Here is a 115,343-nt window from a genome sequence, read left to right on the forward strand (position 1 = left end):
TATGCACCAAATGGCGTTGCATGGCGTGATTAAGACTGGCTTGATGATGCTCGTTGGCCGTATTAACCGCGTACTTCGTCCAAACTTGAAGCTACACTAATTTGATGACTTGGCTTTCTATTGCTGACTTGATAGAAAGACAAACAATCAAAACGAAAAGCCACCGTCTGTCGGTGGCTTTTTTGTTGTCTTAAAATCGAACACTTTTATTCGATTAATTACAAATCAGTGGGTAACAACGAATACACAACGCCATCTTTTGGTTTACCGTGGAAGATAAAACGATTTCTAGCAATGGCTTCTTTCTTCGCTCCGACTGATTCGATTAATGTTTGACTGGCAATGTTGTCTGGATCGCAGACGATCTCTACTCGCGTTAAGCTAAGCTTGGCGAAACAAAATTCAGCCAGTGCTCGAATTGCTTCTTGTGCATAGCCTTTTCGTTGGTATTTATCTGCAACCCAGTAGCCAATACTCGCCATGTTGAATGTATGGTAAAGCTCGTTTACAGCAGCCATTCCAAGTAAATTGTTGTATTCACGATCATAAATACCAAATCCAAATGCCTCCGTTTTTACCCAATTTAAGCGAGTGGCAAGAAGGAAGTCCTGCGCGTCTTTGAGGGTGACGTTTTCGTCACACCAATCTAACCATTGATGTAGGGAAGGGGATTCAACTAACAAGCGTTGTAGTGAGTGGGCTTGTTCTGAGGGAATAAGCTTGAGTGCCAAGCGTGGGGTGATGATTTCAAAATCTGGACTCATGAACAGATACGACTTCCTTGTTGGGCGCTAGATAAAACAAAGCGCAGCCAGCGCTGCGCTTTTATGTTTATGTTGCTCTTATCGAACGCGACGAACTTGAATGATCATTCCCATCAAAGGGTTGTCTAAGTAGTGAGTTTCACTACTGCGCATACGGCGCTTCTGATCCATGCGGAAGCTCTTCAAGAACTTCTCTTCAGTGATGGTTGGTGAAACTTCTGCCAAGTTGCCTACTTGAACGTTGCCGTCCACTTCACCTAACTCATTCGTCATTTGCTCAGAAGGCTGAGACTCGATACGAACTTCACGTACAGCGGGCTCACGTAAATCTATGGTGGTCTCAGCGAACAAGTAGTGCTGAACGTAGATTTGAAGTTTGCCGTCTAACTCGTAGAGCGGACCGTTAACGGTTTCTTCACTGTAACCATCGGTTGAAAGTGATTGTGCATTGCCATTGATTTGGCTGCCGTCAGCGTTGTAAGAGCCTGAGAAATCACGTCCACCCACGATATGGAAGATCGGCGCGCTTGCCTTGCCGCGGTCGCCTTGACGCCAGGCTACGTGTTTAAGCACTTTGAAGCCGGCGTGATTGTTCAATGCTGATTCTTGTGCATTCAAACGGAAAGAAGAACGTGGTAGCAAAGTGACGCCTTTAGAACGGCGGTAAGACTCACTGTCTAAGCTGCCTACGTTGCTCATTTCGATTTTTGGCAGCTCATTTGGCCATGATTCACTGGTACTTTCAGCGTTAACTGCTCGCTTGAAAATAATTACTTCAATATCAAATTGACGCGCAGCCCAAGTAGGCATTGAGACACAAAGAAGCAATAATGGGATCAGTATTCTCATTCGACTATTAGCTCGTTGGTAATAAATTCTGTTTAAAATCATTCAGTAAGTCTTGAACAAACTGAATGCGTTTTCGTCGGTCCGTTAATGGTACGCTAAACTTGAACTTAGTTGGACCTTCCATTGCAAATTTTTGCGGCTGTGATTGCAGGAGTTTAACCAAATACGCTGGGTTTATGTCAGCATCAGGGTAAAACTCGATGAATCCGCCCTTATCATGTGCCTCAATTTTCTTCGCTTTGAGACTTCCTGCCCTAATTTTCAGTTCTGAGACAGAGAGAAGGTTTTTGGTTGCATCTGGCAATAAGCCAAAGCGATCAATCAGTTCTACCTTCAATTCCGACAAGCCTTCGTTGTCGCTGACGCTTGCAATGCGTTTGTACATTGATAGGCGTGTATTCACGTCAGGGATGTAGTCATCCGGTAGCAAGGCTGGAATACGCATTTCAATTTCCGTTTGCTCACGAAGCAAGTCATCCAACGATGGTTCTTTACCTTCTTTCAATGCTTCAACCGCTTGTTCAAGCATCTCCATATACAGTGTAAAGCCAACCGATTGAATTTGACCACTTTGTTCGTCACCTAATAGCTCACCTGCGCCACGAATCTCAAGATCGTGCGTCGCAAGAGTGAAACCTGCGCCCAGATCTTCTAACGAAGCAATAGCATCAAGACGTTTGATGGCGTCTTTGGTGATGGCTTTCGGATGTGGTGTCAATAAGTAAGCATAAGCTTGGTGGTGCGAACGACCTACACGACCACGTAATTGGTGAAGCTGCGCAAGACCAAGGTTATCGGCACGATCCATGATAATGGTGTTTGCCGTCGGAACATCGATACCTGTTTCAATAATAGTGGTACAGACGAGTAAGTTGAAACGCTGGTGGTAGAAGTCGTTCATGATGCGTTCTAGTTCGCGTTCACGCATTTGACCGTGGGCAACCGTCACACGAGCTTCTGGGATCAGCTTTTGCAAGTCTTCAGCGGTTTTGTCGATGGTTTCGACTTGGTTATGCAGGAAGTACACTTGACCACCGCGCATAATTTCTCGCAATGCGGCTTCACGAACGACCGAATCTTCATGCTGGCGCACAAACGTCTTGATCGCTAAACGACGCGCTGGTGGCGTTGCGATGATCGATAAATCACGCATACCACTCATCGCCATGTTCAACGTTCGCGGAATTGGTGTCGCGGTAAGCGTTAGGATGTCGACATCGGCACGCATTGCTTTTACTTTCTCTTTCTGGCGTACACCAAAACGGTGTTCTTCGTCGACGATCAACAAGCCAAGATCTTTGAATTTAATGTCGCTTGAAAGCAGCTTATGTGTACCAACAACGATGTCTACTTTACCGTCCGCGACGTCTTGAAGGATCACTTTCTGCTCTTTCGCTGATTTAAAGCGCGAAAGGACCTCTACACGAATTGGTAAGTTAGCAAAACGATCACGGAAGTTTTCAAAGTGCTGCTGAGCGAGCAGGGTAGTCGGCACCAATACGGCCACCTGCTTGCTGTTGTCTGTTGCCACGAAGGCTGCTCGCATTGCAACTTCGGTTTTACCAAAGCCAACGTCACCACATACGAGTCGGTCCATCGCTTTTGCTTGGCACATGTCCGAAAGTACCGCATTGATGGCGGTGGATTGGTCGTCCGTTTCTTCAAATGGGAATGTCGCTTTGAATGTGGCGTATTGGCCACGATCCAACTCGAATTTGTACCCCGGTTTTAGCTCGCGTTTTGCGTAAACATCCAGAAGTTCTGCTGCGACGTCACGTACTTTTTCTGCCGCTTTACGACGTGCTTTTGCCCACGCTTCACCGCCGAGTTTATGCAGTGGTGCACTCTCTTCTGCACCGCCAGAATAACGGCTGATTAAGTTCAGGGAAGAAACCGGAACGTAAAGTTTGGCATCGTTTTGATACTCAAGGGTAACGTATTCCGTTTTCATACCACCGGCTTCAAGCGTTTGCAGGCCGATGTAGCGTCCGATACCGTGGTCAATGTGTACGACAGGTTGCCCCGGTTTTAGCTCGGCAAGGTGGCGAATGACGGTGTCACTATTGACGGTTTTTTTGTCTTTGCGACGGCGTTGGATAACGCGATCGCCGAGTAGATCGCTTTCACAAATTAGTGCAAAGTTCAGCTCATCATGGATAAAGCCATGTTCTGCAGCGCCAAGTATCAGGCTGAATCGGTCATTTGAATCTAGTGCTTGGTATATTGAGCCATGAACCACGGGACGTACTTTGATGCCTTGCAACAGTTCTGTCAGCGCTTCACGACGGCCTTCTGATTCGACAGAAAAGACGATTTTTCCCGTAAATTGTTCGCTAAATTGGCGAAGGCGAGACAGTGGCTCTTTGTTTTGTTGCTGGACACCAAGCTCTGCCAAAGACTGTACCGCGAGGTTCTGACGACCAGCACGTTTAACAATTTTCTCTAGGCTTAATAGGGCCTGAGGCAATTGTTTGATGTGCTTAAATAGTTCGTCTTTCTTTAGCCACAGTTCATGAGGGGCCAGTAGCGGACGGAGTGGGTCGATTTTCTTTTGATCGTAACGGTAGTCAACGTCATTTAAGAAAGTATCGACCGCTGCTTCGATGTCTCCATAAATGATCAGTTGCGAATCTTCTGGTAAGTAATCGAACAGAGTCTCTGTGTGATCGAAGAACAATGGTTGCCAATATTCGATACCGGCAGGCCATGTTCCTTTAGTGACCTGCATATAAATCGATTCAGGCTCTCGGCGTGCTTCAAACTGTGTACGCCAACGGGTACGGAAGTCTTCGATTGCTACCTTGGTCGTTGGAAATTCGTGCGCAGGCAGTAATTGGATCTGCTGGATGTCTTCGATCGAACGTTGGTTCTCTGGGTCGAAAGTTCGTATCGTGTCGATCTCATCATCGAAGAAATCAATACGATAAGGGTCGGAGCTGCCCATAGGGAACAAATCTAAGATCGAACCGCGACTGGCGTATTCACCCGGTCCAAACACTTGATCGACGTGACGGTATCCCGAGTTTTCTAGCTGAGCACGTAGCTTTTCGAGTGAGAACTGGTCGCCCGTCTTAACCATCAAAGTGTGTTGCAGCAAAAAGTCTCTCGGAGACTGACGTTGCAAGATTGTGCTGACTGGTACGATCGTCATACCATTACGTTGATGAGGCAACTGGTATAAACGTGCAATTCGGTCTGAGATAATTTCTTGGTGCGGTGAAAAATTATCGTATGGCAAGGTTTCCCAATCCGGGAACAGGCTCACGGTTTGGTCTGTAAACTGCTCAATTTCAGCTTGTAGTTTTAGCGCGATTTGTGGATCGGGCACCACAAGAACTGAATGGCTTGAGTGTTGTTTTGCCAGTTCTGCAATGGCCATTGGTAATGACGCGCCAGGTAAATTCCCTAGCTGTTTTTTATCGCCACGTTCAGACGGATTAGTGACGGAAAGAATCGTTGCTTTTGTCATGGTCGTTATTTGTTATCTCGCTCTAGTGAACGCTGACGCAGTAGTTTCTGTTGTTGGTACAAAGCGGCTTTGATCAATAAATCTTGGTCGGCTTCTCTGAGCAATTTATACCTCAGAGTGGTGATGAAACCACGGTCACAAGGCTCGCATGCCACTACCTGAGCGTAGCAGTAAATGGCTGCCGCAGGGTGATCTAAGAACAGTTTTACTCGCACTAATTGTTGAGTCTCAATTTCAGTTTCTGAGCGATAGCTGAGCTGGCTTGCTCCAAACTGAGTGGTTTGAAAGCGCAGTGTTGCATCGTCTTGTTGAGAGAGCATAAAACTAAGTAAAAGGTTGAGCTTTGAATTCTGTGTATCCAACAGGCTGATGACGTGTTTCAGCTCTTTAGTTTGTAGTTCAAGGCGTGCATTATCTGCCAGCATATCTAAATGGCTAAATTCGCTTGCGACAATAAAAGGCGTTGGAATTTCCGAGACAAAGGTTTCCTCATCAGGCAGAACGAAGTCCGCTCCTAATGTTTCGACATTAAGAGTGAGGTTGTGGTGTACGGTGAAGTATTCTTGCTCTGTCATTAATCGGTCCTTTTCTGCCAACGAGCACTCTCATTTCATTGAAGAAAGAGAGGGATAGGGCACTGATTATCGCTAACTGAAATAAGTTATCAAGTTTCCATGTTTTGTCTGGGTGAACTTTCTCGCTTAAAAATGGACTTATTGCATGTCGTTGACAAATTTAGCGATTATCTTGTCTTCTTCATTGTAAGAGTAAGGTAAGATAACTCTTATTATTTAGCACTATTAGAAAACCAGTTGGTTTGTCCTATATGTATCATCCTATCTCTTTGTTTATTGGCTTGAGATATCTTCGGGGTCGTTCCGGAGATAGGTTCAGTCGATTCGTGTCTTATATGTCGACCGCAGGCATTACGATCGGTGTGATGGCGCTTGTGACCGTACTCTCTGTCATGAACGGTTTTGAAGCGCAACTAAAAGAGCGCATTTTAGGTGTGTTGCCTCATGCCGTAATTTCACAACATGATGGCAAAACGCCAATGACAGCGACGGCGCCTGAATTTATCCAGAAGATGTCTACGACGGCAAAGCCTGAACCGATCGTTCGTGGAGAAGCGGTTATTCAAAGTTCTGCACAATTGACCGCGGGCTACTTGATTGGGATTGAACCAAAACAAGGCGACCCTATTTCAAACCATTTAATCGCAGGTCGATTGTCTTCTTTAAAAGCGGGTGAGTATAAGGTCTTCTTAGGACACAGCTTGGCGCGATCGTTAAAAGTCTCAATGGGCGATAAAGTGCGTTTAATGGTAACGAATGCATCACAATTTACTCCGTTAGGGCGTATTCCTAGTCAGCGTAACTTTACCGTTGCGGGGTTGTTTAATACTGGCTCGGACGTTGATGGGCAATTGATGATTGTGAACATGACGGATGCGGCAAAGTTGATGCGCTTACCTAAAGAGACGGTCTCTGGTTGGCGTGTCTTTTTCTCCGACCCGTTTATGGTGACTGAGTTTGCAGATAAACCTATGCCTGAAGGTTGGCAGTGGAGTGACTGGCGCGCGCAACGCGGTGAACTTTTCCAAGCGGTTAAAATGGAAAAGAACATGATGGGCTTGATGCTCGGTTTAATAGTCGGTGTTGCCGCGTTTAACATCATTTCTGCTTTGATCATGGTGGTGATGGAGAAGCAATCTGAAGTCGCAATTCTCAAAACCCAGGGGATGAAGCAATCTCAGGTGATGGCTATTTTTATGGTTCAAGGTGCTAGCAGTGGCGTAATTGGCGCGATTGTTGGTGGAGTGGTAGGCGTGGCTTTGTCGCTTAACCTCAATGCGATTCTGGAAGCGGCTGGTGTGGCGCTATTTAGCTTTGGTGGCCATCTGCCAATTGTTATCGATTCATTCCAAATTTTATTAGTGGTAGTGCTGGCGATTGCTCTGAGTCTTGCTGCAACTGTATATCCATCTTATCGAGCATCTTCTGTTAAACCTGCTGAGGCACTTCGCTATGAATAAGCTATTAGAATGTCGTGATATTCGTAAAGTCTACCGAGAGGGATCGTTAGATACAGAAGTGTTGAAAGGCGTGAGCTTTGATATTGATAAAGGTGAGTTAGTGTCAATTGTTGGCTCATCGGGCTCAGGGAAAAGTACTTTACTGCACATCCTTGGTGCGTTGGACGACGCATCACAAGGTGAGGTCGACTTTCTTGGCCAAGACCTATCTGCATTGAGTTCAAATAAACAAGCCGCGTTGCGTAACAAACACCTTGGTTTTGTGTATCAATTCCATCATTTGTTGGCGGATTTTACGGCAGTAGAGAATGTGGCTATGCCCCTGCTGATCGGTGGAACGAAAGTATCGCAAGCAAAAGAAGCTGCTCAATCTCTACTCGAAAAGGTGGGGTTAGGTCATCGCATGGATCATCGTCCGTCCGAACTTTCTGGTGGTGAGCGTCAGCGCGTAGCCATTGCACGAGCTTTGGTGAACAAGCCTGATCTGGTATTGGCGGATGAGCCAACGGGTAACTTAGACCACAACACTGCCTTGGCGATTTACGATTTGATGCGTGAATTAAACCAAGAGTCGAACATTGCTTTTTTAGTGGTTACTCATGATAACGAGTTAGCCGCGAAAATGGATCGCCAAATGCATATGCAAGATGGCTTGCTGGTGGATCGCTTTATCACTGAAACAGCGGTTGCGGAGGGCTAATTTTGTTTTCATCTCTAGCACTGATGATCGGTGGCCGATTCAGTCGCGCTAAAAAGCGTAACAAAATGGTGTCGTTCATTTCGCTTTCTTCCACGATTGGTATTGCGGTTGGCGTTGCGGTTATCATTATTGGTCTTTCAGCAATGAATGGTTTTGAACGTGAGCTGCAATCGCGCGTGTTATCAGTTATTCCGCATGGTGAGTTAGAAGGGGTCAATGGACCACTGCACAATTACACCAAAACCATGAATCAGGCATTGAGTCATGAACATGTTGTCGCGGCGGCGCCTTATGTTCGCTTTACTGGTTTGGCGGAAAAAGGTAGCAAGCTTAAAGCCGTTGAAGTACGAGGTGTCGATCCGGCTTTTGAGCAGGCCGTATCAAGCATGTCTGATTTTATTGATCCCCAAGCATGGCAGAATTTTTATGCTGGTCAGCAGCAAGTCATTCTGGGGCGTGGAGTTGCCAACGAATTAAATGTTGAGGTTGGTGACTACGTTACGTTAATGATTCCGCAAACGGGAAGCACCAGCAAAGTTCAAGCACCAAAACGTGTGCGAGTCAAAGTCTCAGGTTTTTTAACGCTTAACGGCCAGATCGATCATTCACTCGCTCTGGTTCCATTAAAAGATGCACAGGCGTATGCACGTTTAGGCGATGGTGTTACAGGGATTTCATTGAAGACAGATGAGGTACTTAATGCACCTTCGATCGTGCGTGAAGTCGGTAGTCTGATTGATGTGTATGTCTACCTCAAGAGCTGGCAACAACAATTTGGTTTCTTGTATCGCGACATCCAACTGGTTCGCACCATTATGTACTTGGTGATGGTTCTGGTGATTGGTGTTGCAAGCTTCAACATCGTTTCTACATTGATGATGGCTGTAAAAGATCGCGCTGCAGAAATTGCGATATTACGCACCATGGGCGCAAAAGATGGGCTAATTAAACGTATCTTTGTATGGCAAGGTGTGTTCTCGGGCGTATTCGGAAGTATTGCAGGCAGTATTGTTGGTGTGTTTGTCGCGCTAAACTTAACCCCCATCATTAAAGCGTTAGAGAGTTTAATCGGACATCAGTTCTTATCGGGTGACATCTACTTTGTTGACTTCTTACCTTCCCAGTTGCATTGGCCTGATGTGGCTTTGGTTTCGGGAACGGCAATCATGTTGAGCTTGTTAGCAACTTGGTACCCTGCTTCTCGCGCAGCGAAGCTCAATCCTGCTGCGGTATTGAGTTCCAAGTAATCGAAAGAAAGACTTTAGCCGCCGCTCTCAAGCGGCAGGCACAAAAAAGGACCGAATCTCGGTCCTTTCTTTTATCTATGTTCAGCTTATCTCTGTCATGGCTCGGTAGACTTCATACTTGAGTTACAGCGCCTTTCATGTCGAACGTTAACTGTTCTCCATTCGATGCTCTACAACCTGCTAATTGAAGAATAAGTACTTATCTTATCTTACGTTTTTGCCAGCTTCTCACGACTGAGTAACGCCAAAGCCCCCGAATACCAAAATAGCCAATGATGGCTGATACAACGCCGCATATTGCGCAGCCTAGTAGGAACGGTGGTCCAATAGTGTTCATTTGTTGCATGATGAATTCCCACGACAACTCAAAATGGAATGGCTGTGGAGGAACGTGCATAACCAAAGCGCCAAGTTTGTACGCAAAGTAGAACAGAACTGGCATCGTGATAGGGTTGCTGATCCATACCAATGCAACAGAAAGCGGTAAGTTAACGCCAAGCATGATGGCGAGACCTGCGGCCATGATCATCTGACTCGGAAGCGGAACAAACGCCATAAATAAGCCAACAGCAAAAGCACCAGATGCAGAGCGACGGTTTAAACACCACAAGTTTGGGTTGTATAACACGTTGCCGAAGACCTTTAGTGCTTTTTGGCGTTTGATCATTTCATGATCTGGCATGAAGCGTTTTATCAGCTTTCTAGGCATAGGACGACATGACTCTCTTAGAAAAAAGTTGGACCTTGGCATTATTTGTCGCGAGCGTTATTTCGTCTGCATGGTGGCCGACGATGCCAGATTGGCGATGGTTGCTGCTGGGAATAATTGCCATTGGCTCAATAATCAAATTACGTCGAGGCTTAATTAGCATAGGCGTAATTTCGGGCTGTATGGTTGTTATTGTCCACGGCAATGTTATGGAACATCAAAGACAAGCCCTGTTTCAAGCAGGGGTGAATATTACCATAATTGGTAAAGTTGACAGCCCTTTTACGCAAATAAGTCACGGATATGAAGGAATTGCGGTGGTTCGCGGGGTGAATTCTCAAAACCTGTTACCTTTTCTTAAACCGAAAATCCGTCTGATAACCCCTTTCCCACTGCCTGTTAACAGTGACTTTACTACTCAAGTTTCACTTAAACCCATTCTAGGGTTGAGAAATGAAGCGGGTTTTGATTCTGAGCAACAAGCCATTGGGCAGGGAATTGTTGCAAGGGCAACGTCGTCACGTAATGCCAAGTGGCAGATTCGTTCTTCTTACTCTGTTCGTCAGCAAATCATTCAGTCGGTTTCTGGAAGCATCTCGCGCCTCAAACATTATCCACTCATCAATGCGCTCGCCTTTAGTGACCGCTCACTTTTAACGTATCAAGATTGGCAGCAGCTACGGGATAGTGGGTTATTGCACCTGGTCTCTATTTCCGGTTTGCATATTGGGATGGCATTCAGTTTTGGTATTTTCGCCGGGGTTGCACTTCGGTACGTTTTTTTCAATCTCCAGCTGTTACCACCTATCATTGGGATTATCACCGCGTTTTTGTACGCTTGGCTTGCAGATTTTTCTTTGCCGACGATAAGAGCTTTTTTTGTCTGTGTTATTTATGTGTCATTAAAGTTTTGGCTGGTGTATTGGAGCGCTTGGCGTGTATTGCTGTTAGCAGTCGCTATTCAGCTTTGCATTGAACCTTTTGCTTCCCTTAGTCTGAGTTTTTGGTTGTCGTATCTCTCTGTTGTTGCGGTACTGCTTGCGGTGAATGCCGTTCAGAGCCACAAGGGGGATTGGAAGGACAAGTTGATCTTGTTGTTGAAAGTACAGTTAGTACTTACTTTGTTGATCGTGCCGATCAGTGGGTATTTCTTCTCTGGCACCAGTCTAACCTCAATTATTTATAACCTAGTATTTATACCTTGGTTTGGGATGATTGTGGTTCCTCTGATGTTTCTTGCACTCATGTTTTCGCTTTGCTCTTATTTCATTTCGGCGTGGTTTTGGCAAGGCATGGACTGGGCGCTATGGCCATTGAGTTGGTCTTTACCCTTTGCCACAGGGAGTTGGCAGTTTCTCAGTTTGAAAGCAACGCTTCTTGTCGGTGTGGCAAGTGCTTGTCTTTTGCTTGGTCGCTTTTTTCGGGCGAACGGACTGCTTTTATTACTTTTGGTCACGACTTGTGTGGTGTTCTTTCATGATTCAACTAGAGACCGATGGCGAGTGGATGTTCTCGATGTTGGGCATGGGCTTGCAGTATTAATCGAAAAAGGCGGCAAGGTATTGCTTTATGACACAGGGAAAGGATGGGGGAGCGGTAGCATTGCTGAGCAGGTTATCGCCCCGACTTTGCATCGTCGAGGTTACGGTTCCATCAATGGGTTCATCATTAGCCATGCGGACTCTGACCATGCAGGAGGTCGTCAATACATCGAAAGTGCTTTTAATCCGACCTATAAGTTCAGCAGCCAGAATTACACTGACTACAGAGCGTGCGTTGCTGGGGAGTACTGGTCGTGGCAATCCTTGAATATGGAAGTGTTGTGGCCACCGAAGTTGGTTCAGCGTGCCTACAATCCCCACTCTTGTGTGATTAGGATAGTCGACTCTCAATCTGGTTTCCGTCTGCTGCTGACGGGAGATATTGAAGCCATAAGTGAATGGATACTCATGCGTGAGCCTGAGAAACTAGAAAGTGATGTGATGTTGGTTCCTCACCATGGCAGCAAGAGTTCTTCGAACCCCCAATTTGTTCAAGCCGTTTCCCCCAAATTAGCCATTGCTTCTCTCGCAAAAAGTAATCAATGGGGGATGCCTGCTGAAAATGTTGTATCAGCTTATGAAGAGAGCAAAGCGCTTTGGTTAGACACAGGCAGTGATGGTCAAGTATCGGTGTTTATTGAGCAAGACAATTGGCACTTCGAAGTTAAACGAAGTGAGACATTTGACCCTTGGTATAGGCAGATGCTGCGTAAGGGAGTAGAATAAGAGTCTTAATGTAAGAAAATAAAGCACTTCTATGTCGATAAATACTGATGAAACGACCTGGCAGACGTTTAAGCGTCTATGGCAATTTATTCGCCTTTATAAGGCCGGTTTGATCGTTGCTGTCATTGCATTAGTCGTTAATGCTGTTTCAGATACCTACATGATTTCCCTGCTTAAACCACTTCTTGATGAAGGTTTTGGCAATGCAGAGTCAGACTTTCTACGCACACTCCCATTAATTGTTTTCGCCATGATGTTTATTCGTGGTGTGAGTGGGTTTGTCTCGACCTATTGTTTGAGCTGGGTTTCCGGCAACGTCGTGATGCAAATTCGACGAATGGTGTTCAACCACTTTATGCATATGCCTGTTTCTTATTTTGATAAAGAAAAAACAGGCAACTTATTGTCACGTATCACTTACGACTCAGAGCAAGTATCTGCTGCAACTAGCCAAGCATTGGTCAGTATCGTTCGTGAGGGTGCAAGTATCATTGGCTTGTTGGTTTTGATGTTCTACAACAGCTGGCAATTGTCTTTGGTACTGTTTGCTGTTGCTCCTGTTGTTGCTTGGGGTATTGGTATCGTTTCTAAACGATTCAGAAAAATTTCAAAGAACATGCAAACCATGATGGGTCATGTGACGGCTTCCGCGGAGCAAATGCTGAAAGGTCATAAAGTCGTACTGAGTTATGGTGGTCAAGACATCGAAGGCAAACGCTTCGAGAAAGTCAGCAATCAGATGCGCCAGCAAAGCATGAAGCTAGTGACAGCTCAAGCAGCTGCGAACCCGATCATTCAAATGATTGCATCTATTGCGATTGTTGTCGTGCTTTACCTTGCTAGTATCGACTCAATTAAAGACCAGTTGACTCCGGGTACATTTACGGTTGTATTCTCTGCGATGTTTGGTTTGATGCGTCCATTGAAAGCTCTGACGAATGTTACGTCACAGTTCCAACGCGGTATGGCGGCAAGCCAAACCTTGTTTGCACTGGTCGATCTAGAACCAGAAAAGAACGAAGGTAAATTCAAAGTAGAGCGTGCGCAAGGCGATGTAACTGTCAAAGATGTCAGCTTTACTTATGAAGGTGCAGAGAAACCAGCGCTTGAGAATGTCAGTTTTGACATTCCAAAAGGTAAGACGGTTGCTCTCGTTGGGCGCTCAGGTTCAGGAAAGAGTACCATTGCTAATTTGTTCAACCGTTTCTATGACGTAAGCAGTGGTTCAATTACGCTTGATGGTCATGACATTCGTGATTATGAGCTTAAGAATCTTCGTGAGCAGTTTGCGCTTGTTTCGCAAAACGTACATTTGTTCAACGACACGATTGCAAACAACATTGCTTACGCGACAGAAGAACAATACTCACGTGAAGACATTGAGCGTGCAGCCAAACTGGCTCATGCGATGGAGTTCATTGGTAAAATGGACGGTGGCTTAGACGCGATGATTGGCGAAAATGGTGCGAGTTTGTCAGGTGGCCAGCGCCAGCGTGTCGCAATTGCACGTGCACTTCTACGTGATGCACCTGTGCTGGTACTTGATGAGGCAACGTCAGCTCTGGATACGGAATCGGAACGTGCTATTCAATCGGCGCTGGATGAACTGCAAAAAGACAAGACGGTACTGGTGATTGCTCACCGTTTGTCGACCATCGAAAACGCTGATGAAATCCTTGTAGTCGATGAAGGCGCTATCGTTGAGCGTGGTAGTCATGCTGATTTGATCGCTAAAGATGGCGCTTATGCCCAGCTTCATCGAATTCAATTTGGTGCCTAAGCGCTGTGATTGAAAAGATCTGGTTCGAAAACCATCCGCTTAAATACTTGCTATGGCCGCTTTTGTGGCCATTAAGCTTGCTGTTTGGTGCGATAAGCCAATCGAAACGCCGTCAATACCAAGTCGGCAAGAAAGAAGCCTACAAAGCACGCGTGCCTGTTGTGGTCGTTGGTAACATTACCGCTGGTGGCAATGGTAAAACGCCAGTGGTAGTGTGGCTGGTGGAGCAATTGCAACTACTGGGTTATAAACCCGGAGTGGTATCGCGTGGTTATGGCGCAAAAGCACCTCAGTATCCGCTTGTTCTTGATGATAATACACCAGCGAAACACTGTGGTGATGAGCCTAAGCTAATTCATCGTCGTACTGGTGCGCCAGTAGCCGTAGACCCGATTCGTGCTAATGCGGTGAAAGCATTGCTTGAAACTGGCGTTGACATCATTATTACTGACGACGGCCTCCAGCATTACGCTTTAGAGCGAGATATCGAGTTCGTTATCGTTGATGGTAATCGCCGCTTTGGCAATGAAAGCCTTATTCCACTTGGCCCACTACGTGAAGGGGTAGAGCGTCTTGCTGAAGTCGACTTTATCATCACTAATGGTGGTCAAGCTCAGCATGGCGAAATGCCAATGTCTTTAGCGCCATCAAAGGCGATCAATTTGAAGACGAAGCAGCACGTGGATGTGAGTGAGTTGAAAGACTTAGTCGCATTTGCTGGTATTGGGTATCCACCTCGTTTTTTTAATACACTTAACGCAATGAATGCGGATGTCAAAGTCACGAAAGGGTTTGCCGATCATCAGGACTTTGACCAACAAGAATTAGATGCATTGGCTCAACAAGGAGCGAATGTGATTATGACAGAAAAAGATGCCGTTAAATGCGACCGCTATGCGCAAGACAATTGGTGGTATCTTCCTGTTTCTGCTCAGTTTGAACAACATGATGCAGAACGAATTTTAAATCGAATAAAAGAGGTTAAAGCGACTTATGGATCACCGTCTGCTTGAGATTGTAGCTTGCCCTGTGTGCAAAGGTAAGCTGACGTACGATAAAGATAATCAAGAGTTGATCTGCAAATTAGATCGCCTTGCTTACCCAATCAAAGAGGGTATTCCTGTTCTCCTTGAACCAGAAGCAAGAACCATGAGCATGGACGAGGGACGCTAATGTCTTTTACGGTTGTCATTCCTGCGCGTTACGCATCAAGCCGCTTACCGGGTAAGCCGTTGGCAGACATTGGTGGTAAACCAATGATCCAATGGGTTTATGAGCAAGCGTTACAAGCGGGTGCTGAAGACGTGATTATTGCGACTGACGATGAGCGCGTATCGGCGGCTGCAGAGCAGTTTGGTGGCAAGGTTTGTATGACCTCGCCAAACCATGAATCTGGCACTGAGCGACTAGCAGAAGTGGTAGAAAAAATGGCAATTCCTGCAGACCACATTGTGGTTAATGTTCAGGGTGATGAACCATTGATTCCGCCGTCTATTATTCGCCAAGTGGCTGATAACCTAGCAGGTTGCGATGCACCAATGGCAACGCTTGCGGTTGAAATCGAATCGGAAGAAGAAGTCTTTAACCCAAATGCGGTAAAAGTAGTAGCGGACGAGCGTGGTTACGCTATGTACTTTAGTCGTGCGACGATCCCTTGGGATCGTGACAACTTTGCCAAGCAAGACAAAACTATCGTAAATCCATTAATGCGTCACATCGGCATCTACGCTTACCGTGCTGGCTTCATCAATACTTATGTGAATTGGCAGCCAAGTGCACTTGAGCAAATCGAGTGCCTGGAGCAACTTCGTGTGCTTTGGTACGGTGAAAAGATTCATGTTGCGGTTGCAAAAGAAGCGCCAGCAGCAGGTGTGGATACGCAAGCCGACCTTGAAGCGGTAAGAAAAATTATTGCAAAGCAAGCTTAGTACACCGCACTGACTGATTTAGATAGATAAAGGCTCCTAAGTTAGGAGCCTTTTCTTTTATTCATTAGTAGAAAGGGAGTTCTAGATATTTGTGTCGTACTGATTGCGTTTCGGACAGGTAGAGAGAATCTCTCGGTGTCCGGTATCTTTTACTTCCTCCAAAATCACATCGAAGCCCCATAAGCGATAAACATGTTTCAACACCTCTTCATAACTGTTATCCAATGGAATTCGGTTATGAGGGACGTATTGAAGTGTTAACGAACGATCGCCTCTCACATCCACGTTAAATACCTGAATGTTTGGCTCTAGATTGGCTAAGTTATATTGTGCGGCTAGCGCCTCTCGGATGCGTTTGTAACCCATCTCATCGTGAATGGCGGCAACCTCAACGAAGTTCTTACGATCATCATCATTAATGGCGAAAAGTTTAAAATCTCGCATTAGCTTTGGTGACAAGTATTGGCTGATAAAACTTTCATCTTTGAAGTTATGCATCGCAAAGTGAAGCGTGTCTAACCAATCGGCTCCGGCAATTTCTGGGAACCACTCTTTATCCTCATCGGTTGGCTCTTCACAGATACGTTTTATGTCTCTGAACATCGCAAAGCCAAGCGCATAGGGGTTAATGCCGCTAAAGTACGGACTGTTATAAGCAGGTTGAGCAACAACGCTGGTGTGACTATGTAGAAATTCGAGAATAAACTTCTCTGACACTAAGCCTTCATCGTAAAGGTGATTCAGAATCGTGTAGTGCCAAAATGTTGCCCACCCTTCATTCATAACTTGGGTTTGTTTCTGAGGGTAAAAGTACTGGCTGACTTTACGGACAATTCGGACGATTTCACGCTGCCAAGGCTCCAGCAATGGCGCATGTTTTTCGAAGAAATAAAGCAGGTTTTCCTGTGGCTCACTTGGGAAACGAATCTTGATATCTTCTTCTTTAGTTTTTGCCTGTGGAACGGTACGCCAAAGTTCGTTCACTTGAGATTGAAGATAGGCTTCGCGCTCTTCTTGACGTGCTTTCTCTTCATTAATAGAGATTTTTTCGGGACGCTTATAGCGGTCTACACCGAAGTTCATTAATGCATGGCATGAGTCAAGTAGTTGCTCAACTTCATGCACCCCGTATCGCTCTTCACATTCCGCAATGTAGTTCTTCGCAAACAAGAGATAGTCAATGATCGAGCTGGCGTCGGTCCACGTTTGGAACAGATAATTGCCCTTGAAGAACGAGTTGTGTCCATAACAAGCGTGAGCGATAACAAGCGCCTGCATCGTGATGGTGTTCTCTTCCATCAAATAAGCGATACATGGGTTGGAGTTAATCACGATCTCGTAAGCCAAGCCCATTTGACCGTGTTTGTAGTTTTGCTCAGTTTGGATGAACTTTTTGCCAAACGACCAATGATTGTAGTTGATGGGCATACCGATACTTGAGTATGCATCCATCATTTGTTCGGAGGTAATCACCTCGATTTGGTTTGGGTAAGTGTCGAGGCGATAATGCTCCGCGACACGCTTAATTTCTTTGTGATAACGCTCCAACAATTCAAACGTCCAGTCTGGGCCGTCTGGAAGCATATTTTCTCTGCGCTTCTTCGAAGCTTCCCCCGAAAGGTTTTTCGTTGCGGTATTCATCGCTAGCCTCCTTACGCCGTTTCTTTTTGGAATAGTTCACGGAAGACTGGGAAGATATCCTCCACAGAGCGGATGTTTTTCATGGCAAAGTTTGGGAAGGCTTCAGCAAGCTTCTCGTATTCATGCCATAGCGTTTGGTGTGAGCGTCGGGTGATCTCAATGTATGAATAGTACTGACAGTTAGGAAGCAGTTTATTCACTAGGAGTTCACGGCAACGCGGAGAATCGTCAGCCCAATTATCCCCATCGGATGCCTGTGCGGCGTAGATGTTCCATTGGCCTACAGGATAGCGGTCTTGCACGATTTCGTTCATTAGCTTGAGAGCGCTCGACACAATTGTTCCACCCGTTTCTTGCGAGTAGAAGAACTCATGTTCATCGACCTCTTTTGCTTGAGTATGGTGACGAATGAATACGACCTCTACATTTTCGTAGGTGCGCGTCAAGAACAGGTATAAAAGAACATAGAAGCGTTTTGCGATATCTTTGGTGGCTTGGTCCATAGAACCTGAAACGTCCATCAGACAAAACATGACCGCTTGGCTCGATGGCACAGGGCGCTTCTCATAGTTCTTGAAACGTAAGTCGAAGGTATCAATGAAGGGCACGCTTTCGATTTTCTTGCGCAGATCCTCAATTTCCTTCTTCAGACGATTTTCCTCGAGCTGCTGAGCTGGCTCGATGTTTTTGATGCGAGTAAGCTCATCCTCTAGTTCATTAAGAAGACGCTTTTTACCTGCTGTCATTGCGGTACGTCGAGCAAGTGATTGCTGCAACGAACGCACAATGGCAATGTTGGACGGAATGCCTGCAGTTTGGTAACCCGCACGATGGGTCTTCCATTCAGTTATTTTAGCAATCTGATTTTTTTCAAGATTGGGTAACTCCAAATCCTCGAACAAGATATCGAGATATTCATCTTTGGATATCTGGAAAACAAACTCGTCTTGGCCTTCGCCATCAGGACTCGCATTGCCTTCTCCTGCGCCACCACCTTGACCTCCACCTTTCGGGCGCTCGATTTTGTCACCAGTAATAAATTGGTCGTTGCCAGGGTGCACACGCTCACGTACGCCCCCTTTACCCTGATGAAACATAGGTTCGTTGATGTCTTTGTGCGGTATTGCAACGTCTTCGCCCGTTTCCGTGTTTGTGATCGAGCGTCGATTCACTGCGTCAGCTACCGACTCTTTAATCTGCTCTTTATGGCGTTTCAAGAAGCGCTGTCGATTAACAGCGCTCTTGTTTTTACCATTGAGCCTTCGGTCTATAAATTGCGCCATGAAATAGCCCTCTTCATGTTTCACAAGCGACCTAACTCAAACTGGTTAGGATGACTTACGTACTCGTAGGTACCACTCAGAAAGTAGGCGAACCTGTTTCTCGGTATAGCCTTTTTCCATCATGCGAGCGACAAAGTCGTCGTGTTTCTTCTGATCTTCAGAAGACGTTTTCGCATTGAATGAAATAACCGGAAGTAGCTCTTCGGTATTGGAGAACATTTTCTTCTCGATTACCGTGCGCAGTTTTTCGTAGCTGGTCCAAACTGGGTTCAGGCCATTGTTATTGGCTTTCGCACGAAGCACAAAGTTGACGATTTCGTTTCGGAAATCTTTCGGGTTTGAAATGCCAGCGGTTTTCTCGATCTTCTCTAGTTCAGCATTCAGAGAGGCACGGTCAAACAGCTGACCTGTTTCTGGATCGCGGTATTCTTGATCTTGAATCCAGAAATCTGCGTAAGTCACGTAGCGGTCAAAGATGTTCTGGCCATATTCAGAATAAGACTCTAGGTAGGCCGTTTGTACTTCTTTGCCGATGAACTCGACGTAACGTGGTACAAGGTAACCCTTCAAGAACTCGAGGTACTTTTCTGCCATTTCAGAAGGGAACTGCTCACGCTCAACTTGCTGCTCAATCACGTAGAATAGGTGGACAGGGTTTGCCGCTACTTCGGTTTGGTCGAAGTTAAACACACGCGATAGAATCTTGAACGCGAAACGGGTGGAAAGACCGTTCATACCTTCATCGACACCGGCAAAGTCGCGGTACTCTTGGTAACTCTTCGCTTTCGGATCGGTATCTTTCAGTGTTTCACCATCGTAGACACGCATCTTCGAGAAAATGGACGAGTTCTCAGGCTCTTTGAGTCGAGACAGAATACTGAACTGTGCCAAAGTTTCGAGTGTGCTTGGTGAGCAAGGTGCTTTAGAAAGTTCACTGTTTTCAAGTAGTTTCTGGTAGATCTTCACTTCTTCCGATACACGTAAACAGTAAGGGACTTTCACTATGTATACACGGTCTAAGAATGCTTCGTTGTTCTTGTTATTACGGAACGTTTGCCACTCTGATTCATTTGAGTGGGCCAAAATCATGCCGTCGAATGGGATAGCAGATAACCCTTCCGTACCGTTAAAGTTACCTTCTTGAGTTGCCGTCAAGAGAGGGTGTAGCACCTTGATTGGCGCTTTGAACATCTCCACAAATTCCATCAAGCCTTGGTTTGCTTTACATAGCGCGCCGGAGTAGCTGTAGGCATCTGGATCATCTTGTGAAAAGTGTTCAAGCTGGCGAATATCAACTTTACCAACCAATGATGAGATGTCTTGGTTGTTTTCATCGCCGGGTTCAGTCTTCGCAATTGCAACTTGGTCTAGAATAGAAGGACGTACCTTAAGCACCTTGAACTTGGTGATATCACCGCCAAACTCGTGCAGACGTTTTGCAGCCCAAGGTGACATGATAGAGCGTAGGTAGCGATGCTCAATACCGTATTCTTTCTTAAGGATTTCGCCGTCTTCCGAAGCATTAAATAAGCAGAAAGGATGATCATTTACGGGGCTGCGCTCACCATTGGCGCTGAGCACGTAAACCGGCATTTTTTCCATCAGTGCTTTTAACTTCTCAGCCAGTGATGATTTACCACCACCTACTGGGCCAAGAAGGTAAAGAATTTGTTTTCGTTCTTCCAAACCTTGCGCGGCGTGTTTGAGATAAGACACGATCTGTTCGATAGCGTCTTCCATGCCGTAGAAGTCTTTGAAGGTTTCGTAACGAGAGATCACTCGGTTTGAGAAGATGCGGCTCAGTCTTGGATCTTGCGCAGTATCAATGACTTCTGGTTCCCCAATCGCTATGAGAAGTCGTTCTGCTGCATTGGCATAAGCGCTTTTATCGTCCTTGCACAGGGCTAAGAAATCCTGCAACGACATCTCTTCATCTTTTGAAGCTTCATATCTTGATTGATAGTGGTCGAAAATACTCATGTCGCTTTCCCCTTTAATAGTCAGTCTACCGACGAACGTTGACGCAGGCTTACCCACCTTTGATATGTCCTTCGTTGTATGAACTTATACGCCCTGTTATCGCATTTGGTTTGTACCGAACCCCAGTTAGGTCATGCCAAAGGCTTTGCTTTATGGACAATTTTTCACTGCAACGGAGGACGGTGGATAGGTACCTTTCAATCACTCCCTTTCTCATTTTAAGCCTAGTCGGGGATTTCCAATTTTGCTTAACAATTATGAATTTATTGCAAAAGTGACATTTGAATCACTGTTTAATGAGAGAAGAATTTGTGTTGTGAATGACAGTATAAGAAATCAATTATTTGGCGATAAATCGTCGATATCAGTGAATTCTAGGTGGTGTTTGGGAAAGCGTAGAGAAAGCTGACAGGTGAGATTTGATAAAATCGTGACAGGGGAGATGAAAAAAGGAGAGCGTTTACTCTCCTTTTCAAATGCTTAGTGCGTTATGCACTGAAAATTTGCGCCAATTCGTTTGCACACAAATGGTACTGACGAGGGCAGTTGCGCCATGTTTTCAACATGCGCTGGTATTTTTCCTGCATTGGCATTTGGCTGTTGAAGTGGTGATCAGCCTTATCAAATTGCGGATATAGACCTTCAGAATCCACAAGGAAACGAACGTAATGCACTTGTTGGGCTTCTGTTGCGATATCAAAACCAAGGAATTGCAGACGGCGTTGATCGACTTTGCTGCGCTCTTCGTCATCCAGCATCTTGTTGGATTCTTGCATCGCATGGTACATCTCCATGATGTCGATGATTTCACGACATTCAGATTCAGTAATGCAGCCAAAATCTTTGTTCAGTTCGCGCATTTGCAGCTCGTAACCACGTTCTACGATGGTCTGTAGACGCTTGTATTTTGCTGCGCTGCTAGGGTCCATCTGAGACATTAGGTTGTACTGGTTTGATAAGATCAAACGTTGAGCGTTTGACATTTCCATGATGACCTCACTAAATAATCTAATACATTTTTAATGTGCTTAGGTTAACGTTTCAGACGTTACTGAAACATGATCTCAACACATATTTAATATGAAAAATGGCAAGAATTATCAAATTTAGCCAGTTTACAAACAGCGTATGAATGCGTTGTGACATGCTATTTGTGGTAGTGGTTGTATATGTAATCTCGATCCGAGAATACTCTTAACCATTCTGGTTTGAATACGGTTAGGACCGCCAATGACATCCCATTAAGAAGCCCCTCGGGGAAAGCGAGTAATGGCACAAAAACAAAGTAGTTGTGCTGGATGGTTTGCCAGTCGTAATGACCGACTGATAGATGATAAACCGAGTTAATGAGTAGGTGTAAGCTACCGGTTAGTGCTCCATTGAAGAATCCCGCCACAAAAATGAAGACAAAAATATTGCGTGGCAAATATTGATAGCTGAGTAGAAAAACGAGGTAGCTTATTAGTATTGGTACCAGTGCAGAAAGTACGAGCGCACTTGGCAGCATTAATAGAGGAATACCGTGAATCAAGTGATTGATGATCATGACAGGGATACAGAGCAGAAAAGCCATTCTCCAGCCGAACATCATGGTTAGCGTTGTCAAAGCAAGAAAGTGGATTTGCAACCCTTCTTTCACACCGGCCTGTGCAGACCACAAAATGCTAAGCAAGAAGAGCGTTGCGAAGATCAAATGTTGAAATGGTTTTTCTTGTTCCATTTTAGGCCAAACGACTGATCGCCAATCGGGTAGGCAGTGCATGATTACAACCCAACCAACAATAATGACCGATACGAAATTAAACCAATCCATGTTTGATATCCTGACTTTTGATTCCTTACGAGCTTTACTTACCGTTTTAAGTGTGTAGTAGGTTTGTATACGTTTAATGTGTCGAGGATAGGGCACCAAATGTTTTGATTTGTTTGGTACTCTCGACGGTAATATGAGTAAAAAAATACCAGCGAATTGCTGGTATTTTTAATTGATTCAATAACCTAATATGACTTAGTATTTCACATTTGGATGGTATTGGGAAAGGATCGATTGGATTTCATCCATCGTTTCTTTCGATGGAGGGTTTACACCATCTAATGGGTAATCAAGCCCTAATGCTTCCCATTTATGCGCACCAAGTTTGTGGTACGGAAGAAGTTCCACTTTCTCAATGTTGTCCATATCTTTGATGAATTCACCAAGCATATGTGCCGCTTCAGGTTCATCTGTATAGCCCGGAACAACCACGTAGCGGATCCACGTTTTTTGACCGATTTTATGTAGATAGCGAGCGAAGTCTAAAACTCGACGGTTCGAAACGCCGATGAAATCTTGGTGAATTTCGTCTTTCATGTGCTTAAGGTCAAGCATTACAAGGTCTGTCGCTTCAAGCACTTCATCGATAACATCGGTATGTTTACGGATGTAACCATTGGTATCAAGACAAGTGTGAATACCTTCCGCTTGAGCTGCGCGGAAGAAGTCTCGCACAAATTCTGGTTGAAGCATCGCTTCGCCACCAGAACAAGTAATGCCACCACCTGATGCATTCATGAAATGACGGTAGGTTTTTGCTTCAGCAATAATTTCTTCAACCGTCACTTCTTTGCCGTCATGCGTATCCCAAGTATCGCGGTTATGGCAATACTTACAACGCATTAAACAACCTTGCAAGAAGACGATAAATCGAATACCGGGTCCGTCTACGGTACCACATGACTCAAACGAGTGAATACGACCAGCTGTTGACATCTTTTGCTCTCATTTTTTAATAAATTCTACCCGTTATTTTATTACAAATTGCAGGGTTAAAACAGTCTTGGAGAGGGACGTTGGCGAGATATTAAGCAAAGAAAGCGGCGAATGAAAACTCACACGCCGCACAGGGACTTATATTTAGAAGAACGCAAACAGTGACAGAGAGCCTGTACCATAAACATCAGTTTGTGCTTCTTCATAATCCGGTGTTTTAACGGTAAAGGTTAAGCTCGCGCCGTAGTTTCGGTTATACCAAGCTGCACCAGCAACCGCACTTGCTTGCCAGTTTTGTAACGTAACATCGTATTGATCGGATGGCTCAGGAATGCCTGAACGATCGCCTTCGATGGTAATGTCGTTAAAGCGGTAACGTCCTTCAAAGCCGGTGAACAAGAACCAACTGGATGTACTTTGCGCTAGCATACTCGCGTGGAATGGGCTTTCAACACTGATGTTTGCCGCACCGATACTGTTCGCTAAGTTGGTACCCCAACGGAACATGACACCTTGAGATACATCACTACGGAAGTTACCTGCGTTGATGTCGTTTACGTTAGTAATTTCCCATTGTGTGCTTTTACCTTCGCTGCGCATCAGTTTGTTGAATGCTCGGTAACCAACACTGAATGCGACTTCGTCATCAATTTGGTATTCCCAACCTTGTGGGTCGGTTGAGCCAGTGATGCCGTGAACGATATCTTGGGCTTTATCTGATAGTGAGCTTTCACCTGTTGCTCCGATAGTAAAATTGTATCGAACGGCTTGGTCTGCTGTGATCGAGATATAGTTGATTTCGGTATGTAGGTAGCCTGCGTAAGGACGATCATTAACAAGAGGGTAGTCGGCTTCAATATCACTCGGCGTCCACATTTTGTGGCCTAGTACAAGTTCTACTTTATCGACGTTGGCTTGCCCATTACCGTTTAAACTGAACCATTTCCATTCGCTGTCTTCACGCAGTTTATCGGTCGCGTAAGAAAGGAAAATACCGTTGGTGTAGTCTTGGTCGACACCAAATATGCCATCGTTATCTAAAGTGAAAGAGACGGTAGATTTTGTTGATGCAATCGCAGCAGGCGACAACAAGGCAAGGATAAATAATTTACTGAGTTTCATATACTTCGTTTGCTAGCGTTTTCGGCATCATACGTAAGATCGAGAACAAAGTCTTAGGCAATGTCACAACTTTAGTTCAAGACACAAAAAAAGGCCGATGCTTTACAGCATCGGCCTCTATTTTATCACTCAAAGTGCTAATTCAATCAGTCTTATAGAGACTCAGTGAATGTACGTGCGATTACGTCAGCTTGTTGCTCTGCAGTTAGAGAGTTGAAGCGTACAGCGTAACCAGATACACGGATTGTTAGCTGAGGGTATTTCTCTGGGTGCTTAACAGCGTCTTCTAGAGTTTCGCGGTTAAGTACGTTCACGTTAAGGTGTTGACCACCTTCAATGCCAGCTTCGTGGTGGAAGTAACCATCCATCAGACCTGCTAGGTTAGCACGTTGGCTAACTTCTTCTTTACCTAGTGCGTTTGGCACGATAGAGAAGGTGTAAGAGATACCATCTTTTGCATCAGCAAACGGTAGTTTACCTACAGATGTTAGAGATGCTACCGCACCTTTCTCATCACGGCCGTGCATTGGGTTAGCACCAGGTGCAAAAGGAGCGCCTGCTTTACGACCATCTGGTGTAGTACCAGTTTTCTTACCGTATACCACGTTTGAAGTGATAGTAAGAATAGACTGAGTTGGGATTGCATCACGGTAAGTCTTAAGCTTACGGATTTTAGCCATGAAGTTAGAAACAAGTTCACATGCCATATCATCAACACGTGCATCGTTGTTACCAAATTTAGGGTAATCGCCTTCGATTTCGAAGTCGATTGCAATGCCATCTTCGTCACGGATTGGTTTAACTTTACCGTATTTGATTGCAGATAGAGAGTCAGCTGCAACAGAAAGACCAGCGATACCACAAGCCATAGTACGACGAACGTCACGATCATGAAGAGCCATTAGAGCTGCTTCGTAGCTGTATTTGTCGTGTGAGTAGTGGATAGCGTTTAGTGCAGTTACGTACTGCTTAGCTAGCCAATCCATTAGGTTGTCTAGGCCAGCCCAAACTTTGTCGAAGTCTAGAACTTCGTCAGTCATTGGTGCAGTCTTAGGACCCACTTGCATTTTAAGCTTCTCATCTACACCGCCGTTGATAACGTAAAGTAGAGTTTTCGCTAGGTTTGCACGAGCGCCGAAGAATTGCATATGCTTACCGATAACCATTGGCGATACACAACAAGCGATAGCGTAGTCATCGTTGTCGAAATCTGGACGCATTAGGTCGTCGTTTTCGTACTGGATAGAAGAAGTATCGATAGATACTTTCGCACAGAACTTCTTGAAGCCGTCAGGTAGCTGCTCAGACCAAAGTACAGTGATGTTTGGCTCTGGAGAAGGACCCATTGTGTATAGTGTGTTTAGGAAACGGAAGTTAGTACGTGTAACTAGTGTACGACCGTCAACACCCATACCACCCATAGATTCTGTTGCCCAGATTGGGTCGCCAGAGAATAGCTCATCGTACTCAGGAGTACGTAGGAAGCGAACCATACGTAGTTTCATTACGAAGTGGTCGATCATTTCCTGAGCTTGTTCTTCAGTGATGATGCCAGCTGCGATGTCACGCTCAACGTATACGTCAAGGAAAGTCGAAGTGCGACCTAGAGACATTGCTGCGCCGTTTTGAGATTTAACAGCAGCTAGGTAGCCGAAGTAAGTCCATTGGATAGCTTCTTGAGCTGTAGTCGCAGGAGCAGAAATGTCGTAGCCGTAAGATGCTGCCATTTCTTTCATTTGACCTAGTGCACGGTGCTGTTCTTGAATCTCTTCACGAAGTTGCATCGTCATTTGTAGATCTTCACCAGACTCTAGCTTCTCTTGAGTAGAGTGGAATTGAGCTACTTTGTCTTTGATTAGGAAATCTACACCGTATAGAGCTACACGACGGTAGTCACCGATGATACGACCACGACCGTATGCATCTGGAAGACCAGTTAGAACACCAGACTTACGACATTTTAGGATGTCAGGAGAGTAAACATCGAAAACACCTTGGTTGTGTGTTTTGCGGTACTCAGAGTAGATTTTAGAAACTTGTGGATCAAGCGTACGGCCGTATGCTTTACAAGAACCTTCGATCATACGTACGCCGCCGTTAGGCATGATTGCACGCTTAAGCGGAGCTTCAGTTTGTAGGCCTACGATAGTTTCTAGGTCTTTGTTAATGTAACCAGCATCATGTGAAGTGATGGTAGAGATAACAGAAGTATCGAAATCAACAGGTGCGTGAGTCGCGTTTTCCTGCTTGATACCTTCCATTACTTTAGCCCAAAGCTTGTTAGTCGCTTCAGTACCTTCAGAAACTAGGAAAGATTCGTCGCCTTCGTACGGAGTGTAGTTCTTCTGAATGAAATCACGAACGTTTACTTCGTTTTGCCAGTCGCCTGCAGCAAAACCTTCCCAAGCTTTAGCAAATTGCTCTGCCATGACATACCTACCTTTGTAGTAGAAAAAAATACGTACTGGTTCGCCGTTGAGCCAGCTATCTCCACTTCCACATGGAGAACAGTACACTCTTAATGAATAACAATATTTATAGTCTTAAATAAGAAGAATAGGGCGATAAAACTATAAATATTGTCACTGTTACTAATGTGGGTTCTTCCCAACCACAATTCAAGGCTACACTAAAAAATTTTTGCAAACCTTAAACTAAATCAATAAATACTAAAAAATAGCGATAAAAATGGGGTAGCGACGAGCGCTACCCACACAATTTTTGAACGAATGTCATTATAGCCAAGCTTTAATGCCATATTGTCCTTCTAGCATACCAACTGCAAGCATAGCGACTAAACAGACGACAAGTACACCTACAGGGATCACAATCTTATCTACAAATGACAGACGTGATGCACGCTCTTTGTCACCAATCAGACCGTTGTTGTCTAGAAGCATAGTCAATGCCCAAGCCAGTACTGGGTTAACTACCGCAGAACCGAAGATACAGATACCTGCTGCTTGAGAGTCTTTAGAGTCTTTCACCATCTGCATACCTGCTTCAAGTAGAGGTAGAGATACACCTACTAGAAGAGCAACACGCATTACTGGTGGCCATACTGCTACATCCATTGGGAAGCCAAGAATCGCGACGATGATACATAGAGAGCCGAGCAGGATTGCACCGCCAGGGATAGGGCGTTTCGCAATTGCTGCTGGGATCATGTACGTACCCCAAGATGACGTAATGTTACCACCACCTACAGCAGTACCAACCATTTGACGAACCGAACACATAGTCATTGTGTCATCAACGTCCATCAGAACTTTTTCAGTCTTTTTAGGGTAGTTCAGTTCTTGGAAAATACGGTGACCAAGGAAGTCTGGAGACCACATAGCTACAGCAAGAATTGCAAACGGTAGTGAAGCAATGAAGTGTTCTACATTTGGTAGACCAAGCATCCAACCTTCTTCTGTGCTACCCCACCAGTAGATTGGGTTTAGGTTCGGAAGACCTGTTTCAGTAACGAATTTGATGTCGAAACCAGCACCAAGTACAAGTGCAATGACGAGACCCGTGAAAGCACATACTGGGATGGCTAGCCAACGTTTATTAACTTTAGCAAGGAAAGCATATAGACCGATAGTAACCGCGAGAACGATTAGGCCAATGTAGCCCATACTGCCTGCGGCAACCGTATCCGATTGCAAACCAACTGCCCAAGCTTGGATTGAGTTGATTTGGCTCATGGTACCTGTTAGGCCTAAGAAGATGAGTAGGCCTCCAGCTGTACCCTCTGAAGTGAGGTTTACGAGTTTTGAGCCACCTTTTAGTAAGCTCAAAATCAAACCAAACACACCGATTAGGATTGCCAATGCAAGAGGATGGGCACCCGCAAGAGCGATGGTACCAATAAGAGGGATCATTGGACCGTGGTTACCTGCTAGGTTGGCTTTAGGGTTAATAAAGCCAGAAGCAAGAATACAGAAAAGGAGTGCAGGGATTAGCATTTCTACACGAGCAACTTCGATAGCAAAATCTTTGCCTAAGTTAACGTGGTCCCATGCAGCAGTAAGACCTTCAGCCCAAGACATCATTACCGCAGAGTACATTGCGATAATACCGATCGTACCAGCAAGCGCTGGAACAAGGTCTTCAAGCTCAAAGCGGAAGTCACGACCTGGCAAGTTTAAGCCAAAACGGCGTGGCTTCATGATTTGTAGTTCGTGGTCTAGGTAGTCTGAACGGCTTGCGAACTCAGATGATGGACGATGAAGCTCGCGGTAGCTTTTAGTCTCGATATCCGAATCAGAGTGCGCTTTATTCACTGCGTCTGACATAGATTCCTCATATATTTAAAAGTTATGAATTCTAAATTGAATTGTGTTTTTCCGCTTCCTGCGGCACTTCCTATGCTAGCTATTATTAGATTTTGTTGCACGAATACTACGTGCCTAAGCATAGCTAATAACTCATTGTGTTGAGGCACAAAAAATTCCTCATCATTGTGGCGGAGTCTAGCAAGATAGCCCTTTGGGGTGATTGATTTAGATCACTTTAAGAATAGATGTGAAAGAAAACTACAGAAAGTGTCTGGCATGCGAATGACTTGGTTGTTTAGTGTGTAATTCGATTACACAAGTTGCATAAAATTAGACGTTATTTTGCAGAAATAATGTCCAATGCGATTTATTTACGTCATTCATGAATTGTATATAAAGCTGGCTTCATTCTTGCTTAGTACCGAGCAGAGACGATTTTTTGGCTAATCATTGCCGCTCAGTTTAGGAAGAAGACATGAAACAGCTTAAAGTACTGCCGCTAGTGGCAATTATTTCGGGATTAATGGTCGGTTGTGGCGGCGGTGGCGGCGGTGGCGGCGGTTCATCGAAAACAACATTTACGTTTGATTTTGCGATCCCTGCGACACTGTCTGAGAGCGATGCTAAGGCACAAAGCTGTACAATTTATGATCGAGATACTGATTCGAATGGTGACGCTACCGTTTTAACTTACAGTCATGCATCAAAAGCTCAGGTCACGAATAATGTTATCGGTTACTATTCTGATGCTGATGGCAAAATGGTTGGAGAAGTTATTAAACCAACCAGCGATAACTTCAAGTTTGTTTTAGAAGACATTCCTGAAGGTGGTTACATCACTATTCAAGCACTTGAATTCAATGGTCGAGAAGTTCGTGTAAATTCTTTCTCTCGCGAGTTTTTAGAAGATAAAGAGCTTCGCAATGTTACTTTCGCACTTAACCGTGAGTCGTTGAATAAGTGCTTTACAGGAAGTAACGTATCGGACAAAACGTTCAAAAACCTTTCATACCGAAACGCAGTATCTGGTGGTGGTGACTACCACTATGTATCACAAAAAGATGTCTTAGTATCTCCAAACAGTGATATGACTTCAGATGAAGAACTACTAGGTTTCAATGGAGAGCCTACCGCTTTATTCCAATATGAATCTGGCTCGGACAATAAATCATTATATCAATATGGTATCGGTTCTTGGGGTACTAATGATATTGACCTAGTTACGACAGATGTTGTTTCTAGTATTTACTCATCGTCTGGCTACAAGTATGACTCCTTGAATATTGGCTTTGTATCAAACGACTACTTATATGATGCCTTAGAGCTGGGTAATTCCGTTGATGAATATCGTCGACCTAGTGAAGCTAATAAAGAAGAATGGGTTTACCTAGCCGTTGCTGAAAGCGCTACAAATGGTTGGGATTCACTATTAACTGGCACTATTGATTCAAGCTGGGATATTGATGCTGATCCAAGTACATTCCTAAATATCAAAAACTTACCGAACTCAAAGCCTAGCGTGATATCTCAGAGCGGACGAGAGTCGGTGATTGATATTAATATGGGATTAACTAACTCTACAGAAGGTTTCACTCGTACCGCATATTTTGCGGCTTCAGGTGATTACAAAGTAACTCATCGTATTTTCACTAAGAGCAATAGTGATTATGTTGTAGTACCTGAGCTGGACTACTACAATTTTCCATCTTCCGCGATAAATGGTTTGAAAGTATCGGAAACGGACAACTTCAACCGTTCTGCAGTCATTCTTGATGGTAACAGCGATATTGACTCAGAAATGTTCATGAGCTTCTTCTCTAATGGTGAAGCATCGGAGCCTGAACTAGAAGCTGACCTAGACGGTATTCTAACTTCTGAAAAAGATGGAATGGAAAATGAAGTGACATTACGCACTTCGAATTCTCTCGTTGTGACACGTTTTAATTAACACTTTTGTATCTTAATGAGCCCCTCTCTTGAGGGGCTTTTTTATGTCGGTTATTCATCATTAAAAGAATATATTGCTAGAAAGTGCATATTCATTTGATTGTTGTATCTATCTATTCGATTTATTTAGGTTAATAATTTGTTGCAACTTCTCTTGGGTGGTGATAGTTTGTTCCAATTCAAAGAGGGCGGAGTCCCTTTAATTGCAGTGACTAAAACACAGGGAGTAGGGCGCATGAATGATGTACCAGCGCTAGATATTAAAGACCTGCACAAAACCTTCGGACAAAATGAAGTATTAAAGGGCATTTCACTTTCTGCCCATAAAGGCGATGTTATCTCCATCATTGGCTCTTCCGGTTCAGGTAAGAGTACCTTCCTAAGATGTATCAACTTATTAGAGACACCAACTGCGGGTGAAATTTGGGTAAACGGCGAACTTATCCAAATGAAGAACAACCGCGCAGGGGAGTCTGTCCCAGCAAATGAAAAGCAAGTTCAGCGTATTCGTTCACGTTTAGCTATGGTATTTCAGGGCTTTAACTTATGGTCGCATTTAACGGTTTTAGAAAATGTGATTGAAGCGCCCGTGCACGTACTTGGTGTACCTAAGGCGCAAGCGATTGAAAATGCGGAAGTACTGTTGAAGAAAGTTGGGTTATACGAACGCAAAGACTACTACCCAGGACACCTGTCCGGAGGTCAGCAACAACGCGCTGCAATCGCTCGTGCTTTGGCCGTTGATCCAGAGGTTATGTTGTTTGATGAACCTACCTCTGCACTTGACCCTGAACTCGTTGGTGAAGTGTTAGGGGTAATGAGAGACTTGGCCGAGGAAGGACGCACCATGTTAGTTGTCACGCATGAAATGGCTTTTGCGCGTGATGTATCTAACCATGTGATGTTTTTGCATCAAGGTTTAGTGGAAGAACAGGGAGATCCAGCTAAGCTTTTTACGAATCCAGATTCGGAGCGATTACAGCAATTTATCTCTTCTATCTACTAATATTTCTTTGGGTGGCAGCTTTTTGCCTCCTAAACAAGCACAACAAACAAAACCAAATAAAATAGCAATCACAGGAGTATGGAAATGAAAAAGTGGTTATTGGCAGCAACGCTTGCTGCAACAGCAGTGTCTGGTGTCGCCCAAGCGAAAGAATGGAAAACAGTTCGTTTTGGGATTGAGGGTGCTTATCCTCCGTTTAGCTGGACTGAAACGGATGGCTCCTTAAAGGGGTTCGATGTTGATATGGCGAATGCGCTTTGTGAAGAGATGCAAGTGAAGTGTCAAATCGTTGCTCAAGATTGGGATGGCATCATTCCTTCGTTACTTGCTCGTAAGTACGACGCGATCATTGCTGCAATGTCTATCACCGAAGAGCGTAAGAAGAAAGTCGACTTTACGGGTAAGTACGCACTCATTCCAAACAAATTCATTGCTAAAAAAGGTGCGGGTTTAGACTTCGACAACCTTGATGGTCAAAAAATTGCGGTACAACGCGCGACAACGCATGACAAGTATCTGACAGATAACTACGGCGATAAAGTTGAAATCGTACGTTACGGTTCGTTTGATGAAGCATACCTAGATCTTGCAAATGGCCGTGTCGCTGCAGTACTTGGTGATGCTTCAGCTCTTGAAGAAGGTGTACTAAACAAGGCGGGTGGTGAGGCTTACGAGTTTGTTGGTCCTTCTCTAACTGACCCAAAATGGTTTGGTGATGGCTTTGGGATTGCGGTTCGTAAGCAAGACAAAGATCTCACTAAAAAGTTAGATGCGGCAATCTTATCTCTGCGTGAAAAAGGTGTTTATCAAGAAATCGCAGGTAAGTACTTCAACTACGATGTTTACGGTAAATAAGCCGTAACTAAGCGGCCGTTGGCTTGTTCCTAGAAGTAACCAACGGCCGATTTTTTGAGTTTAGGGATTAGGAACTCACCTATGCTGGATTTACAAGGATATGAAGCCTCGATACTAAAAGGGGCTCTAGTAACCATCGAAGTCGCAATACTCTCATTGTTGCTTGCTGTCATTTTAGGCATGCTTGGGGCACTTGCGAAATTAGCGCCCTATAAATGGGCAAGAGCTATTGCAACACTCTACACCACCATTATTCGTGGCATTCCTGACTTAGTCTTGATGATGCTTATCTTCTTTGGTGGCCAAATTCTACTGAATAACAGCCTTTATTCGATCAATGAAACGCTCAACGAGTGGTTTACCGCAAGCAACCCTGAACATGAATGGACTGCTTACCTCCCTGATTACATCGATGTGAGCCCATTTATTGCTGGTGTACTGACCATCGGTTTTATCTTTGGTGCGTATATGGCGGAAACTTTCCGTGGTGCGATCATGGCCGTCGATAAAGGTGAGTTGGAAGCGGCAAAAGCCTACGGAATGAGTTCTTTTATGTCGTTTAGAAGAATTCTATTACCTCAAATGATTCGACACGCGTTACCCGGGTTTGGTAATAACTGGTTGGTATTACTCAAGACTACCGCTCTTGTTTCAATCATTGGATTGGAAGATATGGTACGTATTAGTTCACTTGCCGCTGGTACAACAAAGATGCCATTCACTTTTTACATGGCTGTCGCGATCATCTTCTTATTCTTCACCAGTGTATCAACCGGTCTACTTAAGCTTGTTGAACGCAAATTCAGTATTCATGCGAGGTAGATAATGGACTTTTCATTGATCATTGAAAGCTTCCCTGTCTACTTAGATGGATTGTGGACAACGGTATGGCTGGTGGCATTAGCTCTGGTGATCGGGCTCTGTGTATCGATTCCCTTAGCTATAGCGCGCAATAGCACGAATTACGCATTAAGTTTGCCGTCATGGGCGTTCATTTACTTTTTCCGCGGGACGCCGTTGTTGGTGCAGCTTTATCTCATTTACTACGGCATGGACCAATTCTTTCCTGTGAAAGACACACTTTGGGAACATGCTTGGTTCTGTGCCTTGGTGGCTTTCGTTCTTAATACTTCGGCTTACACGGCGGAAATTATTCGTGGTGCGATCAATGGTTTACCAAAGGGCGAAGTAGAAGCAGCAAAAGCATACGGCATGAGCAAGTTTATGACTTATCGTCGCATCATCTTGCCAAGCGCATTACGTCGTGCTTTACCTGCATATTCGAATGAAGTGATCTTTATGCTGCACGGCAGTGCGGTTGCAGGTATCATCACCATCATGGATCTAACCGGTGCCGCGCGTTTGGTGAACTCAAGGTACTACGCACCGTTTGAGTCTTTCTTGACGGCAGGCCTGTTCTATATGGTGTTGACGTTTATTATTCTTTGGTGCTTTAAAATTGCCGAGAAACGTTTCTTGGCGTATCTAAGACCATTGAGCTAGTACATGCCTATTGTTCGGATACGTAAAAGAAAGAGCGCCAATTGGCGCTCTTTTTATATGATTAACGATGGTTAATGTTAATCCATTATGAAGGTATCCCAGTTTACATCAGTGTAGATGGTGACATCATCTTGGCCTTCTTTAGTAAATGTGTAACAGTAAAGTGAACCCTCAGCACCATCTAGACCTAATTGAGCTTGTACGGTAGGGTCTAATGTATCGATATCGACACTTGTGCTATTGCCAAGTGAATAACCATTTTCTTTTAGGACAAGGTTTTCAACGCCAAGTGCATAGAAAGCATTACCGTCTTCGCCATCGGTAGTTTGTGTTTGGCGAGCGACTTTATTCAGATTTAACTCTAGCGTGTCATTACCAGAGGTACCTACAACCGCTTCTATACCTTTGATGTTCGTTTTGCCCATTAGGTCAAAAGTAACGCCTTCGCCATTTTCAATATCTTTATCACTAGCAACTAGAACGTCGAACCCTTTGCCACCGTGTATAAGAGTGTCATCTGCGTCGAACGCAATAGTATCGTTGCCTTTACCACCACGAAGCTCGTCAGCGCCACTGCCACCGATAAGAACATCATCGCCTTTGCCGCCTTTAAGTACATCAACGCCGGCACCGCCATCTAGCCAGTCGTCACCACGACCGCCTTTGAGAAGTTCAGGTTCTGATATAGTAGTGACGTTATGGATCACGTCGTTGAAGTCATCATCGTTAGTTGAAAGGTCAGTGTTATCATTCCATTCGAATAAGGAGGTTCCATCCCCCATAGGAGTGACTTGCGCATGGACTGGGAGACCCAATTCAAATGCAGCTTCACCGAGTAATTGCGCATCTAGATCGAATTCTGAAACATCAATAAACCCCTCAGATTCAATGCCGTTATCGGCACCGTCAGGGACCACGAAGAACCCCAGCTTACAAGCATCTCCACCCATCATTTCTTTCGATATTGAGGTGTTCATTTCATCAGGCTGTTTTACATTTGACCAAAGAATGCCGACATTCACGACTTCACCGCTTGAGTCTGCTGTGTAGAAACCAAGGGAGTTATTGAACCCTGCATTGGACCCGATGAGTTCAACGTCGAACGTTCCGTTGAACTGGCTGATATCATACATACCATCAGATGGCGTCGGCAGTATTTCGTTATTGTCACCGCCGAGTAAGACATCATCACCACGCCCGCCATATAGCATGTCGGTACCGTCGCCAGTGAGCCCAAGTGTTTCTACTGATGTGACAAAATAGTCACTTGAGTCTTCTTTCTCTCCCCCTTTACTGAATTGTTCACCTGCGGCAGAGAACTGAATTTCATCAAAGGCTTTGAAGCCAGTATCGTTTGGACCAATACTAAACTCACCGCTATTGTTGCTATCAGTAGAAAGCACTTTAGTATTTTCTAGTGTCATGCCCGCAGCGGCGTAGTGGGCTAGGGTATCTGCGTCAGGTTCATTTGCGCTAAAAAATCCACTTGCGACTTCAATGCCATCTCGAAATGCAGTCCAGATACCAATTTCGTCCACATCATCATCTTCTCCACGACCTTCATTGGCATAAAGATTTGAGATCCCGACGTTGGCGGCCATAGTATGTTCATCTAAGCAAACAGAAAGCATTTCGGAGCCAACTGCATCGCCAGGTTCCGAATCTCCGTCATCGTAGCTATACCCAATTTGTGCATCTTTACCACTTTCATCCGTGCCTTCGACTCCATACTTACTGCCTTGTTGGGTCGTGTTTCCTTCAGAGCCATCAGGGTTGTATGCTGTGGCGTTATCAAGACCTAAATCCTCTCCCTCAGGAGTCTGTGCTGAGTCAAGATCGAGTTCAAAGTTACCTGTTTGCTCATTGAAAGAGAGGGCATCGAAATTGTCACCAATGAGCACATCAGCCCCTTTGTTACCGCGAATAAGATCATTTCCCGGCATCGAGCTATTATCGACGTTGTCTCCGTCTCTAGGAGTACCATCACCAATCAACACATCGTTGGCCTGATATTGATGAAGAGCGACGTTATCGAGCAGGGAACCAAGAGAATCTTCATTACCATCGGCCATAAACGAAATGGTATGCTCGCCAGCGCCTAGATCTAGATCTAGATTGACCGTTTCCCAGCCATCGTTGTTGTATGTTCCAACAACTTCACCGTCAATGAGGACTTTTAGCCCATTTGTATCTGTATTATCGGTACGGTTGGTGTGATCAAAAGAGAGTTTGAATGTACCTGCAGTATCAACAGTGAAGGTTTGACTAACGGTAGAGTTGGTAACGGTATTGTCCCCGTCTTTGTGAGAATCAAGTTCTAACACGTTTCCTCGTGCGGGATCTTTGTTATCTCCGTAGCCACCACCATTTTGGATTTCGATTAGACCTTCGGTCGCTTCCCATCCACCGTAGCTAGAGTAGGTTTGCCAGCCGCCATGATCGACGACAGGACTATCACCTACATCATCATCAAAATTGCCATCGGCTAATAAATTGGTATCATCCGTTTTAGCTCGACGATCACCATAAATAATATCGTTGTTGCCACCGCCTTCGACATAGTCGTTACCAGAACCAGCAACAATGATGTCGTCAACGCAGCCCACTTTTTCAACATCGCCTTCGCGCGCTAAGTTAATGTTAGGGTTTTCTCCGGCTTCGTCTTTTGCATTTATGGTGTGATTCCACGATTCAATGACATCATTGCCATCTCCAGATTTGATCGCCTCTGAACCTCTACCACCAGCGATAAAGTCATCACCATCACCCGTTTTAACGATATCATCACCTTTACCTGCACGCACTTCCAGGTCTGCACCTGAATTGTCTTCAAGGTGATTATCTACATCCCTTGACACTCCATCTTGAGTAGGGCCATCAACTAAGGTACCAACCTGTGCATTGGTCTCTGTTACAGAAACTTCTTCCGCCATTGTTTCATCCTCATATATCGCGAGATACATAGAGGCAGCCCAGCCATCTCAGTCCCGTTTGAGATCTGTAGCTTTCCGTCCCCACTTCGCAGTGGGTTTGGCTTTGTCATCCGTTATGTTATTAATCAACTAATTAGCCAGTAACGTCGAGGGATTATGATTTTATGAATAAGTCTTACATTTCTCGCATTGCCTTATATGAGGCAACGGCGAGAGGATTGAGCAAATAATTGAGTGGGGTTTGTTCATCAATTAGAATCATGACTTCCGCAGGCATGCCTGGGTAGAGCGAAACTGATTCCCCTAATTCAGCTAACATGTTTGCATCTAGTGACACGCGAGCTAGGTAGGCTGAAGAGCCTGTTGCTTGGTCGCTGATGCGGTCAGCAGAAATATGTATAAGCTTGCCTTCTATAGGTGGCGTTTTTCTAAAGCTGAATGCGGTTAAGCGTACTTGAGTCGCTTGTCCAATATGAAGCGCTTCAATATCTTCGGGTTTTACCAAGGCTTCCACAATGAGTTCGTCCTCTTGTGGGACGATTTCCATGAGCGTGTCGCCTGGAGCAATAATCGCATGTTGACCGACAACATTGAGGCCAACGACAACACCGCCTTGTGGCGCTCTGATTTCGACACGTTTGAGTACATCATTCGCGTTTATCATTGCCTCTCTTGTCTCATTGAGTTTTCGTTCAAGCTCCTGAACTTCTTCACCTAAGGTTTTGGCGTAATTGAACTCCGCATTGGCTAATTCCATTTTCGATTCCGCAACAAAGCCTTTTGCTCGTCCAATTTGGGCACTGAGGTCGGCAATTTGTCCTTCAAGTTGTGAGTGCTCTCGTTGGAGATCGAGGTAACGTGATTTTGATGTATTGCCGGAGGTGAGCAGCTTTTTATGCATAGCGACCTGTTCTGCAAGATAGCGCAAACTTTCTTTGCCGGCTTGATATCGCTTTTGTAGGCCGAACATGTCTAATCTAGCTTGCTCAATCTTTTCTGCCAGAATGTTATTTTCTCCATCCCTTAATGAGCGGCGTTTTTCGTATAAAGCTTGCTGAGTACGAATGATTGATTGAATTTCTTTGGAGTGATTTCGAGAAAGTAAGCGTGTATCGAATTGAATTTCAGGATGATCAGCGAGCTCGGACTGAAGTCGGTTTAAGCGAGCAAGATCGCTTTCCCACTGAGCTCTTAGTCGATTCAAGCTGGCTTGAGCCTGTGTCGCACTCAAAGTAATCAACAAATCATTTGTTCTGACCTTATCCCCATCTTTTACATGAACCCTCTCGATAATCCCACCCTCTAGGTGCTGAACGGGTTTTCGCTTTGATTCGACGATAACAACACCGGGAGCTATCGCTGCCGAACTCAGAGGTGACAAACTTGCCCATGCAATGAAGCCGCCGATCATGATGAGTAATACGAGCAGAGAAGTGATGACCACGGGCTTGGTAGTAAAAGAGAGTTTACGACCATCTTCGAAATCGATGCCATGTTCGTTAAGTGTGGTCTTACTCATTGGAAGCCTCTGATTGAGTTTGCGTTCTTGAACGCACATCCATCATCGAGCGGAGAACCTTGCTTGCTTCTCCGGCTCTCGCAATCTGACCTTTATTGATTTCAACCACCCAATCGACATGGCGCAGCAAGTGTGGCTGGTGGGTGATCATTACGACGGAAATGCCTTCTTCTCTGCATGTTGCGAGGAGGGTTGTGAGGTACTCTTCCCCTTCTTTATCCATGTGAGAGTTGGGTTCGTCTAAGACCAAGAGTTTGGGTTTAAAGCACAATGCTCGTGCTAAGGCGAGCTTTTGGGCTTGCCCGCCAGATAATTGATGTCCACCATCACCAATCAAGGTTTCATAACTGTTTGGAAGTTGAAGAATCGTCTCGTGTACACCGGCGCTAATGGCGGCTTTAATGATTTGAGAGTCACTGACCTCAGTGTCGAAATGGGCAATATTTTCTTTCACGCTGCCTTGGACAAACTGAATATTCTGTGGGAGGTAACCTACGGTATGTTTGAATTGTGTCTTCTCCCAGTGGGTGACATCTAAGCCATCGATAGACACCTTGCCTGATGTCGGTTTGTGTATTCCCATTATTAATTTGCAAAGGCTGGTTTTTCCAGAGCCACTTGCCCCGATGATTGCAACACGGTTTCCAGCCTCTAGCCTAAGTTTCAGCTGTTTGAGGATAGCTTCGCTTTTGTGATTCTCTGGTGACCAACTCACGTTTTCAAAGCGTAATTCACCGGTGATTTGGGGGAGCGTTGTACGTTCAAGCTCTATTTTGGATTGGCTGACAACCGCTTTTATGCGCTTGGCTGCGGCTAACCCCGTCTTCCAGCCTTGAAACCCAGAGGTTAGCTGCTCTATTGGTTGGAGCGCTCTCGCCATAAGAATTGATCCAGCAATCATTCCGCCCGCACTCATTGAATTTTGAATCACAAGAAACGCGCCTGTTCCCATAATGCCAATTTGTAGCGTCATGCGGACAAGTTTGGCAAGAGATGTCAGGTTAATAGATGCGAGGTCTACTTTGTTTCTGAACCACAACTTTTCAGCAAGGACAGGCTGAAATTTGTTAAATGTTCCATCGGCTGCTTGCTGAGAGAACAGGGTTTCTTGTTTGTTGAATAGCTCATCGACTTTTCGATTCGCAGCAACTTGGGTAGCGTAAGATGCTTCAAATGATTTCTTTTTCGCGTAGAAAGAGAGTAGGGCGACCATTAATACACAGATAACAGCAATCAAACCAACCAATCCGATAATAGGGTGGAGCATAAACATGACCAGAAGGAACAACGGCGTCCAAGGCAGATCGAAAGCAACAAAAAAACCGGGAGACATGAGAAGAGCTCGTATCTCATTTATGTCGTTAAACACGTAACGTGTCTTCGTGTCGTAATGTTGACCGCACAGTTGGTATAACCATTGAGCACTTTCCGATTCAAACTGAAGAGCTTTTCTTTGGGTGTATTTTTGTCTTAAGGTTTCAAGCAATGCCTGTGAAATCAACAGAAACAGAGCGATAGCAGTAAGTAGCAATAGTGTATCTGTACTTCTACTCGACAATACACGGTCGAACAATTGAAGACTGTAGATTGGAACAACTAGCATCAAAGCATTAATTACGGCGCTCACCAGTGTCATTGGGCCTAATGCTTTAAATGTAAAAGGAGACAAGTTGCTCCAACTTTTTTGAACCATACTTCCTTTACTCCATGAACTAAAGAAGTAGTAATGAGTATAGAAAGTGAATGTTCGAGAAATGCCTCAAAATTGAGACGAGGAAGGAAAGCGAAAAATGAACTAAGAGGGGGGTAAGTCGGGGCTAATCACGATAAGTTGGCAAGATGATTAGCCCTTTAAAGCTATCTATTTGAAAGTAGACCAAATAGGAGCATGGTCTGACGGTTTCTCGATGCCACGCAGTTCGTAATCAACATCGGACTCAACACATTTTTGTGCAAGCGATGGCGTCGCAAGAATCACATCAATACGTAGACCTCGATTATCGTCAAAGCCGCGAGATCGATAATCAAACCAAGAGAAACGGTCATCCACTTCTGGGTGCAGGTTACGGAAAGTATCTTCGAATCCCCAATCCATTAGCGTCTTCAACCACTCGCGTTCTTCCGGTTGGAATGAGCATTTACCAGTCTTCAACCAGCGTTTACGGTTCGGTTCGCCGATGCCGATATCTGCATCAATCGGACTGATGTTGATGTCTCCCATTACAATCAGTTGTTCATCATTTGTATGGTGATCATTTAGGTAGGTCATCAGATCTTTGTAGAACTGGCGTTTGTATGGATATTTGGTCTCATGAGCGATGTTGTCGCCTTGAGGGAAGTAACCGTTTAACACAGTGACCTTTTCACCACTCTCATCTTCAAACGTCGCCATGATCATGCGCTTTTGGTGTTCTTCGTTATCGGTAGGGAACCCTTTTTGCACATTGATTGGTTCTTGTTTACATAGCATCGCGACACCGTAGTGTGCTTTTTGCCCATGAAAGTAAACTTTATAACCCATGGCTTCGACATCTTCGATTGGAAAAGCTTCGTCGTGCACTTTGATTTCTTGAAGACCAATGACATCAGGTTGGTGCTTATCGATAATGGCTTGGAGCTGATGCAGACGAGCACGAAGTCCATTGATGTTAAAGCTAATTACTTTCATTTTCTATCCTTCTGAAGGGCGTATTTGTGCTTGATTTTACCATTGGCGGCATAGGCTGGAAACGTCGAAAGTAAATAAGAACAGTTATTTGTTACTGAGTTTGTTCTCTAGGTCATTCTGTACGATTTTAATTGCTTTTAATGCAGTTTCAGGTTCGATTTCATTCGACTCTAACAAGTAAATCAAATCGACGGCTAACTTCACCTCTTCTGGGGCATCATCGAGCGGAGATTTTGGTTGGTCAGTCATTACTGGTTCTTTTCCCTGTGAGTGATTTGATTTTCTAGCTTAAGCAGCGCTGCTTCGCATCGTTCTAATCGTTGTTCTGTTGCTAAAAGTACTTTCTGCGCTTCAGCACGAGCAAAGCTTGGGGAAAACTCAACAGCTCTCTCTTTCTCCAGCACCATTTCTCGTAATCGACGAGCCCACTCTTGGTGTTGAGCTAGTTCTTGATACAAGACATTAATTGGCTTTCTAAAGTGACTGCTGTGTTTTACTTCGTTTTTGCGAATTTTTGTGGTGGAAATTTCACGCTGAATTGCGCCAATTTGCGCGACTAATCTTTCAGTTAAGTACTCTGCTCGTAATGCCGTGAGCTTTTGCTCCTTTTGCTCGCGTACAATCGAATCAAGTGTTGCTGTTGCTTCTTTTACACAGGGTACGAGTAGCCGAGAGCGGCAGTGGAACAAACGCTCATCAAACAAAGGAACATGGTGTTCTCCACGCTGACGGTCAAGCATTGCAGCCTGTTTAGACATTTGTTCTAGATGTTCTGAAAGCTGGCTGATGTTCATGTTAATCCTACAAACCATGCATCGTAAGCGAGTTTAATGGCAAGCACGCTAACAACGGTAACAAAGACCGGACGTATGAACTTAGCACCAAAGTGGATTGCTGAATGCGCGCCAACAAAAGCACCAGCCATTAAACAGACGCCCATTGTTAAGCCTAGTACCCAGTTGATGTGTCCTAATACGGCAAATGTAACCAATGAAGTAAAGTTACTGGTAAAGTTCATTGCTTTAGCCAAACCAGACGCAAGCAAGATATTGAGTCGGTATAAGGCCATGGAACTCACCGTCCAAAAAGCCCCAGTTCCTGGCCCCGCTAAACCATCATAAAAGCCTATCGATAAGCCTTGCATATACTGCTTTTTATTTAGCATCGGACAAGGTTCGGGAGTTGGGCTTTGATGAGTCGACTGTGGTGGTTTATGGAAAACAGTATACATCGCAGCAGCGAGAATGATCAGCGGCAGCGCTTTCTCTAACCATTCTGTACTAATTGCATCAACAAATAGCGTTCCTAGTGTTGCACCAACAAGGGTGGCAACAAACGCTCTGCCCCAGCACTGGGGCTTAAAAAGACGTTTCTTATAGTAAGTATAGGCCGCCGTCGAAGAGGCAAAAGAGGCAGCTAACTTATTGGTGCCCAATGCGATGTGGGGAGGCAGCCCTAACGACAGTAACGCGGGAACAGTCAGCATACCACCACCGCCAGCAACAGCATCGATAAATCCAGCAACAAAAGCGACTAGCGCCAACACCAACAGCATGGTTGGCTCAATCATTTCCATAAATAGTTATTCTTTTAATATTCTATTTTGCGTTTAAACGGAGGAAGCGAATCAATCAGAGCTTGTCCGTAGCGTTTTGTTATCAAGCGTCTGTCGAGGATGGTCACTCTACCAGAATCTCGTTCTTTGCGCAGTAATCGACCAACGCTTTGGATCAGCTTTTTACTTGCATCTGGAACCGTGATTTGCATAAACGGGTTACCACCCTTTTTCTCGATGTACTCCGAGTGTGCTTGTTCAACTGGAGAAGTAGGGACCCCAAATGGAATTTTTGTGATAATGAGGTTTTCCAATAGCTCTCCAGGTAAATCAAGGCCTTCAGAAAAGCTGCCTGTACCAAAAAGGATGCTGGTTTTCTGCTTATCAATGAGCCTTTTATGTTTTTTTAGAATTTCTGTTCGTGAACTTTCGCCTTGAACTTGCAACGCCCAACCTCGTTTTATGAAACCAGCATTGAGTGCATCAGCAACTTGGTTCATCTGCCAATAAGAGGAGAATAATACCAAGTTCGCTTTATTGTCTTCTAAATACTTAGGCAAAATTTCAATAAGATATTCAGTAAACTGCGGTGCCTGCGGTTCATACTTCATTGCTGGTATCAGCAGTTCGGCTTGATTTTGATAATCGAAAGGAGACGCTAGTGCCAAAAACTGTGTTCCTGAGTCCGGTTTGGCGTCAACGCCCACTTGATGGCAAAAGTAATTAAATGAGTTTAGTGCTCGCATAGTGGCAGAAACCAATACGGCGCCGATGCAACGACTCCAGATTTGTTGGTCTAATTGCCATCCAATTTCCAACGGGGAAACGCTGACAATAAAATCGCCTTCACGATCTGGGTGTTTTTCTAACCAGCGCGCAAGAGGTGCACCTTTGTCTCGGCTTGGCTCGGCCATTAAACGCCAGACTTGAGCTAGGTTTTCCAAACGTTGGATGTAAAACCCTAACTCAGCCAAAGCTGGTTCCGCCAATCTTGATGAAAGTTCGCCATCTTTAACGCGCTCAGCTATTAGATCGGCGATCTTTGCGACGCTTTGGTTTGCCTTTTTGCTTAGTTGTTTTAAATCTTTTGATTGATTTTCCAACCAAGTCGGTAGCTCACCATGTTCAAAACGGTATATCCCTTCCTCAAACTGGGCTGGATCAAACTGTTTAGTCAGTTGGGTCAACGCAGGAATCAGTTCCTGTACGGATTCTTGTAGATCATTACGGAATCGACCAACACGTTTTTCATCTGTTAACGAAGAAAATTTGGTGATTGACTGGTTGAGCTTTTCTAACCAAGCAGCTGCACCTTTTAAACTGGCTGACGCAGAAGCGTGATCGCGAGCGACATGAGGTAGATGATGAGCTTCGTCAAACACGTAAATTGTGTTTTCTGGCTCAGGGAGGATCACTCCACCACCCAAATCTGCATCGGCCATTACGAGTGAATGATTGGCGATAATGACGTCATTTTTATCCAACTCTGCTCGAGCTTTTTGAAAAGGGCAGCCTCGGTGTGCTGGTAAGCTGTTGTTACAGCTGTGCTTATCACTGACAATAAGTTGCCATAACTGATCATCTATTGGTTTCGGCCAAGAGTCTCGGTCGCCATCCCACTTCCCTTGAGCGAGGGAGCGATACATGGTTTCCAGTAGCTCAATATCTTTCTTCTTCGGTTTAGTTTCAAACATCGCTAACTGGCCGCCATCGACACCACTTGCCGTCGCGAGTTTTTCAGCACAACAATAACGCTGTCGGCCTTTTGCAAGAATAAAAGAAAACTCTCGATCGGTGATACGACGAAAAAGAGGCAGGTCTTTATTCACCAACTGTTCTTGTAGAGCGACGGTGGCTGTTGAGATCACTACTTTACGATTGTTATAAACCGCCACAGGAATCGCTGCCATCAGATAAGAGAGTGATTTACCGATGCCAGTACCAGCTTCTGCAATCAACATGCGATTTGACTTGTGGTATTGCCCGCATAGTGTTTTCGCAATTTCTGCAACTAAGTAGTTTTGTGCTCTTCGTGGAACAAAATTATCAAGCTGCGCTTGTAAGTTTTGGTAACTGGTGCGAATCGATTTTTGAATGTTACTGGTTAGCATACGGGCCTCAAATGCGTTGGAGGCGCATAGTAGCACACATCACTAGTTGTACTGTAGTTCACAAAACGGAATGCTTTTATGATAAATATCGATCTTGTTCACAAAAAAATATTGAACCTAAACTAAATGAAAATAATTTCATTAGTCGAAAAATATAAAACTTCAAAAATGATACCTTTGTAGTGTTTTGTTCTAGGGTTTATTGTTTTATGGCAATTGAAAGGTGTTTTCTATTCATTATTAATGAATTACTAAATTAAGAAAAATCAAGTCCATTGTTTAGAACTTCATCGAATATTTTGAATGTAAATGCACAAGGCTTTGTATTTAAAGGTTATTTTTGTTTTTTGATAAAACTATTTAGAAAATTTGACAGTCAGAATAATCTTTTGCACTCTAGTGCCCAGATTTTGTAGGTAAAGCATTGTTACGTTTCGATAACAAGCTACCTCAAAAATATAAAAAAAGGGAATCGGACAAGGATATCCCGAACTAAGAAAAGGCAGTGGATTAAATATGAAAAAGACTCTATTAGCTCTAGCAGTAGCAGGTATCTCTACGTCTGCACTAGCAGCAGGCAACATCTACGACAACGGTACGACTTCATTCAACCTTAAAGGTGAGATCGATACTTACGTAAGTACTGTAGAAGGCAAGGAAAACGGCGCAACTACAACTAAACGTGATGTAGACGTTGATCTTTGGGCTAAGATTCAAATCGATTCTGAGCACAAACTAAACGAAGACGTAACTCTATTCGGCTCATTTGAGCTAGAAAACGGTGAGTTCTTCGATAAAGACAGCAGCTCTGACCACGCTCGCGTACGCACAGATGACCTATACTTCGGTGCTTACTTCGGTGACAACTGGGGTGTGGCTCTAGGTGAAGTTGGTGACTTTGGTGATTCTCTAGACGCAATCACTATCGACAACACTAACGAAGGTCTTGGTTACGTTGATGATTTCGTGAAATCAAAAGAAAGTGCTGGTCATGCTGTTTCAGTTAAAGGTAGCTTCGACAAGCTGACTGTTATCGCTGATGCATACCTAGATCAAAACGAGAAAATCGATACTGCATTCGGTCTATCTGCACAATACGCAATCAACGAAATATTCACTGTTGGTGCTTCTTACCAAGATCAAGAGAACCGTGACGTTGCTGGTACTGATTACCAAGTAATGGGTGCCGCTGTTCGTTTCAACATGGACAACTTCTCTGCTGCAGTTAACTACGTTGCTGAAGAGCTAAACAAAGCTGACCAAGATACATGGTCTGCAGTAGCTGCTTACCAAATGAACGAAGCTCGCGTTTACACTTCATTTGGTTTCACTGAGTACGAAGGCGACCACGACCAGTCTTACTACACGTTTGGTGCTGACTACGCTGTAACTGGTAACGTTCTAACGTTCATCGAATACACTGCAAGCGAAAACGACAATAAAGATGCTTCTACGAAACTTGAAGCTGACCTAGTTGTTGCTGGTGTTTACTACACGTTCTAATCTCAGAACTTAAGTAGATATAGTAAAGGTCGCATTTATTGCGGCCTTTTTTATATTAAAAGCTTGTATCTCCTTAGGCACCTGAAAGCATGGGGCAAGTGAGTACATGAAGATTTGTGAGACTTGAATGCTCTTACCAATTATCTACAGTCACTGATGTAGAAATGATTGGCTTTTCAGCAATGATTTCCTCAAACTGTGATGAATCGTAAGCGATATTTAACTATTTTGATGTAATTAATTGAATTTTAAGGTTATTAGGATATGAAACTAAAAGCTTGGACTGTAGCATTTGTGCTTGGGTTGTTTGGTACAACAGCCAACGCAGACACAACAAATAGAGCTGATACTTCAGCAACCCTAACTACTGCTCAAGGCGTTCAAGTGGTATTTGTAAATGGTGTTAGTGCGGATGATTTAAGTGAGCCGTTTGGTCTTGTTGATGGCTCTAACCAAGTAGTTGTAAAAGTAAACAAAGCGATTGGGCGCGGTGATAAACGTACTCAAGTTTACTCTGCACCGTATATTCTTGGCTTTAGCTCTGGCGCGGGTGAGCTTTATATTGATGCGCCATCTTTTAGAGAAAAACGTCAAGCAGACAAGCTGTTTGAGCAAGATAAAATGGACTGGAAAGTAAGTTTCAACGATAAGTCTATTGATTACTCTCAATATAAAATGCCAGGTGAGAAAGGTGCGTTCCCTTACTCAAATCTAGATGAGCAACTAGCGGAATACAATGAAGCTAATGGCGTTTTCTTTGCAAACGGTAAGAGAGTCGAATTGTCTGAGCTACAAACAGCGACGGCTGCAACTGCAACTAGTAAAAGCGCGCAAAGAGTAAAATCACCGGTAACAAAAGCGAAGATTGCCTACCTAGAAATGACAGACGAGGAACGTCAGGCATTCATGAAGTGGGTTGCTCAACAATAATCGTTATTAGTGACGACAAAAACTAAAAAAAAGCAGGCGTAGACCTGCTTTTTATATTTTTTGAGGTGAGCATCTTTTGATGTTTAAAACGAGAGTTTGATTTCTCGCCACTCTCCTGGCTTTAAATCGTCAAGAACAATACCGCCCATCGAGTAACGAACTAAACGCAGCGTTGGGAAGCCAATGTGTGCGGTCATACGTCGTATTTGGCGGTTTCGACCTTCAATTATAGTAATCGCTAACCACGTTGTTGGAATGTTTGCTCGGAATCGGACAGGTGGAGTCCTATCCCAGATCTCTGGTTCAGGCATCACTTCTACTTTTGCTGGTAAGGTCATGCCATCTTTTAGCTCTACGCCTTTACGTAGCATCTCCAAGTCTTCTTCTTTAGGGGCTCCATCCACTTGTACCCAGTAAGTTTTTGGTGATTTTGATTGGGGCTGCGTCAACTTCGCTTGCAAAATGCCATCGTTTGTTAAGACCATCAATCCTTCGCTGTCTCGATCTAAGCGGCCTGCGGCATACACATTTTTCACTGGAATAAAGTCGGCTAGCGTTTTGCGACCATCTCCATCAGTGAACTGGCTCAACGTGTCATACGGCTTATTAAAAATGATCACTTTGCGATCTTCTAAGGCAATGCGTGGCTTAGATGTTTTTGAAGCGCGGGCAGGGCGACTTTGTCGATTTTTCGCTTGTCCATTTGAGTTGTTTGCTTTTCCAGAGCGTTTAAAATGACTCGTTTTCGATTGGTGAGTACCGCGACCTTTTTCATGACCCGAGCGAGATGACATGTTAACTACCTTGCAAAAATGTAAATGAACTGTGTTTGAAAGTTTTATGTTTTCTTGTTATCGGCTATCATTTGCGCGCCTAAAACTAACAAAAGCGCAGAGAATAATAGACTATTTCGTGTTATTTGTTTAATGATATAGCTAAGTTGCTTTAGTGAGACATTTCTAACGGAAATGGACACCAAAGTAAGCTTGGCACCAAGTGCACTCATGGATATAGAGCCATAGAGCTTCAAACTATAAGAAAGAGTGCAAACCGCATGTCGCGTTGGTGAGGAGGAATGCACTACTAACGTTAAGCAATGCGTCAATTCAACGAACTCAGTTGCTGAGAAGTTCAGCTAAGTTGAGTAAAAAATAGGGAAATTTCATGCCTACAGAAAAACCTACAATTATCTATACAATCACTGATGAAGCCCCGGCGTTAGCAACCTATTCATTACTACCAATCATTCAATCGTTTACCGCATCGTCTGGCATCAACGTAGACACTCGTGATATTTCGCTAGCGGGACGCATTATCGCTAACTTCCCAGAGCATTTAAAAGAAGAACAACGTATTGGTGATGCTCTAGCAGAACTTGGCGAGTTAGCGAAAACACCGGAAGCGAACATCATTAAGCTTCCAAACATTTCGGCTTCAATTCCTCAACTAAAAGCCGCAATCAAAGAGTTGCAAGCGAAAGGGTATGCGCTTCCAAACTACCCTGAAGAACCGACCACTTACGAAGAAGAAGCAATTAAAGCGACTTACGACAAAATCAAAGGTAGTGCGGTAAACCCGGTGCTTCGTGAAGGTAACTCTGACCGTCGTGCTCCATTATCAGTTAAGAATTACGCGAAGAAAAACCCACACTCAATGGGTGCATGGTCAGCTGAGTCTCAATCTCATGTATCAAGCATGACAGGAGATGACTTCTTCGGTAGCGAAAAATCGACGACTATTACTGGTGCTACTGACGTTAAAATTGAATTCGTCGCTGCTGACGGTTCGGCAAAAGAACTTAAATCAGCATTCCCTCTGCAAGACAAAGAAGTGATCGATTGTTCAGTCATGAACAAGAAAGCGCTTGTTGAGTTCTTCGAGAAAGAAATTGCAGAAGCAAAACAGCAAGACGTCCTTCTGTCTCTTCACATGAAAGCAACCATGATGAAGGTATCGGACCCAGTTATCTTTGGCCATGCAGTTAAAGTGTACTACAAAGACGTTTTCGCAAAATACGGCAAGCTATTTGAAGAACTAGGTGTAGATGTAAACAACGGTCTTGGTGATGTTTATACTAAGATTGAATCTCTACCTGCTGAACAAAAAGCGGAAATTGAAGCAGCTATTTTAGCGGTATACGAGACTCAACCAGCGCTTGCGATGGTTGACTCTGATCGTGGTATTACTAATCTCCACGTACCGAGTGACATTATCGTTGATGCTTCTATGCCAGCAATGCTTCGTGCTTCTGGCCAGATGTGGGGACCAGATGGTAAGCAAAAAGACACGAAAGCGATGATCCCAGATCGTAGCTATGCGGGTATCTACCAAGCGGTTATCGATTTCTGTAAAGAACACGGTGCATTTGACCCAACTACAATGGGCAGCGTGCCAAACGTGGGTCTAATGGCTCAGAAAGCAGAAGAATACGGCTCACATGATAAGACATTTATCCTAGACGCTGCTGGTACTGTACGTGTTGTCGACACTTCTGGTGCGGTTCTTCTTGAGCAAACTGTCGAAGCAGGTGACATCTTCCGTATGTGTCAGGTGAAAGACGCGCCAATCCAAGATTGGGTGAAACTTGCCGTCACTCGCGCACGTGCAACAGGTGTACCAGCGGTGTTTTGGTTAGACGAAGCGCGTGCACACGATGCTGAACTGATCAAGAAAGTGAATGCATACCTTCCTGAGCACGACACTTCAGGTTTAGAGATCAAGGTTCTAGCGCCAATCGATGCATGTCAATTCTCTCTAGAGCGCATTAAAGAGGGGCTAGACACCATTTCTGTAACAGGTAACGTGCTTCGTGACTACTTAACGGATCTATTCCCGATTTTGGAACTGGGTACTTCTGCGAAAATGCTATCAATTGTTCCACTAATGAACGGCGGTGGTTTATTTGAAACTGGTGCTGGTGGCTCTGCGCCAAAACACGTCCAACAAGTTGAGAAAGAAAACCACTTGCGTTGGGATTCTCTGGGTGAGTTCCTTGCTCTAGCTGCATCATTGGAGCACCTAAGTACAGTTGCTGGTAATGCGAAAGCTCAGGTTCTGGCTGAGGCATTGGACAAAGCGACAGGTGAATTCCTAGACGAGAATAAATCACCGTCACGTAAAGTGGGTGAGTTGGATAACCGCGGTAGCCACTACTACCTTGCGACGTATTGGGCGAAAGCTTTGGCGGAACAAAGTGCAGATGCAGAACTGGCTGCTGAATTCGCACCAGTTGCTAAAGCCCTTGCAGAACAAGAAGAAGCGATTGTTGCTGAGTTGAACAACGCACAAGGTGTAAAAGGTGAACTCGGTGGTTACTACGCGCTAGATGATGCTCTTGCATCAACACTAATGCGTCCAAGTACGACGTTGAACGGCATCATTAACAAGTAAGCATTGATTTCGCGCTATTTCGGTAGCGCGTTTGTATGTTACTTAGTTTAGTGCTTTTACAAACGTAATAAACCCGCTCATAGGCGGGTTTATTTTTCTCTTCATAACACTAGAAGGTAAAGCCAGTGTTATGAGAGCAAATGGTTTTGTCTTTCCGACAGCGCTCTAGTTATTTGGCTTGGGCTTCTATTGGAACAACGCTGCTAGCGTGTGAGCCCTTTGGACCTTTTTCAATCTCGTATGAGACTTGTTGGCCTGCTTTCAGTGTACGATAACCGTCCATTTGGATAGTTGAGTAGTGGGCAAAGATGTCTCCTTCCTCTTCATCTGAACAGATAAACCCAAATCCTTTGGCATTGTTAAACCACTTTACTGTACCTGTAGCCATGCTTTTACATCCCTCATGCATTTTTTACTGATGTTGTTACAACACCAAGCCATACCTTTAGCTTGGTCTCATTGCTAGCGTTCACTAACACACGTCGAGTTGGGCACTTCCATATTCATCAAATTGTTAGAAATCCAACAAATTCAAAATGAGGATTTATGCATCAACACTTTCCACTGTAGTCAATGAATTCTGACAGTCAATAGTCAAAGGCAACAATCGGAAACATTATTGAAAACAAATCACTTTTGAGATTAACAATTTTGCAAAGTGTTTCTGCCGCATGCGTAAGCTTTTAGTTAAAAGGACTGCAAGGTGTTGATATAGGGGGGAGGCATACTAACCAAGTTGATTACATTAGAAGATTCTACTGAATGAATAAAAAATGACGTTTTCGTGATAAATAACCGATTATCAACCATTAAATGTGATCTTCTTTCTTATCGGAGCACTAATTAATATAAGTGAAGTGAGTCGAAATTTGGTAAACACAACCGCAAAAATAAGCATGTGTTGGGATAAAAATCTTTTATTTGCGCCCCTGCCAGAGGTGCATTAGTCTCTATGTAAGGACATAAATTTTATCTATCAAAGTCCAATTAGGTGCCACATCTCACTACACCGCATGGCATGCTTATGGTAGATTGTTTTTATAGGTTAAAAACATCAACCCTTTGATACGATATCTTTGAATTGCCATGAGTAAAAATTTTGAATGGGTGACTCCAGACTCTGATCTTCTGGAGCGAGAAAGTACGAAAGTTCAGCCACCTAAGCTGTACAACGTAGTTCTAAACAATGATGACTACACACCTATGGATTTCGTCATAGAGGTACTTGAGCGATTCTTCTCGCATGATATTGATAAAGCAACGCAAATCATGCTCAAGATCCACTATGAAGGAAAGGCAATCTGTGGCACATATAGCGCAGAGATTGCTGAGACAAAAGTAGCGCAAGTGACGATGTACTCAAGGGAAAATGAGCATCCGCTACTATGTACTATGGAGCAAGCGTAATAAGAAGACTTGCTCGAGCAACCAAAGTTGTTCTTTCGGGAGGTACTTATGCTAAATAAAGAACTAGAATCAAGCCTTAACGGTGCATTCGCTCGTGCACGTGATAAACGCCACGAGTTTATGACTGTCGAACACCTCCTACTTGCATTATTGGAGAATGATGCAGCTAAGGAAGCCCTACTAGCCTGCAAAGCGGATCTTGATGCTTTGCGCAATGAACTCGATATTTTTATCGACCAAACAACGCCACTCATCCCAGAAAGTGACGAGACGCGCGAAACCCAGCCGACATTGAGCTTTCAGCGTGTACTTCAGCGCGCCGTTTTCCATGTACAGTCGTCTGGTCGTAGTGAAGTAACCGGTGCAAATGTACTTGTTGCTATCTTTAGTGAGCAAGAATCTCACGCTGCTTATCTATTGAAGAAGAACGACATCTCTCGTTTAGACATCGTTAACTTCATTTCCCACGGCATCACAAAAGCTTCGGGTTCTAATGAAGACCCATCTTCGTCTGACTCCTTTGGCTCAGAAGCGCCAGAAGAAACGAATCCAGAAGAACGATTGGAAAGCTTTGCGACTAACCTAAACCAAGTCGCGAAAGCTGGTAATATCGATCCACTCATCGGGCGAGATAAAGAGCTAGAACGTACTATTCAAGTTCTTTGTCGCCGACGTAAAAACAACCCGTTGCTAGTTGGTGAAGCAGGCGTTGGTAAAACAGCAATCGCTGAGGGTCTAGCTTGGAGAATTGTTGAAGGCCAAGTACCAGAAGTGATTCAAAACAGTGTTATCTATTCTCTAGATATCGGCTCTTTGCTTGCTGGTACAAAATATCGTGGTGATTTCGAGAAACGCTTTAAGTCAGTCTTGAAGCAGCTTGAGAAAGAAGAAGACGCGATTCTGTTTATTGATGAAATTCACACCATCATTGGTGCAGGTGCAGCTTCTGGTGGTCAAGTTGATGCAGCGAACCTAATCAAACCTCTGCTGAGTAGCGGTAAACTGCGTTGTATCGGTTCGACAACTTACCAAGAGTACAGCAACATCTTTGAAAAAGAGCGCGCGTTGTCTCGCCGTTTCCAAAAGATAGATGTCGTAGAGCCATCGCTGGACGATACGACGAAGATCCTAATTGGTTTGAAACCAAAATACGAAGCGCACCATGAAGTCCGTTACACCAACAAAGCGCTACGTGCAGCGGTTGAGTTATCGGCAAAATACATCAATGAACGTCATTTGCCAGATAAAGCGATCGACGTGATTGATGAAGCTGGTGCACGCAGCCGTTTAGCGCCGGCGAGTCGTCGTAAGAAGACGGTTGGCGTTGCAGACATCGAATCCATGGTTGCGAAGATGGCGCGTATTCCAGAGAAATCTGTGTCGTCGTCTGACAAAGACATTCTGAAGAACCTTGATGACAAGATGAAGATGCTGGTCTTTGGCCAAGACAATGCGATTGACGCACTGTCAGAGGCGATCAAGCTATCTCGTGCTGGTTTAGGCGTTGATAACAAGCCTGTTGGTTCATTCTTGTTTGCCGGTCCAACTGGGGTAGGTAAAACAGAAGTGACGGTTCAGCTTTCTAAACTATTAGGCATTGAGCTTCTTCGTTTTGATATGTCTGAGTATGGTGAACGTCATTCTGTGAGTCGTCTGATTGGTGCACCCCCAGGTTATGTTGGTTACGATCAAGGTGGCTTGCTGACTGATGCGGTGCTAAAACACCCGCACTCAGTGGTTCTGCTTGATGAAATCGAAAAAGCACACCCAGATATCTTTAATTTGCTGCTGCAAGTCATGGATAACGGTACGCTAACAGATAATAACGGTCGCAAAGCGGATTTCCGTAACGTGATCCTTGTTATGACAACCAATGCTGGTGTAGCTGAAACTGAGAAGAAATCGATCGGTCTGATCCAACAGGACCACAGTCATGACGCGATGGCGGAAATTAAGAAGGTGTTCACACCTGAATTCCGTAACCGTCTAGATAATATCATTTGGTTCAATAGCCTGGACGAAACAGTCATTCATCAAGTTGTTGATAAGTTCATTGTTGAGCTTCAAGTACAATTGGATGCTCGCGGCGTATCAATGGAAGTGTCTCAAGACGCTCGCCATTGGTTGGCGGATAGAGGCTATGACAAAGCGATGGGAGCTCGTCCTATGGGGCGTGTTATCCAAGAGCAGCTTAAGAAACCTTTGGCAAATGAACTGTTGTTTGGTTCACTTGTAGATGGCGGAACAGTGAGAGTAACGCTTGTGAAAGACGAACTTAAGTTTGAATACCTAAGCGAGAAAGAAGCAGCACTTCACTAATTCTCTGTTGAAATCTATTTTAAAAGCGTGCGCCTAGGTGTGCGCTTTTTTGTGTCTGCAAGAATGGAGCAAGCCTGTGGAGTGTATTGAAACTCCCAAAAATAAGCTTGGTATTGAGAGCAAAAAAACAGACAATAAAAAACGGAGCCTTGAGCTCCGTTTTTTATTGTATTCGAAAATCAGAGATTAACGAGCACGGAAGACGATGCGGCCTTTAGATAGGTCGTATGGAGTCATCTCTACAGTTACTTTATCACCAGTAAGGATACGGATGTAGTTCTTACGCATCTTGCCAGAGATATGTGCAGTCACAACGTGACCGTTTTCAAGTTCAACGCGGAACATAGTGTTTGGTAGAGTGTCAAGCACAGTGCCTTGCATCTCAATTACGTCTTCTTTAGCCATTTAATCCTCTTTAGAAATTAGGCGGTATTAGCGCGCTTATTTTGCCGCTAAACAGTAATTATGTAAAGTTGGGGCGTATTCTACCCTTGCCAACGCTGATTTACTAGCCTTTGGTGTCGTTGAAAGCGAGTTTTGTAGTTCATTGCCGGACATTCATCGATTTGATAGCCCAAATAAAGCCAATGTTTGTTCTGTTGCTGGCAAAACTCAATCTGATACAACACAGCTAACGTACCGAGAGATAAGGAAAAATCAGGGTCATAGAAGGTGTAAAAGGCGCTTGAACAATTCTCCATTATATCGGTAACTGCGACGGCGATTAATTGCCCAGAATCCGTGTATAAATGGAGAAAACCCGTCTTCAACCAAGTCGTTTGCGCAAATCTTGCGAACTCATCTTCTTTCGGTGGATACATAGTGCCATCTTTGTGGCGTTTACAAATATATCGACTGTATAAATCGAACCATGCATCATCGAGCTCAGATTTCATTTCCCATTGAATGGTCTTCGCTTTGTTCAATAAACGCTTTTGGCTTTTAGAACGGATGAAATCGGGCACAGCAATCCTTATCGGCTGACAAGCATTACACTGCTCACAGTGAGGTTTGTAAATCGTGTCGCCACTGCGACGAAACCCATTGGCCATGAGTATTTGGTAGTTCTGGTCGCTGTGTAAACCAGGATCTAGCGCCACTGCAACGCGCTCTTGGCGCTCCGGTAGGTAGCTGCATGGGTGATTGTTGGTCAACCCGATACGAATTTGTTGAAGATCCGTGCTCATGATTCAGCGCCTTGCAAAGTTTGTGGTTCGAACGTTTCCAAATTAATTTTCTTATCCCTTAAAGATAGTAGTTTTTGTACGAAATCGTCACGCTCAAGTTCAAAGGCTCCAAGGGATCGCAGGTGAGGGTTCATCACCTGACAATCGATTAATTGGCCTTGGTTTGACGCCAAATGTTCGCATAAATACCACAATGCAACTTTAGAAGCGTTGTCTTTGAGACTGAACATCGACTCACCACAGAAAAGTTGGCCGACGCTGATACCATACAACCCCCCGACCAATTGATCATCGTGCCATACTTCTACTGAGTGGCAGTGTCCTTGCTTGGCAAGCGCAATATAGGAAGCTTGCATCTCCGGATTGAGCCATGTTTCTTCCGCTGGACGGGTAGAAGCGCACAATTCAATTACGTGCTCGGTTGCATTGTTTAGCGTTACTTTATACTGTTGTTTACGCTGAAACTTTTTAAGGCTCTTTGATGGAGTGAAAGTTGCTGTGTCAAAAACCGCTCTCGGAGATGGACTCCACCATAAGATTGGTTCTCCAGGCCCATACCAAGGGAAGATTCCTTGATGGTAACCTGTTAGGATCCTTTGAGGATTGAGATCGCCCCCAAATGCTAACAAGCCATTTGGGTCGTGTAGGGCCTCATAGGGAGAAGGGAAGGCAAAAGAGTCATCAAGTTCAGTTAAATAAATAGCCATAAAGAAGAGTTTACCAACATCAAAGCCTATAGGAATGAAATATGAGCAGAGCAATACTTAGCGCAAAACGATGGGCATGGATCATACTGTTTTTACCATTTTTCGCCAATGCAGCTTATGAAAGAAATGTCGCAAAACCAGTGAATCAAGTGGTGTATGGCAAGGTTGATTCTGTGCGATACATTACTCAACAAGAAGTTAAACAGTCGCAAAGCAACGGTTGGGAAACACTACTCGGTGCGACCATTGGTGGCTTAGTTGGTAACCAGTTTGGTGGTGGTACAGGTAAAGAAGTCGCAACCGCAGTTGGCGCGTTGGCAGGTGCGGCCGTGGTCAAAAACCGTAATAACTACGAATATACGGTTGAATATAAATTGGTTGAATTACTGGTCAAGGTAGACGGCAACAAGCTAATTAATGTGATTCAAGACGTGGACAATAGTATGTTGTTTAACCGTGGTGACGATGTGCGAATCCTATATTTTGACGACGGTGTAAGGGTCGATATCGCTTATTAAGCTGACGTTAGCATACTAATTTTTGAGCTGACTAATTATTCAAAAATTAGCATGGATTTACTCTGGTTTTGTGTTGGTTTTTTCGTTAGTCTGAATTCACGAAGAATTGTTTAGCTCTCTAATAAAATCGAAAGAGGGCACAAAGGATTATCTACTTTCAATGGAAAGCCTAACGTTACAACCTATCAACAAAATTCAAGGGGAAGTGAATCTTCCTGGATCGAAAAGCGTTTCTAACCGAGCTCTGCTTCTCGCTGCCCTTGCAAAAGGCACGACTCGTTTGACCAACCTTCTAGATAGCGATGACATTCGCCATATGTTGAATGCACTGACTAAGCTTGGTGTGCAGTACCAACTGTCTGAAGACAAAACAGAATGTGTTGTAGAAGGTCTTGGTCGTCCATTTTCAGTTTCTGAACCAGTAGAGCTATTTCTTGGTAACGCGGGGACAGCGATGCGCCCGCTTGCCGCAGCATTGTGTCTTGGACATGGTGAGTATGTTCTGACTGGTGAACCTCGTATGAAAGAGCGTCCGATCGGTCACCTAGTGACAGCCCTTCAAACGGCTGGTGCAGACATTACTTACCTAGAAAACGAAAACTACCCACCACTGAAAATCGTCGGCACTGGTCTCAAATCTGGTTCTGTATCGATTGATGGTTCGATTTCTAGCCAATTTTTAACAGCATTTTTAATGTCAGCGCCTTTGGCTGAGAGCGAAATTCGCATCAATATTGAAGGCGAATTGGTTTCAAAGCCTTACATCGATATCACGCTGCATATCATGAAGCAGTTTGGTGTAGAAGTGATCAATAACGACTACCAAGAGTTTGTTATTCCTGCTGGTCAGCAATACATTGCGCCGGGTGACTTTTTGGTAGAAGGTGATGCATCATCGGCTTCTTATTTCTTGGCTGCAGCAGCGATAAAAGGTGGTGAGGTCAAAGTCACTGGCATTGGTAAAAACAGCATTCAAGGCGATATCCAATTCGCTGACGCACTGGAGAAAATGGGTGCTGAAATCGAGTGGGGTGAAGACTACGTCATTTCTCGTGTTGGTCAATTGAAAGGCATCGATATGGACTACAATCATATCCCAGATGCAGCAATGACAATCGCAACGACTGCATTATTCGCTGAAGGTACAACCGCGATTCGTAACGTGTACAACTGGCGCGTAAAAGAAACTGACCGTCTATCTGCAATGGCAACTGAACTTCGTAAAGTCGGTGCAGAAGTGGAAGAGGGTGAGGATTACATCATCGTTAAGCCTGTACCACAGCTTACGCATGCGGCGATTGACACCTACGATGATCACCGTATGGCGATGTGTTTTTCTCTGGTGGCGCTAAGCGATACACCTGTGACGATTAACGATCCTAAGTGTACGTCAAAGACATTCCCTGACTACTTTGATAAGTTGAAAGCACTGAGTTGTTAACTCACTTATTGAAAGAAAAAGCCAGAGTGGATACTCTGGCTTTTTTGATGAAATTTCAAAAGCTTATTTACTTAGTGTGAACTCTTTTGAAAGATGATGCGCTAGGTATTTAAACATATTGAATACCGCAGTGGTTTTGGGCGTCGGTAGGCCTTTATCGTCTAGGAAATACTCACCTTTAAACACCAAAACATCCTCTTTTTCTTCTACGCTTGTGGCACGCATTCCTTCGATAAAATCCTCGTGCTCTTGGATGATTTGGTTTGCGATCAACAGGAGGTCGAATCTTTCAATGTGTTTTCTATCAGACATAGCGTTCTCGTCATTCAATGAAACTTAATTGGCCGCAGTATACCTACAATTGCCGTGGCTTTGCAGAGGTAAATTTGTGATTACGTGTTTGCTACAAAGCACACATTAATATAGAAGAAAAACCGCAAAGCATTCTCATCTGCTAATGATGCTTATTTCGCTGTCATGATCTAAGGTTACGTTCTGATAGCGAAAGAAAAAATATTTTGTGATGAGAGACAAAATTTATTGAATTCGACTAGCGGGCAGAAACTTTGCCTGCTTAGTATATGCCGCTCAAGACCTTTTGCAGAACCCTGCCTTGTTAAAGTATAAAGGCGATGAATTGTCAACCAATCGGATCTGAATTTCAAAAAAGCAGTTGATCTTCTTTTCATCTCGCACAATAGTAAAAAAGAAGCAATGAAATAGAACATTATGCGGGTAGGCTCTTTTTGGAGTTTTCACCCGCATTATTATGAAGGACGTTAGAGTCAGTTATGGGTAAATCGCTCGTTATAGTGGAGTCACCAGCCAAGGCTAAGACGATAAACAAATACCTTGGTAAAGACTTTATTGTTAAGTCTAGTGTTGGTCACGTGCGTGATCTGCCTACGGCCGGTCAAAGCACTGGTGAGAAAAAAGCCGCGGCAATTTCTACGAAAGGAATGAGCCCGGAAGAAAAAGCGCGTGTCAAAAAAGAAAAAGACCGTAAAGCTCTGATCAAGAAAATGGGGATTAACCCATATCATGACTGGGAAGCGAACTATCAAATCCTTCCGGGTAAAGAAAAAGTCGTTAGTGAACTGCAAAAACTAGCCAAAGATGCTGATCACGTCTATCTCGCAACCGATTTGGACCGCGAAGGGGAAGCTATCGCATGGCACCTTCGTGAGATCATCGGTGGCGATGAAGAGCGATACAAACGTGTAGTTTTTAACGAGATTACAAAGAATGCTATCCAACAAGCTTTCCAGACTCCTGGTGAGTTGAATATGGATGGCGTGAACGCGCAGCAAGCACGTCGTTTCATGGACCGCGTAGTCGGTTTCATGGTTTCTCCATTGCTATGGAAGAAAGTGGCGCGTGGTTTGTCTGCGGGCCGAGTGCAGTCAGTGGCTGTTAAGCTATTGGTTGAACGTGAGCGCGAGATTAACGCATTTATTCCAGAAGAGTTCTGGGATATTCACGCAAACACTCATACAAAAGATAAGACAGCATTTAAGTTGCTCGTGGCGCAAAAAGAAGGCACTGCATTTAAGCCTGTGAATGAGGCGGAAACTAAAGCTGCAATGTCTGTACTTGAAAACGCAAGCTACGAAGTGTGTAAGCGTGAAGACCGCCCGACGAAGAGCAAACCGTCTGCGCCTTACATTACGTCGACATTACAGCAAGCGGCAAGTACACGTCTTGGCTACGGTGTGAAGAAAACCATGATGCTCGCTCAGCGTTTGTATGAAGCGGGTTACATCACTTATATGCGTACCGACTCGACAAACCTGAGTTCAGAGGCGGTGGATGCGGTTCGTGGATTTATCGGTTCAGAATTTGGTGACAAATACCTTCCAGCTAAACCATTAACTTATGGCAGCAAAGAAGGTGCACAAGAAGCGCACGAAGCGATTCGTCCTTCCGATGTTGCGGTGAAAGCAGAAGACCTACAAGGTGTTGATGCAGATGCGCATAAACTGTACTCGTTGATCTGGAACCAATTCGTTGCCTGTCAAATGACACCAGCAGAATACGATTCGACGACCATCAGCGTAAAAGCAGCGGAATACACGCTAAAAGCGAAAGGCCGCATTCTGAAGTTCGATGGTTGGACTCGTGTTCAGCGTCCAATGGGCAAAAATGAAGACACGATTCTTCCTGCGGTCCAATTGGGTGATAAGCTGAACCTTGAGTCTCTTGACCCGAAACAACACTTCACAAAGCCACCTGCGCGCTTTACTGAAGCAGCTCTCGTTAAAGAGTTAGAGAAACGTGGCATTGGCCGACCTTCAACCTACGCATCAATCATTTCTACGATTCAAGATCGTGGTTACGTAAAAGTTGAACAACGCCGCTTCTACGCAGAGAAGATGGGTGAGATCGTGACAGACCGCCTAGATGATAGCTTCAACGATCTAATGAACTATGACTTCACTGCACGTATGGAGCAAAAGCTTGACCAAATCGCAGAAGGTGAGGTGAAGTGGAAATCGGTTCTTGATAACTTTTTCACTGACTTTACTGGTGACCTAGAACAAGCAGAGCAAGACGAAACTGAAGGTGGCATGAAGCTGAATCACATTGTGATGACAGATATTGAGTGTCCGACATGTAGCCGTCCAATGGGTATTCGTACCGCTTCAACGGGTGTATTCCTTGGTTGTTCTGGTTATGCATTGCCACCGAAAGAACGTTGTAAGACAACGATCAACTTGGGTGATGAAGACGGCATCATCAATGTTCTTGAAGAGGACGTTGAAACAGCGGCACTGCGTGCTAAAAAGCGTTGTCCTATCTGTGAAACAGCGATGGATGCGTATCTAATCGACGATAAGCGCAAGATGCATGTTTGTGGTAATAACCCGAACTGTGAAGGCTACATCGTTGAACACGGCGAGTTTAAGGTGAAAGGCTACGATGGCCCAGTTGTCGAGTGTGACAAGTGTGGCTCTGACATGGTGCTTAAGAACGGTCGTTTCGGTAAATACATGGATTGTACGAGTGAAACGTGTAAGAACACTCGTAAGATTCTGAAAAATGGCGAAGTTGCGCCACCGAAAGAAGACCCAGTTCATTTCCCTGAACTGCCATGCGAAAACTCGGATGCGTACTTTGTTTTGCGTGATGGTGCTTCTGGCTTATTCATGGCAGCAAGTAACTTCCCTAAATCGCGTGAGACTCGTGCACCGTTAGTGTCAGAACTAGCACGCTTTGAAGAGCGTTTGCCTGAGAAGTTCAAGTACCTAACGACTGCGCCAGTTGCTGACCCTGATGGTCGTCCGACAGTGGTTCGATTTAGCCGTAAGAGCAAAGAGAACTATGTGCGAACGGAAGACGATGGCAAACCAAGTGGCTGGACTGCACTTTACATTGACGGTAAATGGGAAATCACCGACAAACGTAAAAAAGCCAAAGCATAATTAATGGTTCAAATGAAATAAGGCAGCGAATTCGCTGCCTTATTTTTTTCGTAAATTCCTGTTGTTTTATAAGTTATATCAATACGACTCACTTCAACTCCCTGCATTTTTATTTTCATCTTCCGGTCATAGTTTCATCGTATCCTGTCGCAAAACTGCACTTGTGTAGTCAATCGGTTTGTAAATTGTTTTCACAATGTAATCGTTTGCGTCCCGTTGTGTGATCAAGATATCGTCTTGAGTAAGTAACATCTGTATGTCACACAGAATGGCGTATTTAAAATTGTAATTTAGTTCCAGTTCGATAACTTATTACACAAATAATGCAACTGTATGCTGCTATTTGGTGCTGAGAATAAAAAATAAATAAGGTGCCTGCATAGAGGATGTGCAATAGCTTTTTTTGTTTATACCGCGAGAGCTCAGAGAAGCCCATCGGTATGGATGTACTAACGTGTTCGCTTGACTCCCCGAGTCCTGCTCACCTCAAACGAACACTAATTCCAAGCTATAACTATATATGGAGAACAACGAATGGCTGGTGTTTTGGGAATGATTCTTGCTGGCGGTGAAGGCTCTCGTCTGAGACCTTTAACGGAATCCCGCAGTAAACCTTCGGTCCCTTTCGGCGGAAGTTACCGACTTATTGATTTCGCTTTGAACAACTTCGTGAATGCGGATCTGATGCGCATTTATGTCCTCACTCAATTTAAGTCTCAATCTTTGTTCCATCATATGAAGAAGGGTTGGAACATCAACGGTATTACCGATCGATTCATCGACCCAATCCCAGCACAAATGCGTACGGGTAAGCGTTGGTATGAAGGTACGGCGGATGCTATCTATCAAAACCTACGTTTTATGGAGCTTGCTGAGCCTGACCAAGTTTGTATTTTTGGTTCTGATCACATCTATAAAATGGACATCAAACAGATGTTGAACTTCCACAAAGAAAAAGAGGCATCGTTGACCGTTTCAGCATTACGTATGCCTTTGTGTGAAGCATCGCAATTTGGTGTTATTGAAGTGGATGCCGAAGGTCGTATGATCGGTTTTGAAGAGAAACCAGCACAACCTAAATCAATCCCGGGCGATCCAGAACATGCACTCGTTTCCATGGGCAACTACGTATTTGAAGCCCAAGCGCTATTTTCTGAGCTGATTGAAGATGCGGATAATGAAGCGTCTTCACACGACTTTGGTAAAGACATCATTCCTAAGATGTTCCCACGTGGCGACGTGTTTGTTTATGACTTCAGCACAAACCGTATTACTGGTGAAAAAGAAGAAGTTTACTGGCGTGATGTCGGTACTATTGACGCGTACTGGCAAGCTCATATGGATTTGTTGGAAAAAGACGCCCCGTTTTCTCTCTACAACCGCAAATGGCCACTGCACACTTACTACCCACCATTGCCGCCTGCAACGTTTACCGACTCAGTTAATGGCCGAGTTCAAATCATCGACAGCTTAGTATGTAACGGGAGTTACGTGCGAGGCTCAAGAATTGAAAAATCGGTACTGGGTTTCCGCAGCAACATCGCTTCTGCGTGTGACATCAGCCAAAGTATTTTACTTGGTGATGTTAAGGTCGGTGAAGGATGTGTACTTCGTCGCGTGATTGTAGACAAGGATGCCGACATTGCACCTGGTACGCAAATTGGTGTAAATCTACAAGAAGATAAAAAGCACTACCACGTGTCAGAAGATGGCATTGTTGTGATTCCAAAAGGAGCAAGAGTTGGCTACTAACAATTTGTCTGTACTGTTTGTAGCGTCTGAAGTCGAAGGACTGATAAAGAGTGGTGGCTTGGCTGATGTAGCCAAGGCACTGCCAGAAGCCCTTCAAAACCTTCAGCAGGATGTACGAATTACAATTCCAGCTTACACCGCTATCGAGCGACTAGCGGAAGCCGAGTTGGAATTAGATACCGAGTTAGCGCACTGGCCGTATACGGCATACAAAGTGTTGAAGCTAAACCTTGGTGATAATCCGGTCTATTTGATTGATTGCCCTCCGTATTTCAATCGTCCGTCAATGTACGCTGAAAATAACCAAGCTTACACGGATAACGGTGAGCGCTTCGCGTTTTTTAGTGCAGCGTGTCTAGATATGTTGCCAAAACTTGGTTTTCAACCAGATATTGTGCATGCCAACGATTGGCATACTGCTTTAGTCCCATTTTTGCTTAAACATCGTTATGGCAATGAAGCATTTTTTGCCAAGACTCGCAGTGTAATTTCCATTCACAACGCAGTCTTTAAAGGGGTATTTAGCTACGATGACGTCCAGTGTTTACCTGAATTTCACAGTCGAAATGTTCCTGATGCCGCGGTAAGCGCAACGCACATCACGATGCTCAAAGCAGGGGTGATGAACGCGGATAAAATCAATGCGGTAAGCCCCACCTACGCTGAAGAGCTTAAAACAGAACTTGGCAGCCATGGTATGGCGTGGGAATTCCAGCAACGCGCAGGTGATCTTGTTGGGATTTTAAATGGTTGCGATTACGGAACATGGAACCCTGAAACCGATTCTAATCTTCCGTTAAATTACAAAGCGAACCGTCAAAGCATGGTCCGTGGCAAAAATGCATGTAAAAAAGCGCTACAGCAAAGGCTGGGGATTGAAGAATCAGACAACGCCATGTTCGGTATGGTGTGTCGTCTAACGCAACAGAAAGGTGTGCATTACCTGCTGCCTGCATTAGCTGATTTCCTTAAGCATAATGTTCAACTCGTCGTTGTTGGCACTGGTGATCCTGTTCTTGCTGCACAGTTAAGAGACGTAGCCGCACAATTTGCGAGTAAGTTTGTTTTTGTAGAGGCTTACGATAACGAGCTAGCACATTTGGTTGAGGCAGGCTCGGATTTCTTCTTAATGCCTTCTGAATTTGAGCCGTGTGGTTTGAACCAAATCTACAGCATGGCCTATGGCACTTTGCCAATCGTTCGTGGGGTAGGTGGCTTGAAAGACAGCGTGAATGACTACGATGTGGATCCAGCTGATGCAACGGGCTTCGTTTTCTATGAGCCAACACCGCAAGGTCTATTGCTGACAATGTTGAGAGCACTTCTTCTTTACGCACAAAATGTGACAGAAGTGAGACGTGTACAACTTCATGCTATGCAAAAAGACTTTTGTTGGCGAAAAGCTGCAGAAGAGTATTTGCAACTGTATAGGGCTGCGTTAAATTGACGCAAAATCTTTAAAAAGTGTAACGAAAGGCACCGAATTAGGTGCCTTTATTACTTTGCTCTTATGGAGTGTGGTAGGATTTACCCACACTTTTTCATACAGAATGCTTTTCAAACTGATAAATGACTCAGCCACTTCTATTCCATAAAACCTATTTACACCCTACCAGCAATGAGTGGGTCGTTTTCGTGCATGGTGCTGGTGGCAGTTCTTCAATATGGTTTAAACAATTAAAGGCCTATAAAGAGCACTTTAATTTGGTCTTAATCGATCTCCGTGGACACGGCAAGTCAAACCAGTTGATCAAAGAACTGATGACAAGTCGTTATACCTTTACTGAGGTGACACAGGACATTTTAAAGGTTCTGGATCATTTGAAGATCCAATCCGCACACTTTGTTGGTATGTCTTTGGGTACAATTATTGTGCGTAACCTTGCCGAAATGGCAACAGAGCGTGTGAGTTCTATGGTGCTTGGTGGGGCGGTAACGCGCTTAAACACTCGCTCTCAGATCTTAGTTAAACTCGGTAATCTTGGAAAGCACATCCTCCCTTATATGTGGTTGTATAAGCTCTTTGCTTACATCGTGATGCCACAAAAAAATCAACGCGAATCTCGTCACTTGTTTATTCGTGAAGCAAAGAAGTTATGCCAAAAAGAGTTTAAGCGTTGGTTCACACTGGCGGCGGATGTAAATCCGTTAATGAAGTATTTTAAAGATAAAGAGTTGCCTATTCCGACGCTGTACCTAATGGGGGATAGAGACTACATGTTCATTAAGCCAGTAAAAGAAATGGTTGCAGTGCATAAGCTAAGCTCATTACGTGAAATTCCAAATTGTGGCCACGTGTGCAACGTAGAACGTCCAGAAGATTTCAATCAACACTCTATTGAGTTTATTAAGCAGCAAAGTCTAGCGGCTTAATAGATTTGAGAACCGATCTAAAAAGGTAGGGGAGCCATCATAGCTCCCCTATTTGATATCCACATTGCCAACAAGCACCAAACTGTCCCTCATTCTTCTCTGCACATTGCGGGCATTGCCAGTCTTGGTAAGTAAGCTCTGTTTGTTGTCGATAGTCTTCGACAATCGCAGACGCCTTCAACTGCTGTTCCGGATGTAAAAGCCAAACATACGGGTCTGTATCATCGCTGAAGGGCAACTCTCCCTTCAACCCAAACATACCTTCGCCTCTTACTTCACAGTGAATCTGTTCGGTTTTGAGGAGCTCACAAACGATATGAGCTTCCGCAGGGTTTTTAGCGATGAAGATTTTCATTAGGCATTTCCATTTTGAACTTGAGCAGGGCGGACCTTATTCATAACCCATTTAGCGATAATAGGGAACAAACCAAGCAGAGCAAATGATGCTAATACGGTTGGTGACACAATTCCTGAAAGACTGTCGATAGTGGCTAGTTGAGTGCCCGCATTTAAGTAAACGGCAGTACCTGGCAGCATGCCGATTTGGCTTGTTAAATAGAAGCGGCTGATAGACATCGGTGTTAACCCCATTAAGAGGTTAATCAAGAAAAATGGGAATACTGGGATCAAACGCAGTGAAAACAAATAAAACGCTCCGTCTTTTTCTACACCTTGGTTAATGGCATTTAACTTATTACCAAATTTACTTTGTACCCATTCACGTAATAAGTAGCGGCTGCTTAAGAAAGCAATTGTTGCGCCGATGGTGCTAGCAAAAGACACCAATAATAAACTGGTCCAAAAACCAAATAGGGCGGCGCCGAGCAGGGTAACAACGGCGGCTCCTGGAATTGAGAAAGCGGTGATTGCGATGTAAGCCAAGAAGTAGGTCGCCGCAGCAAACACAAAGTTTTGGTCAATGAACGTATTTAGTGCTGCTTGTTGTGCTTTGGCATTTTCTAAGGTGAGATACTGGCCAAAATTCACTCCTAAAAAGAGGATGGTTGCGAGCAGGATCAGTCCTAAAATCAGTTTCTTATTCATCGTAATTACTCCATTTGGCTTCTTAAATAATAAGACAGAATAAGAGAAGAAAAAATTTCAAAAAAAAACCGCAGTATGAAAACTGCGGTTTTTACTCAATGTCATGCTGATAGTGCGCGTTAAGACAATGCGCTCATCAGTTCTTCTCGGCGAGACTGAGGGACGACGCTCCAATGGGTGCCGTTGATTGCACCTTCTAACGCCCACAACAACTCAAGGCTTACCGTAGAGGCATGCGTATCTTGGATTGCTTTGTATGCGCTTAAGGCACCTTCTTCTTCTAATTGCTCGACAGAGTCAATGCCTGCTTTCTTCAACATACGTTCAGTTGCTAGGCGTAGATTTGGAAGGTCTTTCAATCGATTAGGCTTGGTGCTCGCTTGCTGTTTTTTTTCTTGCTTAGCAGTCTCAAGAGATTGCTTTGCAACATCAATCAAGCGATCCGTTGAATCCCATAGATCATCAGAAATAGCATAGTATTTCGTGACCACTGGGAAACCACGTTTCTTGTAGACGTACGGTTTTAGTCCTTGAGTCTCGAAGTCAGATGAAGTTTGTTGGTCTGCTCGAATATGAAGTTGATTGTTTACAACTAGTGCGAACATCGTTTCATCGGCGAAAAGCCCGAAGCCACCAAACATTGAGCGCGACTTGATAGTACCAAGTGCCTCAAACAGCTTCATTGAGTCTTTGAGTATCGGTTTATCCATGATGTGTTATCTCGGTGTAATTAATATTACGCCACCAAAAATCAGGTCCGAGAGATTAGCAAATGCATGCAGACACAATGTCATTAAAGGGTAAACTCACTTAATGCATATTTGCCATCGGTAACCCCGCTACCTTCCATCTAATAAGATGGTTCAGGCCGGAGGCTTTGCGTCCCACCCTTTCGAATGGTTTGCCCTGTGCGTGACACTTTGAGAATACTTCGTATATTGAATTAACATCACGTTTCAAACATGAAAGTGTGATCTTGGTTCAGTTAATAGTGATTTTTTGATGTGTTTGGTTTCATATTTGGGAACGGTCCCTTGTCATACAAAAGGTTGACGTAGGAAATGGACTACGCCCAATTAAAACAGCAACTTATCTAAATTAGGGGAGGTATTTATATTCTGAAATGTTTTTGGAATGTTATTTTTAGGCAATAAAAAAGCGCCCTTACGAGCGCTTTATAAAACTTCGGTGCCGCTTAGTTCAGTTTCTTAACTGTGTTGCGAACAACAATTTCTGGCTGCATTTCGAAAATGCGTTTTTCATGTTCTTTGTCTTTGATGCGTTCTAGCAAAATTTCAAAGGCATTCTTACCAACACGACGTTTTGGCTGGTGGATAGTCGTTAGCGGTGGCGAGAAGTACTCTGCTAGCTCGATGTTGTCGTAACCAATGACAGAGATATCTTCTGGTACTTTGATGCCGTTTTGCTGCAAGCGACTCATCAAACCAAGCGCCATGGTATCGTTAAAACAGAAAACGGCAGTCGGGCGTTTGTCCATTGCTGTGATGTTGTCAGCAGCAAGTACGGCAGTATCACACTCAAAGTTACCTTCAAGTACCCAATCTTCATTTACTGCTAAGTTTGCTTCTGCCATTGCGCGGCGGTAACCTGCAATGCGTTCTTGGCACGCGGCTTTTTCGAAGTGACCGCTCAAACAAGCAATATCAGTGTGACCATTGTCGATCAGATATTTTGTTGCGATGTAGCCACCTTCTTCAGAGTTATCAATGATCTTGTCAGCTTGCGAACTCTCTGGACCCCAGTCCATCACCACTTTCGGGATATCTGAATGACGGTCAAGCATCTCTTTTAGCTCTTCCGTTAAGTCAGAACACATCACTAAAATGCCATCTACACGTTTCTCCGCTAGCATGCGAATGTAGTCACGTTGCTTTTCGTAGATACCGCCAGTATTACATAGGATCAGCGTGTAACCTTGACGGTAACAATAGCTCTCAACGCCGTCGATAACTTCTGAGAAGAAAAGGTTAGTCGATTGCGTTACCAACATACCGATAGTGCGAGTTGAGTTACACTTCAAGCTACGTGCAACTGCACTTGGCGCGTAATTTAGTTCATCAACCGCTTTCATTACTTTTTCTTGGGTTGCTTCAGCAACAAAACGCGTTTTGTTGATTACGTGCGAAACTGTTGTGGTAGAAACGCCGGCTAAGCGAGCAACGTCTTTTATAGTGGCCATAAATGATGTCCTGTATCGAGCTACTGAATACCGTAGTGAATACAACCTTACGCTTAGTATGTTGCGCGAATTGAACCATATCTGAAGTTTAAGGTTCAATTAATTAGGCAGCGGTTGTTCCGAAATCGGTATAAAAAGGTTTGTAGCAACATTTGTTGCTGAATCTCATGTTCCTTACTTATATAAGTGAGGAATTGTTCAGCAATCTTGTTAATAAAACACAAAAACCGCCATATTTCAGCGGTTTACATATAAGTCGTATTTAATCGTTTGCGCTCACATTTTAGACTGATGTGGGCACACTAGCAATATTTTCAGCAGGTGTTTTGCGCTATTGAGGTCACATTTTAACTGCTAAATGGAAAGGGCTTCTATGTGCTAGATTAAAAATTAACGAATAAAATAGGGAGCCCGCTTGCGAGCTCCCTGAAATTGGCGGCAATTATTCACCAAGAAGGTAGGTGCTGTCCAGTTTACAAAATGCAATTAATAGTTGCGCAACGCTTACATAGAAACCAAATTCGTCGAATTGCTTACATTTCGCAGCAAACTGTGGCAACCAAGACATAAGATGCTTTTGGATTAAGTCGTTCTGTTTCTCGAACGCTTCTTCCATGTGTTTGTCTTGTTCTAATTCGTTAGAACGAATGATCATGTTACCTAAGAAGTCTAGTTCAACCGCTAAGTGATCCGCTGGCTCTTTCAGGTTCTCATCAACCTGAACACCAAAATCGGCCATCAGTTTTTCCATCTCTTCTGCTGGCTTGTCATTTAAAAGACCAGATTCACCGATGTACATAGATGCGTAAGGCAGTGCACCGTGCTTTTCTGTTTTCAGGAAAAGCTCGCAAAAGTCTGCAGCCAATTCAAGTTGCGCGTCTTCACGATCCTGTAGGCGGTTAAGTGCATCAACAAGGGTATCCACAGCTGGTTTTAATGACTCATTTTCACCAAGGCCAGCCAAAAAGCTTCGAATTTCAACACTGTGGTAGCTTTCTAGTTCTTTCTCTGTCAGTTCTTTTGCGAACAGGCTAGAAAACCACCAATAGATTTCTGCGCGTTTCTCGTTAAAAGCTTTCACTTCTTGCATTTTTTTGCTCCTGAATGGTTATCCCCTAAGTGTAAACAATTAAGATGAATAGCAGTAACTATAATTGTTATCCATTATGGGAAAATGTGCCGGTTTATGAATGGCTGTAAATAAGCTTGCTTTGAATCAATAAAATCGCAAAATCTTGCTTTTTAATGTATCTATGACTAGAAATGTTACTAGTTATGAATAGAATACGTCTTGGAAAATAAAAAAGACAGAAAGTGGTGTAAATGAGCTATCACGTATTAGTCGTAGAAGATGATGTTGTAACTCGTAGTAAGCTTGCGGGCTACTTCCAAAATGAAGGCTACAAAGTCAGTGAAGCAGAAAGCGGTGCAGAAATGCGCGAAGTGCTTCAAGGTGGTGATGTGGACCTTATCATGCTGGATATTAACCTGCCCGGTGAAGACGGTCTTATGCTTACGCGTGAATTACGCAGCCAATCAGATATCGGCATCATATTAGTGACAGGACGCACGGATAGCATTGACAAAATCGTTGGCCTAGAAATGGGTGCAGACGATTATGTGACAAAGCCTTTTGAATTAAGGGAATTATTGGTTCGCGTTAAGAACCTGTTGTGGCGCATTTCTGCAGCTCGCAATGGTTCACAAAAAATCGCGAACGACACTAATGAAGAACACATTGTACGTTTCGGTGAGTGGACGTTTGATATTCAACGTCGTGCTCTTAGCCGTAATGGTGAGCCCGTGAAACTAACCAAAGCTGAATATGAGCTTTTGGTCGCACTCTCATCGTACCCAAATCAGGTATTAAGCCGCGAACGTATTTTGAATATGATCAGCCACCGAGTGGATGCGCCAAACGATCGTACTATTGATGTATTGATTCGACGCATGCGCGCTAAGATGGAGTTTGATCCGAAGAACCCACAAATCTTTGTGACGGTTCATGGTGAAGGCTACATGTTCGCGGGTGACTAATTCATAGCGACAAAGAAAAAGGAGAGCATAGGCTCTCCTTTTTTGTGTCTGCAATTCTGCAATTTAGCGATGATGGACTTCATCTGCGATTGGTAAGCCATCTATGGCTGCGCCACTTCAGGATCTTCAACTTCAACCATCGGTGTTTGACCTACGTTATCACGCAGTTTTTGCCATAACCCTCCAAGGTATTCATGCCAATACAGCTCAGTTTGCTCTAAGTAGCGAGCTTTTGGCGCGTACTTTTGCCAAGGTTGTTCGATATCATCAATCGCCATGAAGTTCGTTGGGGCTGGGATTGGCTTAATGCCCGCTGCGTTGAATTCATAAAGAGCACGCTTCATGTGACTGGCTGAAGTCACTAAAACAATGTCTTTCTGCTTAACAAATGCGGCAGCTTGGCGTGCTTCTTCCCAAGTATCTTTGGCATCCTCTAATAAAATAATATCGGATTTTGCGACACCTAGGGAAAGCGCTACGTTTGCCATCATACGAGCATGGCTGATTTCAGAGCCACCTGCGTAACCGGAAAGGATTAACTTCGCACCTGGGTACATACGCAAAATACGAATACCCTCAGTTAAACGCATTAAAGCGGTACGGCTCAGTTGAGACGTTGGTGGTATTTCATCATCTACCACGTGTCCATTACCAAGAACCATAACGTAGTCCACAGTGCCAGAAACCGGCAAAAACGCTTTGTACTCGCGTTCTAGAGGCATAAGAAGCTTGGTTGAAACGGGTTGGAAGGCAACAAGGAAGATGCCAACAAAAGAGAAAAGAACAACAAAGCAGCCAGTTTTACGTTTAGTGGTAAAACTGATGAGAGCAAGACCTAACAAGCCTATCAGTAGCAATGCTGGTAATGGCATCAGCAAGGCTGACATTACTTTTTTCAGCTCAAACATACATAAATAGTCCGAAAAAACATCAATTGATAATAAAAATGAGGATAACCCTCTTTATTCCTGCTTTCCTTGTGCCAGAATAGCGGCACAATCCGTTATGATAACTCAGCAGAAGTGACAGAAGACCGCAATTTCGACGATATCGCCCACAAATTTGCAAAAAATATTTACGGCTCCGATAAAGGGGAGATCCGCCAAATCATTGTGTGGGAAGATTTTCTACAGATTCTAAGTGAATTAGACGCCGACCATCAAGCCCTCCAAGTACTTGATGCCGGAGGTGGCTTAGCACAATTGTCGCAAAAGCTTGCTAAGCTCGGACATCACGTCGCTTTATGTGATCTATCTTCGGAAATGCTGCAACTAGCGAAACAGGATATTGAAAAAAACGGTTTGCTTGAGCAGTATCGCCTGATTCATTCACCTGTCCAATCCATTGGCGAGCATATGGACGCGCAGGTGGATCTTGTCATGTTCCATGCTGTGATGGAGTGGCTCGTTGATCCAAAAACGGCACTCGAAACGGTATTGGAGCAGGTCAAGCCGGGGGGCATTGCATCGGTTATGTTCTATAACCACCACGGCTTAGTCTATAAAAATGTGGTTTGTGGCAACATTCCTCATATTTTAGACGGCATGCCTCATCGGAAAAGATTTAAACTACAGCCACAAAAAGGCCTAAAACCCGAAGAGGTCTATCAATGGATAGAAGATTCTGGTTTTAGTATTTGTGGTAAATCTGGTATTCGTTCCTTTAGTGATTACATAGGTAATATGGAATACATGGGCGATTACGAGTTTGAAGATGTGTTGGCGCTAGAAAAACAACTTTGTCGACAAGAGCCATACCTCTCATTAGGCCGCTATATCCACGTGTGGGCTAAGAAGAACGATAAACAGGAATAACGATGAGTGAGATGACTCTCAATGCTGCAGAGCAACCAATCGATGAGTTGGTTGGCTGGGTTAAGCAGCACGATTTCTCGTTGAACCTGACCACTGAGCGACTGGCGTTTTTGATTGCCATCGCCGTACTAAGTAATGAAAGGTTCGATGAAGAATTGGGTGAAGGTGAATTGCACGACGCATTTGCCATCGTCACTCGACTATTTGATGAGACGGGTGAAGCTTCGGCTTTCCGCGCGAATAATGCCATCAACGAGATGGTTAAGCAGCGTCTTATGAGCCGTTTTGTCAGTGAGATTACTGACGGAGCGAGCATTTACCGCTTGTCGCCATTAGCGATAGGAATCACCGACTACTACGTGCGTCATCGCGAGTTCTCGAAACTGCGTCTTTCTATTCAGCTATCGATGGTAGCGGATGAAATGGCAAAAGCGATTGAAGCAGCACAAAAAGGTGGCACTCCGGGCCACTGGAAGAAAAACGTTTACGGGATTTTGAAATATTCTGTAGGCGAAATCTTCGATCAAATCGACCTTAACCAACGTGTGATGGATGAGCAGCAACAGTCTGTGAAACAACAGATTGCAGACCTGCTTAACAAAGACTGGCGTGAAGCGATCAACAACTGTGAAGCGCTACTGTCAGAAACCTCCAGCACGTTGCGTGAACTTCAAGATACGCTGCAAGCTGCCAGTGATGAACTGCAAACTCAGATCCTAGATATCCAAGAGATCGTCTACGGTGACCCTGAACTTGAATTCATCGATGAAGCGTTGTTTGGTCTGCAAATGAAGCTAGACCGAATTACCAGCTGGGGCCAGCAAGCGATCGACCTTTGGATTGGTTATGACCGACACGTGCACAAGTTCATCCGTACCGCTATCGATATGGATAAGAACCGTGCATTTAGCTCGCGTTTGCGTCAATCCATGAAAGATTACTTCGATATGCCTTGGTATCTGACTTATGCAGATGCGGAAAGGCTTTCTGACCTTCGTGACGAAGCTTTGGTACTGCGTGATGACGAAGTCACTGGCCAAGTTCCGATGGAAGTGGAATACGAAGAGTTTCAACAAGTCAATGATGAGTTGGCAGAGCGAATTGGTGACATGCTGAAAGCGCATAAAGATCAAGGCACACCAATCGACTTGAGCGTGGTTCTGCGAGATTACCTTGCACAGCACCCATACACTCATCACTTTGATTTAGCTCGCATTGTCGTTGATCAGGCGGTTCGTCTGGGTTATTCAGAATCCGACTATCAAGCCATTCAGCCAGACTGGAAAGCAATCAACGAATTTGGGGCAAAGGTACAAGCGAATGTCATCGACCGATACTAATGAATACATGTCAGATAATCTGGCAAAAGCAATTTCTAACCCTCTGTTCCCAGCGCTAGACAGCATGCTTCGAGCAGGGCGCCATGTTTCAAGTGAAGATCTAGACAACCACGCGTTGTTGTCGGATTTTGAACTTGAGCTTTCTTCTTTTTACCAGCGTTACAACACCGAATTGGTGAAAGCGCCAGAAGGTTTCTTCTACCTTCGCCCACGTTCTACTTCTTTGATTGGTCGTAGTGTCCTTTCCGAGCTGGATATGCTGGTGGGTAAGGTACTGTGTTTCCTTTACCTAAGCCCGGAGCGTCTTGCGCACGAAGGCATCTTCACTAACCAAGAGTTATACGACGAACTGCTTGCACTAGCAGATGAAAACAAGCTGATGAAGCTAGTGACGAACCGTGCAACCGGTTCTGACCTTGATAAAGAAAAGCTGTTTGAAAAAGTACGTACGTCACTTCGTCGTCTGCGCCGCCTAGGAATGATCATCAACATCGGTGAAACGGGTAAATTCAGCATCAGCGAAGCGGTATTCCGTTTTGGTGCTGATGTACGTGTTGGCGATGATGTGCGTGAAGCACAGTTGCGTCTGATCCGTGATGGTGAAGCAGTAGTGCACACTAAAGAACCAAGTCAAGGCAGCCTATTGTCTGAAGAAGAACAAGACGACCAAGCCCAAGAAGAAATTAAAGAAGAGGGTGAAGCATGAGCATGATTGAACGCGGTAAATACCAGTCGCTGACCATGGTCAACTGGAACGGCTTCTTTGCCCGTACGTTTGACATCGATGGTCTGGTCACCACGCTATCAGGTGGTAATGGTGCAGGTAAATCAACCACTATGGCGGCATTCATCACCGCACTGATTCCTGACCAAACGCTACTGCACTTCCGTAACACGACAGAAGCAGGCAGCAGCCAGTCGTCTCGCGACAAAGGTTTGTACGGTAAGCTACAACCGGGCGCGTGTTATGCGGCGCTGGACGTGGTGAACTCACGTAACCAACGTCTATTGTTTGCAGTAAAACTGCAGCAAGTTGCGGGTCGTGATAAAAAAGTAGACATCAAACCGTTTGTTATCCAAGGTCTTCCAAGCCATGTGAAACCAACGGATATCTTGGTTGAAAGCGTATCTGCGACTCAAGCTCGTGTTCGTCAAATCAACGAAGTAAAAGAATCGATCGCCGAGTTTGAGGGTGTTCAATTCAAAGCGTTCTCTTCTATTGTGGATTACCACGCGCAAATGTTTGAATTCGGTGTGATTCCGAAGAAACTGCGTAACTCTGGTGACCGCTCTAAATTCTACCGCCTGATCGAAGCATCGCTTTACGGTGGTATCTCAAGTGCGATTACACGCTCGCTACGTGACTACCTTCTGCCACAAAACGGCGGCGTGAAGAAAGCGTTCCAAGATATGGAATCAGCACTGCGTGAAAACCGCATGACGCTAGAAGCGATCAAAACCACGCAAGCAGACCGAGACTTGTTCAAACACTTGATCACAGAGTCGACTAACTACGTGGCCGCGGACTACATGCGTCACGCGAACGATCGTCGCAATAAGCTGGATAAAACGCTGTCATTGCGTTCAGAGCTGTTCGGTTCTCGTGAAACTCTCGTTGAGCAAAACAACCTGCTTAACCGCGTTCAAGAAGAGCTAGAGCTACTGAGCGAGTCGGAATCGGCTTTAGAGCAAGATTACCAAGCGGCTTCTGACCACTTGCAACTGGTGCAAAACGCACTGCGTCAGCAAGAGAAGATCGAACGCTACCAAGAAGATCTTGAAGAGCTGAGTGAGCGTCTTGAAGAACAGATGATGGTCGTGGAAGAAGCGCAAGAACGCGTGATGATGGTAGAAGAACAAGCAACCGTTGCGGAAGAAGAGGTGGACAGCCTTAAGACGCAACTGGCGGACTACCAACAAGCACTCGACGTTCAGCAAACTCGCGCCCTTCAATACCAACAAGCGGTTCAAGCGCTGGAAAAAGCGAAGCAACTACTTGGCGATGACAGCCTAACGGCAGAATCGGCGCAAGCGCTTGTCTCTGAGCTTAAGAGCAAAGAATCAGATAGCACTAACGCGTTGCTATCGGTTAAGCACAAACTGGACATGTCTTCTGCAGCAGCAGAGCAGTTCGAAACCGCGCTTAAACTGGTACAAAGCGTCGTTGGTCAAGTTGAGCGTAAAGACGCGTCTGAACATGCGAAAACCGCAATTGCGAAAGCGCGTGAATCTCAGCAAGTTGCGCAAAACGAACAACAATGGCGTGCACAGCACCGTGACCTTGAACGTAGCCTTAACCAGCAACGTCAAACGCGTGAGCTAGTCAACGAATACCAAAAGCAGTTCCATGTTGAACTGACTGACGAAATCACGTTTGGACAAGAGCGTGAACGTCATGCGATGCAAATCGACTCGTTAGAAATGACGCAGGAAGACGTGCGTGAACAACGCAGCGAACAGCGTCGTCTAGAGCAAGATGCAGCAGCGGAAATCAACAAGCTAGAAGCCATTGCACCAACATGGATTGCGGCGAACGATGCACTAGAAAAGCTGCGTGAGCAAAGTGGCGCTGAGCTAGAAGATAGCCAGTCGGTCATGAGCCAAATGCAAGTGGTGCTTGAGCAAGAGAAAACCCTTTCTCTGGCGAAAGACAAACTGGCAGAGCGTCGCAGCCAACTTGACACTGAGATTGAGCGTCTTGCTTCTCCTGGTGGCTCAAACGACCCTCGTCTGAAAGGTTTGGCAGATACACTAGGCGGTGTATTGCTGTCTGAGATCTACGATGACATCACGATTGATGACGCGCCTTACTTCAGTGCGATGTACGGTCCGGCTCGTCACGCTATCGTCGTTTCTGATCTATCTGGTATCGAAGAAAAACTGGTAGAGCTAGACGACTGTCCAGAAGACTTGTACATCATTGAAGGTGACATCGATGCCTTTGATGACAGCTCATTCGACGCAGAAGAGCTAGAAGGCGCGGTTTGTGTTCGCATGAACGACCGTCAAATGCGTTACTCTCGCTTGCCTGAAATCCCTCTGTTTGGCCGTGCAGCACGTGAGCAACGTTTAGAGCTACTACGCAATGAACGTGAAGAAGTGGTTGAGAAGCACGCGAAAGCAGCATTCGATTCGCAAAAAATGCAGCGTCTGTTCCAAGCGTTCAACCAGTTTGTGGCAAGCCACATTCAAGTAGCATTCGAAGCTGACCCAGAGCAAACGCTGGCAACCATTCGCGACAAGCGTAACCAAATCGCTCGCGTACTGGCTGATCTGGATGCGAAAGAGCAACAACAACGTTCTCAGCTTCAAACCAGCAAGCAAGCGTTGTCTTCTCTAGACAAGCTAGCACCAAACATGGCGTTGATTGAAGACGAGTCGCTGCAAGCACGCTTTGATGAGTTGGAAGAGAAAATCGCCCAGCTTTCAGAAGCAAAAGCGTTCCTAACCAACCACGCGAAAGCGGTGGCGGAACTGGAAAAAGTGGCGGTTGCCCTAGATGCCGATCCAGAGCAATTCGATGCGCTAGAAGCAGAATACAAAGCGGCAGATGAACAGCTACAAGATCTTAAGAAGCAAATCTTTGCACTCTCAGATCTCGTTGAGCGTCGCCACTACTTCGCTTATTCAGATTCAGTAGACCTACTGAACAAAAGCAGCGAGTTGAGCGAACAGCTAAAAGCAAAACTGGTTCAAGCTGAACAAATGCGTACTCGCTCTCGTGAAGAGTTGAAGCAATCGCAAGGCCAAATGAACCAATACAACCAAGTATTGGCTTCTCTGAAGAGTTCGCACCAAGCGAAGCTTGAGACGGTTCAAGAGTTCAAACAAGAGTTGCAAGAGTTTGGTGTTAACGCAGACGAAGGTTCAGAAGAACGTGCAATGCGTCGTCGTGACGAGCTGCATGAGCGTCTGCATACGTCTCGTAGCCGTAAGAGTGAATACGAACGTACCATTACTTCTACTGAGCTAGAAATGAAGGGTTTGGCGAAACGTCTGAAGAAAGTTCAGAAAGAATACGTTGAGCTGCGTACGTTCGTGGTTGCCGCGAAAGCAGGCTGGTGCTCAGTACTTCGCCTAGCGCGTGAGAACGATGTTGAGCGTCGTCTACACAAACGTGAACTGGCTTACATGTCAGCGGATGAACTGCGTTCAATGTCGGATAAATCATTGGGTGCGCTACGTCTAGCGGTTGCGAACAACGATGATCTTCGTGATGCGCTGCGTCTATCAGAAGACAATGCACGTCCAGAGCGTAAGGTTCTGTTCTACATCGCGGTTTACCAACATCTTCGTGAGCGTATTCGTCAAGATATCATCCGTACTGATGATCCAGTCGAAGCGATCGAAGAGATGGAAGTAGAGTTGGCACGTCTAACGGAAGAGCTAACGCAACGTGAAAACCGCCTAGCGATCAGCTCTGAGTCAGTAGCAAGCATCATCAAGAAGACGATTCAGCGTGAGCAAAACCGTATCCGTATGCTAAACCAAGGCTTGTCGAACATCTCGTTCGGTCAGGTAAAAGGCGTACGTCTAAACGTGAAGATCCGCGAAAGTCACGAAGTGCTACTTAACGGTCTAGCGACACAACAAGAGCAGCATAAAGATCTGTTTGAATCGACTCGCTTTACCTTCTCTGAAGCAATGGCGAAACTATTCCAACGCGTGAACCCACACATCGATATGGGTCAACGTTCTCCTCAGGTTTTGGGTGAAGAGTTGTTGGATTACCGTAACTACCTAGAGCTAAGTGTAGAAGTGAACCGTGGTACAGATGGCTGGTTGCAAGCGGAATCTGGCGCGCTATCAACAGGTGAGGCGATCGGTACTGGTCAGTCAATCCTACTGATGGTTGTTCAGAGCTGGGAAGAAGAATCACGCCGTTTGCGCAGCAAAGACATTGTACCTTGTCGTTTGCTCTTCTTGGATGAAGCAGCGCGTCTGGATACAAAATCGATCGCGACGTTGTTTGAATTGTGTGACCGTCTGGATATGCAGCTTCTTATCGCAGCACCAGAAAACATCAGCCCAGAGAAAGGGACGACCTACAAACTGGTGCGTAAGGTGTTTAAAGATCACGAACACGTACACGTGGTTGGTTTACGTGGCTTTGGTCAAACAGACAAACCTAAGACCGAAGCGCAAGAGATGATTGAAGAGTTTGAATCCTAAACTCCGAATCTAATAAAACGCCCGCAATGAATGCGGGCGTTTTTGTTTCTGTTCTGATGAACAACAAGCTTACAACTGAGGCGCTTGTCGTCGATATTGTCTTGGTGAGTCCCCGCTCCATTTACGAAAGGCGCAGCGGAAGTTTGCGCTGTCTGAAAAGCCAATACGTTCGGAGATCTCTTCAACGCTCATTTGTGTCGATGCGAGATAGTGACGCGCTAAGTGGAACCGAACATGGTCGAGAATTTGCTGATAGCTGGTCTCTTCCGATTTAAGGTGGCGTCGTAGCGTTCTTGAAGACATGCCTAATTCACTGGACAGTTGCTCTATCGACGGATAGCTCCCCGGCCTTTCGACGAACATTTGTGTGATCTTCTCTTTTAAACTGGCACCGCCACTCACTTTTGCCAACATTTCATCGCAAGACTTCAAGCACATTTGTAGCGTCATTGTATTTGCTGCAGGTAGCGGCTCATATAAGCTGGTGGCATCAAACTGCCATTCTAAACGATCACTATTGAATTCAATTTCGCAATGGAACACTTGTTTGTAAAGTTCGCTGTGTTCTGGTTCAGGATAGGGGAAGCGGATCACCTTCGAAGGGAAAGGCTTCTGCATTACCTCCTCACACAAGCTTTGAATGGCCGCGAACCAATATTCACAACAAAATGGCAGTAGTGATTGTAGATCGATAAGTTGCTCTGCACGAAAGTAGCCCGAATTATCTTCCACCCACATTTTTTTCTTTAAAACGGGTCCTGCCAGCCGAAGATACTTAAAGCCCATCATCAAAGCATCGAGTAGGGTGCTACTGCTGAAAACGGCATACCCAAGTACGCCAAAGTCACTAAATCGAGCTTGTTGTCCCACTTTTAGGCCAAGCCCCGGTTCTCCTGAATGAGCAATTGCGTTACTAAAAATGGTCAGTTTCTGAGCAAGGGTAATATGCGTGTCCGGCGCATAAAGTTCGAGAGCAGTAATACCACTGCCTTCAAGTAACGTTTCTACATTTATACTGGGCTCAAGGTAGCGTGTGAGTAGCTGCAAGTCCAAAACACCACAGGATTCGGTATCTGGCTCATAAACTGCGGTGTATTCCATGCGTTTCTCCTCTACATTCAGATATATCCTAGCGTGTATTGGGATGGTATTCAGTCATCCTTGTCTCAAAGCTGTCCGAATATCACCGTTTTTTGTCTCTTTGTAACCTGTGCCACATGTTATCAAAATGTTGTAATTGAATAAAATGCACGGTAGGAGAGAAACATGAATGTACTGGCAACGCAAAATAAGGAAATACAACGCGAACAAGGCACGTTTGCAACCAATGATCCTTTAGTCGGTGAGCTCACCATGTGGTTCTCGGAATTACAGTCTGCATACCAAGCTGAGCCGAACGCGACATTTGCGGTGAGAAAGCACCGACTCTTGGCGTTAAAGAAACAGTTGTCCCGTTATCAAGATGTCTTGGCAGACGCGATGAGTGAAGATTTTGGCGGCCGGAGTCACACCGAGTCCATTATGGCTGATGTGCTTGCGCCTATACTCGATATCAACCATGTTGTTCGCCATCTTAAAGGTTGGATGAAGCCAAGTCGAAGACCAACAGAGTGGTTATTCAAGGGCAATAAGCTGGAAGTGCGTTATCAACCAAAAGGGGTAGTTGGTATCATCTGTCCTTGGAATTTCCCGCTTTATCTGTCGATTGGTCCTATGATCACTGCGTTGGCTGCGGGTAATCGCTGCATGATTAAAATGCCACCAAATTGCCCGGCAACCACTCGACAAATGCGTCGCATGTTAGGCGAAATATTCCCTGATAACTTAGTTCGTATTGTGGATGGCAACCACCCAGAAGCGATGGAAATTTCTCATCTACCTTTTGATCACCTTGTGTTCACTGGGTCGCCAGCCAGCGGAAAAGTCATCATGGCCAATGCGGCAGCGAATCTAACGCCTGTGACCTTAGAGCTAGGTGGTAAATCCCCTGTGGTGGTATTTGATGATTATGACGTTGCAAAAGCCGCAGAGCGCATTGCGCATGGTAAAGGTTTTAATTCAGGGCAAATTTGTATCGCACCAGATTACGCGTTTGTGCCAGAAGGTAAGCAAGCAGCATTTGTTGAGGCGTTAAAGCACGCACATCAAACCATGTACGGTGAGATCAAAGCCAATCAGGATTACACCGCGTTAGTCGATGATGCCCAGCACAAACGATTCCACGATCTACTGGCGGATGCACGTGATAAAGGGGCGACTATCACTCAATGCCTCGACTATGGTGAAGGGCGTAAAACACCGCTGTACATCGCTACCAACCTGACACCCGAAATGCGTATTTGCCAAGAGGAAATCTTTGGCCCGCTTCTTCCTATTCACACTTACCGTTCTCTCGATGAGGTAATTCAATACATTATCGAGAGGCCACGACCGCTAGCATGTTACTTATTTAGCAATAATGCCGCGCAACGCGAAATCTTGCTTACTCAAACCCATAGTGGTGGTGTCACGATCAACGACTGGGGGTGGCATGTACTCAACCATTCAGTGCCATTTGGTGGCGTGGGTAACTCCGGCATTGGTAATTACCATGGAGAAGAAGGTTTTCGCGAACTCAGCCATGCGCGCACGGTACTAAAAATGCGCGATTGGTTCCCGATTCAGTTGTTTGCACCGCCATATGGCAACATGGTGCAGAAGCTGGTACTGCGAGTGTTTGCGGGCAAACCCGACCCAGATTTAAACAAGCACTCATAACCCTCGATACTTACCTCTCTACATAAAGAATCTTCAGCAGCCAGTGCTCGCTGGCTGCCTTGCGACCAAAGGAGATCATGGATGCACAACCTTGCTGTCAATCTGGAGCGCAGTGCTGCGCTCTTTCCTTCAAAAGCTGCGCTCAGGATGGGCGATGATGAAATCAACTACGCACTGCTCGACAAATTTGCAGGCAATATTGCTACGAACCTAAATCGACTTGGACTAAAAGTTGGTGACAAAGTTGCACTGTCTTGTCCAAACATTACTTACTTCCCAATCGTGTATTACGGGATTTTAAAAGCAGGCTGTGTCGTAGTTCCTTTGAATGTGCTGTTTAAAGGCCGTGAGATTGCTTACCACCTCAACGACTCTGATGCAAAAGCGTATTTCTGCTTTGAAGGAAGCGAAGAGCTGCCAATGGGAAGCTACGGTAGACACGGTTTCTCTGAAGCTGAGCAGTGCGAACACTTTATCTCTTTGTCAGAACGATGCAGAGAAGAAGAGCACGCTGTTGATGCTTGGCTTATGCAAGACAATAAGTCGTTTGAGTCAATCAGCAGAAATGGTGATGATACCGCCGTTATTCTTTATACCTCAGGCACGACCGGTCAGCCGAAAGGGGCGGAGTTATCTCACACCAACATGTTAACGAACGCTATGTCTTCCCAGTATCTGATGCGGTTGGAATACAGTGATACCACTATGGCAACCTTGCCTCTGTTCCACAGTTTTGGTCAGACCGTGATGATGAATGCCAGTGTGCTGACAGGCTCTACTATGGTGTTGATCCCGCGCTTTGAGCCAAAGTTTGTGATTGAACAAATCATCCAGCATAAAGTCAGCGTGTTTGCAGGTGTGCCTACAATGTACATCGCATTACTCAGAGCGGGTGAGCAATCTCCGGAGCATTCCGAATTAGTAAAGCACAGTCTTCGCATAGGAGTGTCTGGTGGAGCTTCTATGCCTGTAGAAGTGATTCGTCAATTTGAACAACGCTTTGAACTGCCAGTATTGGAGGGTTATGGATTATCAGAAACCGCACCAGTGGCCACGTTTAATCATAGTGATGGAGACCGACTACCAGGCAGTGTCGGACAACCATTATGTGGCTACGTGATTAAGATTGCGGACGTAAAAGGTCACGCCCAAGCCGTGGGTGAATTAGGGGAAGTCTGCATAAAAAGCGCAAGTGTAATGAAAGGCTATTACGGACGACCAGAAGCAACTCGTGAGGCGTTGCGCGATGGTTGGTTCTTAACGGGCGATATTGGACGAGTGGATAAACACGGCAACTTGTTCATTGTCGACCGCGTTAAAGACATGATTATCCGAGGCGGTTATAACGTCTATCCGCGTGAAATAGAAGAAGTCTTAATGTGTCATCCTGATGTAGAAATGGTCGCTGTTGTCGGTGAACATGATGACCGCCTTGGTGAAGAGGTACATGCGCATGTTGTGCTTCATCAAGATGCAAAAACGGATAGTCATACTTTGATTACTTGGTGTAGAGAGCAACTTGCTGATTACAAATACCCACGTCGTGTCTTCATTCGCAAAGCACTGCCTATGACGGCAACGGGGAAGATCCTTAAACGTGAGCTTCATCCTTTAGATATCGCGGAGGTCGAAGATGGACAGTTATGATTTTATTGTAGTCGGTGGTGGTTCTGCGGGTTGTGTTTTAGCGTCTCGACTCACCGAGGACCCTGATGTCACCGTGTGTTTGTTGGAGGCGGGTGGTACCGATTCGAGCCCTTTTATTCATACGCCAGTGGGTGTAGTGGCAATGATGCCGACCAAGATAAACAACTGGGGGTTTGAAACGGTTCCTCAAGCTGGACTGAATGGCCGAAAAGGCTACCAACCAAGAGGAAAAACTTTAGGTGGCTCGAGTTCTATCAATGCGATGATGTACGCCAGAGGGCATCAATATGATTACGACCTTTGGGCCAGTCTTGGCAACGAAGGTTGGAGTTATGACGATTGCTTACCGTATTTCAAGAAAGCAGAAAATAACGAAGTTCACCAAGATGATTATCATGGACAAGGTGGGCCACTGAACGTCGCGAACTTACGCTCGCCAAGTGATGTTCTTGAGCGTTATTTAACCGCCTGTGAGTCGATAGGTGTACCTCGTAATCACGATATCAACGGAGCCGACCAGTTTGGTGCTATGCCAACCCAAGTAACACAGCGCAATGGGGAGCGGTGCAGCGCCGCAAAAGCCTATCTGACTCCAAACCTGAACCGACCTAATCTGACTGTTTTGACCAAAGCTACGACTCATAAAGTGTTGTTTGAAGGAAATCGAGCTGTTGGAGTTGAGTATGGTCTGAAAGGGCAGAGCTTTCAGATCAAATGCACGAAAGAAGTGATTCTTTCTGCAGGGGCGTTTGGCTCTCCGCAGATCCTGATGCTTTCAGGTGTGGGGGCAAAGAAAGAATTAGAATTCCACGGAATCGAGCAAATCCATGAATTGCCCGGTGTCGGGGAGAATCTGCAGGATCATATTGATTTGGTTCATACTTACCGGAGCAGCGCGAAGCGAGATACGTTTGGTGTATCACTCAAAATGGCATCCGAAATGACTAAGGCTTTACCACAGTGGATGAAAACACGTAGTGGGAAAATGACCAGTAATTTTGCAGAAGGTATAGGGTTCTTGCGTTCAGATGATGATGTCGACGTGCCCGATCTAGAGTTTGTCTTTGTGGTGGCGGTGGTTGACGATCACGCTCGTAAGATCCACGCTAGTCATGGGTTTAGTTCGCATGTGACGTTACTTCGACCGAAAAGTATTGGGACGGTTAAGCTAAACAGTGCAAACCCTTATGATGTACCAAAGATTGATCCTGCTTTTTTCAGTCACCCTGAAGACATGGAAATCATGATTAAAGGCTGGAAGAAGCAACACCAAATGCTGGAAAGCCAAGCGTTTGATGACATACGTGGGGCCAGCTTTTATCCCGTGGATGCGAACGATGAGAAAGCCATCGAGCAAGATATTCGTAATCGAGCGGATACCCAATATCATCCCGTAGGCTCCTGCAAAATGGGTATGGCGAACGATCCTTTCGCCGTGGTAGATAGCAATCTTAAGGTTTATGGATTAGAGGCACTAAGAGTTGTCGACGCGTCGATTATGCCGACGCTAGTGGGCGGGAATACCAATGCGCCAACCATTATGATCGCGGAGAAAGTGGCGGATACCATCAAAGCTAGTTATCGCTTAGATGAGAGTATTGAGAAGCCAGCCACCGCTTCGATATAAGTTACACCCTTCAAAAAATAAAATAAGCCGAGGCTGTAGGACAACAGTCTCGGCTTATTAGCAGGCACTTAAAAGCGAAAAGGTAAGTGCTATTCTTCTGAAAAGTCGTTTCCGGTTTCGATCATTTCAGCAAGCTCATCAAGTGCTTGGACAGAGATTTCCGACAAACGTTGTAAATGTTGATCAAAGTTCTCTTGTTCAACAAGCGGTGTTTCATTGTTATTAATTTCTTTTGTTAGCATCGCCCAACCTCTTGAGTTGAGTAAGGGGGAGACGACATGATAAGCAAAAGTATGAGAAAAAAAGAAACGATCCATGTGTAATCTGTTAGCTGGATCATCGATTGCAGTGATAGAAGTGATGAATTACTTAGAAAGCGAGCGATAGAGCTCAAATATGAAAGGTTAGCTAGCAGCTACGTTAATAGCTGCTAGCTAAGAGATTAGAACTGAGATTTAGAACCAAACTGTTCAGCAGCGTAAGCAACGCGCTCTTTTGGTTTTGGATATTCGGCCGGCATACCAAGGTTTTCAATATGTTTTAAACGAGGTAGCAAACCCGCGCCGTTGGCGATTTGAATAGCTAAACCCGGACGAGCGTTCAACTCCAACACCATTGGTCCTTCTTCTTTGTCCAACACCATGTCAGTACCCATGTAACCAAGTCCTGTCATTTCCCACGCACTCGATGCAAGCTCTAATAAGCGCTCCCAATGAGGTACTTGTAGGGTTGATAGATCTTTGCCAGTATCTGGGTGATGCGTAACAGGTTGGTCGAACTGCACCGCACGAATCGCTTTACCGGTGGCAATGTCGATGCCAACGCCAACCGCACCTTGGTGAAGGTTAGCCTTACCGTCAGATGCCGCAGTAGAACAACGCATCATCGCCATCACTGGGTAGCCTTTAAAGACGATAATACGAACGTCAGGCACGCCTTCGTAACTGAAACCATCAAAACAGTCATCGAACTTGATTAGGTTTTCTACGACTGCAACGTCATTCTTACCACCTAGAGAAAACAGACCAGCCAGTGCGTTACTGATATGGCGTTCTACATCCTCTTTATTGATGGTTGCACCAGATGGCTTGGTGTAAACGCCATCTTTGTGCGAAGTGATAACAAGGATACCCTTACCACCACTTCCTTGCGCTGGCTTGATTACAAAACCTGGCCAGTCCAATACCATCTTGTGGATCTTTTTGACTTCAGCTTGGCTGTCAATCACGCCGATAAGAGCAGGCACTGTCGCACCTGCTGCTTCAGCAATGATTTTTGTCTTTAGCTTGTCATCCACCAACGGGTATTTTGAGCGATCATTGTAGCGACCAATATAGCTATGGTTACGCTTGTTCATCCCCATAATGCCTTTATGGCGAAGCTTTGCTGGCGAAGTGAAACGTTCAAACATCGTTTAGTCCTCCGCTAGTGGCTTAAATCGACGTAGTTCTGTTAGACGGTAGCCTGTGTAAGTACCTAGTAATAGGATGCCTGCAAGAACAATCAGTTGTAGGCCAATGAAGTTAAACGTTAAGTGTTGGATATAAACGTTCGTCATCGCTAGGTAAACCAAGACAGCGGTTAGTAGTGAACCACCACCTTGAAGAACTACTTCTTTCGCACCTTCTTCTTCCCATAGAATCGACATACGTTCGATCGTCCATGACAAGATGATCATTGGGAAGAACGTAATTGTTAGACCTTCTGTTAGGCCAATCTTGAATGCGACTACGGTGAAGACCGAGATGATCATAATTACGGTTATGATTACGGCGGATATCCTTGCAACCAGAAGTAAGTTAAGCCTCGAGAGGTAACTTCGTATTATCAAGCCAGTACCGACAATTAATAGGAAGCCGACAATACCAGTTACCAGTTGCGTTTGAACAAATGCAACCGCAATCAATACTGGCATGAAGGTGCCCGAAGTTTTCAGACCGATGATGACACGCAGGAACACAACAATCAGTGCGCCGATTGGGATCAACATGATGGTCTTAAACATGGCTTGCTCTTCAAGTGGCAAACTATGGATAGAAAGGTTGAGTAGGCCATCCGCTTCCACTTTATTGTCAGTGGCTTGCTGTGGAGTCACTTCCTGCTTAATCATAGAGAAGTGAACTTGGCTGTTTTTACCGCCAACTAAGTCAAGTAGGGAAACGTTCGATTCATCCCATACGAGAAGGTTAGGTTGTGCTGCGGCTTGCTCTGAATTTGGCGAGAAGAGAACCCATTCTTCCCCCGACCATACCTGAACCATAGGCTGAATAGCTTGACGACGGCGGCCGTCTTCTAATTCGATTACACCAACGATTTTGCTTTGCACGCCTGCAGTAAGTAGGATCTTGTGTAATGCATCGGTACGATCAAAGTCATTAAGAATCAGCGCTGAGTTTTGGCTGTCTGGATCGTTTAGCGTTTTGATCAGCTCGCGAGCAAAGGTGACATTGTCTGCTGAGCGGCTCATTGCACGTTCAATCAATGCATTGGCGGCGGCTTGTTGCGGCGCTGAAAGGGTAGGTTTTGTGATTTCACCTGCAGGTGGCTGTTCATCCACTTTTGCTTGTGGGTCAACTAAGAACTGGGCTTTGTAGTAAATAGTTTGTGGGCCACTTGCTTGACGGATTGACCATTCTGCACGACGACCAGAGTCTGAGTTGACGTAAGAAACGCCGTAACCTGGAGACGATGCTGATTCACCAATCAGGGTGTAACCATTTTGAGTATGCGGCGCAGCAAGAGAAGCTTTTACTTCGTTGCCATTCGCATTAAATTCGATACGGGCTTCAACATCCCAAATTTGACGTGTTTCACCTGGAGTCCAAGGTACGCCGTAATTCTGATGTCTGAAAACACTCAAAGCGATGCCTGCAATCACCAACAGGATGATTGACAGGTAAAACGGTATTCTGGACGTCATAATCTACCTTATTATTTTTTATCTTCTTCCGTTTGAACGTATTTACGGCTCACATCAACGAGTGCGATGTCGCGCATAAACTCTCTTCCTAGTAACACAGGATGGTTCATTTGAGAACGATCTGCCAACGTAAATTGCGCTTTTTCATGAATTTTTCCAACGCGCACCCAAAGTTCAACAACAGCTCGACGCTCTAGTTCTTCAGTGGTTGCTTGACGGATTTTCACGTAGCGAATAATTGGCGCTTCAATCCAAATGTCTTTCTCTTCATCTGACTTGGTATTGTCAGCAAGATGGAAACGCACCCAGTTTTTGCCATTTCTTTCGAATTCTTCAATATCGACTGCATTTAATGAAGACGTTGCTGCGCCAGTATCGACACGTGCATCGAAAGTTTGTTTGATGGAGTCAATAGTCACTCGCTCTATGGAGCCCAGGACAATGTCATGAGTAGGAGTCGCCTGAACAGGCGCAGGAGCTTGAACGATAATAGGCTCTTTCGGCTTTCTTACTTCGTCCATCGCTTCTTTACGGAAGGTATTGAGTTCGCCATTTAACTTATCCACTTGGCCTTCTAAACTTTCGATGTAATCCGATTGGTTACTAAGTTGAAGCTCTAAGTTGGTAACGCGAGTATTGAAATTCGTCTCTGAAGCTTGAATAGCGGCTAACGTTTCTTGGTGGTACTGTTCGCCTTTTGTAAGGGTACATCCTGACAATAGGGCGATTGCAACAACCGGAGTCAATCGTATAAACATTGAAAACCTTGGGATTGGATTAAGTTGTTTGTTTTTTAAGAGTTTAGCGTTATCGCCAAAGGCTCACAAGTAAGAATCTTTCGCAGTCTCTTACAGAGTGAGGAATAGTGACGAAAAGCCAGAAATTAAGGACGCAATATGCATCCTTAATTAGATTGAAGAGAGGTTAATGTCTTAAAGGAAGGAGTGAGTTAAGACAATGTCAGAAATCTCAGTTAATTATGGCTTAGTTGCGACAAGTACCGCACGACGAGGGGCAGGGTAGCCTTCAACGGTTTTCGTTGGGTCGTTTGGATCAAGGTAGTCAGGTAGTGAGTTATGTGTCATCCAGTCAGTAGTACGTTGTTCTCCGACTGACGTTACATTCTCATCTACGATACGAACGTCTTTAAAGCCAACCAATTCTAGCCAAACTTTTAGTGCTTTCGCTGAAGGGAAGAAATACACATTACGCATTTGCGCGTAACGAGAAGTCGGAACCAATACTGCGTTCTCATCGCCTTCAATCACTAGTGTCTCTAATACAAGCTCACCGCCTGCCACTAACTGGTCTTTCAGTTGCACCAAGTGATCCAGTGGGGAGCGGCGGTGGTAAAGAACGCCCATGCTGAATACGGTATCGAACGCTTCTAGCTTAGGTAGTTGCTCAATACCTAATGGAAGGAGGTGAGCACGTTGGTCATCGCCCATCAACTTACGAATCGCTTCGAACTGAATTAGGAACAGGTGAGAAGGATCGATACCAACCGTTAAGCGTGCACCTTCACCCAGCATGCGCCACATGTGGTAGCCGTTACCACAACCTACATCGAGCACGCTGCGGTTTTTCAGAGGTGAGATGTGCGGTAGAACACGATCCCATTTCCAGTCACTGCGCCATTCAGTATCGATATGAATACCGTGCACTGTGTATGGACCTTTGCGCCACGGGTGGAACGTACGCAGCAGGCTTTCTAACTTCTTCAGCTCACCTTCATGGAAAGGCGTATCGTTGCTGATGGTCACTGAGTTTTTGATGTCCACTTGGTTTGGTGCACCTTGTGGGATCTTGTTCAGCGCTTTTAGCCAGCGACCAAAATCACCGTGCTCAGCATTTTGCCAATCTGTTAACTGTTGAGGTAATACGTTTAGCCACGGCTGAAGACGAGTGTCTTGCGCGATTAACTGATAAAAATTAGCAAAATTAAACATAGTTTTTCACTGAGTAATAAATTAAAAAATTGACACTAAATGCGAAACGTTAAGACTTTCTCGCTTCTCGCTTCTCGCTTCTCGCTTCTCGCTTCTCGCTTCTCGCTTCTCGCTATTTAATCGCAAACATCGAACCGAAGTTAAAGCACTGGAACCAAACGTCGTAGCTTGAGAAACCAATTTTCGCGAAACGCTCTTTATGATCTTTCTTCGAATCAGGGCGCATCACGTTTTCAATTGCGCTGCGCTTTTGGCTGATCTCAAGTTCGCTGTAGCCATTTGCACGTTTAAAGTCGTGGTGAAGGTCAATCAACAGCTCGTTAGACACTTCATCTTCAAACACAAACTTCTCAGACAGAATCAAAATGCCACCTGGGCGCAAACCCGCGTAGATTTTCTCCAATAGCGCATAGCGGTCTTCTGGAGAAAGGAATTGCAGTGTGAAGTTCAATACCACAACCGACGCGTTTTCGATTTCAATATCGCGGATATCCGCCTCTACCACATCAACTGGCGTGTCACTTCGGTAGGCGTTTACATGAAGCTTACAGCGCTCAACCATCGCAGGAGAGTTGTCCACTGCAATGATTTGACAACCTTCTTGTTTGATATGACGACGCATAGACAGCGTAGCAGCACCCAAAGAACAGCCTAGATCGTAGATGTTTGAGTGAGGTTTAACAAAACGCTCTGCCAACATACCAATGGCAGAAATGATGTTGCTGTAACCCGGCACCGATCGTTGAATCATGTCAGGGAAAACTTCCGCTACGCGTTCATCGAACGTGAAATCCCCAATTTTATCGATTGGAGCCGAAAAAATAGTATCTGGATTGCTGTTAGGGTTCATAACCAAATCTCTGCATACAAGCTGCCCGAAACGTCAGGCATCAAAAAAGGCGCGTATTTTATGGGAAATTCGCGCCTCTGTCATTTGCTTAATTATAAGCTTACCTAAAACATTTGTATTTGTGAGTTGCCATCATTGGCAGGAAACGAAGACAAATTGGGCAGTGAGAGCTTAAGTTGTAGCTGCTTATAAAGCTTTTCAGCCAGTTCTGGTGCTAAGACGTTATCTGGCGTGTGAATCATCAAGTAAGGTTGAATGCCTTGTTCAATCCACATCGGTAACTTCTGCAACCAAGGTTCGAAAAAGCGCAGGTTGTCTTCCATGTCGGGATGACCGATAAAGCGAATCATCGGGTGCTTAGCTGTCGCAATTGCATGAACTGGAACGCGAGGCTTTTTCTGGTGGGCATCGATCACCGCTTCGGTCGTCGGCTGCGCGGCGAACACTGGGCGGCTGTCCATGATAATGCGGTCAATGCCACTCTCAAGTAGCCATTGATTCAACGCACGTTCTTCTTCACCTTTGGAGAAAAACGCCATATGACGAACTTCCACTCCAAGTGGGAAATTCGGCGGAAAGCTGGCACAGAACTTCTTCAACCTATCAAGATAGTCGGGGCCAAAAGCAGCAGGGAGCTGAATCGTCCATTGCCCAACACGTTCATGAAGCGGTTCCATGACCTTCATAAAGTCACGTAACTGCTCGTCGCAACCTCTGAGCATCTGCTCGTGAGTAATGGTTTTTGGCAACTTAAAGGTGAATTTGAAATTGTCGTGAGTCGCGGCTTTCCAGTTTTGCACCGTGTTGAGCGTCGGTGTGGCATAAAAGGTGGTGTTGCCCTCTACGGTATGGAACACCTGCGCGTACTTTTCGAGTCGCTCTGCGGGCTTGGTTCCGCTGCCATAAAAGCTTTGTTGCCATTGGTTGTGCGACCACATGGTCAATCCTAGTCGAAGGGGTAAATTATCCATATATCTGCTTTACGTTTTTTCCTGAGCCCACTTTACGAGAGTTTTGCTGAAATGGGTAATTTCACGCTATAATCCCCACCAATTTTTTCGCTTTGGTGCGCTTTTGAACATTTGTTGTACTAAAAACCACCAATGAATGATAAAACACACTTAATTGTATGTTGAGTAGTCGATTTTCATAGGCTTTCAGCGTATAAATGGATCTTTACTCTGCTCGGCAATGAGGCTGACAGAGCGTAGTTAACAATATTTGAGAGATTGGGAATTTCATTATGCGTACCCATTACTGTGGTCACCTGAACAAGTCCCTTGCAGGACAAACTGTAGAACTTTGCGGCTGGGTTAACCGTCGTCGTGATTTAGGCGGTCTTATTTTTATCGATATGCGAGATCGCGAAGGTATCGTTCAGGTAGTTGTTGATCCAGATATGGCAGATGCGTATGAAGTGGCTAACACACTTCGTAATGAATTCTGTATCAAGCTAACTGGTGAAGTTCGCGTTCGTCCAGAAAGCCAAGTAAACAAAGACATGGCAACAGGTGAAGTTGAGATCCTTGCGAAAGGTCTTGAAATCATCAACCGTTCTGACGTTCTGCCTCTAGACTTCAACCAAAAGAACTCTGAAGAGCAACGTCTGAAGTACCGTTACCTAGATCTACGTCGTCCAGAAATGAGTGACCGCATCAAGCTACGTGCTAAAGCGTCTAGCTTTGTTCGTCGTTTCCTAGATGACAACGGCTTCCTAGACATCGAAACACCAGTACTAACAAAAGCGACACCAGAAGGCGCTCGTGACTACTTAGTACCTAGCCGTGTTCACAAAGGCAGCTTCTACGCGCTTCCTCAGTCTCCACAGCTATTCAAACAGCTTCTAATGATGTCTGGTTTTGACCGTTACTACCAAATCGTTAAGTGTTTCCGTGATGAAGACTTGCGTGCTGACCGTCAACCAGAATTCACTCAGATCGATATCGAAACGTCATTTATGACGGCTGACCAAGTTCGTGCAACGACTGAGAAAATGGTTCGTGAAATGTGGCAAGAGCTACTGAACGTTGACCTAGGTGAGTTCCCGGTAATGCCGTTCAGCGAAGCGATTCGTCGTTTCGGTTCTGACAAACCAGACCTACGTAACCCACTAGAACTAGTAGACGTTGCAGACCTAGTAAAAGACGTTGAATTCAAAGTATTCTCTGGTCCAGCAAACGACGAGAAAGGTCGCGTTGCAGTTATCCGTGTACCAGGTGGTGCTGAGCTTACTCGTAAGCAAATCGACGGTTACGCAGAATTTGTAGGTATCTACGGTGCGAAAGGTCTAGCATGGATGAAGGTTAACGACCGTGCAGCAGGCATGGAAGGTATCCAATCTCCAGTAGCTAAATTCCTAAGTGAAGACGTGATCAACGGTATTCTAGACCGCACTCAAGCGGAATCTGGCGATATCATCCTATTCGGTGCAGACAAAGCTAACATCGTTGCTGAAGCACTAGGTGCACTTCGTCTTAAACTTGGTAAAGACCTAGGTCTAACTAAAGAAGGCACTTGGGCTCCTCTATGGGTTGTTGACTTCCCAATGTTCGAAGAAGACGACGAAGGCAACCTGCACGCAATGCACCACCCATTCACATCACCTCTAGGTGTGACTGCGGAAGAGCTAAAAGCGAACCCAGCAGTAGCGAACTCAAACGCATACGACATGGTTCTAAACGGCTACGAAGTGGGCGGTGGTTCTGTACGTATTCACAACGCAGAAATGCAAGCTGCGGTATTCGATATCCTAGGTATTGATGCAGACGAGCAAAAACTGAAGTTTGGTTTCCTATTGGAAGCGCTGAAATTTGGTACGCCACCTCACGCGGGTCTTGCATTCGGTCTAGACCGTCTAGTAATGCTGCTATGTGGTACTGAGAACATCCGTGATGTTATCGCATTCCCTAAAACAACAGCAGCGGCGTGTCTACTAACAGACGCACCGAGCCTTGCAAACCCAGCGGCTCTAGAAGAGCTAGCAATTGCTGTGACTGTTGCGAAAGAAAAAGACGCAGAATAAGCGCACAACATTTAAAGAAAACTCCCGCACTTGCGGGAGTTTTTGTTTTAATGAACCCAAGAATTATTCCGAGCACTTTCCCAAGTAACGTTGTTGAGCAATCAAAGCTGAGCATTAACGTCAAAATAAATTAAAAGGTGAATCATGGCAGGTCATAGTAAATGGGCGAATATTCGTCACCGTAAAGCTGCGCAAGATGCCAAACGTGGCAAAATCTTTACCAAGTTAATTCGTGAAATTGTCGTCGCCGCGAAAGAGGGTGGCGGAGAAGCTGACAATAACCCTCGGTTACGAGCTGCTATCGATAAAGCACTTTCTAACAACATGACGCGAGACACGGTGAACCGTGCGGTCAGTCGTGGTGCTGGTGGTGAAGGCGATGACAACATGGAAACCGTCATCTACGAAGGGTATGGTCCAGGTGGCACCGCCGTAATGGTTGAATGCATGACGGACAATCGCAATCGAACGGTTTCTGGCGTGCGTCACGCGTTTTCGAAGTCTGGCGGTAATTTGGGTACAGATGGAAGTGTTAATTATCTGTTCGATAAGAAAGGTGTGATTTCTTATGCCTCCGGCTTAGATGAAGACGAAGTGATGGAAGTGGCGCTTGAGAGCGGCGCCGATGATATCGAAGCATCCGAAGACGGTTCTATTGATGTGTACACGGCACCAGCTGATTTCGGTAGCGTCAAAGATGCCTTGGATGCAGCAGGCTTTAAGGCTGACAATGCAGAAGTATCATTAATCCCATCAACGAAAGCAGAATTGGACGTGGATACTGCCCCTAAGCTTCTACGTCTGATTGATGCGTTAGAAGACTTGGATGATGTTCAAGAGGTGTATCACAACGGTGACATTTCTGACGAAGTGGCAGCCACATTAGAATAAGATTACTCAATGGGGACAGAGCGTTCTGTTCCCATTTATTTTCATTAATTATAATAACGAGATAGAGATCGTTCTTGATCTGCTTTCTTAGGAAAATTCATGTCAATTATTTTGGGTATTGACCCAGGCTCTCGCATTACGGGTTACGGTGTGATTCGTCAGCAGGGACGTCATCTACAATATCTAGGCAGCGGCTGTATTCGTACTTCTGAAAAAGAGCTGCCAGGTCGACTTAAGCAAATCTATGCAGGTGTGACGGAAATCATCACACAGTTCCAGCCGGATGTGTTTGCTATTGAGCAAGTATTTATGGCGAAAAACGCCGACTCTGCATTAAAGCTAGGGCAGGCGCGTGGCAGTGCGATTGTTGCGGCTGTGAATGCGGATCTTCCGGTGCATGAGTACGCAGCTCGTCTTATTAAACAAGCGGTAACGGGGACAGGTGGTGCAGACAAAGTACAGGTTCAGCATATGGTTCAACACATGCTTAAGCTGCCAGCAAAACCTCAAGCCGATGCCGCCGATGCGTTAGGTGTTGCCATTTGTCACGCTAACACCAATAAGACGCTTGTGGCGCTCGCTGGCAAAGCAACCAGTGCAAGAAAAGGTCGTTACCGTTAAGCGTGTTCTCGTATTAAAAATGAGACATCTCAGACAGATTTAAGGATTGGATTTGTTGAGAAAATGTTACAAAACTATAGTGGTCAGAGGTCTAATAAGAAATCAATCAAGGAAGATTGAACATGAATCCAGCCACGCTGTGGCGCAGTGCATTTATGCCGCGCCAAACTCAATGGACAAGAACACAACAACGTCAAGCAGACATCCTATCGCTATTTACCTTCATCGCTTTTCTCGTCGGGATCTACAGCCTGATCAAATGGTCTAAACATGGGCATGAAAGCTTAATCTTCACCTCAGTACTCTTAATCGCACTCGAACTGATATCCGCCTTCAGCCTGAGATGGTTCAAACGACCAGCATTGTCGCTCAATCTGGGGTTTGTAGGCATGTCAGTGCATGCACTCAACATCATTTATCAAAGCGGTGGTGTGGTCGATTCAACCCAAACTTACTGGGTACCTTTGTTAGTCGTCGCTTTCTTTTTATCTGGCACTCGTATCATGGCGATCTCATGGAGTGCGCTAGTCATCGCGGTTTCTGCAGTAATGACGTATCAGCATGTGTCTGGTTTTGTTTTTCCCCAACTCGTGTTGTCTGAATCTGCGCAGCGCGTGGAAATATGGTCAGGCACTGTGTTACCGCTGGTGGTGATTTGTATTGCACAAGCCTTTACTGCCAAGCAGCGGGATATTGCGATTGAAAGTGCAGAGAAATCTAAAGCAGAAAGTGAACTGGTCGCACAAAAAGCAACGGCGGGGGAGTTACGGCTAGGAGAGGTACTAGAGCAAGCTAATCAAAATTCGGCGGAGCTTAAACAAGTTTCGCAAGTGTTGGATGGACAATCTTCGCTGTTAGGTGCTCAAGTCAATGCTCTCAATATCAACAGTGAGTCTCAAGCCAGTGCGGCTGAGCAAATGAGTCAGCAAGTACACCACATGGCGACGGGGATTGAAACGTCAAGCAAGTTTGTTGAAGAGCTTCGTGAGAAGAGTGAAGACGTTCATCAACAAGCTGAGAAAAGCTCTGAGTTGCTCGAAGACTCTACACAAGCGATCAGCCAGATCATTACCAGCCATGAAGACATCATGAAAGTGGCGGACTTGATTACTTCGGTCGCAGAACAAACCAATTTATTGGCACTGAATGCGGCTATTGAGGCGGCGCGAGCGGGGGAGCAGGGCAGAGGCTTTGCAGTGGTCGCGGACCAAGTGAGAGAGCTTTCTGCAAAGAGTAGTCAATCCGCAATCGAGATTCGTAACTTGCTTGATCGCAGCGAGCAAGAGGTGAAGCACGGGCAGAATGTTGTTACTTCAAGCACAGAACGAATGAATACCATCATCCAGCAAGTGACCACAATTTCTCATGATGTGCAGAGTCTTTCTGGCATAATGGCGACGCAAATGACCGCATTAAAAGAGCTTGATGAAGCCAGTAGCGAAGTTGCTAACGGCGTAGTGAACACCAAGACCATTGCTGAAACTGTCGCTCAATATGGCACTGAGCTCAGTAGCCAAGTTGTCACCGTGAGAAACCTGACTCAACAACTTGATCAAGTTGTCTCAAAAATCTAACCGAACGGCATAAAGGACTGGATGTCTATCCAGTTCTTTATTATCCTGTCGCAAATTCATTTCCAAAGAGTATTTATAGTGATTGGACGTCTTCGCGGCACTCTGCTTGAAAAGCAACCACCTGAAGTTTTAATTGAAGTTAATGGCATTGGTTATGAAGTACAGATGCCAATGAGCTGTTTCTACGAACTGCCAAACGTCGGCGAAGAAGCGATCATTTATACTCATTTTGTTGTGCGTGAAGACGCTCAGCTGCTTTACGGCTTCAACACAGTCAAAGAACGTGCGCTCTTCCGTGAAGTAATCAAAGCGAACGGCGTCGGTCCTAAACTGGGGCTGGGTATACTTTCTGGTATGACGGCAAGCCAATTCGTTTCTTGCGTAGAGCGTGAAGACATTTCAACACTTGTGAAGCTACCTGGCGTTGGTAAGAAAACCGCAGAACGTCTTGTTGTGGAAATGAAAGACCGCCTTAAAGGTTGGGGTGCTGGCGACCTATTTACTCCGTTCACGGATGCGGCTCCTTCGGATTCTGGTTCGGCATCTAGCAATGCTGAAGAAGAGGCAATCAGTGCGCTTCTAGCTCTAGGCTACAAACCAACTCAAGCGTCGAAAGTAGTCTCTCAGATCGCTAAACCGGATATGACCAGTGAGCAACTGATCCGTGAAGCACTAAAATCAATGGTGTAACGAAAAGTTCAAGGGAACAATATGATTGAAGCCGATCGTTTAATCGCGCCAGAAAATCCTTCATTTCGTGATGAAGATGTCATCGACCGTGCGATTCGTCCTAAGAAGCTGGCGGATTACCAAGGTCAGGATCACGTGCGTGGTCAGATGGAGATTTTCATCAAAGCCGCTCAATTGCGAAATGAAGCGCTCGACCACCTTTTGATATTTGGTCCTCCAGGTTTGGGTAAAACCACACTTGCGAACATCGTTGCTAATGAGATGGAAGTGAATATTCGCACTACTTCCGGCCCAGTACTTGAGAAAGCAGGGGACTTGGCGGCGCTGCTGACCAACTTAGAAGAAAACGATGTGCTGTTCATTGACGAGATTCACCGCTTAAGCCCAATGGTTGAAGAAGTGCTGTATCCAGCGATGGAAGACTACCAGCTAGACATCATGATTGGTGAAGGCCCAGCCGCTCGCTCTATCAAGATTGACTTGCCTCCTTTCACGCTTATCGGCGCAACCACACGAGCGGGTTCATTGACCTCGCCATTGCGTGACCGATTCGGTATTACTCAGCGCCTTGAGTATTACAAGGTCAAAGACTTGCAGGATATCGTTCAGCGCAGCGCAGATTGCCTAGGCTTGTCAATGGAGTCGGAAGGTGCGTTAGAAGTTGCTCGCCGCGCTCGTGGTACGCCACGTATCGCTAACCGACTACTACGCCGTGTTCGTGACTATGCTGAAGTAAAGGGCAATGGACACATCTGTGCGGAAGTTGCAGATAAAGCGCTGAACATGCTCGATGTCGACGCTAAAGGTTTTGACTACATGGACCGAAAACTGCTTCTTGCGATCATGGAAAAGTTTGGTGGTGGTCCTGTCGGTCTGGATAACATGGCAGCAGCCATTGGTGAAGAGAAAGACACCATTGAAGATGTGCTAGAGCCTTATTTGATTCAACAAGGTTACTTACAACGCACACCTCGTGGTAGAATAGCGACCGATCGCGCCTATCTGCATTTCGGAATTGAAAAGTAAGATTCCAACGCTGGGCGCACAGCGCTCAGCATTTCACCAATGTTGACCAACCTCTCATTTATTAAATCTCTTCTAATACTAAATAGGTAATAAAAACTTATAGATTGTTAACTCTATGTTCTTGCCTAACTGATTATTTTCTCTCCTGATTACTCTCTATTAACATACTCTTCTGATATCGTTTGATCTGGATCAATGTGATGGATTTTTGTTCAAATTCAGCGCATAAAGATTGATATACATCAAAGCGGTTTCTCGCTATAAACCTTTTGAAACAAACTGTTTTTAGCAGTAATATTAGGCCCAGCTATATTAGCTGATGCTTAACAATTAACTAACCAACGAAGCACATTTTTGCAACAAAGCGTTGTGATAATTCAACATTTTTCAAGTGTAAATAACACTTGTGTATGGATTGCAATATGTAGAGAGTGTCATTCAGCCGACACATAGGAGTTACCATGATTGACGTAGTTGATCTGTCGCGGTTGCAGTTTGCACTGACAGCGATGTATCACTTCCTATTCGTACCATTGACCCTTGGTATGGCCTTCCTTTTGGCCATTATGGAATCAATGTACGTAATGACGAACAAGCAAATCTACAAGGACATGACCAAGTTCTGGGGTAAGCTGTTCGGTATTAACTTTGCACTTGGTGTGGCTACTGGCCTTACCATGGAGTTCCAGTTTGGTACGAACTGGTCTTACTACTCCCACTATGTAGGTGACATCTTCGGTGCACCACTAGCGATCGAAGCACTGGTTGCTTTCTTCCTGGAGTCAACTTTTGTTGGTCTATTCTTCTTCGGGTGGGATCGTCTATCAAAACGTCAACACTTAGCGGTAACCTGGTTGGTTGCTCTGGGTTCTAACTTCTCTGCACTGTGGATTCTTATCGCGAACGGCTGGATGCAAAACCCAGTTGGCGCAGAATTCAACTTCGAAACCATGCGTATGGAAATGGTGAGCTTCGCAGACGTTGTACTAAACCCTGTAGCGCAAGTTAAATTTGTACACACAGTAGCATCTGGTTACACGTGTGGTGCAATGTTCGTTCTTGGCATCAGTTCTTACTACCTATTGAAAGGTCGTGATGTGGCGTTCGCTCGTCGTTCGTTTGCTATCGCAGCTTCTTTCGGTATGGCAGCAATCCTGTCTACAATCGTGCTGGGTGATGAATCTGGTTACGAGCTTGGTGAAGTTCAAAAAGTGAAGCTAGCAGCAGTAGAAGCTGAATGGCACACAGAACCAGCACCAGCGGCGTTCACACTGTTTGGTTTACCGAACCAAGAAACAATGAACACCGATTACGCAATCAAGATCCCTTACGTTATGGGTATCATCGCAACGCGTTCGTTTGATGAGCAAGTAACAGGCCTACACGATCTACGTGAAGAGCACGTTGACCGTATCCGTACTGGTATGTACGCATACGAATTGCTTGAAAAACTGCGTGCAGGCGACAAGTCTGAAGCAAACATGACAGCGTTTGACGAAGTGAAAGGTGACCTAGGTTACGGCCTACTTCTAAAACGTTACACAGACAAGGTTGTTGATGCGACTGAAGACCAAATCCAAGCGGCTGCGGATGATTCAATCCCAACAGTATGGCCGCTATTCTGGTCGTTCCGTATCATGGTTGCGTGTGGCTTCATCATGCTATTCGTATTTGGTGCGTCATTCATCCAAACATGTCGTCAGAAGATCGAACAGAAACCTTGGATTCTTAAAGCTGCATTGTTCAGCATTCCACTACCTTGGATTGCGATCGAAGCGGGTTGGTTCGTTGCTGAATACGGTCGTCAACCGTGGGCTGTAGGTGAAATCCTACCGGTACACGTTGCTGCATCAGCACTAACAGCAGGTGAAATCTGGACTTCACTATTTGCAATCCTAGCGCTTTACACTGCATTCCTAATTGCAGAAGTATACCTAATGGTGAAATTCGCTCGTAAAGGTCCAAGCAGCCTGAAAACTGGCCGCTACCACTTCGAGCAAAACGCTGACTCTGTTGAAGACAAAGTTAGTCGCCAAGTAGAAGCGTAAGACAAGGAGACAACAAGATGTTTGATTACGAAATCTTGCGATTCATCTGGTGGGTACTGATCGGTGTTCTACTAGTTGGTTTTGCAATTACTGACGGTTTCGATATGGGTGTGGGCGCGCTTGTACCTATTATCGGTAAAAACGACACGCAACGTCGCGTGATGATTAACTCGATCGCACCTCACTGGGATGGTAACCAAGTATGGCTTATCACTGCTGGTGGTGCATTGTTCGCAGCATGGCCTTTGGTTTACGCGACATCGTTCTCTGGTTTCTACCTAGCGATGATCCTAACCCTAGCGGCACTTTGGCTACGTCCAATTGGTCTTGATTACCGTTCAAAGATTGAAGATAAAAAATGGCGTAACACTTGGGATATCTGTATCTCAATCAGTGGCTTCGTTCCACCAATCATCTTTGGTGTGGCGTTTGGTAACCTTCTGCAAGGTGTTCCATTCCAACTGAACGAATTCCTAATGCCAACGTACCATGGTTCGTTCTTTGGTCTTCTTAACCCATTTGCATTGCTATGTGGTCTAGTAAGCTTGTTCATGATCCTGATGCAAGGTTCAACTTGGCTACAAATGAAGACAACAGGCGAAGTTCATACTCGTGCTCGTAACGTTGCTCAGCTAATGGGTCTATTAACTGTGGTTGCATTCGTAGCAGCTGGCTTCTGGATTCAGAGCATCGAAGGTTACGTTATCGTAGGTGGTATCGATACAGGCGCTGCTTCTAACCCTCTAAACAAAGAGGTTATCCGTGAAGCTGGTGCGTGGATGAACAACTTCGAAGCTTACCCAATGCTATGGGCTGCGCCTGTACTGGGTGTTGCAATGCCGCTTCTAGCTGTATTGGCATCTCGCCTAGAGAAGTGTGGTATCGCGTTCCTAACCTCTAGCCTTGGTAACGCAGGTGTTATCTTTACTGCTGGTATTGCAATGTTCCCATTCGTAATGCCATCAGACCTAATGCCAAGCCAAAGTCTGACAATGTGGGATGCAACTTCATCTGAACTGACTTTGAACCTAATGACAGGCGTTGCGTTTGTTATGGTTCCAATCATCTTGGCTTACACGTCTTGGACTTACTACAAGATGTTTGGTCGCTTGGATGACAAGTTCATCGAAGAAAACAAAAACTCACTTTACTAAGGAGCTATTACTATGTGGTATTTCGCATGGATTCTAGGTGTACTACTTGCTTGTGCATTCGGTATCATCAACGCTCTTTGGTTAGAGCACTCAGAAATGATGGATAAAGACAGTGAGTAATCTCGCTGACAAGGTAGCGAAACTTCACGCACCAATGGACAAGACTCTACTGAGAGTCTTGGCCTTAATCCTCGGCTTTATGCATGTAGGATTGGTGATGTGGGATCCAAACGCATACCATCGAGAAATTGGTGGCTTTAATGCGTTTATCGCACCGGCACTGATTTGGGCAGTCTGCTCAAGCATGGTTTACGGTGTGGGCTTCAAGCCAAGAAATTGGTACTGGCAAGTATTGTTCAGCCCTTATTTCTCACTCGCTATCTTAGTTTATTTAACAGCACTCTATTTCATGTAAGCGTTACACTCTGAAATAAAGTCGGTTATTAAATCATCGAATAAAAAGCCAGACGTCTTGTCTGGCTTTTATTTTTTCTACAAAATTCAAAAATATTCCCTTCGCTCAGTACCAATTACTGCCGCTTCAGTTATAGTAATTGCTTTAAAGAATTGAAAGTACTGGTACTCCCTTGCAAGGCACATCTAATCCCTTCCGCTGGCCGATCACCGTGTATTATGAAGATACCGATGCGGGTGGCGTTGTATATCACTCTAATTATTTAAAATTCTTTGAACGCGCACGCACTGAGATGTTGCGTGCAAAAGGCATTTCTCAACATGTGTTATTGGAACAAAACATTGGCTTTGTTGTCCGACACATGGATATCGATTTCAACCAAGGGGCGAGACTGGACGAGCATTTGACCGTTCTTACCCGAGTGTCAGAAATAAAGCGTGCGTCCCTGCAATTCTGTCAAGAGTTAGTCAATGATGAAGGCAAAACATTGTGCAAGACAATTGTTAAGGTAGCATGTATCGATAATAAGAAAATGAAACCAATAGCTATCCCATCTTTTATCAATTCGGAGCTAACAAATAGTGACTGCTGATATTTCCATTTTAGATCTCTTTCTTCAGGCCAGTCTGTTGGTAAAGCTTGTGATGTTGACCCTACTAGGCATGTCAATTGCGTCATGGGCAATGATCATTAAGCGCAGCAAAGTACTGTCTCAAGCATCAAAAGACGCTGAGTCCTTTGAAGACAAATTTTGGTCTGGTACCGATCTTTCACAGCTGTACCAAAAAGTGAAAGCTCGTAAAGACGACATCGGTGGCACAGAAGAAATCTTCTATGCTGGCTTTACCGAATTTGCACGCTTGCGTAAGAGTAACGCAAACTCACCAGCCTACATCATGGAAGGTACAGGGCGTGCAATGCGCGTTTCTGTAGCTCGTGAAGTGGATGAACTAGAAACCAGTTTACCGTTCCTCGCAACGGTCGGTTCTATCAGCCCATACATCGGCCTATTTGGTACGGTATGGGGTATCATGCACGCCTTTATTGCATTGGGTGAAGTGAAACAAGCAACACTATCTATGGTGGCACCCGGTATCGCAGAAGCACTGATCGCAACAGCGATGGGTCTGTTTGCGGCAATCCCTGCGGTAATGGCTTACAACCGTCTAAGCAACAAAGTAAGTAAGCTAGAGCATACATACGCAACTTTCTCTGAAGAATTCCACAGCATCCTGCACCGTCAAGCAATGGCGGGTCGAGACAGCGCGAATAAGGAATAAGGCATGGCGGGTTACCAACCTAAAAAGCGTAAAATGACCGCAGAGATTAACGTTGTACCTTATATCGACGTTATGCTTGTACTGCTGATCATTTTCATGGCGACCGCTCCATTTGTCACTCAAGGTGTGGATGTAGACCTTCCAAAAACCTCTACCGCGGAATCAATGCAAGATCTTGCTGGTGAAACAGACAGTAGCTTCATCATTATTGAAATCGATCGCGATGGTAATTTGGGCCTAAGCGTGAATGATGAAGAGGTTCAACGCGGTCTATCACTACAAGACGTTATTGTTCGTGTGAAAGCAGAGCGGGAAATCAAACCTGATTCTCCGGTTGCAGTAGGGGGTGATGCCGCAACGCCATATGCAGATGTGGTACTTCTGCTTGATGAGCTAAGTCGGGCTGGCATCCCTAAAGTAGGTCTGATGACCGATATCAGGGAATAGACATCGAACATCTATGAAAGACAATAAGAAGAAAACCAAAGAATACACCAAGCCGATAGCAATATCGGTTGGTTTGCATGCGCTTTTGGTCGTAGCGTTACTTTGGGGTACAGATTTCAACATGTCTAAACCCGAGCCGACAGGGCAGATGGTGCAGGCGGTTGTTATTGACCCGAAGCTTGTCCAACAACAAGCCAAAGAAATTCGTCAGCAACGCGAGAAAGCGGCAAAAAAAGAGCAAGATCGTCTTGATAAACTGAGACGTGAAGCTGAGCAGCTGGAAAAGAATCGCAAAGCTGAAGAAGAGCAAATTCGTAAGCTGAAAGAGCAGCAAGCAAAAGATGCAAAAGCCGCTCGCGAAGCGGAGGTCGCTCGTAAGAAGAAAGAGCAAGAACGTAAGGCCGAAGAAGAACGCACTCGTAAAGAGAAAGAGCGGGCAGCAAAGGCCGAACAAGAGCGTAAAGCCAAAGAAGAGGCCGTACGTAAAGCGGAGCAAGAACGTGTAGCGCGCGCGAAAGCGGCGAAAGAAGCCGAAGAGAAAGCGAAACGTGAACGTGAAGCCGCAGCAAAAGCCGAGCAAGAACGCATCGCGAAAGAAAAAGCAGCCAAAGAGGCCGCTGAGCGCGAACGTAAAGCTCGAGAAGCCGCAGAGAAAGCAGAGCGTGAACGCAAAGAGCAAGAAGCGGCTTTGGATGACATTTTTGCTGGTCTAGAAAGTGAATCCGAACTTAACCAAGTAGCGAAGAATCAACATGTTGATTCGGAAGTTGGTCGTTATGCAGCCATCTATAAACAGCTAATCGAAAGTCGAATCATTAAGGATGATTACCTTGTGGGAAAGTCGTGTAGGCTGAATATTAAGCTTGTGCCAACTGGAACAGATGGCGTAGTAAGTGGCGTTTCAGTCATTAGCGGTGATGCTCGATTATGTGGTGCGGCAAAGAGTGCAGTAAACCAAGTTGGCAATTTCCCTATGCCAAAAGACCGCGCAATTATAGATAAAATTCGTGATATTAACTTAACAGTTGATTATTAATTTAAGGAACTGAGACGTGATTAAACGCCTTTTACTAGGAATGTTTGTACTGCTTGGCAGTCTAACGAATGTGGCTCACGCTGCATTAGAGCTGGTGATTACCGATGGTATTGACTCAGCACGACCAATTGCTGTTGTTCCCTTTAAGTGGGAAGGCAGTGAGCCTCTTCCGACTGATATTTCCGCTGTGATTGCTTCTGACTTGCAACGCAGTGGTAAATTCAGCCCGGTACCGACCAGCAAAATGCCACAAACGCCAACCAACGAATCAGAAGTAAACTTTGATGCGTGGACCGGCTTGGGCGTAGATGCATTATTGACCGGTTCAATTAAGAAAAACGAACAAGGTAACTACGTGGTTAACTACCAGTTAGTTGACGTTGTTCGTGGCCAATTAACGAAGGGTCAGAGCAAAGCTCTCGGTGATGACGGAGAACTGGTTCTTTCCAAAGACCACGTGTTGTTTAACAAGGTAGCGACGGTAGAAGGCCCACGCATGCGTGAGTACGCTCACCGAATTGCGGACCTTGTCTACGAGCAATTGACTGGCGAACGCGGCGCATTTATGACTCGTATCGCTTATGTTGTTGTAAACGACAAAGATCGCTTCCCTTACCAGCTGCGTGTTGCTGATTACGATGGTTACAACGAACGTTTAGTACTTCAATCTAAACAGCCACTGATGTCTCCAGCATGGTCTCCTGATGGCCAGAAATTGGCTTACGTGAGTTTCCAGAACGGCCAAGCTGAGATCTTCATTATGAACATCTACACCGGCGAGCGAGAGAAGATTACGTCATACCCTCGTCACAATGGTGCGCCAAGATTTTCGCCTGACGGCAGTCAGTTAGCTTTGGTTCTTTCTAAGACCGGTTCACTTCAGGTTTACACGTTGGATCTGAAAACTCGTAAGCTGACACAAATTACGCGTGGCAGATCAAATAATACAGAACCGTACTGGCACCCTGATGGCAAATCACTGATTTTCACATCTGACAGGGGTGGTAAACCTCAGATTTATCAAGTAGATTTGGGCAGCGGTTCTACTAACCGTTTGACTTGGCAAGGCAGCCAAAACTTAGGTGGTCAAATCACTCCTGATGGTCGATTCCTTGTCATGGTGAATCGCAGTGATTCGGGCTTCAACTTGGCTAAGCAAGATTTGGAAACAGGTGCTCTTCAGGTACTAACAAAAACATTGCTTGATGAGTCTCCGAGCATTGCCCCAAATGGTGGCATGGTTATCTATAGCTCAATCTACAACAAGAAAAACGTACTATCGATGGTGTCAATTGATGGTCGATTTAAAGCTAGATTACCGGCAACAAATGGGCGTGTCAGAGCTCCCGCATGGTCACCGTTTTTGTAGTAATAAAATTGATTAATAAAGGAAAATAAGATGCAACTGAACAAGGTTCTAAAAGGACTGCTAATCGCGATTCCTGTGATGGCAATGACGGCTTGTAGCTCAAGTGATGACGCGGCTTCAAATACGGGTGCAGAAACCAACACTAGCGGTTCTGAAACAACAGTAGTAACGCCAATCGATCCAAACGGTCAATTGACAGAGCAAGAGCTAAAAGAGCAAGCACTACGCGAAACTCAAACTATTTACTTCGCATTTGATAACTCAACAATTGCAGGTGACTACGAAGAGATGCTAGCAGCTCACGCAGCTTACCTAAGCAAGAACCCTGCTCTTAAAGTGACAATCGAAGGTCACGCTGATGAACGTGGTACGCCAGAGTACAACATCGCACTAGGCGAGCGTCGTGCTGAAGCAGTATCAAACTACCTACAAGCGCTAGGTGTTCAAGCTGACCAAATCGCAATCGTTAGTTACGGTGAAGAGAAGCCACTTCTTCTAGGTCAATCAGAAGATGTTTACGCTAAAAACCGTCGCGCGGTTCTAGTATACTAATTCGAGGTAAACCTCATGTTCAGTAACACTAAGCGCGCTGTTACGCTTACGTTACTGGCAAGTGCAGCGAACTTCGCGTTCGCTGCACCAGCTCCAGTATCAGATCTCAACAGCACATCATCAGTATCAACTCGATCTTCTTCAGAATCAGATGTCGAGCGTTTAGAGCGCTTGCTGCAAAATCGCAACCGTGTTCAGCTCCAAATGCAAGAGCAAATTGACCAAATGTCACAAGAGATCAGTGATCTACGTGGTCAGTTAGAACGCAATAGCTACGAAATGCAGCAAATGTTAAAGCGTCAACGTGAGTTGTTTGTCGAGCTAGATCGTGTGCGTGGTGAAATGAAAGCTGCGCCAGTAAAAGAAACCAAGCCTGCAGAAACAGGTGGCAAATACACGTCCAACGCTGATGAGCAAACCGCTTATCAAGATGCCGTGGATTTGATCCTTAAGAAACGAGACTACACGGGCGCTATTGCGGCTTTCCAGCAGTTCCAAAAGGATTACCCGAACTCGACTTACTCAGCAAACTCCCACTACTGGCTAGGCCAGTTGTATTTTGCTAAGAAGCAAGACAAAGAAGCAACGAAGAGTTTTGCCGCTGTGGTTTCTTACAAAGATTCTAACAAGCGTGCAGACGCATTGGTTAAGCTAGGCGATATTGCTGAGCGTAACAATAATGCTGCGCAAGCGAAGAAATACTATCAGCAAGTTGTCGATGAATATGCCGGCAGTGCGTCAGCGAAAATCGCGAGCGCTAAGCTGAAGTAATAAAACTCATACATTGAGACTAATAAAGGGAGCTTCGGCTCCTTTTTTCTTGTTTGCTCGTTTTACTTCACTGGTTTTTCTTTGCAACAACCCAATTCTATTTTGTCGATAGAATAGTTATTTGCGTCAAAGATATACGGCTAGACTGCTAGAAATTCCCGCTCTGGGTTGGTTTTTGAAAATTAACAAGGTTACAATACTCGGATTAAAGGAAGTTGCGTAGAGCAAGAGCAATGAGCCACATATTAGATAAAATCGAGACAGTTTACCCATTCCCTCCAAAACCAATCCCATTAAGCCAAGAAGAAAAAGCCGATTACATCGAGCGAATCAAAAAGCTGCTTAAAGAGAAAGATGCCGTGCTTATCGCACACTACTACACCGATCCTGAGATCCAAGCATTAGCGGAAGAAACGGGTGGTTTTGTTGGTGATTCGTTAGAGATGGCGAAATTTGGTAACCGTCACCCAGCAAGCACATTGATCATTGGTGGTGTTCGCTTTATGGGCGAATCTGCAAAGATCTTAACACCAGAAAAACGCATTCTAATGCCAACACTAGAAGCGGAATGTTCACTTGACCTTGGCTGCCCAGCGGACAAGTTTAGCGAGTTTTGTGACGCTCACCCTGATCATACGGTCGTGGTATACGCAAACACTTCCGCGGCGGTTAAAGCACGCGCTGATTGGGTTGTAACGTCTAGTATTGCACTGGAGATCGTTGAACACCTAGACGCAGAAGATAAGCCAATCATTTGGGGCCCAGATCGTCACCTAGGTTCTTACATCGCAAACAAGACTGGCGCAGAAATGCTGTTGTGGCAAGGTGAGTGTGTAGTTCATGACGAGTTCTCTGCGGACGCACTGCGTAAGATGAAGAACGTATACTCGGATGCGGCAATCCTAGTGCACCCAGAATCACCAGCTAGCGTGGTTGAGCTGGCTGATGCGGTTGGTTCTACGAGTCAGCTTATCAAAGCGGCGAAAGAGCTACCTCATCAGAAAATGATTGTTGCAACCGATAAAGGCATCTTCTTTAAAATGCAACAACTGGTGCCAGAGAAAGAACTGATCGAAGCACCCACTGCTGGTGCGGGTGCGACTTGTCGCAGTTGTGCACACTGTCCTTGGATGGCAATGAACGGTCTTAAAGCGATTGAAAAAGCATTGAATGAAGGTGGTGAAGAGCACGAAATCTTCGTTGATGAAGCGTTGCGTGTGAAATCACTCATCCCATTGAACCGCATGCTAGACTTTGCTGAACAACTGAATATGCAAGTGAAAGGGAATGCATAGTCGTTCTGTCTGCCCAGACATCAGTTTGTTAAGACAAATCTCAAAAACCAGCCGAATTTGGCTGGTTTTTTTGTTTCTTACAATCAATGAGTTAGTATTTACTTATAGTAATCAGAAAGGAATCGGAAACTTATGGCTGTATGGCTAGTACTGAAAAAGTGGCTGAGCACCCACCTTTTCAAATTAAGCAACCGAAACCTTCTCATCATTAGCGGTAGCTACATTGGTATTTCTTGGCTGTTGCTGGCTCTCGCGGGGGAGCATGCACTTACCGACAGTTTCTCTAACTTCATTTATTACCTGATGGTGACTGCGTCGACGGTTGGTTATGGTGATCATTCACCAACGACGGATGCAGGGAAATGGGTCGTGGTTCTGTTTATCATTCCTGGTGGCTTGAGCTTGTTTGCGGCCATTTTGGGGCGTGTGGCAGGCGGTGCAATCGATTATTGGCGAGCGGGTATTTTAGGTAAACGGAGAGTAAGAGTGGAAAACCATATCGTATTGTTAGGGTGGAATGGCGCAAGGACCATGCACCTTATTCGTATGTTGCAGCATGAAGAAGCGGGTAAGCGTCCCATTGTGTTATGTAGCCGTTCTGACATAGAGAACCCGCTACCGGGTGAGATCGGTTTCATCAAGGTGAACAGTTACACCGATGCACAAGAGATGAAAAACGCCAACATCACCAGCGCCAACTGTATCATTGTTGATAATCTCACCGATGATATTACCCTCTCGGCCGCCTTGTATTGTGCCTCTGTGAATCCTGATGCACACTTGCTTGCCTACTTTAAAGATGATGCTTTAGGTAGATTGTTGAGCCAGCATTGTCCTAAAGCGGAGTGTATACCTGCCGTAGGTGCTGAGATGCTGGCGAAAGCAGCCGTGGACCCCGGTTCAAGTGCTCTACACCAAGAGTTATTAGCTTCTACTCGAGGTATGACGCAATACTCGGTGATTTACCCTGAAGATCAGGCGACAACCAGTGTCGAAAAGGTGTTCAGCTTCATTAAAAAGCATCATCAGGCCACATTGATCGCCTTCGATCTTGGCAATGGCATTGAGCTAAACCCTGAGCTCGAAGCAGAAGTGCCACCAAATACCAAGCTGTTCTACATTGCAGATGAGCGCATTGATAATTTTGCATGGAACGACATGAATAAGGACAAATAATGCACATGATTGCTGACCTGTTAGCAGGTTTTCCCAATTTTCTTCTCTACTTTTCCGTCTCGATTGTCTTCGTGCTAGCGTTTAAATTCGTCTACGTAAAACTGACGCCATACGATGAATGGCACCTAATCAAAGAAGAAAAAAACACCGCAGCAGCAGTCGCACTGAGTGGTGCTTTTCTTGGTTACTGCTTAGCCATTGCTGGAGCGGCAACGAACTCAGTCAATATTGTTGATTTTATGGTGTGGGGCGTTGTTGCCATGTTGGCTCAAATCATTGCTTTTGGCATTGTGCGATTCATTCTATTGCCTAAAGTCTCTGAGCGTATCGAGAACGACGAAGTACCCGCAGGTATTGTACTCGCGGGAGTCTCTATCTCTGTCGGCGTACTTAACGCAGCTTGCATGACTTACTAGGAGGGGCGATGAAACGCAGTTCCAACGTAAAACGATCTTCGATGGATAAAAGCTTCAAAGTTGGGCGAATCATCCCGTTTGTCGCTTTTGGTGGCATCTTCTTTCTGGCGACTCAAGAGTCAGAAACAGAAGGCTATATCTATGTTGATGCGGATGAATGCAAATCAGACGCGCCAGAATTCAGTGAACAATGTGAAATAGCGTACCAAGAAGCGATGGCGAGAGCAGAAGAAAACGCACCGCGCTATAACAACGAGTTTGAGTGTGAAGACGATTTCTATGAAGACGATTGTTATTACAGTTCACGTCACCGCTCGTATGTCCCGTTTGTTGGTGGCTACTTCTTTAGCCGCGCAGTGAGTGGCTTGAGTGGTTACAACAAGAGTTACTACTCAGAGCCGATGTATCGCTACAAGTCGAAGTATTACAACGGTGCAGGGCAGTTCTATGGTTCTTACCGTAACCAATCAACTAAAGTCGCAACCAGCAACTTAAATAAACGAGGTGGTGGCACGATAGGGCGCGCCATGTCCCGAGGTGGCTTTGGTAAAGCAGTCTCTGTTGGTCGAGGCGGTTAACAGCATTTATGTTTCGAAGAGAAATACAAGAAAGAGAAAACTGGCGTGATTTAGCACGCCAGTTTGGTTTTGGGTTTCATTCTATGTACGACCAACCTTATTGGGATGAGAGTGCGTACTATCAATTCACATTAGAGCAAATCGAACGAGATATAGAAGCGCCAACGGAGGAGCTTCATCAAATGTGCCTTGAAGTTGTGGATGAGGTGATTAGAAGTGAGCAGTTACTGACCCAATGCGCGATTCCGGAATCCATGTGGTCTCAGGTTGCTTCTTCTTGGCGAAGTAGAGAGCCGTCGCTTTATTCTCGGTTGGACTTTGCTTACAACGGTTCATCACCCGCAAAGCTTTTGGAAAACAACGCCGATACCCCCACATCCTTATTTGAAACGGGTTTTTGGCAGTGGGTGTGGTTAGAAGATGTCGTGAACAAAGGGCGTATCCATCAAAGAGCCGATCAATTCAACATCTTGCAAGATTTCTTGATTGAACGTTTTGCGGAAATCGCCAAATTGCAGCCAGGGCAAACGCTTCATTTCAGTTGTTGTAAATACACAGAAGAAGACAAAGGCACGGTCCAATATTTAGAAGACTGCGCTCGAGAAGCAGGACTGTCGACCGCGTTCGTCTACGTCGAAGATATTGGCGTAACGGAAGAAGGGCGTTTCGTCGATGCCGATGGCCGAGCGATTCGATGGATGTTTAAACTCTATCCATGGGAATTTATGTTTGAAGAGGAATACAGCCAATACTTGGCAACGGCGAGCGTGAACTGGTTAGAGCCGATGTGGAAATCTGTTCTGTCTAACAAAGCATTGCTTCCTTTGTTGTGGCAACGCTTTCCAAACCATCCTAATTTACTGCCGGCGTATTTTGCTAATGATCCAAAAGCGAACCGTTTGAAAGACTACGTCATCAAACCACTGTTTTCTCGCGAAGGCGCGAATATAGAGATTGTGAAGAATGGACAGCGTTTAGTGAAAACTCCTGGCCCCTATGAGTCGGCTCATAACATTGTTCAGCAGTACTACCCGTTACCCAAGTTTGGTCCTAGTCATACTTTAATTGGCAGTTGGTTAGTAAACGATAAAGCCGCGGGTATCTCTATTCGTGAAGACTGCAGTTTAGTTACCCAAGATATGGCGCGTTATATTCCCCATGTCATTCTAGATTGATCAAAAAAGCTCTCCGACTTGGAGAGCTTTTTCATTTAGTGTATTCAACAGAGCAGAGAATCTTACTCTTCTTCTGCCAGCATGACTCCACGCTGAGTCAAGCCGCCAAGCATCATTGGCATTGCATTGAAGATTTCTTCAAATTGCTCAAGACCTTCCATGCCTTGTTCTGCCAGTGTTGCGATCGTTGTTTCTGGATCGTACAGCATCGTCAGAGAAAGCAGAACGCCGCCCAGTAGCGCGCTGTCTTCGCTATCTTCTGGCATTAGGGTTTCCCAATCATCACGAGTCAACTGCCAACCCTGAAGGACACCTTCACAGAAATCACGCGTGTTTGCTGACACGATATCTTGATCATCCAACTCACAGCCTTCTGGCCATTGCCACGCGCCTTCTAGAAGCGCTGGACGAGTTTGGTTCCACATTTGAACAATCTCATCAATGTACTGTTCTAGTTGCTCGCCGTCTGTGAAGGGTGCTGTTTCTTCACCGCCCCATAGGAATGGCAGCCACTCTTGAGGGTTCAGCACGTTTGGCGCAGAAGCCATTGCCGTTACGAAGCCTTGAGTTTTCGCTAGGTTTAGTAGTTTTCCATCAAGTTCTGGAAGAGAAAGGATGTCTTGTAGTTTCAAAATAGAATACCATTTGTTAATGGGCTGGTTGGTTGCGCTCATATTACCAATCAATTAGTGATAAATCGATATTAGGGAATGATTCGGCTACATCTATGGAAATTCGCTCGTCACTCAGAAAAAAAAGCATTCTCGCCCTAACACTTTATTTGTGCTTCTTCATTGCTACGATTGGCTCTGTTGTGTATCTCGTTGTTGAGCCACCAGTTCGAAGCAAACTCGAACGTAATCTCGATTTGCGTACGCAGTTGTTGGCGTCTCAAATAGAAGAGCCGCTGACCAGCTCAGTTGGTCTGCTTAATAGTCTGGTAGGACTAGGGCAAACGCCTGAGCAGAGCATCTCCTTACAAAAGACGATTCCTCAACTCCTTCGTGTGAGTGACGACATCATTGTCAGTGGTGGCCTATGGCCGAAGCCAACCCTAGACGGTGCTCGTTGGCAATACACAAGCTTATTCTTCAATAAGAATGAAACGGGTGGGTTGGATCAGATCCACTCATACAACAATCCTGAATCTGGCGGTTACGACAACGAACCTTGGTATCAATCTGTGGCCAATGCGCCTTCAGGAACCGTCACTTGGTCTGGCGTGTACATCGATACTTTCACTCAGGTTCAAATGATTACGGCGTCTGCACCCTATTATGAAGATGGGCTATTTGCTGGCGTGGCAACAGTGGATCTCTCTTTAGAAGCTTTATTCCAATTTATTCGAGAGCATACAAATCAATATTCTTTAGGGGTGGTTATCCGTGACGCTGATTCGCAAGTCGTGATTGAGCACAATTTCCAACTCAGCAAAGACATTTACATCAGCCAATTAGACTTCGGAGCGTTCAATTGGCAGATGGACGTTGTTAACGCAAAGGTAAAAGTTGCCGATCAAGTGTTTGAACAAGTCATGAGTGTAGAGCGAGGTATTATTCCATTCTTATTGCTCTGTGTGCTGGTCGGATATTACTTGCTAAATCGATACATCGTTGAACCGATAGTGCGAATCGCTCAAAAAGTCGATGATTCTAAGACCGGAGGCATCATCGATATTGCTTATGATAGTGAGGATGAAATCGGCCACTTGGTGACTAAGTTTAACGAAAAAACCGTTTATTTAGAGCAAGAGAAGGTGAAGGCTCAGGCGTCTACCAATGCGAAAACTGCTTTTCTCGCAACACTCTCTCATGAGATCAGAACACCGATGAATGGTGTGCTAGGCACCGCGCAAATCTTGTTAAAGACGCCACTTACAGATGAGCAAAGAAAACACCTCAATACCTTGTATGATTCTGGCGATCATATGATGACGTTGCTTAACGAGATCCTCGATTACTCCAAAATAGAGCAAGGTCATATCGAGCTTGATAACACCCCATTTCCTATCGAGTCCATTCTCGGCAGTATTAACAGTGTTTACCACACACTTTGTGCTGAAAAGGGCCTACAGTTCCGAGTGGTCTCAAATGTTCCACAAGGGCGATGGTACAACAACGATAAAGCACGCCTTCGCCAAGTACTGTTTAACCTTCTTAATAATGCCGTGAAATTTACGGATCGCGGTTTTGTTGAAGTTGAGTTGGAAGAACAGATACAGAGCGATCACGCTAAGCTTATTATCACCGTCAAAGACTCTGGAATTGGCATTCATCCCGATGCGCAAAAACGAATTTTCCGACCGTTTGAGCAAGCCGAGTCCTCAACGATGCGTCGATTTGGTGGAACGGGTTTAGGGTTAGCGATTGTTAAGCAGATCTCTGAACACATGAAAGGTGGCATTAGCGTTCAAAGCCAAGAATGTATTGGCACCAAGTTTGTGGTGGAACTGGAGCTCAGTCCGTGTGAAGCCGGTGTTTCGGAATCGACCAACACACATAAGCTTGATTGCCAAGGTTTACACGCTCTGATCGTCGAAGACAATCGAACCAATACCATCATTATGGAAACCTTTTTACGAGCCAAAGGCTTTACGTGCGTGTGTGTGGAGAATGG

General features: G+C 45.0%; 99 protein-coding genes and 2 riboswitches (2 of these 101 only partly in view). Of the genes, 56 read left to right on the top strand and 43 right to left on the bottom strand.

The genetic code is table 11. From position 1 onward, the window contains the following. Positions 1–100: the final stretch of an NAD(P)/FAD-dependent oxidoreductase gene (locus L1076_RS11015; RefSeq protein WP_038866664.1), read on the top strand. It extends 1,190 nt beyond the left edge of the window; 100 of the gene's 1,290 nt are visible here — the last part of the coding sequence; its start codon lies beyond the left edge, outside the window; its stop codon occupies positions 98–100. A 118-nt stretch (positions 101–218) separates the two neighbouring features. Here the strand turns inward: L1076_RS11015 and L1076_RS11020 are convergent, their stop codons facing one another. The 4 genes from L1076_RS11020 to L1076_RS11035 form a co-directional block, all read right to left on the bottom strand. Further along, positions 219–764, bottom strand: coding sequence for a GNAT family protein (locus L1076_RS11020; RefSeq protein ID WP_038875917.1), 546 nt, complete (start codon positions 762–764; stop codon positions 219–221). A 78-nt stretch (positions 765–842) separates the two neighbouring features. Next, positions 843–1,613: a peptidoglycan binding protein CsiV gene (locus L1076_RS11025; RefSeq protein WP_042602659.1), complete on the bottom strand. Its 771-nt coding sequence runs from the start codon at positions 1,611–1,613 to the stop codon at positions 843–845. Between the two features lie 7 nt (positions 1,614–1,620). Beyond that, positions 1,621–5,082, bottom strand: a complete 3,462-nt coding sequence (gene mfd, locus L1076_RS11030; protein ID WP_237303608.1) for a transcription-repair coupling factor — start codon at positions 5,080–5,082, stop codon at positions 1,621–1,623. Positions 5,083–5,087: 5 nt separating this feature from the next. Further along, positions 5,088–5,657, bottom strand: a complete 570-nt coding sequence (locus tag L1076_RS11035; protein ID WP_038866671.1) for a PilZ domain-containing protein — start codon at positions 5,655–5,657, stop codon at positions 5,088–5,090. 251 nt (positions 5,658–5,908) lie between these two features. On the opposite strand from L1076_RS11035, the gene lolC reads away from it, so the two are divergent. The 3 genes from lolC to lolE are packed head-to-tail and all read left to right on the top strand — an operon-like array spanning position 5,909 to position 9,064. Next, positions 5,909–7,117 carry a lipoprotein-releasing ABC transporter permease subunit LolC gene (lolC, locus tag L1076_RS11040; RefSeq protein ID WP_038875923.1) on the top strand — a complete coding sequence of 403 codons (1,209 nt, stop codon included), beginning with the start codon at positions 5,909–5,911 and terminating at the stop codon, positions 7,115–7,117. Then, on the top strand, positions 7,110–7,817 hold the full coding sequence (gene lolD, locus L1076_RS11045) for a lipoprotein-releasing ABC transporter ATP-binding protein LolD (RefSeq protein WP_038866673.1): 708 nt from the start codon (positions 7,110–7,112) through the stop codon (positions 7,815–7,817). The genes lolC and lolD overlap by 8 nt, the downstream gene beginning before the upstream one ends. Positions 7,818–7,819: 2 nt before the next feature. Next, positions 7,820–9,064, top strand: a complete 1,245-nt coding sequence (lolE, locus tag L1076_RS11050; RefSeq protein ID WP_237303609.1) for a lipoprotein-releasing ABC transporter permease subunit LolE — start codon at positions 7,820–7,822, stop codon at positions 9,062–9,064. Positions 9,065–9,263: 199 nt separating this feature from the next. On the opposite strand, the gene L1076_RS11055 is transcribed toward lolE, so the two are convergent. Further along, on the bottom strand, positions 9,264–9,773 hold the full coding sequence (locus tag L1076_RS11055; protein WP_005431694.1) for a DUF2062 domain-containing protein: 510 nt from the start codon (positions 9,771–9,773) through the stop codon (positions 9,264–9,266). An 8-nt stretch (positions 9,774–9,781) separates the two neighbouring features. Here L1076_RS11055 and L1076_RS11060 point away from each other — a divergent pair, with 8 nt between their 5' ends. The 5 genes from L1076_RS11060 to kdsB are packed head-to-tail and all read left to right on the top strand — an operon-like array spanning position 9,782 to position 15,748. After that, positions 9,782–12,040, top strand: coding sequence for a DNA internalization-related competence protein ComEC/Rec2 (locus tag L1076_RS11060; RefSeq protein WP_237303610.1), 2,259 nt, complete (start codon positions 9,782–9,784; stop codon positions 12,038–12,040). A gap of 31 nt (positions 12,041–12,071) precedes the next feature. Then, positions 12,072–13,820: a lipid A ABC transporter ATP-binding protein/permease MsbA gene (gene msbA / locus L1076_RS11065; protein ID WP_038866683.1), complete on the top strand. Its 1,749-nt coding sequence runs from the start codon at positions 12,072–12,074 to the stop codon at positions 13,818–13,820. Between the two features lie 5 nt (positions 13,821–13,825). Beyond that, on the top strand, positions 13,826–14,833 hold the full coding sequence (gene lpxK, locus L1076_RS11070; protein ID WP_237303611.1) for a tetraacyldisaccharide 4'-kinase: 1,008 nt from the start codon (positions 13,826–13,828) through the stop codon (positions 14,831–14,833). Next, positions 14,814–14,993: a Trm112 family protein gene (locus L1076_RS11075; protein WP_005378451.1), complete on the top strand. Its 180-nt coding sequence runs from the start codon at positions 14,814–14,816 to the stop codon at positions 14,991–14,993. Before lpxK ends, L1076_RS11075 begins: the two co-directional genes overlap by 20 nt. Further along, positions 14,993–15,748, top strand: coding sequence for a 3-deoxy-manno-octulosonate cytidylyltransferase (gene kdsB, locus L1076_RS11080; RefSeq protein WP_038875929.1), 756 nt, complete (start codon positions 14,993–14,995; stop codon positions 15,746–15,748). The genes L1076_RS11075 and kdsB overlap by 1 nt, the downstream gene beginning before the upstream one ends. Before the next feature lie 81 nt (positions 15,749–15,829). Here kdsB and L1076_RS11085 read toward each other — a convergent pair whose 3' ends face one another. The 9 genes from L1076_RS11085 to L1076_RS11125 all read right to left on the bottom strand — a co-directional run bounded on the left by L1076_RS11085 (position 15,830) and on the right by L1076_RS11125 (position 28,806). Next, the gene (locus tag L1076_RS11085; RefSeq protein ID WP_038866687.1) at positions 15,830–17,389 is read right to left on the bottom strand and encodes a SpoVR family protein; all 1,560 of its coding nucleotides are present in this window, start codon (positions 17,387–17,389) and stop codon (positions 15,830–15,832) included. An 11-nt stretch (positions 17,390–17,400) separates the two neighbouring features. Further along, on the bottom strand, positions 17,401–18,672 hold the full coding sequence (locus L1076_RS11090) for a YeaH/YhbH family protein (RefSeq protein WP_038866690.1): 1,272 nt from the start codon (positions 18,670–18,672) through the stop codon (positions 17,401–17,403). Between the two features lie 45 nt (positions 18,673–18,717). Next, positions 18,718–20,652 carry a PrkA family serine protein kinase gene (locus L1076_RS11095; RefSeq protein ID WP_038867152.1) on the bottom strand — a complete coding sequence of 645 codons (1,935 nt, stop codon included), beginning with the start codon at positions 20,650–20,652 and terminating at the stop codon, positions 18,718–18,720. A gap of 488 nt (positions 20,653–21,140) precedes the next feature. After that, on the bottom strand, positions 21,141–21,641 hold the full coding sequence (locus L1076_RS11100; RefSeq protein WP_038866692.1) for a YfbU family protein: 501 nt from the start codon (positions 21,639–21,641) through the stop codon (positions 21,141–21,143). Between the two features lie 158 nt (positions 21,642–21,799). Further along, positions 21,800–22,465, bottom strand: a complete 666-nt coding sequence (locus L1076_RS11105) for an energy-coupling factor ABC transporter permease (protein WP_237303612.1) — start codon at positions 22,463–22,465, stop codon at positions 21,800–21,802. Between the two features lie 195 nt (positions 22,466–22,660). After that, entirely contained in the window at positions 22,661–23,401 is a 741-nt protein-coding gene (pflA, locus tag L1076_RS11110; RefSeq protein WP_038866696.1) for a pyruvate formate lyase 1-activating protein, read from the bottom strand. A 144-nt stretch (positions 23,402–23,545) separates the two neighbouring features. Continuing rightward, positions 23,546–24,523, bottom strand: a complete 978-nt coding sequence (locus tag L1076_RS11115) for a lipid A deacylase LpxR family protein (RefSeq protein WP_038866698.1) — start codon at positions 24,521–24,523, stop codon at positions 23,546–23,548. Between the two features lie 152 nt (positions 24,524–24,675). Continuing rightward, positions 24,676–26,952 carry a formate C-acetyltransferase gene (gene pflB, locus L1076_RS11120; RefSeq protein ID WP_038866700.1) on the bottom strand — a complete coding sequence of 759 codons (2,277 nt, stop codon included), beginning with the start codon at positions 26,950–26,952 and terminating at the stop codon, positions 24,676–24,678. Between the two features lie 306 nt (positions 26,953–27,258). Next, a complete protein-coding gene (locus tag L1076_RS11125) occupies positions 27,259–28,806 on the bottom strand; it encodes a DUF3360 family protein (RefSeq protein ID WP_038866702.1) in 1,548 nt (515 codons plus the stop codon). Between the two features lie 457 nt (positions 28,807–29,263). Between L1076_RS11125 and L1076_RS11130 the strand changes: the two genes are divergently transcribed. From L1076_RS11130 to L1076_RS11150, 5 genes are all read left to right on the top strand, one after another. Next, complete coding sequence (locus L1076_RS11130; protein WP_104034439.1) at positions 29,264–30,736, top strand: 54K polar flagellar sheath protein A; 1,473 nt, start codon at positions 29,264–29,266, stop codon at positions 30,734–30,736. Positions 30,737–30,970: 234 nt separating this feature from the next. Further along, the gene (locus L1076_RS11135) at positions 30,971–31,741 is read left to right on the top strand and encodes an ABC transporter ATP-binding protein (protein WP_038866706.1); all 771 of its coding nucleotides are present in this window, start codon (positions 30,971–30,973) and stop codon (positions 31,739–31,741) included. A gap of 84 nt (positions 31,742–31,825) precedes the next feature. Beyond that, positions 31,826–32,596: an ABC transporter substrate-binding protein gene (locus tag L1076_RS11140; RefSeq protein WP_038866708.1), complete on the top strand. Its 771-nt coding sequence runs from the start codon at positions 31,826–31,828 to the stop codon at positions 32,594–32,596. An 81-nt stretch (positions 32,597–32,677) separates the two neighbouring features. Beyond that, positions 32,678–33,418, top strand: a complete 741-nt coding sequence (locus tag L1076_RS11145) for an ABC transporter permease (protein WP_038866711.1) — start codon at positions 32,678–32,680, stop codon at positions 33,416–33,418. A gap of 3 nt (positions 33,419–33,421) precedes the next feature. After that, positions 33,422–34,099 carry an ABC transporter permease gene (locus L1076_RS11150; protein WP_039976251.1) on the top strand — a complete coding sequence of 226 codons (678 nt, stop codon included), beginning with the start codon at positions 33,422–33,424 and terminating at the stop codon, positions 34,097–34,099. A gap of 77 nt (positions 34,100–34,176) precedes the next feature. Here the strand turns inward: L1076_RS11150 and L1076_RS11155 are convergent, their stop codons facing one another. From L1076_RS11155 to dinG, 8 genes are all read right to left on the bottom strand, one after another. Then, a complete protein-coding gene (locus L1076_RS11155) occupies positions 34,177–37,032 on the bottom strand; it encodes a hypothetical protein (RefSeq protein ID WP_237303613.1) in 2,856 nt (951 codons plus the stop codon). 30 nt (positions 37,033–37,062) lie between these two features. Beyond that, positions 37,063–37,144, bottom strand: a riboswitch (cyclic di-GMP riboswitch). A 63-nt stretch (positions 37,145–37,207) separates the two neighbouring features. Beyond that, on the bottom strand, positions 37,208–38,551 hold the full coding sequence (locus tag L1076_RS11160) for an HlyD family type I secretion periplasmic adaptor subunit (RefSeq protein WP_237303614.1): 1,344 nt from the start codon (positions 38,549–38,551) through the stop codon (positions 37,208–37,210). Continuing rightward, complete coding sequence (locus L1076_RS11165) at positions 38,544–40,244, bottom strand: ATP-binding cassette domain-containing protein (RefSeq protein ID WP_237303615.1); 1,701 nt, start codon at positions 40,242–40,244, stop codon at positions 38,544–38,546. Before L1076_RS11165 ends, L1076_RS11160 begins: the two co-directional genes overlap by 8 nt. Positions 40,245–40,412: 168 nt before the next feature. Next, positions 40,413–41,219 (bottom strand): exodeoxyribonuclease III, encoded by an 807-nt coding sequence (xthA, locus tag L1076_RS11170; protein WP_038875944.1) that lies wholly within the window; start codon positions 41,217–41,219, stop codon positions 40,413–40,415. 84 nt (positions 41,220–41,303) lie between these two features. Then, complete coding sequence (gene rsmS / locus L1076_RS11175; protein ID WP_038866726.1) at positions 41,304–41,468, bottom strand: pleiotropic regulatory protein RsmS; 165 nt, start codon at positions 41,466–41,468, stop codon at positions 41,304–41,306. Then, positions 41,468–42,013 carry a primosomal replication protein gene (locus tag L1076_RS11180; RefSeq protein ID WP_038866728.1) on the bottom strand — a complete coding sequence of 182 codons (546 nt, stop codon included), beginning with the start codon at positions 42,011–42,013 and terminating at the stop codon, positions 41,468–41,470. The genes rsmS and L1076_RS11180 overlap by 1 nt, the downstream gene beginning before the upstream one ends. Next, positions 42,010–42,795, bottom strand: coding sequence for a TSUP family transporter (locus L1076_RS11185; RefSeq protein WP_038866730.1), 786 nt, complete (start codon positions 42,793–42,795; stop codon positions 42,010–42,012). The genes L1076_RS11180 and L1076_RS11185 overlap by 4 nt, the downstream gene beginning before the upstream one ends. A gap of 14 nt (positions 42,796–42,809) precedes the next feature. Then, positions 42,810–44,885 (bottom strand): ATP-dependent DNA helicase DinG, encoded by a 2,076-nt coding sequence (gene dinG / locus L1076_RS11190; RefSeq protein WP_038866732.1) that lies wholly within the window; start codon positions 44,883–44,885, stop codon positions 42,810–42,812. A gap of 516 nt (positions 44,886–45,401) precedes the next feature. On the opposite strand from dinG, the gene L1076_RS11195 reads away from it, so the two are divergent. Together L1076_RS11195 and L1076_RS11200 are read left to right on the top strand one after the other, a co-directional pair. After that, positions 45,402–46,388, top strand: coding sequence for a porin (locus L1076_RS11195; protein ID WP_237303616.1), 987 nt, complete (start codon positions 45,402–45,404; stop codon positions 46,386–46,388). Between the two features lie 264 nt (positions 46,389–46,652). Then, on the top strand, positions 46,653–47,318 hold the full coding sequence (locus L1076_RS11200) for a DUF2057 family protein (RefSeq protein WP_237303617.1): 666 nt from the start codon (positions 46,653–46,655) through the stop codon (positions 47,316–47,318). A gap of 83 nt (positions 47,319–47,401) precedes the next feature. Here the strand turns inward: L1076_RS11200 and L1076_RS11205 are convergent, their stop codons facing one another. Then, positions 47,402–48,112 carry a pseudouridine synthase gene (locus L1076_RS11205; RefSeq protein WP_237303618.1) on the bottom strand — a complete coding sequence of 237 codons (711 nt, stop codon included), beginning with the start codon at positions 48,110–48,112 and terminating at the stop codon, positions 47,402–47,404. A gap of 370 nt (positions 48,113–48,482) precedes the next feature. Here L1076_RS11205 and L1076_RS11210 point away from each other — a divergent pair, with 370 nt between their 5' ends. Further along, complete coding sequence (locus L1076_RS11210; protein ID WP_045408837.1) at positions 48,483–50,708, top strand: NADP-dependent isocitrate dehydrogenase; 2,226 nt, start codon at positions 48,483–48,485, stop codon at positions 50,706–50,708. A gap of 169 nt (positions 50,709–50,877) precedes the next feature. On the opposite strand, the gene cspD is transcribed toward L1076_RS11210, so the two are convergent. After that, positions 50,878–51,096 (bottom strand): cold shock domain-containing protein CspD, encoded by a 219-nt coding sequence (cspD, locus tag L1076_RS11215; protein WP_038866741.1) that lies wholly within the window; start codon positions 51,094–51,096, stop codon positions 50,878–50,880. A gap of 698 nt (positions 51,097–51,794) precedes the next feature. Here cspD and clpS point away from each other — a divergent pair. Then, positions 51,795–52,115, top strand: a complete 321-nt coding sequence (clpS, locus tag L1076_RS11220; RefSeq protein WP_005427554.1) for an ATP-dependent Clp protease adapter ClpS — start codon at positions 51,795–51,797, stop codon at positions 52,113–52,115. Between the two features lie 48 nt (positions 52,116–52,163). Then, positions 52,164–54,434, top strand: coding sequence for an ATP-dependent Clp protease ATP-binding subunit ClpA (gene clpA / locus L1076_RS11225; protein ID WP_038866743.1), 2,271 nt, complete (start codon positions 52,164–52,166; stop codon positions 54,432–54,434). A 186-nt stretch (positions 54,435–54,620) separates the two neighbouring features. Here the strand turns inward: clpA and infA are convergent, their stop codons facing one another. From infA to aat, 3 genes are all read right to left on the bottom strand, one after another. Beyond that, positions 54,621–54,839, bottom strand: a complete 219-nt coding sequence (gene infA / locus L1076_RS11230; RefSeq protein WP_001040192.1) for a translation initiation factor IF-1 — start codon at positions 54,837–54,839, stop codon at positions 54,621–54,623. 80 nt (positions 54,840–54,919) lie between these two features. Then, positions 54,920–55,621, bottom strand: coding sequence for an arginyltransferase (locus L1076_RS11235; RefSeq protein WP_104038019.1), 702 nt, complete (start codon positions 55,619–55,621; stop codon positions 54,920–54,922). Beyond that, positions 55,618–56,328 (bottom strand): leucyl/phenylalanyl-tRNA--protein transferase, encoded by a 711-nt coding sequence (gene aat, locus L1076_RS11240; RefSeq protein WP_237303619.1) that lies wholly within the window; start codon positions 56,326–56,328, stop codon positions 55,618–55,620. Before aat ends, L1076_RS11235 begins: the two co-directional genes overlap by 4 nt. Before the next feature lie 41 nt (positions 56,329–56,369). On the opposite strand from aat, the gene L1076_RS11245 reads away from it, so the two are divergent. Continuing rightward, the gene (locus L1076_RS11245) at positions 56,370–56,846 is read left to right on the top strand and encodes a glycine zipper 2TM domain-containing protein (protein ID WP_038866750.1); all 477 of its coding nucleotides are present in this window, start codon (positions 56,370–56,372) and stop codon (positions 56,844–56,846) included. Positions 56,847–57,006: 160 nt separating this feature from the next. After that, a complete protein-coding gene (aroA, locus tag L1076_RS11250) occupies positions 57,007–58,287 on the top strand; it encodes a 3-phosphoshikimate 1-carboxyvinyltransferase (protein WP_237303620.1) in 1,281 nt (426 codons plus the stop codon). 63 nt (positions 58,288–58,350) lie between these two features. On the opposite strand, the gene L1076_RS11255 is transcribed toward aroA, so the two are convergent. After that, entirely contained in the window at positions 58,351–58,599 is a 249-nt protein-coding gene (locus L1076_RS11255; protein WP_104038016.1) for a YciN family protein, read from the bottom strand. Between the two features lie 479 nt (positions 58,600–59,078). Between L1076_RS11255 and topA the strand changes: the two genes are divergently transcribed. The 4 genes from topA (at position 59,079) to L1076_RS11275 (ending at position 65,834) form a co-directional block, all read left to right on the top strand. After that, a complete protein-coding gene (topA, locus tag L1076_RS11260) occupies positions 59,079–61,709 on the top strand; it encodes a type I DNA topoisomerase (protein WP_038866755.1) in 2,631 nt (876 codons plus the stop codon). Between the two features lie 534 nt (positions 61,710–62,243). Further along, positions 62,244–63,461, top strand: a complete 1,218-nt coding sequence (gene glgC / locus L1076_RS11265) for a glucose-1-phosphate adenylyltransferase (RefSeq protein WP_042602682.1) — start codon at positions 62,244–62,246, stop codon at positions 63,459–63,461. Next, positions 63,451–64,908: a glycogen synthase GlgA gene (gene glgA / locus L1076_RS11270; protein ID WP_237303621.1), complete on the top strand. Its 1,458-nt coding sequence runs from the start codon at positions 63,451–63,453 to the stop codon at positions 64,906–64,908. Before glgC ends, glgA begins: the two co-directional genes overlap by 11 nt. A gap of 122 nt (positions 64,909–65,030) precedes the next feature. Then, positions 65,031–65,834 carry an alpha/beta hydrolase gene (locus tag L1076_RS11275; protein ID WP_038866759.1) on the top strand — a complete coding sequence of 268 codons (804 nt, stop codon included), beginning with the start codon at positions 65,031–65,033 and terminating at the stop codon, positions 65,832–65,834. A gap of 37 nt (positions 65,835–65,871) precedes the next feature. Here L1076_RS11275 and L1076_RS11280 read toward each other — a convergent pair whose 3' ends face one another. The 5 genes from L1076_RS11280 to torD form a co-directional block, all read right to left on the bottom strand. Then, positions 65,872–66,189, bottom strand: a complete 318-nt coding sequence (locus L1076_RS11280) for a DUF2007 domain-containing protein (RefSeq protein WP_038866760.1) — start codon at positions 66,187–66,189, stop codon at positions 65,872–65,874. Beyond that, positions 66,189–66,878 (bottom strand): TVP38/TMEM64 family protein, encoded by a 690-nt coding sequence (locus L1076_RS11285; RefSeq protein ID WP_038866761.1) that lies wholly within the window; start codon positions 66,876–66,878, stop codon positions 66,189–66,191. Before L1076_RS11285 ends, L1076_RS11280 begins: the two co-directional genes overlap by 1 nt. 119 nt (positions 66,879–66,997) lie before the next feature. Then, entirely contained in the window at positions 66,998–67,588 is a 591-nt protein-coding gene (locus L1076_RS11290) for a TfoX/Sxy family DNA transformation protein (protein WP_038866763.1), read from the bottom strand. 116 nt (positions 67,589–67,704) lie between these two features. Beyond that, positions 67,705–67,794: riboswitch (cyclic di-GMP riboswitch) on the bottom strand. Positions 67,795–68,073: 279 nt separating this feature from the next. Further along, positions 68,074–69,078, bottom strand: a complete 1,005-nt coding sequence (gene purR / locus L1076_RS11295; protein ID WP_038866766.1) for an HTH-type transcriptional repressor PurR — start codon at positions 69,076–69,078, stop codon at positions 68,074–68,076. 442 nt (positions 69,079–69,520) lie between these two features. Then, the gene (torD, locus tag L1076_RS11300) at positions 69,521–70,168 is read right to left on the bottom strand and encodes a molecular chaperone TorD (RefSeq protein ID WP_039976227.1); all 648 of its coding nucleotides are present in this window, start codon (positions 70,166–70,168) and stop codon (positions 69,521–69,523) included. 233 nt (positions 70,169–70,401) lie between these two features. On the opposite strand from torD, the gene torR reads away from it, so the two are divergent. Further along, positions 70,402–71,115 (top strand): two-component system response regulator TorR, encoded by a 714-nt coding sequence (gene torR / locus L1076_RS11305; RefSeq protein WP_038866769.1) that lies wholly within the window; start codon positions 70,402–70,404, stop codon positions 71,113–71,115. Positions 71,116–71,216: 101 nt separating this feature from the next. Here the strand turns inward: torR and elyC are convergent, their stop codons facing one another. Next, positions 71,217–72,023: an envelope biogenesis factor ElyC gene (elyC, locus tag L1076_RS11310; RefSeq protein WP_038866771.1), complete on the bottom strand. Its 807-nt coding sequence runs from the start codon at positions 72,021–72,023 to the stop codon at positions 71,217–71,219. Between the two features lie 114 nt (positions 72,024–72,137). Here elyC and cmoM point away from each other — a divergent pair, with 114 nt between their 5' ends. Genes cmoM through mukB form a run of 4 tightly spaced genes read left to right on the top strand, consistent with a single transcriptional unit; the run spans position 72,138 to position 79,441 of the window. Beyond that, on the top strand, positions 72,138–72,929 hold the full coding sequence (gene cmoM, locus L1076_RS11315; RefSeq protein ID WP_038867153.1) for a tRNA uridine 5-oxyacetic acid(34) methyltransferase CmoM: 792 nt from the start codon (positions 72,138–72,140) through the stop codon (positions 72,927–72,929). A gap of 2 nt (positions 72,930–72,931) precedes the next feature. After that, entirely contained in the window at positions 72,932–74,269 is a 1,338-nt protein-coding gene (gene mukF / locus L1076_RS11320; protein WP_038866773.1) for a chromosome partition protein MukF, read from the top strand. Next, a complete protein-coding gene (mukE, locus tag L1076_RS11325) occupies positions 74,250–74,975 on the top strand; it encodes a chromosome partition protein MukE (protein WP_038866775.1) in 726 nt (241 codons plus the stop codon). Before mukF ends, mukE begins: the two co-directional genes overlap by 20 nt. Before the next feature lie 2 nt (positions 74,976–74,977). Further along, positions 74,978–79,441: a chromosome partition protein MukB gene (gene mukB / locus L1076_RS11330; protein WP_237303770.1), complete on the top strand. Its 4,464-nt coding sequence runs from the start codon at positions 74,978–74,980 to the stop codon at positions 79,439–79,441. Between the two features lie 69 nt (positions 79,442–79,510). On the opposite strand, the gene L1076_RS11335 is transcribed toward mukB, so the two are convergent. Then, on the bottom strand, positions 79,511–80,542 hold the full coding sequence (locus L1076_RS11335) for an AraC family transcriptional regulator (RefSeq protein ID WP_237303622.1): 1,032 nt from the start codon (positions 80,540–80,542) through the stop codon (positions 79,511–79,513). Between the two features lie 165 nt (positions 80,543–80,707). Here L1076_RS11335 and L1076_RS11340 point away from each other — a divergent pair, with 165 nt between their 5' ends. The 3 genes from L1076_RS11340 to L1076_RS11350 all read left to right on the top strand — a co-directional run bounded on the left by L1076_RS11340 (position 80,708) and on the right by L1076_RS11350 (position 85,472). Next, complete coding sequence (locus tag L1076_RS11340; RefSeq protein WP_237303623.1) at positions 80,708–82,198, top strand: coniferyl aldehyde dehydrogenase; 1,491 nt, start codon at positions 80,708–80,710, stop codon at positions 82,196–82,198. An 81-nt stretch (positions 82,199–82,279) separates the two neighbouring features. Continuing rightward, the gene (locus L1076_RS11345; RefSeq protein ID WP_237303624.1) at positions 82,280–83,845 is read left to right on the top strand and encodes a long-chain fatty acid--CoA ligase; all 1,566 of its coding nucleotides are present in this window, start codon (positions 82,280–82,282) and stop codon (positions 83,843–83,845) included. Further along, positions 83,832–85,472 (top strand): GMC family oxidoreductase N-terminal domain-containing protein, encoded by a 1,641-nt coding sequence (locus L1076_RS11350; RefSeq protein ID WP_237303625.1) that lies wholly within the window; start codon positions 83,832–83,834, stop codon positions 85,470–85,472. Before L1076_RS11345 ends, L1076_RS11350 begins: the two co-directional genes overlap by 14 nt. A gap of 89 nt (positions 85,473–85,561) precedes the next feature. Here L1076_RS11350 and L1076_RS11355 read toward each other — a convergent pair whose 3' ends face one another. From L1076_RS11355 to L1076_RS11385, 7 genes are all read right to left on the bottom strand, one after another. Next, positions 85,562–85,789: a hypothetical protein gene (locus L1076_RS11355; protein WP_162142535.1), complete on the bottom strand. Its 228-nt coding sequence runs from the start codon at positions 85,787–85,789 to the stop codon at positions 85,562–85,564. 125 nt (positions 85,790–85,914) lie between these two features. Next, complete coding sequence (locus L1076_RS11360) at positions 85,915–86,883, bottom strand: alpha-L-glutamate ligase-like protein (RefSeq protein WP_038866784.1); 969 nt, start codon at positions 86,881–86,883, stop codon at positions 85,915–85,917. Positions 86,884–86,886: 3 nt separating this feature from the next. Beyond that, positions 86,887–88,392: an inactive transglutaminase family protein gene (locus L1076_RS11365; protein ID WP_038866785.1), complete on the bottom strand. Its 1,506-nt coding sequence runs from the start codon at positions 88,390–88,392 to the stop codon at positions 86,887–86,889. Between the two features lie 11 nt (positions 88,393–88,403). Continuing rightward, entirely contained in the window at positions 88,404–89,150 is a 747-nt protein-coding gene (locus tag L1076_RS11370; protein ID WP_038866788.1) for an ATP-dependent zinc protease, read from the bottom strand. Between the two features lie 219 nt (positions 89,151–89,369). Beyond that, a complete protein-coding gene (gene cmoB, locus L1076_RS11375) occupies positions 89,370–90,341 on the bottom strand; it encodes a tRNA 5-methoxyuridine(34)/uridine 5-oxyacetic acid(34) synthase CmoB (protein WP_038875968.1) in 972 nt (323 codons plus the stop codon). 112 nt (positions 90,342–90,453) lie between these two features. Beyond that, positions 90,454–91,191 (bottom strand): carboxy-S-adenosyl-L-methionine synthase CmoA, encoded by a 738-nt coding sequence (gene cmoA, locus L1076_RS11380; RefSeq protein ID WP_038866790.1) that lies wholly within the window; start codon positions 91,189–91,191, stop codon positions 90,454–90,456. 104 nt (positions 91,192–91,295) lie between these two features. Continuing rightward, positions 91,296–92,162, bottom strand: a complete 867-nt coding sequence (locus L1076_RS11385) for a DUF72 domain-containing protein (protein ID WP_104038009.1) — start codon at positions 92,160–92,162, stop codon at positions 91,296–91,298. Between the two features lie 272 nt (positions 92,163–92,434). Between L1076_RS11385 and aspS the strand changes: the two genes are divergently transcribed. The 22 genes from aspS to L1076_RS11495 all read left to right on the top strand — a co-directional run bounded on the left by aspS (position 92,435) and on the right by L1076_RS11495 (position 112,727). After that, positions 92,435–94,213, top strand: coding sequence for an aspartate--tRNA ligase (gene aspS / locus L1076_RS11390; protein ID WP_045422298.1), 1,779 nt, complete (start codon positions 92,435–92,437; stop codon positions 94,211–94,213). A gap of 144 nt (positions 94,214–94,357) precedes the next feature. Next, positions 94,358–95,104 carry a YebC/PmpR family DNA-binding transcriptional regulator gene (locus L1076_RS11395; RefSeq protein ID WP_039975242.1) on the top strand — a complete coding sequence of 249 codons (747 nt, stop codon included), beginning with the start codon at positions 94,358–94,360 and terminating at the stop codon, positions 95,102–95,104. Between the two features lie 99 nt (positions 95,105–95,203). Next, the gene (ruvC, locus tag L1076_RS11400; RefSeq protein WP_005426231.1) at positions 95,204–95,725 is read left to right on the top strand and encodes a crossover junction endodeoxyribonuclease RuvC; all 522 of its coding nucleotides are present in this window, start codon (positions 95,204–95,206) and stop codon (positions 95,723–95,725) included. Positions 95,726–95,847: 122 nt separating this feature from the next. Continuing rightward, positions 95,848–97,299 carry a methyl-accepting chemotaxis protein gene (locus tag L1076_RS11405; protein ID WP_045408864.1) on the top strand — a complete coding sequence of 484 codons (1,452 nt, stop codon included), beginning with the start codon at positions 95,848–95,850 and terminating at the stop codon, positions 97,297–97,299. Positions 97,300–97,377: 78 nt separating this feature from the next. Further along, a complete protein-coding gene (gene ruvA, locus L1076_RS11410; protein WP_104029395.1) occupies positions 97,378–97,989 on the top strand; it encodes a Holliday junction branch migration protein RuvA in 612 nt (203 codons plus the stop codon). Positions 97,990–98,010: 21 nt separating this feature from the next. After that, entirely contained in the window at positions 98,011–99,015 is a 1,005-nt protein-coding gene (gene ruvB, locus L1076_RS11415) for a Holliday junction branch migration DNA helicase RuvB (protein WP_038866800.1), read from the top strand. Between the two features lie 461 nt (positions 99,016–99,476). Continuing rightward, on the top strand, positions 99,477–101,063 hold the full coding sequence (cydA, locus tag L1076_RS11420) for a cytochrome ubiquinol oxidase subunit I (protein ID WP_038866802.1): 1,587 nt from the start codon (positions 99,477–99,479) through the stop codon (positions 101,061–101,063). A 17-nt stretch (positions 101,064–101,080) separates the two neighbouring features. After that, on the top strand, positions 101,081–102,217 hold the full coding sequence (gene cydB / locus L1076_RS11425; RefSeq protein WP_038866805.1) for a cytochrome d ubiquinol oxidase subunit II: 1,137 nt from the start codon (positions 101,081–101,083) through the stop codon (positions 102,215–102,217). A 12-nt stretch (positions 102,218–102,229) separates the two neighbouring features. Beyond that, on the top strand, positions 102,230–102,337 hold the full coding sequence (cydX, locus tag L1076_RS11430) for a cytochrome bd-I oxidase subunit CydX (protein ID WP_000270284.1): 108 nt from the start codon (positions 102,230–102,232) through the stop codon (positions 102,335–102,337). Then, complete coding sequence (gene ybgE / locus L1076_RS11435; protein ID WP_039975247.1) at positions 102,330–102,632, top strand: cyd operon protein YbgE; 303 nt, start codon at positions 102,330–102,332, stop codon at positions 102,630–102,632. Before cydX ends, ybgE begins: the two co-directional genes overlap by 8 nt. A 172-nt stretch (positions 102,633–102,804) precedes the next feature. After that, positions 102,805–103,224, top strand: coding sequence for a tol-pal system-associated acyl-CoA thioesterase (gene ybgC / locus L1076_RS11440; RefSeq protein WP_010447291.1), 420 nt, complete (start codon positions 102,805–102,807; stop codon positions 103,222–103,224). Continuing rightward, complete coding sequence (gene tolQ, locus L1076_RS11445) at positions 103,214–103,912, top strand: protein TolQ (protein WP_038866810.1); 699 nt, start codon at positions 103,214–103,216, stop codon at positions 103,910–103,912. Before ybgC ends, tolQ begins: the two co-directional genes overlap by 11 nt. Before the next feature lie 3 nt (positions 103,913–103,915). Continuing rightward, a complete protein-coding gene (gene tolR, locus L1076_RS11450) occupies positions 103,916–104,359 on the top strand; it encodes a protein TolR (protein ID WP_038866811.1) in 444 nt (147 codons plus the stop codon). Positions 104,360–104,372: 13 nt separating this feature from the next. Beyond that, entirely contained in the window at positions 104,373–105,395 is a 1,023-nt protein-coding gene (gene tolA, locus L1076_RS11455) for a cell envelope integrity protein TolA (protein ID WP_237303626.1), read from the top strand. 16 nt (positions 105,396–105,411) lie between these two features. Then, the gene (gene tolB / locus L1076_RS11460) at positions 105,412–106,764 is read left to right on the top strand and encodes a Tol-Pal system beta propeller repeat protein TolB (RefSeq protein WP_080869721.1); all 1,353 of its coding nucleotides are present in this window, start codon (positions 105,412–105,414) and stop codon (positions 106,762–106,764) included. Between the two features lie 30 nt (positions 106,765–106,794). Then, positions 106,795–107,316 (top strand): peptidoglycan-associated lipoprotein Pal, encoded by a 522-nt coding sequence (gene pal, locus L1076_RS11465; RefSeq protein ID WP_038866814.1) that lies wholly within the window; start codon positions 106,795–106,797, stop codon positions 107,314–107,316. Between the two features lie 15 nt (positions 107,317–107,331). Next, complete coding sequence (gene ybgF, locus L1076_RS11470) at positions 107,332–108,087, top strand: tol-pal system protein YbgF (protein WP_038866815.1); 756 nt, start codon at positions 107,332–107,334, stop codon at positions 108,085–108,087. A gap of 233 nt (positions 108,088–108,320) precedes the next feature. Further along, positions 108,321–109,382, top strand: a complete 1,062-nt coding sequence (nadA, locus tag L1076_RS11475) for a quinolinate synthase NadA (protein WP_061035584.1) — start codon at positions 108,321–108,323, stop codon at positions 109,380–109,382. Between the two features lie 132 nt (positions 109,383–109,514). Continuing rightward, positions 109,515–110,558: an ion channel gene (locus L1076_RS11480; protein ID WP_237303627.1), complete on the top strand. Its 1,044-nt coding sequence runs from the start codon at positions 109,515–109,517 to the stop codon at positions 110,556–110,558. After that, positions 110,558–110,974 carry a DUF350 domain-containing protein gene (locus L1076_RS11485; protein ID WP_038866820.1) on the top strand — a complete coding sequence of 139 codons (417 nt, stop codon included), beginning with the start codon at positions 110,558–110,560 and terminating at the stop codon, positions 110,972–110,974. The genes L1076_RS11480 and L1076_RS11485 overlap by 1 nt, the downstream gene beginning before the upstream one ends. 8 nt (positions 110,975–110,982) lie before the next feature. Then, positions 110,983–111,552, top strand: a complete 570-nt coding sequence (locus L1076_RS11490) for a DUF1190 domain-containing protein (protein ID WP_038866823.1) — start codon at positions 110,983–110,985, stop codon at positions 111,550–111,552. A gap of 8 nt (positions 111,553–111,560) precedes the next feature. Further along, positions 111,561–112,727 (top strand): glutathionylspermidine synthase family protein, encoded by a 1,167-nt coding sequence (locus tag L1076_RS11495; RefSeq protein ID WP_237303628.1) that lies wholly within the window; start codon positions 111,561–111,563, stop codon positions 112,725–112,727. Between the two features lie 62 nt (positions 112,728–112,789). Here the strand turns inward: L1076_RS11495 and L1076_RS11500 are convergent, their stop codons facing one another. After that, the gene (locus tag L1076_RS11500) at positions 112,790–113,401 is read right to left on the bottom strand and encodes a YecA family protein (protein WP_096030927.1); all 612 of its coding nucleotides are present in this window, start codon (positions 113,399–113,401) and stop codon (positions 112,790–112,792) included. Positions 113,402–113,454: 53 nt separating this feature from the next. Between L1076_RS11500 and L1076_RS11505 the strand changes: the two genes are divergently transcribed. After that, positions 113,455–115,343, top strand: the 5' portion of a protein-coding gene (locus L1076_RS11505; RefSeq protein ID WP_237303629.1) for a hybrid sensor histidine kinase/response regulator. The gene runs 532 nt beyond the window's last position; the window shows 1,889 of its 2,421 coding nt (coding positions 1–1,889); the start codon lies at positions 113,455–113,457; its stop codon lies beyond the right edge, outside the window.

It is taken from the genome of Vibrio sp. MMG023 (assembly GCF_021654215.1).
Taxonomy (GTDB): Bacteria; Pseudomonadota; Gammaproteobacteria; order Enterobacterales; family Vibrionaceae; genus Vibrio; species Vibrio jasicida.

What these genes read in the sequence shown, in the direction of transcription:
- L1076_RS11490 (WP_038866823.1), top strand. Translation starts at nt 110,983, where the DNA reads ATGAAACGCAGTTCCAACGTAAAACGATCTTCGATGGATAAAAGCTTC.
- L1076_RS11275 (WP_038866759.1), top strand. Translation starts at nt 65,031, where the DNA reads ATGACTCAGCCACTTCTATTCCATAAAACCTATTTACACCCTACCAGC.
- pflB (WP_038866700.1), bottom strand. Translation starts at nt 26,952, where the DNA reads ATGGCAGAGCAATTTGCTAAAGCTTGGGAAGGTTTTGCTGCAGGCGAC.
- aat (WP_237303619.1), bottom strand. Translation starts at nt 56,328, where the DNA reads ATGGCTATTTATTTAACTGAACTTGATGACTCTTTTGCCTTCCCTTCT.
- kdsB (WP_038875929.1), top strand. Translation starts at nt 14,993, where the DNA reads ATGTCTTTTACGGTTGTCATTCCTGCGCGTTACGCATCAAGCCGCTTA.
- L1076_RS11350 (WP_237303625.1), top strand. Translation starts at nt 83,832, where the DNA reads ATGGACAGTTATGATTTTATTGTAGTCGGTGGTGGTTCTGCGGGTTGT.
- tolA (WP_237303626.1), top strand. Translation starts at nt 104,373, where the DNA reads ATGAAAGACAATAAGAAGAAAACCAAAGAATACACCAAGCCGATAGCA.
- pal (WP_038866814.1), top strand. Translation starts at nt 106,795, where the DNA reads ATGCAACTGAACAAGGTTCTAAAAGGACTGCTAATCGCGATTCCTGTG.
- L1076_RS11100 (WP_038866692.1), bottom strand. Translation starts at nt 21,641, where the DNA reads ATGGAAATGTCAAACGCTCAACGTTTGATCTTATCAAACCAGTACAAC.
- ruvB (WP_038866800.1), top strand. Translation starts at nt 98,011, where the DNA reads ATGATTGAAGCCGATCGTTTAATCGCGCCAGAAAATCCTTCATTTCGT.
- msbA (WP_038866683.1), top strand. Translation starts at nt 12,072, where the DNA reads ATGTCGATAAATACTGATGAAACGACCTGGCAGACGTTTAAGCGTCTA.
- L1076_RS11340 (WP_237303623.1), top strand. Translation starts at nt 80,708, where the DNA reads ATGAATGTACTGGCAACGCAAAATAAGGAAATACAACGCGAACAAGGC.
- L1076_RS11035 (WP_038866671.1), bottom strand. Translation starts at nt 5,657, where the DNA reads ATGACAGAGCAAGAATACTTCACCGTACACCACAACCTCACTCTTAAT.
- L1076_RS11150 (WP_039976251.1), top strand. Translation starts at nt 33,422, where the DNA reads ATGGACTTTTCATTGATCATTGAAAGCTTCCCTGTCTACTTAGATGGA.
- L1076_RS11405 (WP_045408864.1), top strand. Translation starts at nt 95,848, where the DNA reads ATGAATCCAGCCACGCTGTGGCGCAGTGCATTTATGCCGCGCCAAACT.
- dinG (WP_038866732.1), bottom strand. Translation starts at nt 44,885, where the DNA reads ATGCTAACCAGTAACATTCAAAAATCGATTCGCACCAGTTACCAAAAC.
- L1076_RS11360 (WP_038866784.1), bottom strand. Translation starts at nt 86,883, where the DNA reads ATGTTTGAACGTTTCACTTCGCCAGCAAAGCTTCGCCATAAAGGCATT.
- L1076_RS11500 (WP_096030927.1), bottom strand. Translation starts at nt 113,401, where the DNA reads ATGAGCGCAACCAACCAGCCCATTAACAAATGGTATTCTATTTTGAAA.
- glgC (WP_042602682.1), top strand. Translation starts at nt 62,244, where the DNA reads ATGGCTGGTGTTTTGGGAATGATTCTTGCTGGCGGTGAAGGCTCTCGT.
- L1076_RS11115 (WP_038866698.1), bottom strand. Translation starts at nt 24,523, where the DNA reads ATGAAACTCAGTAAATTATTTATCCTTGCCTTGTTGTCGCCTGCTGCG.
- tolR (WP_038866811.1), top strand. Translation starts at nt 103,916, where the DNA reads ATGGCGGGTTACCAACCTAAAAAGCGTAAAATGACCGCAGAGATTAAC.
- torD (WP_039976227.1), bottom strand. Translation starts at nt 70,168, where the DNA reads ATGCAAGAAGTGAAAGCTTTTAACGAGAAACGCGCAGAAATCTATTGG.
- L1076_RS11185 (WP_038866730.1), bottom strand. Translation starts at nt 42,795, where the DNA reads ATGGAAATGATTGAGCCAACCATGCTGTTGGTGTTGGCGCTAGTCGCT.
- mfd (WP_237303608.1), bottom strand. Translation starts at nt 5,082, where the DNA reads ATGACAAAAGCAACGATTCTTTCCGTCACTAATCCGTCTGAACGTGGC.
- L1076_RS11495 (WP_237303628.1), top strand. Translation starts at nt 111,561, where the DNA reads ATGTTTCGAAGAGAAATACAAGAAAGAGAAAACTGGCGTGATTTAGCA.
- L1076_RS11485 (WP_038866820.1), top strand. Translation starts at nt 110,558, where the DNA reads ATGCACATGATTGCTGACCTGTTAGCAGGTTTTCCCAATTTTCTTCTC.
- L1076_RS11160 (WP_237303614.1), bottom strand. Translation starts at nt 38,551, where the DNA reads ATGAGTAAGACCACACTTAACGAACATGGCATCGATTTCGAAGATGGT.
- L1076_RS11055 (WP_005431694.1), bottom strand. Translation starts at nt 9,773, where the DNA reads ATGCCTAGAAAGCTGATAAAACGCTTCATGCCAGATCATGAAATGATC.
- cydX (WP_000270284.1), top strand. Translation starts at nt 102,230, where the DNA reads ATGTGGTATTTCGCATGGATTCTAGGTGTACTACTTGCTTGTGCATTC.
- aroA (WP_237303620.1), top strand. Translation starts at nt 57,007, where the DNA reads ATGGAAAGCCTAACGTTACAACCTATCAACAAAATTCAAGGGGAAGTG.
- L1076_RS11480 (WP_237303627.1), top strand. Translation starts at nt 109,515, where the DNA reads ATGGCTGTATGGCTAGTACTGAAAAAGTGGCTGAGCACCCACCTTTTC.
- L1076_RS11365 (WP_038866785.1), bottom strand. Translation starts at nt 88,392, where the DNA reads ATGACGTCCAGAATACCGTTTTACCTGTCAATCATCCTGTTGGTGATT.
- mukE (WP_038866775.1), top strand. Translation starts at nt 74,250, where the DNA reads ATGTCATCGACCGATACTAATGAATACATGTCAGATAATCTGGCAAAA.
- L1076_RS11355 (WP_162142535.1), bottom strand. Translation starts at nt 85,789, where the DNA reads ATGGATCGTTTCTTTTTTTCTCATACTTTTGCTTATCATGTCGTCTCC.
- L1076_RS11135 (WP_038866706.1), top strand. Translation starts at nt 30,971, where the DNA reads ATGAATGATGTACCAGCGCTAGATATTAAAGACCTGCACAAAACCTTC.
- mukF (WP_038866773.1), top strand. Translation starts at nt 72,932, where the DNA reads ATGAGTGAGATGACTCTCAATGCTGCAGAGCAACCAATCGATGAGTTG.
- L1076_RS11090 (WP_038866690.1), bottom strand. Translation starts at nt 18,672, where the DNA reads ATGGCGCAATTTATAGACCGAAGGCTCAATGGTAAAAACAAGAGCGCT.
- lolC (WP_038875923.1), top strand. Translation starts at nt 5,909, where the DNA reads ATGTATCATCCTATCTCTTTGTTTATTGGCTTGAGATATCTTCGGGGT.
- xthA (WP_038875944.1), bottom strand. Translation starts at nt 41,219, where the DNA reads ATGAAAGTAATTAGCTTTAACATCAATGGACTTCGTGCTCGTCTGCAT.
- L1076_RS11195 (WP_237303616.1), top strand. Translation starts at nt 45,402, where the DNA reads ATGAAAAAGACTCTATTAGCTCTAGCAGTAGCAGGTATCTCTACGTCT.
- L1076_RS11345 (WP_237303624.1), top strand. Translation starts at nt 82,280, where the DNA reads ATGCACAACCTTGCTGTCAATCTGGAGCGCAGTGCTGCGCTCTTTCCT.
- aspS (WP_045422298.1), top strand. Translation starts at nt 92,435, where the DNA reads ATGCGTACCCATTACTGTGGTCACCTGAACAAGTCCCTTGCAGGACAA.
- L1076_RS11105 (WP_237303612.1), bottom strand. Translation starts at nt 22,465, where the DNA reads ATGGATTGGTTTAATTTCGTATCGGTCATTATTGTTGGTTGGGTTGTA.
- L1076_RS11335 (WP_237303622.1), bottom strand. Translation starts at nt 80,542, where the DNA reads ATGGAATACACCGCAGTTTATGAGCCAGATACCGAATCCTGTGGTGTT.
- L1076_RS11210 (WP_045408837.1), top strand. Translation starts at nt 48,483, where the DNA reads ATGCCTACAGAAAAACCTACAATTATCTATACAATCACTGATGAAGCC.
- elyC (WP_038866771.1), bottom strand. Translation starts at nt 72,023, where the DNA reads ATGTTTGAGCTGAAAAAAGTAATGTCAGCCTTGCTGATGCCATTACCA.
- L1076_RS11205 (WP_237303618.1), bottom strand. Translation starts at nt 48,112, where the DNA reads ATGTCATCTCGCTCGGGTCATGAAAAAGGTCGCGGTACTCACCAATCG.
- L1076_RS11145 (WP_038866711.1), top strand. Translation starts at nt 32,678, where the DNA reads ATGCTGGATTTACAAGGATATGAAGCCTCGATACTAAAAGGGGCTCTA.
- L1076_RS11020 (WP_038875917.1), bottom strand. Translation starts at nt 764, where the DNA reads ATGAGTCCAGATTTTGAAATCATCACCCCACGCTTGGCACTCAAGCTT.
- ybgF (WP_038866815.1), top strand. Translation starts at nt 107,332, where the DNA reads ATGTTCAGTAACACTAAGCGCGCTGTTACGCTTACGTTACTGGCAAGT.
- L1076_RS11140 (WP_038866708.1), top strand. Translation starts at nt 31,826, where the DNA reads ATGAAAAAGTGGTTATTGGCAGCAACGCTTGCTGCAACAGCAGTGTCT.
- pflA (WP_038866696.1), bottom strand. Translation starts at nt 23,401, where the DNA reads ATGTCAACAGCTGGTCGTATTCACTCGTTTGAGTCATGTGGTACCGTA.
- L1076_RS11245 (WP_038866750.1), top strand. Translation starts at nt 56,370, where the DNA reads ATGAGCAGAGCAATACTTAGCGCAAAACGATGGGCATGGATCATACTG.
- cydB (WP_038866805.1), top strand. Translation starts at nt 101,081, where the DNA reads ATGTTTGATTACGAAATCTTGCGATTCATCTGGTGGGTACTGATCGGT.
- L1076_RS11095 (WP_038867152.1), bottom strand. Translation starts at nt 20,652, where the DNA reads ATGAGTATTTTCGACCACTATCAATCAAGATATGAAGCTTCAAAAGAT.
- nadA (WP_061035584.1), top strand. Translation starts at nt 108,321, where the DNA reads ATGAGCCACATATTAGATAAAATCGAGACAGTTTACCCATTCCCTCCA.
- L1076_RS11290 (WP_038866763.1), bottom strand. Translation starts at nt 67,588, where the DNA reads ATGGATAAACCGATACTCAAAGACTCAATGAAGCTGTTTGAGGCACTT.
- L1076_RS11180 (WP_038866728.1), bottom strand. Translation starts at nt 42,013, where the DNA reads ATGAACATCAGCCAGCTTTCAGAACATCTAGAACAAATGTCTAAACAG.
- ruvC (WP_005426231.1), top strand. Translation starts at nt 95,204, where the DNA reads ATGTCAATTATTTTGGGTATTGACCCAGGCTCTCGCATTACGGGTTAC.
- L1076_RS11285 (WP_038866761.1), bottom strand. Translation starts at nt 66,878, where the DNA reads ATGAATAAGAAACTGATTTTAGGACTGATCCTGCTCGCAACCATCCTC.
- L1076_RS11280 (WP_038866760.1), bottom strand. Translation starts at nt 66,189, where the DNA reads ATGAAAATCTTCATCGCTAAAAACCCTGCGGAAGCTCATATCGTTTGT.
- L1076_RS11165 (WP_237303615.1), bottom strand. Translation starts at nt 40,244, where the DNA reads ATGGTTCAAAAAAGTTGGAGCAACTTGTCTCCTTTTACATTTAAAGCA.
- cmoB (WP_038875968.1), bottom strand. Translation starts at nt 90,341, where the DNA reads ATGTTTAATTTTGCTAATTTTTATCAGTTAATCGCGCAAGACACTCGT.
- L1076_RS11370 (WP_038866788.1), bottom strand. Translation starts at nt 89,150, where the DNA reads ATGTTTATACGATTGACTCCGGTTGTTGCAATCGCCCTATTGTCAGGA.
- L1076_RS11060 (WP_237303610.1), top strand. Translation starts at nt 9,782, where the DNA reads ATGACTCTCTTAGAAAAAAGTTGGACCTTGGCATTATTTGTCGCGAGC.
- L1076_RS11075 (WP_005378451.1), top strand. Translation starts at nt 14,814, where the DNA reads ATGGATCACCGTCTGCTTGAGATTGTAGCTTGCCCTGTGTGCAAAGGT.
- L1076_RS11255 (WP_104038016.1), bottom strand. Translation starts at nt 58,599, where the DNA reads ATGTCTGATAGAAAACACATTGAAAGATTCGACCTCCTGTTGATCGCA.
- L1076_RS11235 (WP_104038019.1), bottom strand. Translation starts at nt 55,621, where the DNA reads ATGAGCACGGATCTTCAACAAATTCGTATCGGGTTGACCAACAATCAC.
- clpA (WP_038866743.1), top strand. Translation starts at nt 52,164, where the DNA reads ATGCTAAATAAAGAACTAGAATCAAGCCTTAACGGTGCATTCGCTCGT.
- cydA (WP_038866802.1), top strand. Translation starts at nt 99,477, where the DNA reads ATGATTGACGTAGTTGATCTGTCGCGGTTGCAGTTTGCACTGACAGCG.
- lolD (WP_038866673.1), top strand. Translation starts at nt 7,110, where the DNA reads ATGAATAAGCTATTAGAATGTCGTGATATTCGTAAAGTCTACCGAGAG.
- cspD (WP_038866741.1), bottom strand. Translation starts at nt 51,096, where the DNA reads ATGGCTACAGGTACAGTAAAGTGGTTTAACAATGCCAAAGGATTTGGG.
- topA (WP_038866755.1), top strand. Translation starts at nt 59,079, where the DNA reads ATGGGTAAATCGCTCGTTATAGTGGAGTCACCAGCCAAGGCTAAGACG.
- L1076_RS11200 (WP_237303617.1), top strand. Translation starts at nt 46,653, where the DNA reads ATGAAACTAAAAGCTTGGACTGTAGCATTTGTGCTTGGGTTGTTTGGT.
- infA (WP_001040192.1), bottom strand. Translation starts at nt 54,839, where the DNA reads ATGGCTAAAGAAGACGTAATTGAGATGCAAGGCACTGTGCTTGACACT.
- L1076_RS11085 (WP_038866687.1), bottom strand. Translation starts at nt 17,389, where the DNA reads ATGAATACCGCAACGAAAAACCTTTCGGGGGAAGCTTCGAAGAAGCGC.
- L1076_RS11385 (WP_104038009.1), bottom strand. Translation starts at nt 92,162, where the DNA reads ATGGATAATTTACCCCTTCGACTAGGATTGACCATGTGGTCGCACAAC.
- torR (WP_038866769.1), top strand. Translation starts at nt 70,402, where the DNA reads ATGAGCTATCACGTATTAGTCGTAGAAGATGATGTTGTAACTCGTAGT.
- L1076_RS11025 (WP_042602659.1), bottom strand. Translation starts at nt 1,613, where the DNA reads ATGAGAATACTGATCCCATTATTGCTTCTTTGTGTCTCAATGCCTACT.
- L1076_RS11125 (WP_038866702.1), bottom strand. Translation starts at nt 28,806, where the DNA reads ATGTCAGACGCAGTGAATAAAGCGCACTCTGATTCGGATATCGAGACT.
- L1076_RS11130 (WP_104034439.1), top strand. Translation starts at nt 29,264, where the DNA reads ATGAAACAGCTTAAAGTACTGCCGCTAGTGGCAATTATTTCGGGATTA.
- rsmS (WP_038866726.1), bottom strand. Translation starts at nt 41,468, where the DNA reads ATGACTGACCAACCAAAATCTCCGCTCGATGATGCCCCAGAAGAGGTG.
- L1076_RS11395 (WP_039975242.1), top strand. Translation starts at nt 94,358, where the DNA reads ATGGCAGGTCATAGTAAATGGGCGAATATTCGTCACCGTAAAGCTGCG.
- L1076_RS11155 (WP_237303613.1), bottom strand. Translation starts at nt 37,032, where the DNA reads ATGGCGGAAGAAGTTTCTGTAACAGAGACCAATGCACAGGTTGGTACC.
- mukB (WP_237303770.1), top strand. Translation starts at nt 74,978, where the DNA reads ATGATTGAACGCGGTAAATACCAGTCGCTGACCATGGTCAACTGGAAC.
- clpS (WP_005427554.1), top strand. Translation starts at nt 51,795, where the DNA reads ATGAGTAAAAATTTTGAATGGGTGACTCCAGACTCTGATCTTCTGGAG.
- purR (WP_038866766.1), bottom strand. Translation starts at nt 69,078, where the DNA reads ATGGCCACTATAAAAGACGTTGCTCGCTTAGCCGGCGTTTCTACCACA.
- cmoA (WP_038866790.1), bottom strand. Translation starts at nt 91,191, where the DNA reads ATGAACCCTAACAGCAATCCAGATACTATTTTTTCGGCTCCAATCGAT.